This is a genomic window from Allobosea sp. GW823-FHT02B03, from assembly GCF_058797755.1.
The window spans coordinates 166,511-278,238 of sequence record NZ_JBXAJY010000004.1 but is presented as its reverse complement, the minus strand read 5'-3'; the positions used below and the strand labels follow the sequence as shown (position 1 = coordinate 278,238).

The 111,728-nt window shown below is 64.3% G+C and carries 112 protein-coding genes, 1 tRNA gene and 1 pseudogene (2 of these 114 running past the window's edge); 48 read left to right on the top strand and 66 right to left on the bottom strand.

Going from position 1 to position 111,728, the window contains the following annotated elements; all coding sequences use genetic code 11:
- Together AC1REK_RS14920 and AC1REK_RS14915 are read left to right on the top strand one after the other, a co-directional pair.
- A protein-coding gene (locus AC1REK_RS14920; protein WP_492269446.1) for a selenium-binding protein SBP56-related protein crosses the window boundary here: on the top strand, positions 1-1,182 show its 3' portion. Its footprint begins 219 nt before the window's first position; only the last 1,182 of its 1,401 coding nucleotides appear in the window; its start codon lies off the left edge, out of view; it ends in the stop codon at positions 1,180-1,182.
- A gap of 2 nt (positions 1,183-1,184) precedes the next feature.
- Entirely contained in the window at positions 1,185-1,838 is a 654-nt protein-coding gene (locus tag AC1REK_RS14915; RefSeq protein WP_492269447.1) for a hypothetical protein, read from the top strand.
- A gap of 57 nt (positions 1,839-1,895) precedes the next feature.
- On the opposite strand, the gene AC1REK_RS14910 is transcribed toward AC1REK_RS14915, so the two are convergent.
- The 7 genes from AC1REK_RS14910 to ykgO all read right to left on the bottom strand — a co-directional run bounded on the left by AC1REK_RS14910 (position 1,896) and on the right by ykgO (position 9,061).
- Complete coding sequence (locus AC1REK_RS14910) at positions 1,896-2,624, bottom strand: class I SAM-dependent methyltransferase (RefSeq protein WP_492269448.1); 729 nt, start codon at positions 2,622-2,624, stop codon at positions 1,896-1,898.
- Positions 2,625-2,856: 232 nt separating this feature from the next.
- Entirely contained in the window at positions 2,857-5,706 is a 2,850-nt protein-coding gene (locus AC1REK_RS14905; protein ID WP_492269449.1) for an autotransporter domain-containing protein, read from the bottom strand.
- 201 nt (positions 5,707-5,907) lie between these two features.
- The gene (locus AC1REK_RS14900) at positions 5,908-6,636 is read right to left on the bottom strand and encodes an RES family NAD+ phosphorylase (RefSeq protein WP_492269538.1); all 729 of its coding nucleotides are present in this window, start codon (positions 6,634-6,636) and stop codon (positions 5,908-5,910) included.
- A complete protein-coding gene (locus AC1REK_RS14895) occupies positions 6,630-7,043 on the bottom strand; it encodes an MbcA/ParS/Xre antitoxin family protein (RefSeq protein ID WP_316019053.1) in 414 nt (137 codons plus the stop codon). Before AC1REK_RS14895 ends, AC1REK_RS14900 begins: the two co-directional genes overlap by 7 nt.
- Positions 7,044-7,115: 72 nt before the next feature.
- The gene (locus AC1REK_RS14890) at positions 7,116-8,072 is read right to left on the bottom strand and encodes an alpha/beta fold hydrolase (protein WP_492269450.1); all 957 of its coding nucleotides are present in this window, start codon (positions 8,070-8,072) and stop codon (positions 7,116-7,118) included.
- A 44-nt stretch (positions 8,073-8,116) separates the two neighbouring features.
- Positions 8,117-8,767 (bottom strand): tetratricopeptide repeat protein, encoded by a 651-nt coding sequence (locus tag AC1REK_RS14885; RefSeq protein WP_327522696.1) that lies wholly within the window; start codon positions 8,765-8,767, stop codon positions 8,117-8,119.
- Positions 8,768-8,935: 168 nt separating this feature from the next.
- Positions 8,936-9,061, bottom strand: a complete 126-nt coding sequence (gene ykgO / locus AC1REK_RS14880) for a type B 50S ribosomal protein L36 (RefSeq protein ID WP_038363015.1) — start codon at positions 9,059-9,061, stop codon at positions 8,936-8,938.
- A gap of 290 nt (positions 9,062-9,351) precedes the next feature.
- Here ykgO and AC1REK_RS14875 point away from each other — a divergent pair, with 290 nt between their 5' ends.
- Positions 9,352-10,263 carry a tellurite resistance TerB family protein gene (locus tag AC1REK_RS14875; protein ID WP_492269451.1) on the top strand — a complete coding sequence of 304 codons (912 nt, stop codon included), beginning with the start codon at positions 9,352-9,354 and terminating at the stop codon, positions 10,261-10,263.
- Positions 10,264-10,317: 54 nt separating this feature from the next.
- On the opposite strand, the gene AC1REK_RS14870 is transcribed toward AC1REK_RS14875, so the two are convergent.
- From AC1REK_RS14870 to AC1REK_RS14860, 3 genes are all read right to left on the bottom strand, one after another.
- Complete coding sequence (locus AC1REK_RS14870; RefSeq protein ID WP_492269452.1) at positions 10,318-10,647, bottom strand: SMR family transporter; 330 nt, start codon at positions 10,645-10,647, stop codon at positions 10,318-10,320.
- A gap of 69 nt (positions 10,648-10,716) precedes the next feature.
- A complete protein-coding gene (locus tag AC1REK_RS14865) occupies positions 10,717-11,049 on the bottom strand; it encodes an NIPSNAP family protein (RefSeq protein WP_066477413.1) in 333 nt (110 codons plus the stop codon).
- 2 nt (positions 11,050-11,051) lie between these two features.
- Positions 11,052-12,236: a pyridoxal phosphate-dependent aminotransferase gene (locus AC1REK_RS14860; protein ID WP_492269453.1), complete on the bottom strand. Its 1,185-nt coding sequence runs from the start codon at positions 12,234-12,236 to the stop codon at positions 11,052-11,054.
- Positions 12,237-12,594: 358 nt separating this feature from the next.
- Between AC1REK_RS14860 and AC1REK_RS14855 the strand changes: the two genes are divergently transcribed.
- The 9 genes from AC1REK_RS14855 to denD (AC1REK_RS14815) all read left to right on the top strand — a co-directional run bounded on the left by AC1REK_RS14855 (position 12,595) and on the right by denD (AC1REK_RS14815) (position 20,135).
- Positions 12,595-14,433: an IlvD/Edd family dehydratase gene (locus tag AC1REK_RS14855; protein ID WP_492269454.1), complete on the top strand. Its 1,839-nt coding sequence runs from the start codon at positions 12,595-12,597 to the stop codon at positions 14,431-14,433.
- 181 nt (positions 14,434-14,614) lie between these two features.
- Positions 14,615-14,827: a hypothetical protein gene (locus AC1REK_RS14850; RefSeq protein WP_492269455.1), complete on the top strand. Its 213-nt coding sequence runs from the start codon at positions 14,615-14,617 to the stop codon at positions 14,825-14,827.
- A gap of 126 nt (positions 14,828-14,953) precedes the next feature.
- Positions 14,954-15,793 (top strand): isocitrate lyase/PEP mutase family protein, encoded by an 840-nt coding sequence (locus tag AC1REK_RS14845; protein ID WP_492269456.1) that lies wholly within the window; start codon positions 14,954-14,956, stop codon positions 15,791-15,793.
- Positions 15,790-16,116 carry an immunity protein CdiI family protein gene (locus tag AC1REK_RS14840; protein ID WP_492269457.1) on the top strand — a complete coding sequence of 109 codons (327 nt, stop codon included), beginning with the start codon at positions 15,790-15,792 and terminating at the stop codon, positions 16,114-16,116. Before AC1REK_RS14845 ends, AC1REK_RS14840 begins: the two co-directional genes overlap by 4 nt.
- The gene (locus tag AC1REK_RS14835) at positions 16,113-16,790 is read left to right on the top strand and encodes a GNAT family N-acetyltransferase (RefSeq protein WP_492269458.1); all 678 of its coding nucleotides are present in this window, start codon (positions 16,113-16,115) and stop codon (positions 16,788-16,790) included. The genes AC1REK_RS14840 and AC1REK_RS14835 overlap by 4 nt, the downstream gene beginning before the upstream one ends.
- A gap of 1 nt (position 16,791) precedes the next feature.
- Positions 16,792-17,238 (top strand): GNAT family N-acetyltransferase, encoded by a 447-nt coding sequence (locus AC1REK_RS14830; RefSeq protein ID WP_492269459.1) that lies wholly within the window; start codon positions 16,792-16,794, stop codon positions 17,236-17,238.
- A gap of 25 nt (positions 17,239-17,263) precedes the next feature.
- Positions 17,264-18,010: an SDR family oxidoreductase gene (locus AC1REK_RS14825; protein WP_066477402.1), complete on the top strand. Its 747-nt coding sequence runs from the start codon at positions 17,264-17,266 to the stop codon at positions 18,008-18,010.
- Positions 18,011-18,131: 121 nt separating this feature from the next.
- Positions 18,132-19,124, top strand: coding sequence for a D-erythronate dehydrogenase (denD, locus tag AC1REK_RS14820; RefSeq protein ID WP_492269460.1), 993 nt, complete (start codon positions 18,132-18,134; stop codon positions 19,122-19,124).
- 27 nt (positions 19,125-19,151) lie between these two features.
- Positions 19,152-20,135 carry a D-erythronate dehydrogenase gene (gene denD / locus AC1REK_RS14815; RefSeq protein ID WP_492269461.1) on the top strand — a complete coding sequence of 328 codons (984 nt, stop codon included), beginning with the start codon at positions 19,152-19,154 and terminating at the stop codon, positions 20,133-20,135.
- Positions 20,136-20,285: 150 nt separating this feature from the next.
- Here the strand turns inward: denD (AC1REK_RS14815) and AC1REK_RS14810 are convergent, their stop codons facing one another.
- The 3 genes from AC1REK_RS14810 to AC1REK_RS14800 all read right to left on the bottom strand — a co-directional run bounded on the left by AC1REK_RS14810 (position 20,286) and on the right by AC1REK_RS14800 (position 23,020).
- Positions 20,286-21,104 (bottom strand): AprI/Inh family metalloprotease inhibitor, encoded by an 819-nt coding sequence (locus tag AC1REK_RS14810; RefSeq protein ID WP_492269462.1) that lies wholly within the window; start codon positions 21,102-21,104, stop codon positions 20,286-20,288.
- Positions 21,089-22,063 carry a 2-hydroxyacid dehydrogenase gene (locus AC1REK_RS14805; protein WP_492269463.1) on the bottom strand — a complete coding sequence of 325 codons (975 nt, stop codon included), beginning with the start codon at positions 22,061-22,063 and terminating at the stop codon, positions 21,089-21,091. The genes AC1REK_RS14810 and AC1REK_RS14805 overlap by 16 nt, the downstream gene beginning before the upstream one ends.
- 198 nt (positions 22,064-22,261) lie before the next feature.
- Positions 22,262-23,020, bottom strand: coding sequence for a FadR/GntR family transcriptional regulator (locus AC1REK_RS14800; RefSeq protein WP_492269464.1), 759 nt, complete (start codon positions 23,018-23,020; stop codon positions 22,262-22,264).
- Positions 23,021-23,280: 260 nt separating this feature from the next.
- Between AC1REK_RS14800 and AC1REK_RS14795 the strand changes: the two genes are divergently transcribed.
- From AC1REK_RS14795 to AC1REK_RS14775, 5 genes are all read left to right on the top strand, one after another.
- Positions 23,281-24,333: an ABC transporter ATP-binding protein gene (locus tag AC1REK_RS14795; RefSeq protein ID WP_316019071.1), complete on the top strand. Its 1,053-nt coding sequence runs from the start codon at positions 23,281-23,283 to the stop codon at positions 24,331-24,333.
- Between the two features lie 119 nt (positions 24,334-24,452).
- Positions 24,453-25,760, top strand: coding sequence for an ABC transporter substrate-binding protein (locus tag AC1REK_RS14790; protein ID WP_492269465.1), 1,308 nt, complete (start codon positions 24,453-24,455; stop codon positions 25,758-25,760).
- Positions 25,761-25,820: 60 nt separating this feature from the next.
- Positions 25,821-26,774 (top strand): carbohydrate ABC transporter permease, encoded by a 954-nt coding sequence (locus tag AC1REK_RS14785; protein ID WP_316019073.1) that lies wholly within the window; start codon positions 25,821-25,823, stop codon positions 26,772-26,774.
- Complete coding sequence (locus tag AC1REK_RS14780; RefSeq protein ID WP_316019074.1) at positions 26,767-27,669, top strand: carbohydrate ABC transporter permease; 903 nt, start codon at positions 26,767-26,769, stop codon at positions 27,667-27,669. The genes AC1REK_RS14785 and AC1REK_RS14780 overlap by 8 nt, the downstream gene beginning before the upstream one ends.
- 55 nt (positions 27,670-27,724) lie before the next feature.
- Positions 27,725-28,615, top strand: coding sequence for an NAD(P)-dependent oxidoreductase (locus AC1REK_RS14775; RefSeq protein ID WP_492269466.1), 891 nt, complete (start codon positions 27,725-27,727; stop codon positions 28,613-28,615).
- A gap of 88 nt (positions 28,616-28,703) precedes the next feature.
- Here AC1REK_RS14775 and AC1REK_RS14770 read toward each other — a convergent pair whose 3' ends face one another.
- Positions 28,704-29,705 (bottom strand): LacI family DNA-binding transcriptional regulator, encoded by a 1,002-nt coding sequence (locus tag AC1REK_RS14770; protein WP_316019076.1) that lies wholly within the window; start codon positions 29,703-29,705, stop codon positions 28,704-28,706.
- Between the two features lie 197 nt (positions 29,706-29,902).
- On the opposite strand from AC1REK_RS14770, the gene AC1REK_RS14765 reads away from it, so the two are divergent.
- Positions 29,903-30,814 carry an NAD(P)-dependent oxidoreductase gene (locus AC1REK_RS14765; protein ID WP_316019077.1) on the top strand — a complete coding sequence of 304 codons (912 nt, stop codon included), beginning with the start codon at positions 29,903-29,905 and terminating at the stop codon, positions 30,812-30,814.
- Between the two features lie 12 nt (positions 30,815-30,826).
- On the opposite strand, the gene AC1REK_RS14760 is transcribed toward AC1REK_RS14765, so the two are convergent.
- The 10 genes from AC1REK_RS14760 to AC1REK_RS14715 all read right to left on the bottom strand — a co-directional run bounded on the left by AC1REK_RS14760 (position 30,827) and on the right by AC1REK_RS14715 (position 40,571).
- The gene (locus tag AC1REK_RS14760; protein ID WP_327522561.1) at positions 30,827-31,744 is read right to left on the bottom strand and encodes a DMT family transporter; all 918 of its coding nucleotides are present in this window, start codon (positions 31,742-31,744) and stop codon (positions 30,827-30,829) included.
- Between the two features lie 113 nt (positions 31,745-31,857).
- On the bottom strand, positions 31,858-32,331 hold the full coding sequence (locus AC1REK_RS14755) for a MarR family winged helix-turn-helix transcriptional regulator (protein ID WP_492269467.1): 474 nt from the start codon (positions 32,329-32,331) through the stop codon (positions 31,858-31,860).
- A gap of 93 nt (positions 32,332-32,424) precedes the next feature.
- Positions 32,425-33,006, bottom strand: a complete 582-nt coding sequence (locus AC1REK_RS14750) for an NAD(P)H-dependent oxidoreductase (protein ID WP_492269468.1) — start codon at positions 33,004-33,006, stop codon at positions 32,425-32,427.
- Positions 33,007-33,008: 2 nt separating this feature from the next.
- On the bottom strand, positions 33,009-34,433 hold the full coding sequence (locus tag AC1REK_RS14745) for an FAD-binding oxidoreductase (protein ID WP_492269469.1): 1,425 nt from the start codon (positions 34,431-34,433) through the stop codon (positions 33,009-33,011).
- On the bottom strand, positions 34,430-35,758 hold the full coding sequence (locus tag AC1REK_RS14740; protein WP_492269470.1) for a cytosine deaminase: 1,329 nt from the start codon (positions 35,756-35,758) through the stop codon (positions 34,430-34,432). The genes AC1REK_RS14745 and AC1REK_RS14740 overlap by 4 nt, the downstream gene beginning before the upstream one ends.
- A 100-nt stretch (positions 35,759-35,858) precedes the next feature.
- Positions 35,859-37,040, bottom strand: a complete 1,182-nt coding sequence (locus AC1REK_RS14735) for an enolase C-terminal domain-like protein (RefSeq protein WP_492269471.1) — start codon at positions 37,038-37,040, stop codon at positions 35,859-35,861.
- Positions 37,041-37,052: 12 nt separating this feature from the next.
- Entirely contained in the window at positions 37,053-38,327 is a 1,275-nt protein-coding gene (locus AC1REK_RS14730) for a TRAP transporter large permease (protein WP_492269472.1), read from the bottom strand.
- A 6-nt stretch (positions 38,328-38,333) separates the two neighbouring features.
- Positions 38,334-38,846, bottom strand: coding sequence for a TRAP transporter small permease (locus AC1REK_RS14725; RefSeq protein WP_492269473.1), 513 nt, complete (start codon positions 38,844-38,846; stop codon positions 38,334-38,336).
- A 7-nt stretch (positions 38,847-38,853) separates the two neighbouring features.
- On the bottom strand, positions 38,854-39,846 hold the full coding sequence (locus tag AC1REK_RS14720; protein WP_327522554.1) for a TRAP transporter substrate-binding protein: 993 nt from the start codon (positions 39,844-39,846) through the stop codon (positions 38,854-38,856).
- Between the two features lie 53 nt (positions 39,847-39,899).
- Positions 39,900-40,571 carry a GntR family transcriptional regulator gene (locus tag AC1REK_RS14715; protein WP_492269474.1) on the bottom strand — a complete coding sequence of 224 codons (672 nt, stop codon included), beginning with the start codon at positions 40,569-40,571 and terminating at the stop codon, positions 39,900-39,902.
- Positions 40,572-40,689: 118 nt separating this feature from the next.
- Here AC1REK_RS14715 and folD point away from each other — a divergent pair, with 118 nt between their 5' ends.
- On the top strand, positions 40,690-41,550 hold the full coding sequence (gene folD, locus AC1REK_RS14710; protein WP_492269475.1) for a bifunctional methylenetetrahydrofolate dehydrogenase/methenyltetrahydrofolate cyclohydrolase FolD: 861 nt from the start codon (positions 40,690-40,692) through the stop codon (positions 41,548-41,550).
- A gap of 156 nt (positions 41,551-41,706) precedes the next feature.
- Here the strand turns inward: folD and lpdA are convergent, their stop codons facing one another.
- From lpdA to zapE, 10 genes are all read right to left on the bottom strand, one after another.
- Positions 41,707-43,107: a dihydrolipoyl dehydrogenase gene (gene lpdA, locus AC1REK_RS14705; protein ID WP_492269476.1), complete on the bottom strand. Its 1,401-nt coding sequence runs from the start codon at positions 43,105-43,107 to the stop codon at positions 41,707-41,709.
- A 21-nt stretch (positions 43,108-43,128) separates the two neighbouring features.
- A complete protein-coding gene (locus AC1REK_RS14700) occupies positions 43,129-43,560 on the bottom strand; it encodes a VOC family protein (RefSeq protein WP_492269477.1) in 432 nt (143 codons plus the stop codon).
- Positions 43,561-43,580: 20 nt separating this feature from the next.
- Complete coding sequence (locus AC1REK_RS14695; protein ID WP_492269478.1) at positions 43,581-43,964, bottom strand: MAPEG family protein; 384 nt, start codon at positions 43,962-43,964, stop codon at positions 43,581-43,583.
- 12 nt (positions 43,965-43,976) lie between these two features.
- Entirely contained in the window at positions 43,977-45,206 is a 1,230-nt protein-coding gene (gene odhB / locus AC1REK_RS14690; protein ID WP_492269479.1) for a 2-oxoglutarate dehydrogenase complex dihydrolipoyllysine-residue succinyltransferase, read from the bottom strand.
- A gap of 92 nt (positions 45,207-45,298) precedes the next feature.
- Positions 45,299-48,256, bottom strand: coding sequence for a 2-oxoglutarate dehydrogenase E1 component (locus AC1REK_RS14685; protein ID WP_316020820.1), 2,958 nt, complete (start codon positions 48,254-48,256; stop codon positions 45,299-45,301).
- A 118-nt stretch (positions 48,257-48,374) separates the two neighbouring features.
- Complete coding sequence (gene sucD, locus AC1REK_RS14680; protein WP_492269480.1) at positions 48,375-49,259, bottom strand: succinate--CoA ligase subunit alpha; 885 nt, start codon at positions 49,257-49,259, stop codon at positions 48,375-48,377.
- Between the two features lie 9 nt (positions 49,260-49,268).
- Positions 49,269-50,465 carry an ADP-forming succinate--CoA ligase subunit beta gene (sucC, locus tag AC1REK_RS14675; RefSeq protein WP_316020819.1) on the bottom strand — a complete coding sequence of 399 codons (1,197 nt, stop codon included), beginning with the start codon at positions 50,463-50,465 and terminating at the stop codon, positions 49,269-49,271.
- A gap of 117 nt (positions 50,466-50,582) precedes the next feature.
- Entirely contained in the window at positions 50,583-51,545 is a 963-nt protein-coding gene (gene mdh / locus AC1REK_RS14670) for a malate dehydrogenase (RefSeq protein WP_066477327.1), read from the bottom strand.
- Between the two features lie 244 nt (positions 51,546-51,789).
- Positions 51,790-52,389, bottom strand: coding sequence for a TetR/AcrR family transcriptional regulator (locus AC1REK_RS14665; RefSeq protein ID WP_066477324.1), 600 nt, complete (start codon positions 52,387-52,389; stop codon positions 51,790-51,792).
- Positions 52,390-52,392: 3 nt separating this feature from the next.
- A complete protein-coding gene (gene zapE / locus AC1REK_RS14660; protein WP_066477322.1) occupies positions 52,393-53,571 on the bottom strand; it encodes a cell division protein ZapE in 1,179 nt (392 codons plus the stop codon).
- Positions 53,572-53,879: 308 nt separating this feature from the next.
- Between zapE and AC1REK_RS14655 the strand changes: the two genes are divergently transcribed.
- The gene (locus AC1REK_RS14655; RefSeq protein ID WP_492269481.1) at positions 53,880-54,485 is read left to right on the top strand and encodes a GNAT family N-acetyltransferase; all 606 of its coding nucleotides are present in this window, start codon (positions 53,880-53,882) and stop codon (positions 54,483-54,485) included.
- Between the two features lie 15 nt (positions 54,486-54,500).
- On the opposite strand, the gene AC1REK_RS14650 is transcribed toward AC1REK_RS14655, so the two are convergent.
- Positions 54,501-55,199, bottom strand: a complete 699-nt coding sequence (locus tag AC1REK_RS14650) for an AprI/Inh family metalloprotease inhibitor (RefSeq protein ID WP_492269482.1) — start codon at positions 55,197-55,199, stop codon at positions 54,501-54,503.
- A 182-nt stretch (positions 55,200-55,381) separates the two neighbouring features.
- Here AC1REK_RS14650 and AC1REK_RS14645 point away from each other — a divergent pair, with 182 nt between their 5' ends.
- Positions 55,382-55,810 (top strand): RidA family protein, encoded by a 429-nt coding sequence (locus AC1REK_RS14645; RefSeq protein WP_066477316.1) that lies wholly within the window; start codon positions 55,382-55,384, stop codon positions 55,808-55,810.
- Positions 55,811-55,825: 15 nt separating this feature from the next.
- Here the strand turns inward: AC1REK_RS14645 and AC1REK_RS14640 are convergent, their stop codons facing one another.
- Positions 55,826-57,403 (bottom strand): OpgD/OpgG family glucan biosynthesis protein, encoded by a 1,578-nt coding sequence (locus AC1REK_RS14640; RefSeq protein WP_316020815.1) that lies wholly within the window; start codon positions 57,401-57,403, stop codon positions 55,826-55,828.
- A 664-nt stretch (positions 57,404-58,067) separates the two neighbouring features.
- Here AC1REK_RS14640 and AC1REK_RS14635 point away from each other — a divergent pair.
- The 3 genes from AC1REK_RS14635 to AC1REK_RS14625 all read left to right on the top strand — a co-directional run bounded on the left by AC1REK_RS14635 (position 58,068) and on the right by AC1REK_RS14625 (position 61,671).
- Positions 58,068-59,213, top strand: a complete 1,146-nt coding sequence (locus tag AC1REK_RS14635; protein ID WP_066477314.1) for a type III PLP-dependent enzyme — start codon at positions 58,068-58,070, stop codon at positions 59,211-59,213.
- Positions 59,214-59,441: 228 nt separating this feature from the next.
- A complete protein-coding gene (locus tag AC1REK_RS14630; protein WP_492269483.1) occupies positions 59,442-59,978 on the top strand; it encodes a GNAT family N-acetyltransferase in 537 nt (178 codons plus the stop codon).
- Between the two features lie 256 nt (positions 59,979-60,234).
- Complete coding sequence (locus tag AC1REK_RS14625) at positions 60,235-61,671, top strand: homospermidine synthase (RefSeq protein WP_492269484.1); 1,437 nt, start codon at positions 60,235-60,237, stop codon at positions 61,669-61,671.
- A 67-nt stretch (positions 61,672-61,738) separates the two neighbouring features.
- Here AC1REK_RS14625 and AC1REK_RS14620 read toward each other — a convergent pair whose 3' ends face one another.
- Positions 61,739-62,041 carry a hypothetical protein gene (locus AC1REK_RS14620; RefSeq protein ID WP_492269485.1) on the bottom strand — a complete coding sequence of 101 codons (303 nt, stop codon included), beginning with the start codon at positions 62,039-62,041 and terminating at the stop codon, positions 61,739-61,741.
- 122 nt (positions 62,042-62,163) lie between these two features.
- Positions 62,164-63,120: a hypothetical protein gene (locus tag AC1REK_RS14615; protein WP_492269486.1), complete on the bottom strand. Its 957-nt coding sequence runs from the start codon at positions 63,118-63,120 to the stop codon at positions 62,164-62,166.
- A gap of 595 nt (positions 63,121-63,715) precedes the next feature.
- On the opposite strand from AC1REK_RS14615, the gene AC1REK_RS14610 reads away from it, so the two are divergent.
- Positions 63,716-64,750: an aspartate-semialdehyde dehydrogenase gene (locus AC1REK_RS14610; protein WP_316020810.1), complete on the top strand. Its 1,035-nt coding sequence runs from the start codon at positions 63,716-63,718 to the stop codon at positions 64,748-64,750.
- A gap of 64 nt (positions 64,751-64,814) precedes the next feature.
- On the opposite strand, the gene AC1REK_RS14605 is transcribed toward AC1REK_RS14610, so the two are convergent.
- On the bottom strand, positions 64,815-65,144 hold the full coding sequence (locus AC1REK_RS14605) for a four-helix bundle copper-binding protein (RefSeq protein ID WP_492269487.1): 330 nt from the start codon (positions 65,142-65,144) through the stop codon (positions 64,815-64,817).
- 207 nt (positions 65,145-65,351) lie between these two features.
- Here AC1REK_RS14605 and AC1REK_RS14600 point away from each other — a divergent pair, with 207 nt between their 5' ends.
- Complete coding sequence (locus tag AC1REK_RS14600) at positions 65,352-66,287, top strand: DMT family transporter (RefSeq protein ID WP_492269488.1); 936 nt, start codon at positions 65,352-65,354, stop codon at positions 66,285-66,287.
- 9 nt (positions 66,288-66,296) lie between these two features.
- On the opposite strand, the gene AC1REK_RS14595 is transcribed toward AC1REK_RS14600, so the two are convergent.
- Positions 66,297-66,965 (bottom strand): TetR/AcrR family transcriptional regulator, encoded by a 669-nt coding sequence (locus AC1REK_RS14595; RefSeq protein WP_492269489.1) that lies wholly within the window; start codon positions 66,963-66,965, stop codon positions 66,297-66,299.
- 142 nt (positions 66,966-67,107) lie between these two features.
- Between AC1REK_RS14595 and AC1REK_RS14590 the strand changes: the two genes are divergently transcribed.
- From AC1REK_RS14590 to AC1REK_RS14565, 6 genes are all read left to right on the top strand, one after another.
- The gene (locus tag AC1REK_RS14590) at positions 67,108-68,313 is read left to right on the top strand and encodes an HlyD family secretion protein (RefSeq protein ID WP_492269490.1); all 1,206 of its coding nucleotides are present in this window, start codon (positions 67,108-67,110) and stop codon (positions 68,311-68,313) included.
- Positions 68,314-68,468: 155 nt separating this feature from the next.
- On the top strand, positions 68,469-70,055 hold the full coding sequence (locus AC1REK_RS14585; RefSeq protein WP_390893523.1) for a DHA2 family efflux MFS transporter permease subunit: 1,587 nt from the start codon (positions 68,469-68,471) through the stop codon (positions 70,053-70,055).
- 169 nt (positions 70,056-70,224) lie between these two features.
- Positions 70,225-70,758 carry an iron response transcriptional regulator IrrA gene (irrA, locus tag AC1REK_RS14580; RefSeq protein ID WP_492269491.1) on the top strand — a complete coding sequence of 178 codons (534 nt, stop codon included), beginning with the start codon at positions 70,225-70,227 and terminating at the stop codon, positions 70,756-70,758.
- Complete coding sequence (locus AC1REK_RS14575) at positions 70,755-71,042, top strand: (2Fe-2S)-binding protein (RefSeq protein ID WP_492269492.1); 288 nt, start codon at positions 70,755-70,757, stop codon at positions 71,040-71,042. The genes irrA and AC1REK_RS14575 overlap by 4 nt, the downstream gene beginning before the upstream one ends.
- A gap of 110 nt (positions 71,043-71,152) precedes the next feature.
- Positions 71,153-71,641, top strand: a complete 489-nt coding sequence (bfr, locus tag AC1REK_RS14570; protein ID WP_492269493.1) for a bacterioferritin — start codon at positions 71,153-71,155, stop codon at positions 71,639-71,641.
- Between the two features lie 181 nt (positions 71,642-71,822).
- Entirely contained in the window at positions 71,823-72,356 is a 534-nt protein-coding gene (locus AC1REK_RS14565) for an MOSC domain-containing protein (RefSeq protein ID WP_492269494.1), read from the top strand.
- 56 nt (positions 72,357-72,412) lie between these two features.
- Here AC1REK_RS14565 and AC1REK_RS14560 read toward each other — a convergent pair whose 3' ends face one another.
- The 4 genes from AC1REK_RS14560 to AC1REK_RS14545 form a co-directional block, all read right to left on the bottom strand.
- On the bottom strand, positions 72,413-73,093 hold the full coding sequence (locus AC1REK_RS14560) for a cold-shock protein (protein ID WP_066477287.1): 681 nt from the start codon (positions 73,091-73,093) through the stop codon (positions 72,413-72,415).
- A 297-nt stretch (positions 73,094-73,390) separates the two neighbouring features.
- The gene (locus tag AC1REK_RS14555) at positions 73,391-74,086 is read right to left on the bottom strand and encodes a carbonic anhydrase (protein WP_316020800.1); all 696 of its coding nucleotides are present in this window, start codon (positions 74,084-74,086) and stop codon (positions 73,391-73,393) included.
- Positions 74,087-74,156: 70 nt separating this feature from the next.
- Complete coding sequence (locus tag AC1REK_RS14550; protein WP_492269495.1) at positions 74,157-74,471, bottom strand: DUF167 family protein; 315 nt, start codon at positions 74,469-74,471, stop codon at positions 74,157-74,159.
- 4 nt (positions 74,472-74,475) lie between these two features.
- Positions 74,476-74,766 (bottom strand): YggT family protein, encoded by a 291-nt coding sequence (locus AC1REK_RS14545; RefSeq protein WP_316020798.1) that lies wholly within the window; start codon positions 74,764-74,766, stop codon positions 74,476-74,478.
- A gap of 110 nt (positions 74,767-74,876) precedes the next feature.
- On the opposite strand from AC1REK_RS14545, the gene AC1REK_RS14540 reads away from it, so the two are divergent.
- Positions 74,877-74,952: transfer RNA gene (locus tag AC1REK_RS14540), tRNA-Ala, on the top strand.
- Positions 74,953-75,526: 574 nt separating this feature from the next.
- On the top strand, positions 75,527-75,784 hold the full coding sequence (locus AC1REK_RS14535; protein ID WP_492269496.1) for a hypothetical protein: 258 nt from the start codon (positions 75,527-75,529) through the stop codon (positions 75,782-75,784).
- On the opposite strand, the pseudogene AC1REK_RS14530 reads toward AC1REK_RS14535, so the two are convergent.
- The 9 genes and pseudogenes from AC1REK_RS14530 to AC1REK_RS14490 form a co-directional block, all read right to left on the bottom strand.
- Positions 75,686-76,708, bottom strand: a pseudogene (locus tag AC1REK_RS14530) (recombinase family protein); the annotation flags it as partial. The gene AC1REK_RS14535 and the pseudogene AC1REK_RS14530 overlap by 99 nt on opposite strands.
- Positions 76,705-76,896, bottom strand: coding sequence for a hypothetical protein (locus tag AC1REK_RS14525; protein ID WP_492269497.1), 192 nt, complete (start codon positions 76,894-76,896; stop codon positions 76,705-76,707). The gene AC1REK_RS14525 and the pseudogene AC1REK_RS14530, both read right to left, overlap by 4 nt.
- 130 nt (positions 76,897-77,026) lie before the next feature.
- Positions 77,027-77,413: a hypothetical protein gene (locus AC1REK_RS14520; protein ID WP_492269498.1), complete on the bottom strand. Its 387-nt coding sequence runs from the start codon at positions 77,411-77,413 to the stop codon at positions 77,027-77,029.
- A 3-nt stretch (positions 77,414-77,416) separates the two neighbouring features.
- Complete coding sequence (locus AC1REK_RS14515) at positions 77,417-77,881, bottom strand: hypothetical protein (RefSeq protein WP_492269499.1); 465 nt, start codon at positions 77,879-77,881, stop codon at positions 77,417-77,419.
- A complete protein-coding gene (locus AC1REK_RS14510) occupies positions 77,878-78,348 on the bottom strand; it encodes a hypothetical protein (RefSeq protein ID WP_492269500.1) in 471 nt (156 codons plus the stop codon). Before AC1REK_RS14510 ends, AC1REK_RS14515 begins: the two co-directional genes overlap by 4 nt.
- 253 nt (positions 78,349-78,601) lie before the next feature.
- Entirely contained in the window at positions 78,602-80,344 is a 1,743-nt protein-coding gene (locus AC1REK_RS14505; protein WP_492269501.1) for a type IV secretory system conjugative DNA transfer family protein, read from the bottom strand.
- Positions 80,341-80,901, bottom strand: a complete 561-nt coding sequence (locus AC1REK_RS14500; RefSeq protein ID WP_492269502.1) for a hypothetical protein — start codon at positions 80,899-80,901, stop codon at positions 80,341-80,343. Before AC1REK_RS14500 ends, AC1REK_RS14505 begins: the two co-directional genes overlap by 4 nt.
- Positions 80,898-81,983, bottom strand: a complete 1,086-nt coding sequence (locus tag AC1REK_RS14495) for a hypothetical protein (protein WP_492273801.1) — start codon at positions 81,981-81,983, stop codon at positions 80,898-80,900. The genes AC1REK_RS14500 and AC1REK_RS14495 overlap by 4 nt, the downstream gene beginning before the upstream one ends.
- A 301-nt stretch (positions 81,984-82,284) precedes the next feature.
- Positions 82,285-82,521: a hypothetical protein gene (locus AC1REK_RS14490; RefSeq protein ID WP_492269504.1), complete on the bottom strand. Its 237-nt coding sequence runs from the start codon at positions 82,519-82,521 to the stop codon at positions 82,285-82,287.
- Between the two features lie 938 nt (positions 82,522-83,459).
- Here AC1REK_RS14490 and AC1REK_RS14485 point away from each other — a divergent pair.
- On the top strand, positions 83,460-83,990 hold the full coding sequence (locus tag AC1REK_RS14485) for an ankyrin repeat domain-containing protein (protein ID WP_492269505.1): 531 nt from the start codon (positions 83,460-83,462) through the stop codon (positions 83,988-83,990).
- A gap of 116 nt (positions 83,991-84,106) precedes the next feature.
- On the opposite strand, the gene AC1REK_RS14480 is transcribed toward AC1REK_RS14485, so the two are convergent.
- Positions 84,107-84,661: a recombinase family protein gene (locus AC1REK_RS14480; RefSeq protein ID WP_492269506.1), complete on the bottom strand. Its 555-nt coding sequence runs from the start codon at positions 84,659-84,661 to the stop codon at positions 84,107-84,109.
- Positions 84,662-84,877: 216 nt separating this feature from the next.
- On the opposite strand from AC1REK_RS14480, the gene AC1REK_RS14475 reads away from it, so the two are divergent.
- Entirely contained in the window at positions 84,878-85,177 is a 300-nt protein-coding gene (locus AC1REK_RS14475) for a hypothetical protein (protein ID WP_492269507.1), read from the top strand.
- On the top strand, positions 85,177-85,932 hold the full coding sequence (locus AC1REK_RS14470; protein WP_492269508.1) for a hypothetical protein: 756 nt from the start codon (positions 85,177-85,179) through the stop codon (positions 85,930-85,932). Before AC1REK_RS14475 ends, AC1REK_RS14470 begins: the two co-directional genes overlap by 1 nt.
- Positions 85,933-85,999: 67 nt before the next feature.
- On the opposite strand, the gene AC1REK_RS14465 is transcribed toward AC1REK_RS14470, so the two are convergent.
- The 3 genes from AC1REK_RS14465 to AC1REK_RS14455 form a co-directional block, all read right to left on the bottom strand.
- Positions 86,000-86,515 (bottom strand): recombinase family protein, encoded by a 516-nt coding sequence (locus AC1REK_RS14465; RefSeq protein WP_492273800.1) that lies wholly within the window; start codon positions 86,513-86,515, stop codon positions 86,000-86,002.
- A gap of 303 nt (positions 86,516-86,818) precedes the next feature.
- Positions 86,819-87,316, bottom strand: coding sequence for a hypothetical protein (locus AC1REK_RS14460; RefSeq protein WP_492269510.1), 498 nt, complete (start codon positions 87,314-87,316; stop codon positions 86,819-86,821).
- A 146-nt stretch (positions 87,317-87,462) separates the two neighbouring features.
- Positions 87,463-87,786, bottom strand: coding sequence for a hypothetical protein (locus tag AC1REK_RS14455; protein ID WP_492269511.1), 324 nt, complete (start codon positions 87,784-87,786; stop codon positions 87,463-87,465).
- 569 nt (positions 87,787-88,355) lie between these two features.
- On the opposite strand from AC1REK_RS14455, the gene AC1REK_RS14450 reads away from it, so the two are divergent.
- The 3 genes from AC1REK_RS14450 to AC1REK_RS14440 all read left to right on the top strand — a co-directional run bounded on the left by AC1REK_RS14450 (position 88,356) and on the right by AC1REK_RS14440 (position 90,856).
- Complete coding sequence (locus AC1REK_RS14450) at positions 88,356-89,252, top strand: ArdC family protein (protein WP_492269512.1); 897 nt, start codon at positions 88,356-88,358, stop codon at positions 89,250-89,252.
- 2 nt (positions 89,253-89,254) lie between these two features.
- Entirely contained in the window at positions 89,255-89,545 is a 291-nt protein-coding gene (locus tag AC1REK_RS14445; RefSeq protein WP_492269513.1) for a hypothetical protein, read from the top strand.
- A gap of 120 nt (positions 89,546-89,665) precedes the next feature.
- Complete coding sequence (locus AC1REK_RS14440) at positions 89,666-90,856, top strand: hypothetical protein (protein WP_492269514.1); 1,191 nt, start codon at positions 89,666-89,668, stop codon at positions 90,854-90,856.
- Positions 90,857-90,890: 34 nt separating this feature from the next.
- Here AC1REK_RS14440 and AC1REK_RS14435 read toward each other — a convergent pair whose 3' ends face one another.
- Positions 90,891-94,379, bottom strand: coding sequence for a DEAD/DEAH box helicase (locus AC1REK_RS14435; RefSeq protein WP_492269515.1), 3,489 nt, complete (start codon positions 94,377-94,379; stop codon positions 90,891-90,893).
- Positions 94,363-95,136 carry a Hachiman antiphage defense system protein HamA gene (locus AC1REK_RS14430; protein WP_492269516.1) on the bottom strand — a complete coding sequence of 258 codons (774 nt, stop codon included), beginning with the start codon at positions 95,134-95,136 and terminating at the stop codon, positions 94,363-94,365. Before AC1REK_RS14430 ends, AC1REK_RS14435 begins: the two co-directional genes overlap by 17 nt.
- Before the next feature lie 482 nt (positions 95,137-95,618).
- Between AC1REK_RS14430 and AC1REK_RS14425 the strand changes: the two genes are divergently transcribed.
- Positions 95,619-95,825 (top strand): hypothetical protein, encoded by a 207-nt coding sequence (locus tag AC1REK_RS14425; protein ID WP_492269517.1) that lies wholly within the window; start codon positions 95,619-95,621, stop codon positions 95,823-95,825.
- Entirely contained in the window at positions 95,822-96,442 is a 621-nt protein-coding gene (locus AC1REK_RS14420) for a Fic/DOC family protein (protein ID WP_492269518.1), read from the top strand. The genes AC1REK_RS14425 and AC1REK_RS14420 overlap by 4 nt, the downstream gene beginning before the upstream one ends.
- 48 nt (positions 96,443-96,490) lie before the next feature.
- Here the strand turns inward: AC1REK_RS14420 and AC1REK_RS14415 are convergent, their stop codons facing one another.
- The 6 genes from AC1REK_RS14415 to AC1REK_RS14390 all read right to left on the bottom strand — a co-directional run bounded on the left by AC1REK_RS14415 (position 96,491) and on the right by AC1REK_RS14390 (position 102,676).
- A complete protein-coding gene (locus AC1REK_RS14415; RefSeq protein WP_492269519.1) occupies positions 96,491-97,099 on the bottom strand; it encodes a GTP pyrophosphokinase in 609 nt (202 codons plus the stop codon).
- Positions 97,096-98,115 (bottom strand): hypothetical protein, encoded by a 1,020-nt coding sequence (locus AC1REK_RS14410; protein ID WP_492269520.1) that lies wholly within the window; start codon positions 98,113-98,115, stop codon positions 97,096-97,098. Before AC1REK_RS14410 ends, AC1REK_RS14415 begins: the two co-directional genes overlap by 4 nt.
- A gap of 152 nt (positions 98,116-98,267) precedes the next feature.
- The gene (locus AC1REK_RS14405) at positions 98,268-99,293 is read right to left on the bottom strand and encodes a hypothetical protein (protein ID WP_492269521.1); all 1,026 of its coding nucleotides are present in this window, start codon (positions 99,291-99,293) and stop codon (positions 98,268-98,270) included.
- Positions 99,294-99,408: 115 nt separating this feature from the next.
- Positions 99,409-100,881, bottom strand: a complete 1,473-nt coding sequence (locus AC1REK_RS14400; RefSeq protein WP_492269539.1) for an Eco57I restriction-modification methylase domain-containing protein — start codon at positions 100,879-100,881, stop codon at positions 99,409-99,411.
- Positions 100,882-100,998: 117 nt separating this feature from the next.
- The gene (locus tag AC1REK_RS14395) at positions 100,999-102,285 is read right to left on the bottom strand and encodes a relaxase/mobilization nuclease domain-containing protein (RefSeq protein ID WP_492269522.1); all 1,287 of its coding nucleotides are present in this window, start codon (positions 102,283-102,285) and stop codon (positions 100,999-101,001) included.
- Entirely contained in the window at positions 102,266-102,676 is a 411-nt protein-coding gene (locus AC1REK_RS14390) for a hypothetical protein (RefSeq protein WP_492269523.1), read from the bottom strand. The genes AC1REK_RS14395 and AC1REK_RS14390 overlap by 20 nt, the downstream gene beginning before the upstream one ends.
- A 516-nt stretch (positions 102,677-103,192) precedes the next feature.
- Here AC1REK_RS14390 and AC1REK_RS14385 point away from each other — a divergent pair.
- Positions 103,193-107,164, top strand: a complete 3,972-nt coding sequence (locus AC1REK_RS14385; RefSeq protein WP_492269524.1) for an autotransporter outer membrane beta-barrel domain-containing protein — start codon at positions 103,193-103,195, stop codon at positions 107,162-107,164.
- 19 nt (positions 107,165-107,183) lie between these two features.
- On the opposite strand, the gene AC1REK_RS14380 is transcribed toward AC1REK_RS14385, so the two are convergent.
- Positions 107,184-107,504, bottom strand: a complete 321-nt coding sequence (locus AC1REK_RS14380) for a hypothetical protein (RefSeq protein WP_492269525.1) — start codon at positions 107,502-107,504, stop codon at positions 107,184-107,186.
- Between the two features lie 144 nt (positions 107,505-107,648).
- Here AC1REK_RS14380 and AC1REK_RS14375 point away from each other — a divergent pair, with 144 nt between their 5' ends.
- The 5 genes from AC1REK_RS14375 to phnC all read left to right on the top strand — a co-directional run.
- Positions 107,649-107,999 (top strand): hypothetical protein, encoded by a 351-nt coding sequence (locus tag AC1REK_RS14375; RefSeq protein ID WP_492269526.1) that lies wholly within the window; start codon positions 107,649-107,651, stop codon positions 107,997-107,999.
- 205 nt (positions 108,000-108,204) lie between these two features.
- Positions 108,205-109,104, top strand: coding sequence for a DUF6662 family protein (locus AC1REK_RS14370; RefSeq protein ID WP_492269527.1), 900 nt, complete (start codon positions 108,205-108,207; stop codon positions 109,102-109,104).
- A 253-nt stretch (positions 109,105-109,357) separates the two neighbouring features.
- On the top strand, positions 109,358-110,143 hold the full coding sequence (locus AC1REK_RS14365) for a DeoR/GlpR family DNA-binding transcription regulator (protein ID WP_492269540.1): 786 nt from the start codon (positions 109,358-109,360) through the stop codon (positions 110,141-110,143).
- Positions 110,144-110,231: 88 nt separating this feature from the next.
- Complete coding sequence (phnD, locus tag AC1REK_RS14360) at positions 110,232-111,221, top strand: phosphate/phosphite/phosphonate ABC transporter substrate-binding protein (RefSeq protein ID WP_316020262.1); 990 nt, start codon at positions 110,232-110,234, stop codon at positions 111,219-111,221.
- Positions 111,221-111,728, top strand: the 5' portion of a protein-coding gene (gene phnC, locus AC1REK_RS14355; protein WP_492269528.1) for a phosphonate ABC transporter ATP-binding protein. Its footprint extends 332 nt past the window's final position; only the first 508 of its 840 coding nucleotides appear in the window; the start codon lies at positions 111,221-111,223; its stop codon lies off the right edge, out of view. Before phnD ends, phnC begins: the two co-directional genes overlap by 1 nt.

Below are 111,728 nucleotides of genomic sequence, written 5' to 3'. Positions count from 1 at the left end.
AACGCCTGCTCCTCCTCGCTGTCGCCCTTGACCGGCCACGCCTTCCTCGAGCGGCGCTATCTGATCATTCCGGGAATTCGCTCCTCGCGCATCTATGTGATCGACACCAAGCCGGATCCGACCAAGGCCAGCATTCACAAGATCATCGAGCCCGAGGAGGTATTCAGGCGGACAGGCTATTCGCGCCCGCACACGATCCATTGCGGGCCGGAAGGCATCTATGTCAGCACGCTTGGCGGCGCTGGCGAGCGGGGTACGGACGGCCCTCCCGGCGTCTTCATCATGGATTGCCGGACCTTCGACATTCTCGGCCGCTGGGAGATCGATCGCGGCCTGCAGGACAAGCACTATGATTTCTGGTGGAACCTGCCGCGCGACTACATGGTGTCGAGCGAGTGGGCGCTGCCGCCGCAATTCGAGAACGGCATCGTCCCCGAGGATCTTCTTTCCAACAAATATGGCCACCGGATCCATTTCTGGGATCTGCGGCAGCGCCGCAACGTGCAGACGATCGATCTCGGCGCCAACCACCAGATGGCACTCGAGGTTCGTCCGGCCCATGATCCCAGTCGCGAACACGGCTTCCTCGGGGTGGTCGTCGACACCACCAATCTCGAGGGCTCGATCTGGACCTGGTGGCGCGAGGGCGGCAAGTTCCATATCGAGAAGACGGCGACCATCCCGGCCGAGCCGGCGCAGAAGGACGATCTGCCCCCGCTTCTGCAGGGCTTCGGCGCCGTGCCGCCCTTGGTCACCGATATCGACCTCTCGATGGACGACCGGTTCCTCTACGTCTCCTGCTGGGGCACCGGCGAGATGCGCCAATACGATGTTTCGGAGCCGAGGAAGCCGAAACTGACGGGCTCCGTGCATATCGGCGGCATTGCGCGGCGCACCCCGCATCCAAATGGCAAGGCCTATCGCGGCGGGCCGCAAATGGTCGAGATCAGCCGCGACGGCAAGCGGGTCTACTGGACCAATTCGCTCTATTCGACCTGGGACGACCAGTTCTATCCCGGCGGCGTGCCGGCAGCGCAGGTCATGGCTGTTGCCGGCCCGAATGGGGGCCTCGAACTCGCCCGCGACTACTGGGTCAGCTTCCCCAACGGCTACCGGGCGCACCAGATCCGGCTCGAGGGAGGCGACTGCTCGACCGACTCGTTCTGCTATCCGTCGGTCTGACCTTGGGCGAGCTCGACTGGGGGCGAGCCGGCCTATGGGCCGCGGTGGTGCTGAGTGGTGCCTATCACGGCGTCAATCCCGGGATGGGTTGGCCGCTTGCCGTCTCCGCGGGCCTCCTGGAACGCAGCTCGCGCACATTATGGGCAGCACTCGGCTCGCTGGCGCTTGGCCATTTCCTTTCGATGCTCGCGGCGATCCTGCCCTTCGCCTTGCTGGCCAGCCTTCTGGACTGGCAGCGCCAGATTCAGCTCGGAGCCAGTCTGCTGCTGATCGGTTTTGGCGGCTTTCTCCTCATCCGGCCAAGGCACCCGCGTGCCTTGGCGCGAATCCCGCCATCGCAACTCATGCTCTGGTCCTTCGCGGTCGCCATCGCTCACGGCGCCGGCCTCATGCTCGTGCCGATCTACCTTGGCCTTTGCCGCTCCTCCGACATGGATGGCGGGCACCGCGCGGCCAATGTCCTGATCAGCTCCAATTTCGACACCGCCTTGCTGGTCGGCCTGGTCCATACGCTCGCACTGCTCGCCGCAGCCGGCGCGTCGGCATGGCTGGTCTACCGGTATCTCGGACTGAAATTCATCTCGCGAAGCTGGTTCAACCTCGATGCGATCTGGGCACTGAGCCTCGTCGCGATCGGCTTGCTTTCGCTTCTCTGAAACACCGCGGCAAGGCTACGATCACCGGGGTCCGAGGACCCCGGAGGCCGCTCCGCCTCAACGCTGCGCCGACACCAGCAGCATCATCGGTCGCTCCAACTCCTCCGCCAGTTCCGGCTGCTCTGCGATCTGTGCTGCCGCGGGCGCGAACTCCTCGACATGGCGGATCGTCCAGCCCGCGGCGATCAGGCTGTTCAGCGTCGTCCCCAGCGTCCGGTGATATTTGAGGACGCCGTCGGTGAACCAGTTGGTGCGGCGCTCGCCTTCCAGTGCATAGCGGTTCACCGGCCAGGTCTTGCGCCCGTCCTCGTCAGGCCACCAGCGCGGATGGGCTGCCGCCATGTAGATCGGGTGCTCGATCGTGAAGACGAACTGCCCGCCCGGCCGAAGAGCCCGGTGCAGCATGCGAACGAGCCGCCCGAAATCGGCGATGTAGTGGAAGGTCAGGGCACTGTAGGCGAAGTCGAACGCGGCCGGCAGCAGTTCCAGCGTCTCGATATCGGCGATTTCGTAGGTGATCGCGGCATCGGAGCTCTGCGCCCGGGCACGCGCGATCATCTTCTCCGAGACGTCCAGCCCCACGACGGCCTCGGCGCCCTGCTCGCGCGCCCAGCGCGCGAACCAGCCGAAGCCGCAGCCGAGGTCGACGACATGCTTGCCCTTCAGATCGGGGACAAGCGCGCGGATGGAAGGCCATTCTGGCGCGCCGGCGAGGCCATGCACCTGCCGCGGAAGCTGGCTGTAGCCGGCGAAGAATTCGGGGTTGTCATAGATGTTCTGTGCCATGAGGGGGCTCCATCGGTCATTGGGATGGACGAGGCACAGGCGGCAAGACAGCCTCGTCCGTTTCCGGCGAGGCTGCGGGTGCGCGATACGCTTGGACTAACGCGATCGATGCCCCGGCATCCCGCCTGTGGGGATGCCGGCGAGCCGGGAGACAATCAGCGTGTCCTTCTCGATCATGCCGACATTATTCGGGGAGGCCCGAGGCCTGTCAACGAGGCCCGGTGCCCGCCTGCTACCAGCTGGCGCGCAGCCCGGCGGTGACGGCGTGGGCGGTCGCATCGCGGTTGAGGCGCACATCGTAGTCGGCGAACAGCGTGAGGTTCCGGCCGGCACGGGCCGAGAGGCCGACGCCGAGGATCGCGCTGTCGCGGGCGACCCGCGGGCCGCGAACCGGGAAGCTCGCTGCCGGCGCCCCGATGAAGGCGGTGTCGACCACCACGGCATCGTCGAGGAATTCGTGCTGCCAGCGGCCTCTCGCCTCGACCGCGAAGCGGCCCTCGCCAAGATCGAACTCCCGCATCAGGCGCAGCCCGATGCTGCCGAGCAGGCTCGAAGCCGACTGTCCGGCCGCGGCCAGGCCGATGCTCTGGGCCCCGGTCTCGCTGAAGCTGCCCTGCCTGAGGAAGGTGTAGCGCAGCCCCAGAAGCGGCTCGACCGTCGACCAGCCGAGATCGAAGGCGTAGCCGGCTTCCAGCGCGCCGGTGAAGCGGTCGCCGTCATAATCGGCCTTCGCCTGTCGCGACAGGCCACCGAAGCCGATGCTGCGCTCGCTCTCGAAATTGAGGCGGCCATAGCCGAGAAGACCGTCCAGGCGCAGCTTGCCGCTGGCATAGCTGCCATAGAATGCGCCCTCATAGGCGTCGATGCTGCCCTTGCCGGAGTGACGGCGGAAATCGGCGTCCGTGCTGGAATAGCCGAAGCCGAATCCGGCCAGGAAGGAGGGCGTGATTTGCCGGTCGAAGCCGCCGATCACGCCGCCCCCGCGATAGCTCGCGCCGCCGGCATTGGCGTCGCTGCCGAGCCTGCCGGTGAAGCCGTAGCCGCGCGCCCAGGCATTGTTGTTGGCGGTGGCCTGCGCAGGCAGCCGCATCAGCATCGCCGCGGCCGGATTGGTCGCCGCGCTCGCGGTATAGGCCAGCGGCAGATCGGCGCTCGTCGCATCTGCCTGGCCTGAACGCAGGGCGCCGAGGCGCTGGGAGATCATGCTGCCGAGCTGTCCGGCGCCGCCGAGGGCAAGGGTGGAAAGGCCCGCATGCACCTCGCCGGACAGGCTGGCAAGCGCGCCGCGTGCCCCCTCCCGTGTTCCCGCATGCTGCAGCAGAAGCGCGACGTCGCGCAGATCCTGGTCGGCGCTGGCCAGCCCGCGCTCGAGCGCCCCGCCGACCGCGCACTGATTGGCAGAGGCGCAGACGCCGGGCGTATCGAAGGGCAGCCCCTGGAGATCGAGATAGGCGGTGTTGGGTTCGTAGCGCAGGCTCGCCCGGATGAAGGGCGCGGTGCCGTCGCCGAACGGCCCCTCGACTCCCGCGAAGCGACCGGAAATACCCCGATCGGCGGTGAGCACCGCCATGGAGAGCTGGCGCGGCAGGAACTGCCGCTCTCCGGCCAGGGCAACCCAGCCTGCGAGCCCCGCCGTGCCGGTGACGGCGAGGTGGTTCTGGCCTCCTTCCGGCCCGAACTGCTGCACCAGCAGGCCGCCCGCCTCCTGCACGAAATTGCCGTCGATCCTCAGCGTGCCGACGCCGTTCCGGTCACCGGCCCAGATTGTGCCGGCATTGCTGACATTGCCGGTGATCAGACCGGTGCCAGCGAGCGTGCCCGCTGCGGCGACGCTGGTCGGCGAGGCGATGCTGCCCATCACCGACAGGAAGCCGCCCTCGACGCGCGTCGCCCCCGCATAGGCGCTGTTGCCGGTGAGCACGAGCTCGCCGGCACCGCGCTTCACCAGCCCCCCGGCCCCGACGATGTCGTTTCCGAAATGGGCGACACCGCCGGGCTGCTCGACGACGAAATCGCCCCAGTCGAAACGGCCGGGGCCGAGCACGGCCTTGCCGACATCGAGCAGGCCGTAGCCATAGATCTCGTCCACGCCGGGCGGGCCGATATCCCGGGCGGTGCCGAGCAGGGTCTGGCGCACCTGGTCGGCACTGAAGAACGGGAACATCTGCCAGACCAAAGCCGCCGCGCCCGTGACATGGGGAGCGGCGAAGGAGGTGCCAAACGTCTTGGTGTAGCCGCCGTCCTTGTCGGCGACGACGATGGGATCGTCTGGATAGGGATTGGGGAACCACCAGTCGCCGCCGCCGGGCGCAGCCAGGCACCAGTTCTTCGCCACGCCGCACCGGTTGGTGTAGAATGGTTCATAGCCCGGCCCAACGGCCGACACCGCCAGCCAGCCGCGCTCCAGTTCGGGGAAGAGGTGAGGCAGGCCGGCATGGACGCTCGATTGATCCAGACCCTGGTTGGCCGCGCCAAAGACGTTGAGAACTCCTGCGGCGACAGCGCGCTGATAGACAGCCAAGCTTGACGCATCCTCTGACAGGAAGCTGCCCGGTGTGAACGCTGTAACCGGGCGGTCATCACCGTAGCTGTTGTTGATTACACGGACGCCGCGCGCGATCAGCGCGTTATAACCCCTGATGATGAAATTCGCGTCGAACATTCCCGTGCCGTCGTCGACGCCGGCCATGATGACCGTCGTCCCCGGAGCCACGCCGTGCACGCCGACGCCGTCCCTATTGGCCGCGATCACCGAGGCGACATGGGTGCCGTGCCCGAAACGATCGATCGCCCCCGCCGTCTCAGTCAGATAGTCGTAGCTACCGCCATAGCGGCCGGCGAATTCGGGATGCGCCGCGAAGATGCCGGAGTCGACCACCCCGATGAGGACACCGGTACCATCGACGCCCCGCGCATAGGCGTCCGCGGCGCGGATCGTCTCGAGCCCCCATTGCGCCCTGTACTCGGGCGTCCGCCAGCTGTCGGGATCGGTGAGCAGAGGGCCCGTTTGAGCGACGGACGGAGTGACGAGAGCCGTCGACAGCAGAAGAGCCGCGACGCTAGGCACAAGCAGGAATTTCACGCAGCCCCCAAGGCAGGAAGGCGAGTCGCCCCCCGCGATCTCGCCGGCCGCAACCCTGCCGCCGCGGCGCCGAAATGGTCAATACGGAACACGCGTCGGGCGGTCGGATATCCGCCCTTGGTTCGGTGCTTCCGAACGGCGAATGCAGTTCTTGCTGCCCGAACGGTAAATCGGAAAGCCGGCTTTCGACCCATGGGCCGTCTAAGAGTCGGCGGGCTCGCCAATGCGAAAAACCTTGCCGGTTCCGGCCTCGCGATAGAGGTCCACGCGCGCGCCATCCCAGTGATAGTCGAGATGCCGGCCCTGCACAGGATCGCGCGCAAGGTCCGGCCAGAACAGCCCGACGCATTCAGCGCCCGGCCGGCGCACGCTCGGATAGACGACGCCGTCGGCGCCCTCCGCCCGGAGCCGCGCGCCCAGCGCCTGCCCGGCCTCGTAGCCCTCCCCGAGCAGCAGCGGACTTGCTCCGACCGTCTCGCCGCGCAGATCGTGCAGCGAGCCTTGGACCGAGAGGAGGATCTCGCGGAACTGCGAGCTCCAGCCCGGCGGCTCCCTGGTCCGCGCCATGAAGCGCGCATGATGGTGGATCGTCTCGAAAAGGGCGGTCTCGAAGACATCGCCGACGTAGAGCACGCCATAGGAGCCATCGCTGAACCGGCTCGGCCGGTCCTGGCTGACATGGGTGAACGGCGCCATCAGCAGGCTCGCCCCCGGGCCGGAGACACGGCGGCCCGGGGGCACCAGATCGAGATTGCCGATCGTCTCCATCAGTCGCGGATTGGTCTTCATCTCCGCCGAGATCAGCAGCGGCCAATCGGCGGGGTCGGCGATGTCCTCGAACAGGTCGATCGGCGGGAAGGCGCTGCGGATGATGCGGACCGCCGCCGGCCACGCGACCGGCGCGATCGGAAATTCGCCGGAACTCACCAGAGCCCGCGCTCGGCGTCGAGATAGCGGCGCACCCGCATCAGATCGGTGAGTTCGCCGCCGAGCATGACCGCGAGCGCCGACCTGCCGCCGAAGGCGTCATTGCCGGCCTTGATCCAAGCATAGCCGCGCTGCGGCTCACGGAAGATCAGGCGCAGCGCCTTGTGGATGCCCATCAGGTTGGAAAGGCGAGCCGCGCCGTCGCGGTCGATCCGGCCAATCTCGCCGGCCTTCCAACGCCGGTAGCTGCGCACCGGCTGGTCGAGCAACACGGCGGCCTCCTCATCGGTGACGCCCCAGAGCCGGAACAGATTGACCGCCGCCCGGAACATCGCCGCCGCCTCCTCCTGCGTGATCGCGGCGGGAGAAAATGGCGCCGCGGCGGTATCGACCGGTGAGAGCGCAGTCATGACATAACCTCCATATGGCATCATATGGATAAATTCATGCCATTTGGCAAGATCAGCCCGGCGATTGGCCGCTCAGGGTCGGTCGCGCGCCGCTCCGAACATCGCGTCGACGGCCGCGGCGATCAGCTCCGGCGCGGCATGGTGCGGCATGTGCCCGACGCCCGGCAGCAACACCAGCCGGCCTTGCGGCGCCTCGCGCGCGATCGCCGCAGAATGGATCGCCGGCGGAACGATGGTGTCACGGTCGCCGGCGATCGCCAGCACCGGCAGTTCGAGGCCGCCATAGCGCGGCGCCTGCGCGGAGAGGAAATCGTGGGCCGCCGCCATGTCCTCCGCGTTGGATTGCTGGATGTCTGGACGCAGCAGCAGGCGGACCTCGCCTGCCGCCTCATGGCAAGGCCTTGGCGCAGTGGCCTCAACTGCCGTGCTGTCGCCGTCGCCGAGCCGATGGCGCGCCAGGGGCACGGCAACGACCCGGCTGTACAGCGGCCCGATCCAGGGCATGGCGGCGATGCGCTGCGACCAGGCGATGCCGCCCGGCCAGGGATGGCTCATGGCGCCGAGCAGCACGAGCCCCTGCAGGCGCTCCGGCCGGTCGAGCGCAATCCGCGACGAGAGCGCTCCCGCAAGCGAATGAGCCACGATCACGAAGCGCTCCGGAGCGATCTGGTCGAGCGCCTGCATCAGCGCCTGCGCCTGCCGGCTGGGATCGGCCATCGCCCGCCCGGCCAGCCGCTCGCTCCAGCCATGGCCGGGACGATCCAGCGCAATGACGCGATAATCGGAAAGTTTCGGGCCCAGTCTCGCGAGCAGATCGGCATGGTTGTCATAGGCGCCATGGACCAGCACCACCGTGCCGCGCGGCTCGCCTGCGGGCCGGCACTCCCGGTAATGCAGCCGCCCGCCCTCGACGCTGGCGAAGGCTCCCCGGGGCGGATGGCGTGCCTCGACCCGGGCGCGGGTGACTTCACTGAAGAGGGCGAGCCCGACTGTGACCAGGAGGATGGCTACGAGGACGAAGCGCAGCATCGCCAATCCATCTCGGGCAGCGGAGCCCGGTCCCGATGCGCCGCTCAGGCGTCGCGGCCGTCGACCTCGATCTTGAGCGCCTCGACGGCTTCCTTGACCGCTTCGAGCTCGGGATAGATCGCGAGCACCTGACGGTAGGCGACCATGGCGCGCTTGTCGTCGCCCTGCTGGCGCAGGATCGTGCCGAGCCCCATCATCGCGCCGTAATGGCGCGGTTCGCGCTTCAGCGTCTCGCTGATGTCGTACAGAGAGCGAATCGGGTCGCCGAGCAGGAAGAGCGCATTGGCCCGCTGATTCCAGCCCTCGGCCCAGTCCGGCTCCAGCGCGATCACCCGGTCGAGCAACTCGATCGCCAGCGGCAGCTCCTGGGCCTTCACCGCCTGCTGCGCCCGGCTCATCAGGAGATCGGCGGTGTCCGAGCCCGAGCGGGCCCAGCGGCGCTGGATCAGATTGGCGATGCCCTTGGCTTCTTCCGGCGTCTTGGCGGCGGCGAGGCGCTCGAACAGCTTGTCGAGCGTCGCGGCCGGGCTGCGCGGCGCGGGCGCCTCCGGCTGACTGGGCTTGTCGTCCATGTCCGCTGGCGGCACCGCGCCGTCGCGTGAAGGCGGCACCGGCTGCGCCCAAGCGGACAGCGGCGCCGTCACGGCGAGCGACAGCGGCACCAGCGCCAGGCGGAGGAAACGAGCGAGCCTCATGCCCCTGAATGTAGGCGGCATCCGGCCGGCGTCAATTCACGGGACGGCGAGACCGCCGGCAGGTCGCAACCGGCCAAGCCAAAAAAGCGGGCCGCACCGAAGTGCAGCCCGCTGATCTTGATCATCTGGCAAGGTGCCGGTCGCCGCGGCGCAAAGCCGCGAGCGAACTCAGCCCTGGCGCGCCTTGAAGCGCTTCTGGACCTTGTTGATGATGTAGACGCGGCCCTTGCGGCGCACGAGCTGGTTGTCGCGATGACGGGCGCGCAGCGACTTGAGCGAATTGCGGATTTTCATGGTCCGGACTCCCATCGGCTCGCCCTGCGGCGAAACCGGTCAAAAATTTCTGGCGCGACGCGAACCGTTTGACCGGCCCTCATCGAACAAACGACAGCGCGCCTGATGCGATGGCGGCTGTATAAGGCCTTTGACGCCGAAAGCAAGGGCAAAGGCGCCGAAATCATCGCCTTTGTCGCAACCGGCCGCCGCCATCCTCCCGCCGTTTTCGCATGACCCGTCTAGCGGCCACAGAAAGCGGTGCCTAGAGTGCGCCGCCGCCCCGGCATGCCTTCCGAAGGAGTCCTTCGATGTTCAACGCCAAATCCCTTCTCGATGCGCTCGTCAGCGCCGGCAACCAGATTGGTGCCCAGGGTGGGCAGCAGGGTGCGCAGGGCGGCAGCGGTGGGCTGGGCGGAATGCTCGGCAATATCGCCCAGCAGGTCCAGCAAGCCGGCGGCGCCGGCGGCCTCACCGGCATGGCCGGCCAGATCTTCGGCCAGGCGACCCAGGGCGTCCAGGACGCTGCCCAGAAGACCGGGCTGCAGCAGGGCGCGACCGACATCGTCGGCCAGCTCTCCGGCGGCAAGACCCCGGAACAGCTGATCGCCCAGGCCAAGGGCATGATCGGCAACAACCAGCTCGCTGCCGGCGCCCTGCTCGGCGGCCTCGGCGCCCTGATCTTCGGCACCTCGGCCGGACGCTCGATCGCCGGCTCGGCGGCCAAGGTCGGGGGGCTCGCCCTGGTCGGCGGCCTCGCCTACAAGGCCTATCAGAACTATCAGGCCGGCAAGCCGCTGCTCGGCGCCGAGCAGCAGGCGCTGCTGCCCGCTCCCGCCGGTTCGGGCTTCGAACCGGAAGCCGCGAGCGATGCCAATGCGCTGATCTTCATCCGCGCCATGATCGCCGCCTCCGCCTCCGACGGCCATATCGACGATGCCGAGCGCAACGCCATTCTCGGAGGCCTGCGCGAGGCCGGCTTCGATCCGGAGGCCAATACCTGGCTCGCCAACGAGATGGCCAAGCCCGCCTCGGTCGACGAACTGGTCGAGGGCGCTGAATCGCCGGAGCTCGCGGCGCAGATCTATACGGCTGCCCGCATCGCCATCAACCCGGACAAGCCGGCGGAGAAGGACTTCCTTGCCGGGCTCGCCGGCTCGCTCGGCCTCGATGCCGAACTGGTGGCGAACATCGACGCCGCCGCCAGCGCCGCGAAGGTCTGAGGCCGACATTCACCATCCGCCGGCGCAATCAGTGCCGGCGGGTGGGCCGGTCGCTCAATGGGCGACCGATTTCGAGAAGGCGTTGATCACCACGACGCCGCCGACGATCAGGCCCATGCCGATCACTGCCGGCAGGTCGAGCTTCTGCCCGAACAGCACCAGTGCGATCAGGCTGATCAGCACGATGCCGACGCCCGACCAGATCGCATAGGCGATGCCGACCGGCACGGTGCGCAAGGTCAGCGACAGGAAGTAGAACGCGCTCGCGAAGGCGACGAGGGTGATCAGCGAGGGCACCGGCCGGCTGAACTGCTCGGACGCCTTCAGGGCCGAGGTGCCGATCACCTCGCTGACGATCGCGATTGCGAGATAAAGATAGCTCATGCGGTCAGACTCTTCCTTCGCCCCGGCCCTCGGGAGAGCCGGCAGACGCGCTCGCCATATCTGCCGGCTTCAGGGCGCGCGACGCGCGCCCTTGTCGTCCTCGAAGACCGGCCGGAAGAACGAGCGCTCATAGCTGATGATGAAGCGGTGCTTTTCGTTCAGCGCGACGGCCGCCAGGCACTCCTCGTCCTTGAACGAGGCCTCACGGTATTCCTCATAAGCGGCCAGCGACGGAAAGCTGAACATCGCCAAAGCGACGTTCGAGGTCCCTTCCGACGGCATGAAATAGCCGTGATGCTTGCCGCCGAACTTCTCGACCAGCCTGATCCAGAGCTTGCCGTAATGCTCGAAGGCCGGCAGCTGATAGGGATCGACGACATAGCGCAGATGGCAGGTGATCATGCTCAGGCCGCCTTCGCGCTCTTGAGGAACTCGCCCATCCGGCCGAGCGCCCGCTCGATATTCTCCAGCGAGTTGGCATAGGAGAGGCGGATATAGCCCTCGCCGTGCACGCCGAAATCCGGCCCGCCGATGGTCGCGACGCCGGTCTCCTCGAGCAGTGCCGAGGCGAGCTTCTTCGCCTTCCAGCCGGTCTGCGAGACGTTCGGGAAGGCGTAGAACGCGCCCTTCGGCTCGATGCAGGAAACGCCCGGCAATTCGTTCAGCCCGGCGACCACTGCCTTCCGGCGCCGATCGAACTCGGCGAGCATCATCGCGACCGCGTCCTGCGGGCCGGTCAGCGCCGCGAGCCCCGCCCATTGCGCCGGCGCGTTGACGCAGGAATGCGAGTTCACCGCGAGCTTGCGGGCATTGTCGTAGAGCGGCTTCGGCCAGACCGAGAAGCCCATGCGCCAGCCGGTCATGGCATAGGTCTTCGACCAGCCATTGAGCAGGATCAGCCGGTCGCGGATCTCCGGATAGCTCAGCAGGCAGACATGCTTCTCGCCGTCATAGAGCATCTGGTCGTAGATCTCGTCCGACATCACGGCGACATCGGGGAAGTTCGCGAGACCGGCAACGAGCTTGTCGACCTCGGCCTTCGGCGTCACGCCGCCGGTCGGGTTCGCCGGCGAGTTGACGATCAGCAGCCGCGTCTTCGGCGTGATCAGGGAGAGCGTCTCCTCGGCCGAGAAGGCAAAGCCATTTTCCTCGCGGATCGGCACCGGGATCGGCGTCGCGCCGGTGTACTCGATCATCGAGCGATAGATCGGGAAGCCGGGATCGGGATAGAGGATCTCGGCGCCGGGTTCGCCGAACATCAGGATCGCCATGAACATGGTGACCTTGCCGCCCGGCACGATCATCACCTCTTCCGGCGAGACGTTCACGGCATAGCGCTTGTGCAGGTCGGCCGCGACCGCCTCGCGCAGGGGCAGGATGCCGTTGGCCGGCGTGTAGCCATGATGGCCGTCGCGCAGCGCCTTCACCGCCGCCTCGACGATATGCTCCGGCGTCGGGAAATCCGGCTGGCCGATGCCGAGATTGATGATGTCCTTGCCCTGGCGCTGCAATTCGGTCGCCCGCGCCAGCACGGCAAAAGCGTTCTCCTCGCCGATCCGGGCGAAGGATGGGACGACCTGGAGCGTCATGGCTGTTTCCTCTTGCGCTTGTTGTCGCACCCGTCCCGCGGGCCGGGCCTGCCTTCTGCGCCTGTCTTGGCCGCAAAGCCGCGCCCGGGCAAGCCCGCTCTGGACCCCGGCACCTGCGCTCCGGGCCGGGCTGGGCCGCATTTGGAACACTTGCAAACTGCGCCGCCGCGACCTTTGCTGGTCCCGGGCGCGCATTGACGATTGGCAGGCCGCTCAAAGCTGCTGTATGCAGAATACAGCAGCTGCGGCAAGCTCCCTTGCCGATCTGTCCGGACCGGCATGACCTGTCGGTCAAATCGATTTAAAGACGATGCCGAAGCGGCTCGAAGGCCGCCTGGCCGCGAGAGGAAACGACGGGATGGCCAAGAGCCCCACAGGCAAGACTCCGAACGGCAAGAAGCCGGTCCGCAAGATCAAGCCGGAGCAGCTCCGCTCCAAGGCCTGGTTCGACAACCCCGCCAACGCCGACATGACCGCGCTCTATATCGAGCGCACCATGAACTTCGGCCTGTCGCGCGAGGAGCTGCAGTCGGGCCGCCCGATCATCGGCATCGCCCAGACCGGCTCCGACATCGCCCCCTGCAACCGCCATCACCTCGAGCTCGCCAGCCGCGTCCGCGACGGCATCCGCGAGATGGGCGGCGTGCCCTTCGAATTCCCGATCCACCCGATTCAGGAAACCTGCAAGCGGCCGACCGCCTCGCTCGACCGCAACCTGCAGTACCTTTCGCTGGTCGAGATCCTCTACGGCTACCCGATCGACGGCGTCGTTCTGACGACGGGCTGCGACAAGACCACCCCGGCCCAGATCATGGCGGCGGCGACGGTCGACATCCCGGCGATCGCCCTGCCGGGCGGCCCGATGCTGAACGGCGACTTCCGCGGCGAGCGCACCGGCTCGGGCACGATCGTCTGGAAGGCGCGCCAGATGATGGCCGCCGGCGAGATCGACTATCGCGGCTTTGTCGACCTGGTCGCCTCCTCGGCGCCGTCGGCCGGCCACTGCAACACCATGGGCACGGCCTCGACCATGAACGCGCTCGCCGAGGCGATGGGCATGACCCTGCCCGGCGCCGCCGCGATCCCGGCCCCCTACCGCGACCGCTACGAGATGGCCTATCTCACCGGCCGCCGCATCGTCGAGATGGTCTGGGAGAACCTGATCCCCTCGAAGATCCTGACGCGCGAAGCCTTCGAGAACACCATCGTCATCAACTCGGCGATCGGCGGCTCGACCAACGCGCCGGTCCACGTCAACGCCATCGCCAAGCATATCGGCGTGCCCCTCGACAACGAGGACTGGACCAAGATCGGCTACGACACGCCGCTCCTGGTCAACATGCAGCCGGCCGGCGAGTATCTCGGCGAGGACTATTACCGCGCCGGCGGCCTGCCCGCCGTGATTGCGGAGCTGCTCGAGAAGGGCAAGCTCAAGCCGGCGATCACCGCCAACGGCCGCACCCACGAAGAGAACTGCAAGGGCTTCTTCGCGATCAACCGCGACGTCATCAAGAGCTATGACGAGCCGATGAAGAAGGAGGCCGGGTTCCTCAACCTCTCCGGCAACCTGTTCGACTCGGCGATCATGAAGACCTCGGTGATCACGCCGGAATTCCGCAAGCGCTATCTCGAGAACCCGAAGGACCCGATGGCCTTCGAGGGCCGCGCGATCGTCTTCGACGGACCGGAGGATTATCACCACCGCATCGACGATCCGGCGCTCGCCATCGACGAGCACTGCGTCCTGTTCATCCGCGGCGTCGGGCCGATCGGGTATCCGGGCGCGGCCGAGGTCGTGAACATGCGGCCGCCGGATTACCTCATCAAGAAGGGCGTTTCCGCGCTGGCCTGCGTCGGCGACGGCCGCCAGTCCGGCACCTCGGGCTCGCCCTCGATCCTCAATGCCTCGCCGGAAGCGGCGACCGGCGGCGGGCTCGCCCTGCTCAAGACCGGCGACAAGGTCCGCATCGACCTGAGGAAGCGCACGGCCAACATCCTGATCTCGGACGAGGAGCTGGCGCAGCGCCGGGCCGAGTTCAAGGCCAATGGCGGCTACAAGTATCCGAAGAGCCAGACGCCCTGGCAGGAGATTCAGCGCAAGATCGTCGGTGAGCTCTCCGAGGGCATGGTGCTGAAGCCGGCGGTCAAGTACCAGAAGATCCACAAGAAGTTCGGCGTGCCGCGCGACAACCACTGATCGCGCGACTGCCTTCCTGGCTGTCAACCCGGCCGGACAGTAGCGACGGGATCCATCGCAAGGCGCCGGCCTTTGCGATGGATCCCGGATTTGCGCAGCTTCGATGGTTGTCCGGGATGATGGCAAAGCTACTGCGGCAAGACTTGTTCCGCTTCGCGCGTCCGTCCTTTAGGCTTTGAGCATGGAAGCGCTCTCGGGGCAGCTCTTGCTGGCGCAGCAAACGAACCTGACGATGATGGCCGCGGCCATGGCGGGCACTTTGCTCGGCGCGGCCATCGCATACTGGTGCCGCGGGCCGCGCATGGTCAGTGCTGGTGCGATCATAGGCGCCTTCGCATTGCCCCTCTCCGTTCTCGCCCTGGCCGCTCTTGTCCAGAGCAGAATGCTCGATTGAGACCTTCCATCAGTTTCCATACCGCAGACGCATTCCCGCTCGCCGGCAGATGCGCGTGAACGGGGCTGACAAATCGGCGCAAGAACGACAGTATGGCGCCCCTAAACCGTTTTGAAACGATTTAAAATGGCTTACAGCCCGCAGGTCGAGACCTTCCGAAAGCTCCATGAAGCCGGCTGCTTCGTCATGCCCAATCCCTGGGACGAAGGTTCGGCCCGCTGGCTGCGCGGACAAGGTTTTCCGGCCCTGGCCTCGACCAGCGCCGGCTTCGCCTTCACCAGGGCCCGCGCCGACCAGGACGTGCCGCGCGACATGATGCTGGCGCATCTCGCGGAGCTGGTGAAGGCAGTGCCGGACCTGCCGATCAATGCCGATTTCGAGAACGGCTATGCCGACACGGCAGACGGCGTCGCCGCCAACGTCAAGCTCTGCATCGCGACCGGCGTCGCCGGCCTCTCGATCGAGGATGCGACCGGCCGCACCGAGGACCCGCTCTATCCGTTCGAGCTCGCGGTCGAGCGCGTCCGTGCCGCCCGCCGCGCCATCGACGAGACCGGTTCCGGCGTGCTGCTGACCGCCCGCGCAGAGTGCTTCCTGACCGGCCATCCCGATCCGCTGAACGAGTCGGCACGCCGCATCAGCGCCTATGCCGAGGCGGGCGCCGACGTGCTCTATGCCCCCGGCCCGAAGACCTCGGCCGATATCGGCACCATCGTTGCCGCAGCCGGCGGAAAGCCGGTCAATGCGCTCGTCTACGGCGATTTCGGCCTCAGCGTTTCCGACATCGCCGCGGCCGGCGCCCGCCGGATCTCGATCGGCGGGGCCCTCGCCCGGGCCGCCTGGGCGGCCTTCATCGAGGCCACCCGCCTGATCAAGGACGAGGGCAGTTTTCGGGGCTTTGCCGGCAATGGCGCCTCCGCCCCGCTCAACCCGTTCTTCCGCGACGATCTGAAGGCACGCTCGTGACCGACAAGCTCGTCATCGCGCCTGAATGGCTCGGCCGCAGCGGCCTCTGGCTGATCGACGCCAAGGGCAAGCGCAAACCGGTCGACGCCGAGGATATCGGCCTGTCGGACGCTCTCGCCGACCGGCTCGAAAGCTGGATGGACTCCTTCGACGCGATCTATGACGAGACGAACGAGGCCGCCTCCGATTTCGGCAATGCGGTCGAGCGGCTCGCCTGGGAAGCCGAGGGCGCCGCGCTGGCAGAGGCCATCATCGGCGAGCTCGGCTCGGACTGGGACGTCACGCAGGATCTGAACGGCTGGCGCGGGAAGGTGGCGAAATGAACCCGGTTCTGGACTGGACACCCCCGCCCTTCCCGCCTGCCAAGGTCCTTGATGGCCGCTATTGCCGGCTCGAACCGATCGATCCGGCCAAGCATCTCGACGACATCTGGGCGGCGATGGCCGGCCATGACGACCTCTGGGAATGGATGCCGGCCCATCCGCCCAAGGACAAGGCGGCCTATGGCGAGCTGCTGGCGACTATGGTCGCCAAGCCCGGCATCGTGCCCTTCGCCGTGATCGACAAGGCCGACGGCAAGGCCAAGGGCCATCTCTGGCTGATGGAGATCCGCCCGGAGCAAGGTGTCTTCGAGGTCGGCTACATCACCTATTCGCCAGCCTTGCAGCGCACCCGGGTGGCGAGCGAGGCGATCTATCTCTGCGGCGCCTATGGCTTCTCGCTCGGCTATCGCCGCTATGAGTGGAAATGCAACAATCTCAACGAGCCCTCCAAGCGCGCCGCTCTGCGCTTCGGCTTTCAGTATGAGGGGCTTTTCCGCCAGCACATGGTGGTCAAGGGCCGCAACCGCGACACCGCCTGGTTCTCGATCACCGACGGCGAATGGCCGAAACGGGCCGAAGCCTTCAAGCGCTGGCTCGCGCCGGAGAATTTCGATACGGCAGGCCGTCAGAAGGCGACGCTCGCAAGCCTGATGCAGAACGCGGAAGCGGCCTGACATGTCCCTGCGCCGCGCCTCGACGGACGATATCCCGGCGATCGTCGCGCTGACCGAGGCCGCGTACCTGCCGAATGAGAGCATCATCGGCGTGCCCTCGCTGCCGCGCATCGCCGACTACACGAAGGTGCTGGCGGAGCATGAGATCTGGCTTGCCGAGACCGGCGCAGAGCTCGACGGCGTGCTGGTTCTCGAGGAAGAGCCGGCGAAGTTCACGCTCTGGAGCATCGCCGTGGCGCCTGCCGCCGCAGGCCGGAAGATCGGCTCGACCTTGATGACTTTCGCCGAGGAGCGAGCCCGCGCGCTCGGCCACGACGCCGTCCACCTCTATACGCATGCCAGGCTTGCCGAGCGCATCGGCTGGTATGAGCGGCTGGGCTACCAGACCACCCATTTCGAGGATCTGCCGGACCGCCGGCTGATCCATATGCGCAAGAACCTCCGATAGTCGGAAAGTACAAGGAAGAAGCACAATGGCTGGACGTTTGAAGGGCAAGGTTGCGGTCGTCACCGCGGCTGGGCAGGGCATTGGCCGCGCGATCGCCGAGGCCTTCGTCGCCGAGGGCGCGACCGTCTGGGCGACCGACAAGGACGTCGCCTTGCTCGAGGGCATTCCGAAGGCCAAGAAGCGCAAGCTCGACGTGCTCTCGACCAAGGCGGTCGAGGCCTTCGCCGAGAAGGTCGGCACCATCGACATCCTCGTCAACGCCGCCGGCTTCGTGCATCACGGCACTGTGCTGGAATGCGACGACAAGGCCTGGGAGTTCTCCTTCGACCTCAACGTCAAGTCGATGCACCGCACGATCAAGGCCTTCGTCCCCGGCATGCTCGCCGCCGGCAAGGGCTCGATCGTCAACATCGCCTCGGGCGCCGGCTCGGTGCGCGGCATCCCGAACCGCTATGTCTACGGCGCGACCAAGGCGGCGGTGATCGGCCTGACCAAGGCGGTCGCGGCGGACTACATCAAGAAGGGCATCCGCTCGAACGCGATCTGCCCCGGCACGATCCAGTCGCCCTCGCTCGACCAGCGCATCATCGAGCTCGCCAAGGTCACGAACACGACCGAGGCCCAGGCCCGCCAGGCCTTCATCGATCGCCAGCCCATGGCCCGTCTCGGCACCGCCGAGGAGATCGCCTGGCTCGCCGTCTATCTCGCTTCCGACGAGGCGAGCTACACCACCGGCCAGATCCACCTCGCCGATGGCGGCTTCGCGCTCTGAGCGCGCCTTCCGCCCGGCCCGGCCGGGCGGAAGAAATTCTCATAAGGTCAAAAGACCGGGCATGGTCCGCGGGAGTGGCGTCCACTCCTGCGGGCCATGCTGCAGCGACGGGAGAGACGCCATGCATGTCCTGATAACCGGCGCCGGCGGCATGATCGGCCAGCGCCTTGCCGCGCGCCTGGCGCGCGAGGGCAGCTGCAACGACCGGCCGATCTCGCGCCTGACCCTGACCGATGTCATCGCACCGCCGAAGCCGGCCGGCTTTGCCGGGCCGATCGAGATTCGCACCGAGGATGCCGCCGAGCCCGCGGTCGCCGAAGCCCTCGCCGCGCTGCGGCCCGACATCATCTTCCACCTCGCCGCGATCATCTCCGGCGAGGCCGAGCGCGATTTCGACAAGGGCTACCGGATCAATCTCGACGGCATGCGCAACCTGCTGGAGGCGATCCGGCAGGAGGGCATCCGCAACGGTCCCTATGTCCCGAAGCTGGTGTTCTCCTCGTCGAGCGGCATTTTCGGAGCCCCCTTCCCGGCCTCGATCTCCGACGAGTTCCACGTCACGCCGCTGACCAGTTACGGCGCCCAGAAAGCGATCGGCGAACTCCTGCTCGCCGACTACAGCCGCCGCGGCTTCGTCGAGGGCGTCGGCGTCCGCTTCCCCTCGATCGTGATCCGGCCCGGCAAGCCCAACGCCTCGGCCGGCGGCTTCTTCTCCGGCATCATCCGCGAGCCGCTGCAGGGGCTGGAGGCACTGCTGCCGGTCGAGGACAGCGTGCTGTTCACCCATGCAAGCCCGCGCTCGGCCGTCGGCTTCCTGATCCACGCCGCCGGCCTTAGCCGCGAACAGCTCGGCCCGCGCATCAATCTCAGCATGCCCGGCGTCTGCGTCACGGTCGGCGAGCAGATCGAGGCGCTGCGCCGCGTCGCCGGCGAGAAGGCGGTGAAGCTGATCCGGCGCGCGCCCGACAAAGCGGCCTCCGATATCGTCAAGGGCTGGCCGACCCGCTTCGACGCCGCCCGCGCCACCGCTCTCGGCTTCAAAGCCGAGAAGGATTTCGACGAGATCATCCGCATCCATATCGAGGACGACCTCGGCGGCCATCTCCCCAACTGACCAATCAGACAATCGAGGAAACACCCAATGCATGTTCTCGTTCTCGGCGGCGCCGGCATGGTCGGCCGCAAGTTCATCGAGCGGCTGGCACGCGACAAGCAGCTCGGCGGCAAGCCGGTCGACAAGGTCACGGCTCAGGACATCTTCCCGGCCAGCCCGCCGGCCAACGCCCCCTTCGCCTTCGAGACGCTGACCTCCGACCTGTCACAGCCCGGCGAGGCCGAGAAGCTGATCGCCTCGCGCCCCGAGCTGATCGTCCATCTCGCCGCCGTCGTCTCCGGCGAGGCCGAGGCCGATTTCGACAAGGGCTACCGCATCAATCTCGACGGCACGCGCTATCTCTTCGAGGCGATCCGCCATGCCGGCGACGGCTACAAGCCGCGTGTCGTCTTCACCTCCTCGGTCGCCGTCTTCGGCGCGCCCTTCCACGACAAGATCGAGGACGAGTTCTTTACCACGCCGCTGACCAGCTACGGCACCCAGAAGGCGATCGGCGAGCTCCTGCTCTGCGACTACAGCCGCCGCGGCTTCTTCGATGGCGTCGGCATCCGCCTGCCGACCATCTGCGTGCGGCCCGGCACGCCGAACAAGGCCGCGTCCGGCTTCTTCTCCAACATCATCCGCGAGCCGCTGAACGGTCAGGAGGCGGTGCTGCCGGTCTCCGACCAGGTTCGCCACTGGCACGCCTCGCCGCGCTCGGCCGTCGGCTTCCTCGTCCATGCCGCGACCATGGACACCGCCGCGATCGGCCCGCGCCGCGCGCTGACCATGCCGGGCTATTCCTGCACCGTCGCCGAGCAGATCGAGACGCTGCGCAAGGTCGCCGGCGACAACGTCGTCAAGCGCATCCGCCGCGAGATCGACCCGGTGATCGACAAGATCGTCGCCGGCTGGCCGCGGAACTTCAACGCGCAGCGCGCGACGGCGCTCGGCTTCAAGGCCGAGGCGAACTTCGAGGAGATCATCCGCGTCCATATCGAGGATGAGCTCGGTGGCAAGTTCGTCGCGTAAGGACCGAAGGCCGAACTCCTCCACCGTCATGCTCGGCCCCGTGCCGAGCATCCACGTCTTGAATACCGCACGCGATCAGCAAAGACGTGGATGGTCGGGACAAGCCCGACCATGACGAGAGAGGCCCTTTGGGCGGAAAGCTGGCCTGTCCTAAGGCAGCTTCTTCAGCAGCAATGGCGCCCCGACCGCCGGGTCCTTGCGCCATTGCCCGTCCTCGAAGACGAGCTCGACCTTGTGGCCCTTGCGGGCGATCAGCTCGAGCCGGCCGGCGACATAGCGCCAGGCCACGGGCGAGAAGATCGTCAGGCCGGTATCGGCACAGCTGCCTTCGAAGCTCGCGACGGTGGCGCCTGCGGTCTCGGACGGCGTCGCCGTCAAAGCGAGCTTGCAGACCTCCCTCCCCGGCTGGCGCATCACTGCATAGCGGCCCGCCACGCTCTCCGGTGCGGGGGCCTGGGCGGGGTCGACCGCCGTGCGGCGGGTGGCGGCAGTCGCAGCCTGTTCGGCGGCGCTCGGTGCCGGGCGCGCCGCGACGCGGGCATGCCCCTTCGGATCGAGCCCGTATTGCGCCCCGTCGCTTCCCTTGCCGCGACGCCCCGCGCCACTGGCCTTTTCATCGAAGGCGACCAGCACCTTGCCGCCCCCATCGACAAGGCGTGGAACGCCAGCGGGGCCAAGATCCCAGCCGACAGCATCGTTCAGGATCGGCAACGCCCGCCGGCAGGTTGCAGGAAAGCGCAGCTGCCAGCCTTTCGCAGCCGCTTCCGAGCCGAAAGTGACGGTGCAGCTACGCGACGCGCCGACCTTCTCGACATCCCAGGCACCGATCAAGGATTGCGGCGCGGCCGCCGGCCGACCATGCGCCGGGGGCTGCCCCTGCGCCATGACCGGTCCGGCGAGCAGAAGGAGCCCGGCGGCGAGCGCCGCGAGCCCCTTCGCGTTGCGGGTGGCGATCAGGCCTTCTTCCATGGCGTCTCGACGACCGGCGTCAGCGGGCCTTTGCCATCGAACCATGATTTCAGATTGTCGACCAGCAGCTGGCCCATCTGCTCGCGGGTGTGCACCGAGGCCGAGCCGACATGCGGCAGCAGCACGACATGGTCGAGCGCGATCAGCTCGGCCGGCACGCGCGGCTCGTCCTCGAACACGTCAAGGCCGGCCGAGAGGATGGTCTTGTCCTGCAGCGCCTTGATCAGCGCCGGCTCGTCGATGACCGTGCCGCGGCCGACATTGACGACGATGCCGTTCGGCCCGAGCGCCTTCAGCACCTCGGCATTGATGATGCGGTAGGTCGAGTCACCGCCCGGCGCGACCGAGACGAGCGTATCGACATCCTGGGCCATCTCGACCAGCGAAGGATAATAGCGGTAGGCGACGTCAGCCTGGCGCGAGCGCCCGTGATAGGCGATGTCCACACCGAAGGCCTCGAGGCGATGCGCCACGGCCTTGCCGATCCGGCCGAGCCCGACGATGCCGATCTTGCGCTTGCGCAGCGAGGTGGTCAGCGGATAGGCGCCGGTGAGCCACTTGCCCTCGCGAAGATAGCGGTCGACCTGCGGCAACTGCCTGATGGTCGCGAGCAGGAGCCCGATGGCGAGGTCGGCAACCTCGTCGGTCAGCACGTCCGGCGTATTCGTGACGATGAGACCGCGCCTGCCAGCCTCGGCCGCGTCGACATTGTCGTAGCCGACGCCGAAATTCGAGACGACCTCGAGCTTCGGCAGGGCGTCGAACAGGGCGCCGTCGATCTTGATATGCGCGCCGCCGCCAGCAACGCCGCGCACCCGGTCCTTGAGCTCGGCAAGCGCCGCTGCCTTGTCCTGCGCCTTCCAGAGCTCGTGCACGGTGAAGCGCTCTTTGAGCTGGTCGGCGGCATAGGCCATCAGCGGCCCGGTCATGATGATCTCGATCTTGTTCTGCGCGGTCATGGCCTGTGCTCTCGTGGACGTGAACGGATACCCGTCTCCGGGTTGATTTCAAAATATTAAAACGATTAAATAGACAGTAGAGGTTCAGCGCCGCTCCGCAAATCCGGACCAGCGCATTACCGGGTCGCCCGCAGAGCAGGAGGCGACGAACTCTGCTCGCCGCCCGCGAGCCGGGACCGCATCAGTTTATAGTATGATTTAATCGCGGGCTGAGCTCGCGTTTTCCGATGTGCGGCCGGCAAGCAGGCGCAGAGTGCTGTTCAGGCTGTCGATCACCAATCCGCTCATCCGGGCGGCGGCGAGATCCCCGTCGCGCTGGCTGATCGCATCCAGCACCCGCTCATGGTCGACCAGCGAAGCGGTGAAGAAGAAGCGGTCGTCCGGGGCCTTGAGGAACAGCGACCACTGGATCGTGGCGCAGACCGCAGGCGCCAGGCATTGCAGCGGCGGATTGCGCGTCGCCTCGAAGATCGATTCGTGAAAGGCAAGGTCGGCCTGCACCGTCGGCTCGGCATAGGGCGGATTCACGGTCATGCCGCGATAGGCTGCCGCGATCTTGGCCAAATCCTCCTCGCTGCGCCGCTGCGCCGCCAGCCGCGCCGCACTTGGCTCGACGAAGAGCCGCAACTCGAAGAGATCGCGAATGAATTTCTCGTTCGGATCAGCCTCGAAATGCCAGGCGAGGACATCGGGATCGAGCAGATTCCAGGAATCCCGGGGCGCCACGCGGGTGCCGCTCTTCGGCCTCGCCTCGACCAGACCTTTGCCGGTCAGGAACTTCACGGCCTCTCGATAGGCCGTGCGTGAGACGGAAATCTCGCTGCGGATATCATCCTCATTCGGCAGCAGCTCGCCGGTCCGCGAGGCGCCGCTGATGATCGAGACCGCGAGCTTGTGCGCGACCTGCCCGAACAGCCGGTCGGGACTGAGCATCCGCGCCCGCGAAGTATCGCGCATCCGCATCCGGCTTGGCTTTCCTCCGCGCCGCGCCGCCTTCCGGTGACGCCGGCTCCCATATGGCGGGGCGCTTGACACGCCCGTTTCTATCGTATGACTTTATCCGGGAACGGGAGCGACGCAACAGGCGAAGACCTTGCCTGCACTGCGGCGCGCCATGGTCATCGGCCTCAGAGAAGCCGAGGCCGATGGGATTGCGGCCATGCCGCCGGGGTGCGATCACTCGTCCCTGAGGAAACGAACGACCGGGAGAAGCCAAGATGGCCTCAGTCCAGATCGCGGATGTGCGCAAGGCCTATGGCTCGACGCAGGTCATCCATGGCGTCGACATCGACATCGACGATGGTGAGTTCGTCATCCTGGTCGGCCCTTCCGGCTGCGGAAAGTCGACCCTGCTGCGCATGATCGCCGGCCTCGAGAACATCACCGGCGGCGAAATCCGCATCGGTCCGCGCGTCGTCAACGACGTGCCGCCGAAAGAGCGCGATATCGCCATGGTGTTCCAGAACTATGCGCTCTACCCGCATATGACGGTGGCCGACAACATGGCCTTCTCGATGAAGCTGCGTAAGGCGCCGAAGGCCGAGATCGACGAGCGCGTCAGCAAGGCCGCCGGTATTCTCGGCCTGGAGAAGCTGCTCGACCGCTATCCGCGCCAGCTTTCGGGCGGTCAGCGCCAGCGCGTCGCCATGGGCCGCGCCATCGTCCGCAACCCGCAGGTCTTCCTCTTCGACGAGCCGCTGTCGAACCTCGACGCCAAGCTGCGCGTGCAGATGCGCACCGAGATCAAGGAGCTGCACCAGCGCCTCAAGACCACCACGGTCTACGTCACCCACGACCAGATCGAGGCCATGACCATGGCCGACAAGATCGTCGTGATGCATGACGGCATCGTCGAGCAGATGGGCGCGCCGCTCGACCTCTACGACAATCCGGCGAACCTCTTCGTCGCCGCCTTCATCGGCTCGCCGTCGATGAACCTGCTCAAGGGCACGATCCGCGCAAACGGCTTCGAGACCGAAGGCGGCGTGATCTGGCCGATCGGCAAGCATCCGACCGATTCGAACGACCGGGCCGCCGTGCTCGGCATCCGTCCCGAGCATCTCATGCTCGATCCGAACGGCCTGCCGGCCGAGGTCGTGGTCATCGAGCCGATGGGTTCGGAGACCCAGGTCGTCGTCCGCTGCGGCGGCCAGGACCTGACCTGCATCTTCCGCGAGCGCATCACCGCCAAGCCGGGTGAGAACATCCACATCCGGCCCGACACCTCGGTCACGCATCTCTTCGACGCTGCCACCGGCAAGCGCATCTGAATATACGCCGCTCCGCCCAATTGGGGGCGCCGCCCCCGGGGCGGCGCCGCGCATCCGCCGACTACAAACCCTGACGAGGCTCCCATGTAGGGCCTCGCGGTCCAACGGAGGAGCAACCCATGACGATTTCCAGACGTGACGTATTGATCGGCGGCGCCGGGCTCGCCGCCGGTGCCACATTGTCGGCGCCGTCGATCGCCCAGACGGCCAACATCGAAAAGGGCGCGACGCTGCGCGTCCTGCGCCCGACCAAGTTCGTCGACCCCGACCAGACGATCTTCAACGAGAACACCGAAGCCTTCACCAAGGCGACCGGCGTCCAGGTCCGCGTCGACTATGCGAGCTGGGAAGACCTGCGCCCGCAGACGGCGGTGACCGCCAATACCGGCGCCGGCCCCGACGTCGTCGTCGGCTGGGCCGACGATCCGCACATCTTCGCCGACAAGCTGGTCGACCTGACCCAGATCGCCGAGGATCTCGGCAAGAAGTATGGCGGTTGGTACCCGGTCGCCGAGAAATACGGCAAGAAGGACAAGACCAACCAGTGGATCTCGATCCCGATGGGCGGCTCCGGCGGCCCGGCGGTCTATCGTGAATCCTGGGTCAAGGAAGCGGGCTTCGACAAGTTCCCGACCGACCATGCCGGGTTCCTCGACCTCTGCCGCAAGCTCAAGGCCAATGGCCACCCGGCGGGCTTTGCCCTCGGCAATGCCGTCGGCGACGGCAATGCCTTCTGCAACTGGCTGGTCTGGTCGCATGGCGGCTACATGGTCGACGAGAACAACAAGGTCGCGATCAACTCGAAGGAGACGATCGAGGCGCTGAAATACGCCAAGGCGCTCTACGAGACCTTCATCCCCGGCACCCTGTCCTGGCTCGACATCAGCAACAACAAGGCGCTGACGGCCGGTGAAGTCGGCCTGACGCAGAACGGCGTCTCGCTCTACTTCTCGATCAAGAACTCGAAGGACGAGAAGATCGCGGCGATCGGCAAGGACCTCAACCATGCCCCGATGCCGGTCGGCGCCGGGGTCGGACGTGCGACCGAGACGGCGCTGGTCATCAACGCCATGGTGTTCAAGCACACCAAGTTCCCGAACGCCGCCAAGGAATATCTCCGCTTCATGATGGAGAAGGAACAGTACGACAAGTGGCTGACCGGCTGCTTCGGATACTGGACCCAGCCGCTCAAGGCGTACGCCAACAGCAAGGTCTGGGAGAGCGATCCCAAGATCCTGGTCTATCGCGACACCTGGGAACGCGCTCTGTGGAGCGGCTACAAGGGCGCGATCACCGAGGCTGCAGGCACCGTCAACGCCGAATACGTCATGGTGCAGATGGTCGCTTCGGTCTGCGCCGGCCAGGCGACGCCCGAACAGGCCGCTGCGGAAGCCGAGCGCCGCGCCAAGCGCTACTACCGCACCTGATCCGTCACGACCGCGCCGCCGCCATCGCGGCGGCGCGGCTTCATTACGGGAAATCGCGCCATGACGATCGCGGCCGAGGCACGGGCCGGCCACCAGTTCTCTCACGGCTGGCTGACGCGCCTGTTCGACTACAAGCCATTTCTGGTTTTCATCTGCCTGCTGCCGGCCCTGGGCCTGCTGCTGGTTTTCCTGAGCTACCCGCTCGGCCTCGGCGTCTGGCTCGCCTTCACCGACACCCGCATCGGCCGCGCCGGCTATTTCATCGGCTTCGAGAACTTCCAGTCGCTCTGGCACGATCCGGTCTTCATCACCTCGGTCTGGAACACGCTGCTCTATACGGGCGTCGCGACGGTCGGAAAATTCGCGCTCGGCCTCTGGCTGGCGCTGCTGCTCAACAACCACCTGCCGTTCAAATCGCTGCTGCGCGCGCTGATCCTGGTGCCCTGGATCGTCCCGACGGTGCTGTCGGCGATCGCTTTCTGGTGGATCTATGATCCGCAGTTCTCGATCATCTCATACATCCTGGTCGACGTGCTCGGCTGGCGGGACACCTATATCGACTTCCTCGGCGCCCCCTGGCCTGCCCGCTGGTCGCTGATCGCCGCCAATATCTGGCGCGGCATCCCCTTCGTCGCGATCTCGCTGCTCGCCGGCCTGCAGACCATCTCGCCTGCGCTTTACGAGGCGGCGATGCTCGACGGCGCCAATGCCTGGCAGCGCTTCCGGCATGTGACGCTGCCGATGCTGATGCCGATCCTGGCGGTGGTGCTGACCTTCTCGGTGCTGTTCACCTTCACCGACTTCCAGCTCGTCTACGCCATCACCCGTGGCGGGCCGATCAACTCCACCCATCTGATGGCGACTCTCGCCTTCCAGCGCGGCATTCCCGGCGGCCAGCTCGGCGAAGGCGCGGCGATCGCCGTGGCGATGATCCCCTTCCTCGTGATGGCGACGCTGTTCAGCTACTTCGCGCTCGCCCGCCGCAAATGGCAGCAGGGAGAAGACAATGACTGATCAAGCTGCCGCGGCGCGCCCGCAACTGGTCGAGAAGGAGCAGACCGGGGTCATCGACTGGTCGTCGGGCCCGCGCCGCTTCATCACCCTCTACCTGCCGCTTTCGCTCTTCGTGATCGTGCTGCTGTTCCCGTTCTACTGGATGGCGATCACCGCGATCAAACCGAATGCCGAACTCTACGACTACAAGAACAACAACCCGTTCTGGGTGAAGTCGCCAACGCTCGAGAACATCAACAAGCTGCTCTTCCAGACCGACTATCCGCAATGGCTGCTGACGACGATGACCGTCGCCACGGTCGCGACGGCCCTCTCCCTGTTCTCCAGCGTGCTCGCCGCCTATGCGATCCAGCGCCTGAAGTTCAAGGGCTCGCAATATGTCGGGCTCGGCATCTACCTTGCCTATCTCGTGCCGCCCTCTATCCTGTTCATCCCCATGGCGACGCTGATCTTCCAGCTCGGTCTGTTCGACTCGCAATGGGCGCTGATCCTGACCTATCCGACCTTCCTGATCCCGTTCTGCACCTGGCTCCTGATCGGCTATTTCAAGTCGATCCCGTTCGAGCTCGAGGAATGCGCCATGATCGACGGCGCGACCCGTTTGCAGACGCTCTGGAAGATCACCCTGCCGCTGGCGCTACCGGGCCTGATCTCGGCCGGCATCTTCGCCTTCACCCTGTCCTGGAACGAGTTCATCTACGCGCTAGCCTTCATCCAGTCAGCGGAGAAGAAGACCGTCCCCGTCGCCGTGCTGACCCAGCTCGTCGAGGGCGACGTCTACCATTGGGGCTCCCTGATGGCCGGCGCCCTGCTCGGCTCGATCCCGGTCGCCCTGCTCTATTCCTTCTTCGTCGATTATTACGTGGCGTCGCTCACCGGTGCGGTGAAGGAATGAGTCCCTGCCGGGCCCGTCCAGGGGCGGGCCCGCTATCAGCATAAAGGTTGGTTTTGTGAGTTCGATCGCCTTCGTCGGGCTCGGCGCAATGGGTGCGCCGATGGCCGAGAATCTCGTCAAGAAGCAGTTCCGCGTAACCGGTTTCGACATGCGCCCGCAGGCGCGCGACGCCTTGGCGGCGGCCGGCGGCCATGCCGCGGCGAGCGCCGGCGAAGCGGCGCAAGGTGCGGATGCCCTGGTCCTGATGGTCGTCAATGCCGCGCAGGCCCGCGCCGTGCTGTTCGACGCCGGGGCGCTCGCCGCCCTCGCACCTTCCGCGACCGTCATCCTGATGGCGACCTGCCCGCCCGGCGAGGTCGAGGCAATCGCCGCCGAGGTCGAGAAGAGCGGCCGCCGCTTCGTCGACGCGCCGGTTTCCGGCGGCGTCAATGGCGCGCGCGGCGGCACGCTGACGATCATGGCCGGCGCCGCGCAGGCGGATTTCGATGCCGCCAGGCCGATGCTCGACGCGATGGGCGACAAGGTCTTCCATGTCGGGCTGAGGCCCGGCCAGGGCGCGACCGTGAAGACCGTCAACCAGCTGCTCTGCGGCGTCCATATCGCGGTGGCGGCAGAAGCGCTCTCGCTCGCCCAGAAGGCTGGAATCGACGGCGCGCTGCTGCTCGAGATCATGGGCGGCTCGGCCGCCTCGTCCTGGATGCTCCGGGATCGCGGACCGCGCATGCTCGACGACGAGCCGCCGGTCGCCAGCGCGGTCGACATCTTCGTCAAGGATCTCGGCATCGTCCTCGATGCCGGCCGGGCCGCCAAGGCCTCGCTGCCACTCGCGGCCGCCGCACACCAGATGTTCCTCGCCGCTTCGGGCCTCGGCCATGGCGGGCGCGACGACTCGCAGGTCGTCCGCGCCTATCGGGCGCTGAACCCCAAAGCGGCCAACGATGCCTGACTACGATCAGGAACGCGCCGCCTGCGGACAGAACGGTCTGCAGGCGGGGAATGCGGCCGTGCGTAATGAATCGAAGTGTCGGCCTGTGCTAGCGCTTGCGCGGCGGAGCCGTGGTGCCGCGCACCACGAGATCCGGCTTCAGCACGACCCGGCGCGGAGGCGCAGCCGGTTCAGCGATGCGGCGCAGCAGCATCTCGGCCGACTGGCGCCCCATATCGTCCTGGAAATTCTTGATCGTCGTCAGCGCCGGATACCATTGCGCCGCCTCCTGGACGTCGTCGCAGCCGACGAGCGAAAAGTCCTCGCCCGCCTCCAGCCCGCGATGGCGCAGGCCGAGCATGGCGCCGAAGGCCGTGAGATCGTTGAAGCAGACCGCGGCCGTCGGCGGGTTTTCGGCGTCGAGAACCGTCTGGACCCCCTTCAGCCCGGTCTCGCGGGTTCCCCAGCCGGAATAGACCAGCGCCGGGTCGAGCGGCAGGCCGTATTTGGCGAGCATCTCGGAATAGCCGCGATAGCGGTTGCAGCCGGTCGAGATCAGCTTGCTCTGCCCGAGAAAAGCGATGCGGCGGTGGCCGAGCTCAAGCAGATGCTCCATGGCGAGCACCGTGCCATGCCGGTCGTCCGAGCCGACGAAGTCGAGGTCGACGCCGTCGATCTCGCGCGAGAGCTGGACCAGCGGCACCTGCGCCGCCATCAGATGCGCCAACGTCTCTGCCGTCGTGCCGCCGGCCGGGCAGATGATCATGCCGTCGGGCCGGTACTCCTTCAGCGTGTTGAGCACGCGGTCCTGACGCTCGAGATTCTCGGCATAGGTGCCGAGCAGGATCGACCGTCCATGCGCCGCCGCCGTCTCCTCGATCGCCGCCAGCAGCTCGGCGAAGTACGGGTTGGTGATGTCGTGGAAGCCGACGCCGAGGATGTTGGTCCGGTCGGTCCGCAGCGAGGCCGCGCTGCGGTTGTAGCTGTAGCCCATTTCGCGCGCCATTTTCTGCACGCGTTGCTTGGTCGCATCGGCGACCAGCGGGCTGCCCCGCAACGCCAGCGAGACCGTCGCGGTCGAGACGTCGAGATGGTCGGCAATGATCTGCAAGGTAACGCGGCCCCGCCCTCCCAAGCGTTCCCGAGGCACCGCTGCGCCCTTCCCGAACGAAGAAGGGTCACGCAGGTTTCCGTCACCAGCCATAAAGCGCTTCTCCTGAAGCGGGTTAACCACGGCCTTCAACCAGTTCTTGGTCAAATCGTTCCGCATGTTCACAGTCCATCTCATATAATACGGAGAAACTGAAGATGAGCGCTCAGAAAGAATCGATCGGCTTCATCGGCGTAGGCTTCATGGGTCAAGGCATGGCCTCGTGTATCCTCGCCAAAGGCTTCCCCTTGACCGTCATGGGGCATCGCAACCGCAAACCAGTCGAAGAACTCAAGGCTGCTGGCGCACAGGAAGCCGCAACGCCGCGGGAACTTGCCGAAAAGGCCTCGATCATCTTCCTTTGCGTCACCGGCACGCCGCAGGTCGAGGCCGTGGTCAACGGTCCCGACGGCATCGCAGCCGGCGCCAAGCCCGGCACCATCATCGTCGACTGCTCGACCTCGGATCCGAGCTCGACGGTCAGACTGGCAGCCCAACTCTCGGCCATTGGTCTCCACCTCTGCGATGCTCCGCTCGGCGGCACGCCCGCGCAAGCGGCTCTTGGCCAACTCTCCACCATGATTGGGGCGGACAGCGAGGTTTTCGCGCGGATCAAGCCGGTCTGTGACGCATGGGCACAAAAGGTCGTGCATCTCGGCCCGGTCGGCGACGGCCACAAGATGAAGCTGCTCAACAACTTCCTCTCGATGGGCTATGGCGCGATCTATTCCGAGGCGCTGACGCTGGCGCAGAAGATCGGTATCACGCCCCAGACTTTCAACAGTGTGATCTCCGGCGGCCGGATGGATTGCGGCTTCTACCAGACCTTCATGCAGTACGTGCTGCAGCGCGACCGCGACGCCCACAAGTTCACCTTGTCGAACGCGCTGAAGGATGTCCGCTATCTCGAGACCGTCGCCAACGATGCCGGCGTACCCAACCCGGTCGGCAACGCCGTCAAGAACGTCTATGCCCAGGCCGTCGCGGCCGGCAAGGGCGATGACTTCGTGCCGATGCTCTCTGATTTCGTGGCGTCGCAGAGCCGCCTCTCGCTCGCCGACAAGGGCTGAGCGAGGCGTCCCCTAGTCCAGCCGGGCCGAGCCTTCGGGCACGGCCCGGACCCGCTCGCGATAGAGCAGATAGAGACCAGAGGCGATGACGATACTGGCCCCGATGAAGGTGTAGCGGTCGGGTATCTGGCCGAAGACGAACCAGCCGAGCGCGACCATCCAGACGATCTGCGAATAGTTGAAGGGCGAGAGCATGCTCGCCGGCGCGCGCTGATGCGCCAGGATCAGCAGCCAGTGACCGAGGGCGCCGAAAAGCCCGGTGCTGAGCATCAGGAGCCAGCTCAGCCCGTCGGCCGGCCAGGACCAGAACAGCGGGACGAGCGGCACCATCACCACCGCGCCGACCATGCCGGAATAGAACATCGTCGTCTCCGGGGAGTCGCTGGCGGCGAGCATCCGCGTCGATATGCTGTAGAAGGCGTAGCAGAAGCAGCCGCAGACGGTGAGCAACGCCGCAGGGTGCAGGCCGCCGAGCCCGGGACGGGTGATCACCAGCACGCCGACGAACCCCACCGCGATCGCAATAAGCCGGCGCGGCCCGGCCCATTCGCCGAGGATCGGCCCGGCCAGCAGCGCGACCAGGAACGGCGTCGCGAACATGATCGAGACCGTCTCGGCCAATTGCAGGTACTTCAGCGCGAAGAAGTTCAGCGCGGTCGAAGTCAGCAACAGCAGCGAGCGGATGCCCTGCAGCCATGGCCGGCTCGTCTTGACGATGCCGGGCCGCGACCAGGGATTGAGGATGATCGAGACCAGCGCCACGCTGATGATGTAGCGCGCCGAGACGACCTGCCCGGTGTGCATCGAGCTCCCGAGCCACTTCGCCGAGGCGTCGAGCAGCGAAAAGCACAGAACTGCCGCGCACATCAACAAGATGGCAGTCAGGCGATTCCGGCTTGTGTCCGGGTGCGGAGCAGGTGCGGCCGACAAGCGAGACGTCTCGTCATGCTCTGGGGGAATGGCCAGAGATCAATGAACCGATTTAAAGACTGAGACCAGCCCGGTGGCGCATGCGCGCCATGCCGCAGAAGCGTCCGGCCAGGTTAGGCCGCGTCGTCCACGTCCTCTTCGGGATCGTCGAGCTCGGCGCCGGCCTGCGAAAGCCCCTTGGCGACCTTGCGCAAGAGCTTGCGCAACTGCTTGCGCTCCTTGGAATCGAGCTTCTCGAGCAGCTCGTCCTCGACCTGGTTCCAGACCGCGTCGAGCGCCGCGGCAGTCCTCTGGCCGTGTTCGGTCAGCGCGACCTGGACGAGCCGACCATCGCGGCCTCCACCCTCGCGGCTGACGAGACCCTGCAGCGACAGCCGGCCGATCGTCTTGGAAACCGTCGGCGGCTTGACTCGCAGCAGGCTGGCGAGCTCACCCATCGTCATCGGCGCGGCCTGCAGCGCCTTCAGCGCCTGCTCCTGGCCGGGAAAGAGCCCGAGCGCGTTGAGCCGCTCGCCCATCCGGGCCCTGTGCAGCCGGGCTGCGACCAGCAAGGCCCGGCCGACGCTTTTCTCGATCGTCTTGGTCATGAGCCGGCCCCCCGAAAAGATTGCTCATCCTTTTCGCCGGCTCTGCAATCGCCTGCGATCATGACAGGCAAATGACAGTCTTTCGACGCTCACCTAAAATTGCGCGGTCATTCCCTGAATTCTGCGCAGAAAGCGCTCGCGGCTGTCTGGAGTCGAGCGGTTCATGTCGTAATGCGCCTGGTAGCTGAGGCGGGCGGTGGGATGGCAGACCGCCCGCAGCGAGCGGCAGACCAGCTTGCGCGGCGGGTCCCCCATCAGCATCGCCCGCCAGCGCGAGCCGCCATAGGTGGTGACCGCGGCAAGCCGGCGAATATTCCAGAGGCTCGGCTGCGCCTGTCCTTCCACCAGCTTGAACGAGACGCCCGGCAGGAAGACCCGGTCGAAATAGCCTTTCAGCATGGCCGGGTAGCCAAAATTCCAGACCGGGAAGCAGAGGACCAATGCCTCGGCCGCGCGCAGCCGCTCGACATAGCCGGCAACCGAGCGGCCATTTTTCGCGGAATCGAGGTAGTCGAGACGCTCCTGCCGGCTCAGCACCGGCTCGAAGCCCTCGGCATAGAGGTCGCAATCGTCGACCTCATGGCCATGTCGGCGCAGCCCGTCGACGGCAGCGGCGTGCAGCGCCGCGCCGAAACTCTCGGGATTGGGATGCGCGTAGACGACGAGGACGCGCATGCTCAGCCGCCGGCCGCTTCACCCAGGCTGCGGAACAGGAAGGTCTTGCCGGCGCGGAAGTCATAGGCCGGGTCTTCCCAGGCGACCATCTTGCCGGGGTTGAGCAGGCCCTGCGGATCGGCCTCGCGCTTGAAGGCGAGCTGGACCTCGTCGGTCTGCTTCATGCCGCCCTCTTCCAGCGTGTAGCGATGCGGGTTGAAGATCGGCGCGCCCATCTCCTCGTGGATCGCCATGATCTCTTCCAGCCGCTCCTCGGTGGTGAAGCGGACCAGAGGCAGGCCGAAGCAGGTGATCTTGCCGTCGAAGCGGACGAATTCGAGATGGCAAGTCAGCTCGTCGCCGAAACGCTGATGGATCTTCTCGACCAGCTCGACCTGGTTGGGGAAGGGGTAGAGCACCTGCAGATAGGTGATCGACGGATCGACCCTGAGCGCCCGCAAGGTGGTGTGGTTCCAGGCCAGCTCGAAGGAAGGCGGCAGACCCTTCGCCTCCTCCGGCGTCAGCTTGTCCGAGCGCATCAACAGTTCGGCGCCGCGGAAGCGGCGGGCATAAGCCAGCGTCGATTCCACCGCGAAATCCGCGACCATGACGATGACGCAGTGGCTGTCGCGCGGTAGGAACTTGCGATGGCGCAGGAAGTAGTCGTGCGGCGCCGGAGCCGCGACGACGGCGAGCTCCTTCAGCGCCAGCCCGTCCTGCTCGCCCAGCGAATTGGCGAACTCGGTGGCGCCGCGCAGGCTGTCGAACCCGATGATGACGTCGACCCAGTTATAGGCCGGCCCGAGCGGCATCTCGACCTCGGTGATGATGCCGTTCGTGCCATAGGCGTGCGAGACCTTGTGCAGATCCTCGCCCTGCAGTTCGAGGATGCGCGGCTGCGCCTCCATCGTCGCGACACGCAAGCGGATGATGTTGCCCCAGTCGCGCAGGCCGCCCCACTTGATCGAGCCGACGCCGCCGGAGCCGCCGGCGATGAAGCCGCCGACCGAGGCCGTATGGTAGGTCGAGGGGTGCAGGCGGATCTCCTGGCGCGAATGCGCCCGCGTCTCCTTGTCGATATCCGAGAGGATCGCGCCGGGCTCGGCGACATAGCGGCCGGGCTCGATCGCCTTGACCTTGTTGAAGCCCGAGAGATCGAGCACCACCCCGCCCGAGAGCGGCATCGCCTGGCCGTAATTGCCGGTGCCGGTGCCGCGCGGCGTCACGGGGATGCCGAGCGCATGGGCAGCGGCGAGCACCTCCAGCACCTCCGCCTCGCTGGTCGGCGAGACGATGATGTCGCCGGTGACCTGGTCGAGCTGGCGCTTCAGCGTCGGCGAGTACCAGAAGAAGTCCCGGCTCTTCTGCTTCACCAGCGCGGGATTGTCCTCGCTCTTGATGCTGCCGAGGCGGGCCTTGAGGGCGGCGATGTCGTACTTCGTGCTCATGCGTCGGTGCTCATCAGATGGTCGAGTTCGCGATAATCGGGCAGCGTGCGGTCGATTGCCTTGCCGCAGATCAAGACGGTGCGCTCGGCCTGTGGCCGGGCGAAGAATTCGGTCCAGTCCCGTGCCCGGGTCAGGATCATGTCGGCTGGGCCGCCGACACTGAGCCGTCCCTGTCCGGGCAGGCCCATCAGCGCAGCCGGGGTCGTCGCGATGCTCTGTACCCAGTCATGGCCCGAATGGTCCAGCTGGAGAATGCGCGTTCCCTCGCGCAGCACCTCGATAAGGTCGAGATCGCCATAGGCGTAGAAGGGATCGCGGGTGTTGTCGGAGGCGATCATCACCGGCACGCCGGCAGCATTCAGCTCGTGCAGCGCGGTAACGCCGCGCCAGCGCGGCGTGCGGCCGGCCTGGCGGTCCTGCAGGTACATGTTGCACATCGGCAGCGAGACCACGGCGATGCCGGCCTCGGCGACCTTGGCGATGATACGGGCCTCGTCAGCCGGCTGCTGCAGCGCCAGCGAGCAGCAGTGACCGGCGAGGATCTTGCCGGTGAAGCGATGGCGCAGCGCCGCGTCCGCGATATGCTCCAGCGAGCGCGCCGCCGGATCATTGCTCTCGTCGACGTGGAAATCGAGGTCGAAGCCGTTCTCGATCGCGGTCAGGAAGATCGTGTCCAGCGCCCTGTCGAGCTCCGGGATCATGTAGGTGACGCAGCCGAGCAGCCCATCGCCATGCGCCCTCACCGCCCGCGTGATCGCCTGCATATGGGCGTCGTCGGCGACCGCCTCGACGCCGAACAGCGGCGAGCCCTGCAAGGCGATGCGCCCAGTCCATTCCGCCCTGAGCTCGGCCAGAACCTGCCAGGAGATGCCGATCTGCGGACCGAGCGAGTCGATATGGGTGCGGATCGCCGCCGTGCCATGCGCGAAGGCGCAGCGAAGGCCGAACTCCATGCGGCTACGCACGTCCCGCGCCGTCCAGTTCGCCTCGCGGTCGGCACCGACGCTGGTCAGCGCCCCCATGAAGCTGCCATCGGGATTGGGCCGACGCGGCCAGATATGGCCCTTGTCGAGATGGGTATGCACGTCGACGAGGCGCGGCAGGACGATGCCACCGTCGAGATCGAAGGCCGCCCCGGCGTCGAGGCCGGGCATGCCGGCCGGCAGGAGCGAGGAGACGACGCCGTCCTCGATCGCGAGATCGAGCGCGGCGAAGCCATGCCGGTCGCTCGCAATGGTCTCGGCCGAGACCAGGCAGGCCGGCACCCGGGCATTGTTCAAGCGATAGCTGCCCGAGGCCGGGATTGCTGCAAAGCCGGTGGTCACGTGGTTCTCTCCGGCTCGCCAAACGCCGCCTGAATCGGGAGGCGCGAAGATGAGGGCTCGGCGCGCCGCGATCAAGCGGCTCGTCGCGCCCCCCAGGCAATCAGAGCTTGAACACCTGCCGCGCCGTCTCGTGAGCCCGGATGTAGTCCCAGTCATAGGTCACGCCGAGACCAGACCCGGTCGGGACCGGCACCGTGCCGTCCTTGTCGACGGCATCGATCTGGTCGGAGTAGCCGCAGGTGTAGACCGGCGGCACGGCATTCGGGCAGTCCGGGCCGAGCAGCGCGATCTCGTAGAAGTTGGTGTTGCGCGTCGCCGCCATGCAGTGACGATGCGCCGGGCCGCAGGCATGGATCTCGACATCGACGCCGAAGGCCTCGGCGAGATGGGCGATCTTCATCGCCCCGGTGATGCCGAGATCGTATTCCGGATCAGAGCGCAGCATGTCGGTGCCGCCCGCGATCAGGAAGTCGGCCTTGGTCTCGAAGCCGCGCAGATATTCCGTCTGCAGGATCGGGGTCTTCAGCATCTCGCGTAGCTTCTTGTGAGCGAAGGCCGAGACGCCGCAATCGCGCATCGGGTCCTCGTACCAGAAGTAGTTGCCCTCGTCGCAGGCCCGTCCGACATAGAGCGCATCGGCGAAGGTTCTGAGCTCGTTGGCCGGGTCGAGCATCAGCGTCATCCGGTCGCCGACCGCCTTGGCGACATGGAGCACGTTGCGCGCCTCTTCCTTGGCATCGCCCTCGTGCCAGCCATGAACCTTGTAGGCACGGTAGCCGAGTTCGTAGCAGCGCTCGGCGAAGTCGGCGAAGGCCTGTGGCGAGTCGAGGCCGCCATTGCGGTCGCCGTGATAGGTCGATGCGTAGGCCTTCAGCCGCGTGCGGTAGCCTCCGAGCAGCGCCGAGACCGAGGCGCCATAGCGCTTGCCGGCGAGGTCCCACAGCGCGATGTCGATCGGGCCAATGCCCATGCCGTCATGCTGGCGCAGTTCCCGCTTCATCTCGTTCCAGATCAGCTCGCGGTGATCGGGATCGCGGCCGAGCAGGCTCGGCGCCAGCGAGAGCGTCTGCGCCATGGTCGAGCGGCTGCCGCCCCAATGCATGACGTACTCGCCCTGCGCCCCGTCATCACTGCGAATGACGATCGCGAACTTGGTCAGCTCCAGCGAGGAGTTGGGCTTGTAGCCCATGTTGTAGATCGCCCGCAGCTTGTCGGAGGAGACCCCGAGATTTCTCGCCGTGAACGAGAACTCGGTGATCTCGACTTCGGTGATGGTGGCCATGGAGTGTCCTCTTCAGAAGCCGGCGATCTTGGGGAGCCAGAGGCTCAGGGCCGGGACATAGGTGATGATCGCAAGCGCAAGCACGAGCGCGATCAGGAAAGGCCAGAGCTCGCGGATCAGCGGCCCGAGCTTCTCCTTGGTGATCGCCATGGCGACGAAGCAGAGCACGCCGACCGGCGGCGTCACCTGGCCGATCACCAGATTGACCAACAGGATGATCCCGAAATGCACGAGGTCGATCTGCAGCGAGGTCAGAAGCGGCAGCAGGATCGGCACCAGGATGATCATGATCGCGATCGTCTCCATGAACATGCCGGCGATCAGCAGGGCGATGTTCAGGATCAGCAGCACGACCAACGGGTCGGTGGAGATCGAGGTCATGAAGTCGGTGACGAGCTGCGGCGCCTGCTCGATCGCGAGGATCCAGCTGAACGGCGATGCCGCCGCGACGATGGCGATAATCACCGCCGTCTCGCGCGCCGTGCCGACCAGGATCGCCGGCAGATCGGCGAGCCTGATCGAGCGATAGATGAACATGCCGACGACCAGCGAATAGGCGGCGGCGACGCCGGCGATCTCGGTCGCGGTGAACAGCCCCGCCCGGAAGCCGACGATGATCAAGACCGGCATCAGGAGCGCCAGCGAAGCGTGGCGGAACTCGCTCCAGAGGGTGGCGAGCGAGAAGGCGCCGGCCGGCCTGAAGTCGCGTCGCAGCGCCTGAATCGCGATCGTTCCCATGATGCAGCCGGCCATGACCAGCCCGGGGATGATGCCGGCGACGAAGAGCTGGCCGAGCGAGACGTTCGCCTGCCAGGCATAGACCACCATCAGGATCGAGGGCGGGATGATCGGCCCGAGCGTGCCGGCGACCGCCGAGAGCGCCGCGCCGAAGGCGCGGGGATAGCCCATCTTCTCGAGCTGGGGCACGAAGACCCGCGCCGCCGCGGCCGTGTCCGCGACGGACGAACCGGAAATGCCGGAGAGGAAGACCTCGCCGACGACGAGCGTATGCGCCGGGCCGCCGCGGATATGGCCGACCAGCGCCTTGGTGAAGCTGAACAGCCGCTCGGAAATGCCGGACGCGTTCATCAGCGAACCGGCGAGCGTGAACAGCGGGATCGCCAGCAGCGGGAAGGACTGGACGCCGGCGACCATGCGCTGGGCGGCGACGGTCAGCGGCACGCCGTCCATGAAGATCGTGAGCAGGGCCGAGCCCGCCATGGCGATCCAGATCGGCGTGCCGACGACGAGCAGCGCCGCGAAGGTGAGGAGGAGGACAAGCACCATGCCGGGTCACTCGCGCGTGGTGATGTCGGACCAGAGCGCGCCGGTGACGCCCTCGTCGATCAGATTGCGCAGGAGATGCAGCAGCGACAACAGGCTGCCGATGAAGAGCGGCGCGATCGCCCAGCCGGCGGAAATGCCGAGCATCGGGGTGAGATTGGGCATCTCGCGCTGCAGATAGAGCCAGGAATACCAGGTCAGGACGCCGAGCACCGCGGCGGTCACCGCCAGTGCAAGAACACCGAAGGCGAAGCAGAGCCAGCGCGGCGCGAACAGCACGACGACATCGATGATGATGTGCGTGCGGGCATGGAAGGCGTTGGCGATGCCGAGGAAGATCATCCAGCCGAAGAGCAGGAGGATCAGCTCCTCCGACCAGGTCAGTGGATCGTTGAGCACGTAGCGGAAGATCACGGCCGCGCAGACCAGCGCGGCGATGATGCCGTGCAGGGCTGCGAGCGCGAGGTTCTCCAGGCGGCTCGACCAGTCGTCGAGCCGCCGGATCAGGTTAAGGCCCGCCATGGCGGGGTCAGCGCTTGCGCTGGGCGTCGATCGCCGCCTGCACGCGCTCGACATGGGGCTTGCCCCAGCGGCCTTCCATCGCCGTCGTCACCACCTTGGCCTTGGCCGCGAAGGCGTCGCGGTCGACGTCCTCGACGATCTTCGAGCGGCCGGACTTGCGGATGTCCTCCAGCATCGAGGCTTCGCGCTTCTGCTGCAGGTAGGTGTTCATCGCCGAGGCGCGGGCGGCTTCCGCGAACAGCACCTCGCGATGCTCGGGCTTCAGCTTGGCGAGGCTGTCCTTGTTGATGACGATCATGTTGTTCTGGAGCATGTGCTTGGTCATCGCGACATAGCCCTGCACCTCGTAGAACTTGCGCGAGAAGATCGTCGGGATCGGGTTCTCCTGGCCGTCGACGGTCTTCTGCTGCAGGGCGGTGTAGACCTCCCCGAACGGGACGGGTGTCGGCGCGCCGCCGAAGGCCTTGATCATCTCGACCCAGACCGGGCTTTCCGGCACGCGGATCTTCAGCCCCTGCACGTCCTCGGGCTTCTTCACGGCGCGGTCGAGCGTCGTCATGTTGCGCCAGCCCCAGTACCAGATGCGGCTGACCGGCACGATGTTGTGCTTGTCGCGCAGCTCGTCGAAGATCGGGTCGAAGGCTTCGGAGCGGATGATCGCCTCGGCCTCGCTCCAGTCCTTCCAGAGGAAGGGCGCGCTCGGGATTTCCAGTGCCGGAACGAGCGAGGAGGCTGCGGCCATGGAGGGCGCCGAGATGTCGAGCGCGCCTTCCTTGACCTGTTTGAAGAGGTCGATCTCCTTGCCGAGCTGCTCAGCCGGGAAGACACGGACCGTGACCGCGCCCTTGGTGCCCTTGTTCACGCGATCGGCGAATTCGGCGAAGAGCTCGCCGGCGATCTCGCTCGTGGTGTTGGCGTGGCCGAAGCGCAGCGTCTGGGCCTGCGCTGCGCCCATCATGAAGCTGCCGGCGATCAGCGCGGCGGCGATGCGTTTCAACATGTCGGTCCCTCCCTCGGGTCGAAAGCCGGGCCGTTTTCGGCCTCGGCGGTTGGCTATTTGATCAGTCGCTCATAGGAGCCTTGCAGATGCCGGCGCATCGCGTCGGCGGCGGCCTCGGGGTCGCCGGCCTCGAGCGCATCGACGATGGCGTAGTGCTCGCGATGGGTCGGGCCGACATCCTGCTCGCGGGTCAGGTAGAGGCGCGAAATGTGCAGGTGGAAACGCAGATCGTCATAGCTCTTCAGCGCGACCTGGTTTCCGGCCAGCTGCAGGACGATGCGATGGAACCGGTCATCAGCCTCGGTGAAAGCGCGATGGCTGCGGTATTCGCGCGATGGCTCGCCGGCCATCATCGCCGCGACCGCCGCGCGCAGCCCGGCGATCGCCTCGGGAGCCGGCTGGCGCCGTGCTGCCTCGGCCGCCGCCCAGGGCTCGATCACGCCGCGGAAACTGTAGACGTCCTCGTAATAGCGCTGGTCGGGCACCGGCGCGGTCGTGAAGCCGATGAAGGGCTCGGCGCGCACCAGCCCCTCGGCTGCGAGCCGCATCAGAGCCTCGCGGATCGGCGTCGAACTGACGGCGAACTCGCGCACGAGCGCGTCGATATTGAGCCGCTCGCCGGGCACATAGGCCTGGTCGAGAATGCGTTCCTTGATCAGCTCATAGACCTGCTCGGCCAGAACGACCCGGGACGGCTTACGGAATGAGGGCTCGGCATGCATCATGGATCGTGCATGATTTTGACATAGACCAAACTAAGTCAAGGCCTTCCGGTCATGCGGCCTTGTTTGCGCTGCAGCAATCGCGCATGAGAACGGCTCGCGAGAACGCAAGGACGAGCACATGCCGGCACAAGCGCGCATCATCGACGGCAAGGCGGCGGCAGCCGAGCTGCGGGCGGGGATCGGCCGAGAGGTCGCGGCGATCAAGGCGGCCAAGGGCCTGGTGCCCGGTCTCCATGTCGTCCTGGTCGGCGACGATCCGGCGAGTCGCGTCTACGTCGCCTCCAAGGAGAAGCTCGCGGCCGAGATCGGCATGAACTCCGTCGCCCACCGCCTGCCCGCCGAGACGACAGAGGCCGAGCTGCTCGCCAAGATCGCCGCGCTCAACGCCGACGACGCGGTCGACGGTATCCTGGTCCAGCTGCCCCTGCCCAAGCATATCGACACCGGCCGGATCATCGACGCGATCGACCCGGCCAAGGATGTCGACGGCCTGCACCCGATCAATGCCGGCCTGCTCGCCGGCGGCAAGAACGGCCTCGTGCCCTGCACGCCGCTCGGCTGCATGCTGCTGCTCAAGCAGACCCTGCCGTCGCTTTCCGGCCTTGATGCCGTGGTTGTCGGCCGTTCGGAACTGGTCGGCCGCCCGGTCGCGCAGCTCCTGCTTCAGGCCGACTGCACAGTCACCATCGCCCATTCGCGCACCCGCAACCTCGCCGAGGTGGTGCGCCGCGCCGATATCGTCGTCGCCGCGGTCGGCCGCCCGCTGATGATCAAGGGAGACTGGATCAAGCCCGGCGCGACGGTGATCGATGTCGGCATCAACCGCATGCCCGACGGCAAGCTCGCCGGCGATGTCGACTTCGCCGAGGCGGTCACGGTTGCCGGCGCGATCACGCCTGTCCCGGGCGGCGTCGGCCCGATGACCATCGCCTGCCTGCTGCGCAACACGCTGACCGCATTTCACGCGCGGCGTGGCTAGCAAATGCCGTCATGGCCGGGCTTGATCCGACCATCTCAGGACGAGAAGGCGCCCTTGCTCCGACCGTCCCCGAAAGCAAGACGCCCGGCTACTCGCCGGGCGTTTTTCGTTCTGCCCAAGCCTACAGGCCCGGGCTCCCTTGGCGAGCGAGGCCAATCACATATGGATCGGGCGCTTGTCGACGGCGAGCGCCGCTTCCTTGACCGCCTCGGCCAGCGTCGGATGCGCATGGCAGGTACGGGCGAGATCCTCGGCAGAGCCGCCGAACTCCATCAGCACCGTGACCTCGGCGATCAGGTCGCCGGCATGGGGCCCAATGATGTGGCAGCCGAGCACCTTGTCGGTCGTCGCGTCGGCGAGGACCTTCACGAAGCCGTCGGTATGGCGCATGGCGCGGGCCCGGCCATTGGCGGTGAAGGGGAACTTGCCGACCTTGTAGGCGATGCCCGCGGCCTTGAGCTCCTCCTCGGTCTTGCCGAGCGCGGCGACCTCGGGGGCGGTGTAGACGATGCCGGGAATGGCGTCGTAGTTCACATGGCCGTGCTTGCCGGCGATGATCTCGGCGACCGCGACGCCCTCATCCTCGGCCTTGTGCGCCAGCATCGGCCCGCGCACCACGTCGCCGATCGCGTAGATGCCGGCGACATTGGTCTTGAAATGATCGTCGATGACGACGCGGCCGCGCTCGGTCGCGACACCGGCCTTGTCGAGGCCGAGCCCGTCCGTGTTCGGCCGGCGGCCGATCGCGACCAGCACGATGTCGGCATTCAGCGTCTTGGCCTCGCCGCCGGCGGCCGGCTCGACCGTGACGGTGGCGCCGCCCTTCTTGCCGATCTCGACCTTGGTGACCTTCGAGCCGAGATGGAACGCGAAGCCCTGCTTCTGCAGAATGCGCTGGAACTGCTTGGCGATCTCGTCATCCATGCCGGGCAGGATGCGGTCGAGATACTCGACCACCGTGACCTTGGCGCCGAGACGGGCCCAGACCGAGCCGATCTCGAGCCCGATCACGCCGGCGCCGACGACCAGCAGCTCCTTCGGCACAGCGGTCAGCTCGAGCGCGCCGGTCGAGGTGACGATGGTCTTCTCGTCGGTGGTGACGCCCGGCAGCGCCGTCGATTCCGAGCCGGTGGCGATGACGATGTTCTTGGTCGTCAGCTCCTGCGTCTTGCCGTCCTCGGCGGTGACGACGACCTTGCCGGCAGCCGGGATCGAGGCGGTGCCGTGGAAGGGGTCGATCTTGTTCTTCTTCAGCAGGAAGGCGACGCCGTTGACGTTGGCGTCGACCGTCTCCTGCTTGTGGACCAGCATCTGCTTCAGATCGAGCTTGGGCGTGCCGACATCGATGCCGAGACTGGCGAAGGTGTGGCCGGCTTCGGCGAACATCTCAGAAGCGTGCAGCAGGGCCTTGGAGGGGATGCAGCCGACATTCAGGCAGGTGCCGCCATGGGTCTTGCGCTTCTCGACCACCGCGACCTTGAGGCCGAGCTGGGCGGCGCGGATGGCGCAGACATAGCCGCCGGGGCCGGTTCCGATGACGACGAGATCGTAGGACATGGTCTCTCTTTCGTTCAGACTTTACGATTGCTGTTGCGCCAGAGGCGCGTTGAAGGCCCAGACATGGCCGAAGGGATCGCGCAAGCGGCCATAGCGGGCGCCCCAGAACACATCGCTCGCCGGCATGACGACATCGGCGCCCGCAGAAGCTGCCCTGGCGATGGCGGCATCGACATCGGCGGGCTGCGGCAGGTTGATGCTGATCGTCATGCTGGCGCCGCTCCGCGAGCTCGGCGCCATGATATCGCCGCCGAACTCGGGAAATTCGTCGTGCAGCATCACCTCGCTGCCGAACATGGCGAGATTGGCGTGCATCACGCGCTTGCCGTCCTCAGCCATCGCCCTGAAGGTGCACTGCGCGCCAAAAGCCTTCTCGTAGAAGGCGATCGCCGCGTCCCCGCCCTTGACGCAGATATGCGCCTGGATCGGTGGTGGGTTAGGTCCGAAAGCCATGCTCCCTCCTCCTTCCGGGGTCAGACCAGCAGGCGGGCCGCCATCAGCGCCAGGCCGATCGCGGCGGCGAGCCAGACGAGGCTGCGCCAATACGGGACGCCGGCGAGGTAGAGCGGCAGGTAGACGATACGGGCAGCGAGCCAGAGACCGCCGCCGATCAGGCCGACGCCATCGGCCCGGCCGCTGGCGATCAGCGCCACGGCCAGCACCGCGAAGGCCGGATAGGTCTCGAGATAGTTGCGCAGCGCCCGCTCGGCCCGCCCGGCAACGACACCTTGCGGCCGCTCGCCCGCGTCACGCGGCCCGACATTCCAGGCGGAGCCCAGCTCGCTGGTCGCCGCGATCGCCTGCGCTCCGATATGGAGGAGGAGCAGAGCGACACTCGCGACGATCAGCGAGAGCATGGACCGGCAGCCTCAGAGGTCGAGGACGAGACGCGCCGGGTCCTCCAGCGCCTCCTTGATGCGCACCAGGAAGGTCACGGCCTCCTTGCCGTCGATGATGCGGTGGTCATAGGAGACCGCCAGATACATCATCGGCCGGATCACGATCTGGCCGCCGACCACCATCGGCCGCTCCTGGATCTTGTGCATGCCGAGGATCGCCGACTGCGGCGCGTTGAGGATCGGCGTCGACATCAGCGAGCCGTACACGCCACCATTCGAGATGGTGAAGGTGCCGCCCTGCATGTCCTCGATCTTGAGGGAGCCGTCGCGCGCCTTCTTGCCGAGGACGCCGATCTCCTTCTCGACGCCGGCGATCGAGAGCTGGTCGGCATCGCGCACCACCGGAACCACCAGGCCCTTGTCGGTGCCGACGGCGACCGCGACATGGTAGTAGTTCTTGTAGACGATGTCGGTGCCATCAATCTCGGCGTTGACCGAGGGGATCTCCTTCAGCGCCTGCACGCAGGCCTTCACGAAGAAGCCCATGAAGCCGAGCTTCACGCCGTGCTTCTTCTCGAAGACGTCCTTGTACTGGTTGCGCAGCGCCATCACCGCCGACATGTCCACCTCGTTGAAGGTGGTCAGCATCGCTGCGGTATTCTGCGCTTCCTTGAGGCGGCGCGCGATAGTCTGGCGCAGCTTGGTCATCTTGACGCGCTCTTCGCGCGAGGCATCGTCCGGCGCCGAGGGAGCGCGCATCTGGACGGGCGCGGCCGGAGCCGAAGCCGCGACGGCCGGGCCGGTCGCGATCGCGGCGAGCATGTCACCCTTGGTGACGCGGCCATCCTTGCCGGAGGCTGCGACGCTCGACGGATCGACGCCGCTCTCGGCAGCAAGGCGGGCGACGGCCGGGCCGGAATCGGCGGCCTTGGTCGCGGCGCCGGAGGCGGCCGGTGCGGGCGCGGCGGCAGCCGGCTTCGGAGCCTCTGCGGCCGGCTTCGGCGCCGCAGCCGCGGCAGCACCACCGGCGGTGATCGAGCCGAGCAGGGCGTTGACGCCGACCGTCTCGCCTTCCTTGGCGACGATCTCGCCAAGCACGCCGGCGGCCGGGGCGTTGACCTCGAGGGTCACCTTGTCGGTCTCGAGCTCGACCAGGGGCTCGTCTGCCTTCACCGCCTCGCCGGGCTTCTTGAACCACTTGCCGATCGTCGCCTCGGAAACGGATTCGCCGAGGGTGGGTACGCGGATTTCAGTCGCCATGTCAGGCCTCTTCTCGTGTCTTGGTCTCGAACCCGGTGCCGAAAGACGGGGCGGTCTTCGGGGAACACCGGGCTCCGGCGATAGCGAAGCGATCAGGCCGCGAAGGCCTCATCCAGGAATGCGTTGAGCTGGGCGAGATGCTTCGACATCAGGCCGGTCGCCGTCGCGGCCGAGGCCGGCCGGCCGACATAGCGCGGCCGCTTCGACTTCGAGCCGGCATGGCCCAGCACCCATTCCAGATAGGGCTCGACGAAGGTCCAGGAGCCCATATTCTTCGGCTCCTCCTGGCACCAGACCACGTCGGCGCCCTTGAAGCGCGACAGCTCCTGCGCCAGCGTCTTCAGCGGGAACGGATAGAGCTGCTCGACGCGCATCAGGTAGACGTCGTCGATGCCGCGCTTCTCGCGTTCCTCGAGCAGGTCGAAATAGACCTTGCCGGAGCAGAGCACGACCCGGCGGATCTTCGAATCCTTGACCAGCTTGGTCGTCGAGTTGCCGCGCTCGGCATCGTCGTGCAGCACGCGGTGGAAGGTCGAGCCCTCCGCCAGTTCGTCGAGCGTCGAGACGCAGCGCTTGTGACGCAGCAGCGACTTCGGCGTCATCAGGATCAGCGGCTTGCGGAAGTCGCGCTTCAGCTGGCGGCGCAGGATGTGAAAATAGCTCGCCGGCGTCGAGCAGTTCGCGACCTGCATGTTGTCCTCGGCGCACATCTGCAGGAAGCGCTCGAGACGGGCCGAGGAGTGCTCCGGACCCTGGCCCTCATAGCCATGCGGCAAGAGGCAGACCAGGCCCGACATGCGCAGCCACTTGCGCTCGCCCGACGAGATGAACTGGTCGAACACCACCTGCGCGCCATTGGCGAAGTCGCCGAACTGCGCCTCCCACATCGTCAGAGCGTTCGGCTCCGACAGGGTGTAGCCGTACTCGAAGCCGAGTACCGCCTCTTCCGAGAGCATCGAGTTGATGACCTCGTAACGCGACTGGCCCTCGCGGATATGGTTCAGCGAGGTGTGACGAGCCTCGGTCTCCTGGTCGATCAGCACCGAATGGCGCTGCGAGAAGGTGCCGCGCTCGCAATCCTGGCCGGAGAGGCGCACCGGGTTGCCGTCGAGCAGCAGCGAACCGAAGGCCAACGCCTCCGCCGTCGCCCAGTCGATCCCCTGCCCGCTCTCGACCGCCTTGCGGCGGTTGTCGAGGAAGCGCTGGATCGTCTTGTGGACGTTGAAGCCTTCCGGGACCTCGGTGATCTTCTGCGTGATCTCCTTGAGCACGGCTGCCGGCACGCCGGTCGCGCCGCGGCGCGGATCGTCCTCGTCGGCGCGCATCGCCTTCATGCCGGCCCAGCGGCCGTCGAGCCAGTCGGCCTTGTTCGGCTTGAAGGACTGGCCGGCGTCGAACTCGACCTCAAGCTTGTCCTTCCAGGCCGCGCGCATCTGGTCGAGCTCGCCGGGCTGGATCACGCCCTCGGCTTCGAGCTTGCCGCTGTAGAGCTCCAGCGTCGACTTGTGGCCGCGGATTTTGCGGTACATCAGCGGCTGGGTGAAGCCCGGCTCGTCGCCCTCGTTGTGGCCGAAGCGACGATAGCAGAACATGTCGATCACGACCGGCTTGTGGAACTTCTGCCGGAACTCGATCGCGACCTTGGCGGCGAAGACGACCGCTTCCGGATCGTCGCCGTTCACATGGAAGACCGGAGCCTCGACCATCTTCGCCACATCGGACGGATAGGGCGAGGAGCGCGAATAGCGCGGATAGGTGGTGAAGCCGATCTGGTTGTTGATGATGAAATGCAGCGAGCCGCCGGTGCGGTGGCCCTTCAGCCCGGACAGGCCGAGGCACTCGGCCACCACGCCCTGGCCGGCGAAGGCGGCATCGCCATGGATCAGCAGCGGCAGCACCTTGGAACGCTCGACGATGTCGCCGAACTGGTCCTGCTTGGCGCGCACCTTGCCGAGCACGACGGGGTCGACGATCTCGAGATGCGAGGGGTTCGCGGTCAGCGAGATATGGACGTTGTTGCCGTCGAACTCGCGGTCCGAGGAAGCACCGAGATGGTACTTGACGTCGCCCGAGCCCTCGACGTCGTCGGGCGCGAAGGAGCCGCCCTTGAACTCGTGGAACAGCGCCCGGTGCGGCTTGCCCAGCACCTGGGTCAGCACGTTGAGGCGGCCGCGATGGGCCATGCCGAAGACGATGTCGCGCACGCCGAGCGCGCCGCCGCGCTTGATGATCTGCTCCAGCGCCGGAACCAGCGACTCGCCGCCATCGAGGCCGAAGCGCTTGGTGCCGGTGAACTTCAGATCGAGGAACTTCTCGAAGCCCTCGGCTTCGACGAGCTTGTTCAGGATCGCGCGCTTGCCCTCGCGGGTGAAGGCGATCTCCTTGTCCGGCCCCTCGATGCGTTCCTGCAGCCAGGCCTTCTGCTCGGGGTCGGAGATATGCATGAACTCGACGCCGACCGTGCCGCAATAGGTCCGCTGCAGGATCGCCGTCATCTCGCGGATGGTGGCGAATTCCAGGCCGAGCACGTTGTCGATGAAGATCTTGCGGTCGAGATCGGCCTCAGTGAAGCCGAAGGCGGCCGGCGAGAGCTCCTCGATGTCCTTGATGCCCTCGATCCCGAGCGGGTCGAGCTGGGCATGCAGGTGGCCGCGCATGCGGTAGGCCCGGATCAGCATGATGGCGCGCACGGAATCGCGCGTCGCCTGCTGGACGTCGGAAGCCGACAGCGTCGTGCCGGCCGCCTTGGCCTTGGCGCCGAGCTTGTCGCCGATCACCTTCTCGACCACGGCCCAGTTGCCGTCGAGCGCCGAGACGATCTCGCCGCCGGCCGGGATCGGCCAGTTCGGCTTCTTCCAGGAGGCGCCCTTGGCGTTGTCGATGATCGCCTGGCGCTCGTCGTTCAGCCCGGCGAAGAAGCCCCGCCACTGCTCATCGACCGACTTCGGGTCGGCCTGATAGCGGGCGTAGAGATCCTCGATATAGGCCGCGTTGCCGCCGTAGAGGAAACCCGTCTGCGCGAGAGCCTCGTTGATGTCCTGGCGAGCCATGTCGTCCTGCCTTCTTCCTGCCTAGCACATCCGGATCGGCCCCTCGCCGACCCATCACTTGTCATTCCAGCGCCGCAACTTGCCGGCCGGGCCCCTGCCCGGCCGGCTGTCGCGACACTCAGCCCTTCAACACGTCCACCAAGGTCTTTCCAAGGCGCGCCGGCGAGGGCGAAACCCGGATGCCGGCGGCTTCCATGGCAGCGATCTTGTCTTCCGCGCCGCCCTTGCCGCCGGAGATGATCGCGCCGGCATGGCCCATGCGGCGGCCCGGAGGCGCCGTGCGGCCGGCGATGAAGCCGACCATCGGCTTCTTGCGGCCGCGGCGAGCCTCGTCCTTGATGAACTGCGCCGCATCCTCTTCGGCCGAGCCGCCGATCTCGCCGATCATCACGATCGACTTGGTCTTCTCGTCTGCGAGGAACATCTCGAGCATGTCGATGAACTCGGTGCCCTTGACCGGGTCGCCGCCGATGCCGACCGCGGTCGACTGGCCGAGGCCCTCATTCGTGGTCTGGAACACCGCCTCATAGGTCAGCGTGCCGGAGCGGGAGACGATGCCGACCGAGCCCGGCTTGAAGATGTTGGCCGGCATGATGCCGATCTTCGACTCGCCGGCGGTGACGACGCCCGGGCAGTTCGGCCCGATCAGCCGCGACTTCGAGCCCGAGAGCGAGCGCTTGACGCGGACCATGTCGAGCACCGGGATGCCCTCGGTGATGCAGATGATCAGCGGGATCTCGGCGTCGATCGCCTCGCAGATCGCATCGGCCGCGCCCGGAGGCGGGACATAGACGACCGAAGCCTCGGCCCCGGTCTTCTCGCGCGCCTCGGCGACGGTGTCGAAGACCGGCAGACCGAGATGCAGGCTACCGCCCTTACCGGGCGAGGTGCCGCCGACCATCTTGGTGCCGTAGGCGATCGCCTGCTCGGAATGGAAGGTGCCGTTCTTGCCGGTGAAACCCTGGCAGATGACCTTGGTGTTCTTGTCGATCAGGATTGACATCGGTTTTCCTCAAGCCTTCTTGATCGCGGCGACGATCTTCTGCGCCGCATCGTCGAGATCATCAGCCGGGATCACATTGAGCCCGGACTCGCGGATGATCTGCTTGCCTTCCTCGACATTGGTGCCTTCGAGGCGCACCACCAGCGGCACCTCGAGCCCGACCGACTTGACCGCTGCGATCACACCGCGCGCGATGACGTCGCACTTCATGATGCCGCCGAAGATGTTGACCAGGATGCCCTTCACCTTCGGGTCGGCGGTGATGATCTTGAAGGCCGCCGTGACCTTCTCTTCGGAGGCGCCGCCGCCGACATCGAGGAAGTTCGCGGGCGATTCCCCATAGAGCTGGATGATGTCGAGCGTCGCCATGGCGAGGCCGGCACCGTTGACCATGCAGCCGATCGTGCCGTCGAGCGCGATATAGGCGAGGTCATACTTCGACGCTTCGATCTCCTTGGCGTCCTCTTCCGTCTCGTCGCGCAGTTCCATCAGCTCGGGATGGCGGTAGAGCGAGTTGGAATCGAAGGAGACCTTGGCGTCGAGGCACTTGATCTGGCCCTGCGTCGTCACGATCAGCGGGTTGATCTCGAGCATCGCCATGTCCTTGGCGACGAAGGCGGCGTAGATCTGGTTGAGCACGGAGCCCGCCTGCTTGGCGAGGTCGCCGGAAAGGCCGAGCGCCTTCGCGACGGTGCGGCCGTGATGCGGCATGATGCCGGTAGCCGGGTCGACGGAGAAGGTCAGGATCTTCTCGGGCGTGTCATGGGCGACCGCCTCGATGTCCATGCCGCCCTCGGTCGAAACCACGAACGCGACGCGCGAGGTCTCGCGGTCGACCAGCGCCGAGAGATAGAACTCCTTGGCAATGTCCGAGCCGTCCTCGATGTAGAGGCGGTTGACCTGCTTGCCGGCTTCGCCGGTCTGCGCCGTCACCAGCGTGTTGCCGAGCATTTCCTTGGCATGAGCCTCGACCTCTTCGACCGACTTGGCGAGGCGGACGCCGCCCTTGGCGTCGGCGGGCAGCTCCTTGAACTTGCCCTTGCCGCGGCCGCCGGCATGGATCTGGCTCTTCACGACATAGAGCGGGCCGGGCAGCTTCTTGGCCGCCTCGACGGCTTCCGCCACCGTGAGCGCCGGGAAGCCGGCGGAGACGGGCGCGCCGAACTCCTTGAGGACCGCCTTGCCCTGATATTCGTGGATGTTCATGCCTGATGTCCTGTTTGAAAGGGTCGGATGGCGACGATGGCAGGCGGGCAATGCCGAGAGGCGGGTGACGACGCAAGATCGTCATCCGCCAGGTTCGGCCTCGCCGCCCGCTCTATCTCACGCCAGTGACGGATCGATGGCCTTGCAGGCGTCGATCAGGCTCTGCACCGAAGCGACCGACTTGCCGAGCATCTCCTTCTCGGCGCCGTTGAGGCGGATCTTGACGACGCGCTCGACGCCCTTGGCGCCGATCACCACCGGCACGCCGACGAACATGTCCTTGACGCCGTACTGGCCCTTCAGCGCAGCGGCGGCCGGCAGGACGCGCTTCTGGTCCTTGAGGTAGCTCTCGGCCATGGCGATCGCCGAGGCGGCCGGGGCGTAGAAGGCCGAGCCGGTCTTGAGCAGGTTGACGATCTCGCCGCCGCCCTTGCGGGTGCGCTCGACGATGGCGTCGAGGCGCTCCTGGGTGGTCCACTTCATCTTGACGAGGTCGGGCAGCGGGATGCCGGCGACGCCGGAATAACGGACCAGCGGCACCATGTCGTCGCCATGGCCGCCGAGCACGAAGGCCGAGACGTCCTTGACCGAGACCTTGAACTCATCGGCGAGGAAGTGGCGGAAGCGGGCGGAGTCGAGCACGCCGGCCATGCCGCAGATCATGTTCGGCTTCAGGCCCGAGAACTTCTGCAGGGCCCAGACCATCGCGTCGAGCGGGTTGGTGATGCAGATCACGAAGGCCTTGGGAGCATACTGCTTGATGCCCTCGCCGACCGACTTCATCACCTTGAGGTTGATCCCGATCAGGTCGTCGCGGCTCATGCCGGGCTTCCGCGGCACGCCGGCGGTGACGATGATGACGTCGGCGCCCTTGATGTCCTCGTAGGAGTTCGTGCCCTTGTAGCCAGCGTCGAAGCCGTCGACCGGGGCGGACTCGGCGATGTCGAGACCCTTGCCCTGCGGCGTGCCCTCGGCGATGTCGAACAGGACGACGTCACCGAGCTCCTTCAGGCCGGCGAGGTGAGCCAGGGTGCCGCCGATCTGTCCGGCGCCGATGAGGGCGATCTTCTTGCGGGCCATTGCCTAGTCCTTGTCCTTGGATACGTGAACCGGAAAACCGTGGGTTCTTTGGCCCAACCCGGCGTGGGGCTCAACCCTGCGCAGATTATGGCAAATCCGTGAATTCAGGCACCAAAATCGGCCATTTTCCGGCGAATAGCAAAGGAAATCAAACTATTACAAACTTGGCCGGCGCGCCCTTTGCCTGAGCCGGTCAAAAACCGAGCAATGACATTTTACAAATTATGTCATTTTCTTTTGGATTTTAGATCACGCCGGTCGCCAATGTCCGAAGCGCGACCCTGATCAGCGTCGAAAGCCGTGCATCGACGGACTCCTGGGGGACGTCCGCCTCGAGCTCGAGTGCCGCCGGATGGATGAAGCGATGGGTCGCGTCGATCACGAAGGCAATCGCCCGGTCGCGGTCGCGCGGCTCGAAGGCGCCGGTGGCGATGCCGTCGTCGATGACGCGCTCGAACAGGGCGCGGACCCGGGCGCGGTTGCGCCGGCTGATCGCATGGCGCTTGGCGACCGCCTGCGACAGCGCTGCGAAGAGATGCGGGTCCTCGTGCAGCAGGTCGCGATTGGCCTTGGCCAAGGCCAGGATCAGGCGCTCGAGCTTGTCCTCCGCAGGATCGGGGCCATCCGCGATGTCGGCGAGCCTGCGTTCGGTCGCCTTGAGCCAGACATCGACCACGGCATCGACCAGCGCGACCCGCGAGGGGAAATAGCGATAGACATTGGCATGGGTCATGCCGGCCTCTTCCGCCACCGCCACGACGGTGAAGCGGCGCAGGCCGTGCAGCCTGAGATGCTCGCTGGCGACCGAGAGAATACGGGTCTCGCTCGGCTCGCGCGCGACCATGGCTCAGGTCTCCACCAGCCCGGTCGTCTCGCCGCTCGCGGCGGAATCGGCGCGGCCATGCGGCAAGGCGAGATACTCCTCCGAGCGCATCTCGATCAGGCGCGAGACGGTCCGGTCGAACTCGAAGGCCTCGCGGCCCGAGCGCGCCACATAGAGTCCCGTCGGCTCAGCGGCCGCCGAGGCGACCAGCTTCACATGACTCTCATAGAGCGCGTCGATCAGGATGATGAAGCGCTTGGCCTCGTTGCGCCGGTCCATGTCCATCACCGGGATGTCGTCGAGCACCAGCGTATGGAAATCCTGCGCCAGTGCGAGATAGTCCGAGGCGCCATAGGCCTGGGCGCAGAGATCGCTAAAGCTCGCCCGCGCCACGCCCGCCGCGGCCTGCGGCAGCTTGAGTTCGTGCCCCTTGATGTCGATCGTCACCGGCGCGCCCCTGGCGACGCCCGAGAGCTTGAAGAAGGCCTTGTCGAGCGCCGCCCCCGCCGCCGCATCGGCCGGCACGTGATAGGTCGGCGCGCCGCCGAGCTTCTCCAACCGGAAATCGGTGCGCGCATCGAGCCGGATCACCTCGACCTTGCCGGCGAGCAAGCTGATGAAGGGCAGGAAGAGCGCGCGGTTGAGGCCGTTCTCATAGAGCCGGGACGGCTCGACATTGGAGGTCGCGACCACCACGACACCGGCCGCGAACAGCGCCGTGAACAGACGGCCGAGGATCATCGCATCCGCGATGTCGGTAACCGTGAACTCGTCGAAACAGAGCAGCGTCGCCTCGGCCGCCAGCGCTTCCGCGACCGGGCCGATCGGATCGGGCTCCTTGACCCTGCCGGCCTTCAGTTCCTGCCGATAGGCATGGATGCGCTCATGGACGTCGGCCATGAAGGCATGGAAATGCACGCGCCGGCGCGAGGCCAGCGGAGCCGCCTCGTAGAACATGTCCATCAGCATGGTCTTGCCGCGGCCGACCGAGCCCCAGATGTAGAGACCCTTGACGCTTTCCGGCGGCGGTTGCTTGCGGCCGAACAGCCAGCCGAGCGCGCTGCTCTTCTTCGCCAGCCGGCGGCTGGCGAGGGTTTCGGTCAGCGCCTGCAGGCGATTGACGACCGCGACCTGCGCCGGGTCGCGTTCGATCGCACCGGATTCGACGAGGGCGGCATAGCGTTCGGGGAGCGTAGCGGACATGGCCTGGAGGCAAAGGAGGAGCGCCTGAGGGTTACGGCAGGCCAGCCCGGCCCGCAAGCTTCAGCCGATTCCGGCCAGGCCGGCACCACCTCCCGACCCTTCGAAACGCCGAGGATAATTCCACTGCATCGCGGCGCCTGCTCAGCAGATTTGCCCATTATTCCCGCATTTAGCGGTAATTTGCCGCAATCCGGTCTCTTGTATTCCGCATTCGCGAGCGCATCTTCAGCGCCGAGTTAGGGAAGAATACGCCTCCTGGTTGGCAGCGTGTCACAGCGCTTTATCAGGAGCTGCAATTGAATCGTTCGATGAAACCTGGCGCGAAAGCCAGGCACGGCGAGGTCAGGCGTCTCTGGCCTACCGAGCGCGACCTCTTCACCGCCCATCTTCTGCGCCTCGACGCCGCGACCCGGCGCGAGCGCTTCGGCACGGCGGTCAATGATGAATTCCTCGTCGACTATGCCGAGAGCACCTTCGGCATCGGCGGGCTGGTCTATGGCTATGTCGAAGAGGGAGAAGTCCGCGGCGCCGCCGAATTGCGCGGCCTGGAGGATTTCGTCGTGCAGACCGGCGAGGCCGCCTTCAGCGTCGAGAAGGGCCGGCGCCGGCGCGGCATCGGCGAGGCGCTGTTCGGACACCTGATCACCGCCGCCCGCAACCGCGGCATCCGGACGCTCTACATGACCTGCCTTCCCGAGAACATTGCGATGCGCAATCTCGCCCGCAAGTTCGAGGCGGAACTCGTCACGGGCTACAGCGACGTCGAGTGCCGGATCTCGACCGGCGCTCCCACGCCCTTCACCCTGCTCGACGAGGCGCTCAACCACGCCCAGGGCTTCGCGGCGATGTCGCTCGCCCTGCAGCGCAAGCTCTGGCAGCCGGCGCTTTTCGGCGCGACCGGCGGGCGTCATTGATGTCTGGCGGAGCTCTCAGCGATTGAGCGAGAGCGCCGCTCCCGACTTGGTGACAGCACCGTTCATCGCGCCGCTGCCGGCGACGCGCAGCCGCGCCACCACCGAACCGCCACGCTGGTAGAGATAGACCTCGCCGTCCCGGTAATCCCAGGCATTGACCTGCTGCAATTCGCGATTGGAGCAGCCATTGGCGCTGGCGCGATAGAGGTCGAGCGAAGGCGCGCTCGAGAGCTGCACCCGGCAGGAGCCCCCCGTCGCCTCCTGCGCCGTCCAGCTGCCGACGACGGCATCACGCGAGGAGCCGGCGCTGCGTGCCGGGGCCGGCGTCGGACTGGGGTTGGCGTTGGCGACCTGGCCGCGCAGCTGCGGCGCCTCGGTCACGCGCTCGACCGGCTGCTGCCCCTGCGGCGCGGTCTGGGGATCGAAGAAGGGATCGTTCGACGGCGGCAGGCCGGCTCCGCCTCCCGGAGGCGCCGAGGCGACGGGATAGCCGCCCGGCGGCGGCAGCGGCTCGGACATGACCGGCGCCGAGGAGATCGGCGGGGCCGACTGGACCGGCTCGCTGTAGACCGGCCCGCGCCCCATCCCAGGACCCGGCCCCGGACCGGAGAAGCGCTGCGAACCGGCACAGGCCGCCAGTCCGAGCATCGGCAGGAGGCCGGCGAGCCGCAGCAGGCGCGGCAGGGGAAGCATCTTCGGATTCATCTTCGCCATCTCGATTGCTCGGCCACCCGGCGACACCGCCGACGCAACCTTCCTTGCACCCTAGATTTCCTGCCTGAACAAGGCATGACCGCGTTCAAGGCGGCAAAATCCGCGCAGGTCAAGCAATCTCACGGTTTCGCGGGCCCCCGCGCCATGGCAGAACCTGCCGTATCGACAGTCTGGACCAGCCGATGAAGCCGCTCAGCCCCGCCACGATTCGCCCCCCCTTCGCCCGCTACAGCCACGGCGTCGAGCTCCCGGCCGGGCAGCGGCTGGTGTTCTGCTCCGGCCAGCTTGGCATCGCCGCCGACGGCACGATCCCCGAAAGCCCCCGCGAACAGGCCGATCTCTGCTTCGCCAACATCGCTGCGATCCTCGGCGAAGCCGGCATGACCCTCGCCGACATCGTCCGGGTCAACGCCTATGTCACCGACCGCGCCCATATGAAGGGCTATATGGAATCGCGCGACGCCCATGTCGGGACGCCGCCGCCGGCCTCGACCTTGATGATCGTCTCCGGCTTCACGCTGCCGGAGTTCAAGGTCGAGATCGAAGTCGTCGCCGCGGCGCCGGAAAAGCGGCGCAAGACAGCGCGCAGCATCACCGCCCCGAAATTCTGAAGCCGGGCCGCCGGCTCAGGCCGGCTCCGGCGCGCGCCAGGGATAGGTCCAGGTCTCGGTCAGCGCCTTGTCGCCGGAGCGCAGGAAGGCGCGCAGATCGGCCATCTGGCCGGGCTCGACGGCGATGTCGAAGAAGGCGCGGAAGCCTTCGGTCTTGCGGTTCGGCACGATGAATGCACGCACGATCCGCCCGTTCGAGATCGAGGGCACGATCTCGACCTTCTCCGGCTGGTTGAGGTGGTAGGCGAGATCGCCACCGGAGAAGTCGATGATGAAGCGCCGCGCCCCGTCCGGCACCGGCTCGCCCGAGCCCAGCGCCTTGGGCCGCGCCTGATAGGTGTTGATCGCCCGCCCGCCAGGGTGCAGCTCGTCGGCATCGAGCATCGCCGAGAGCTTGTAGCGGAAGCTGAATTCGCGGCCGGGCTCCAGCGGGTTCTTCGGCGCCCAGAGCGCGACCACATTGTCGTTGGTCTCGTCGGTGGTCGGCAGTTCGATCAGCTCGACATGGCCCTCGCCCCAGTCGCCCTCCGGCTCGATCCAGTAGGAGGGCCGCAGTTCGTAAGCGAGGTCGAGGTCCTGATAATGCTCGAAGACGCGGTCGCGCTGGATCAGGCCAAAGCCGCGGACATTGCGCTCGACGAAGTAGGACGAGGCCTGCTCGCGCGGATTGCGCAAAGGGCGCCAGATCCACTCGCCGCTGCCGGAATGGATCATCAACCCGTCGGAATCGTGCAGCTCGGAGCGGAAGTCGTCGTGGAAGCGCCGGTCGTTCTCGCCGGTGAAGAACATCGAGGTCAGCGGCGCCAGGCCGAGCCGTTCGATCTTCTTCCGGGCGAACAGCGTCGCCGAGACGTCGAGCACGCTGTCCTGGCCGGGATAGATGTTGAAGCGATAGGCGCCGGTCGCCGAGGGCGAATCGAGCAGGGCGTAAACCGTGATGCGTTCGGCATTGGCCGCCGGCGAATCGATCCAGAACTCCCGGAAGACCGGGAACTCCTCGCCATCGCGCACGCCGGCGCCGATCGAGAGCCCGCGCGCCGAGAGCCCGTAGCGCTGGCCGCGGCCGAGCACGCGGAAATAGCTCGCGCCGATGAAGGAGATCAGCTCGTCGAAGACGCGCGGATCGTTCAGCGGATAATGCAGGCGGAAGCCGGCGAAGCCGAGATTGACCGGCAGCGGCTTTTCGAACTTGGTGCGGCCATAGTCGAAGAGATTGGCGGCGTAGGGCACCGGCGTCGGCACCCCGTCGCGAATGACGTTCACCGTCACCGGCCGGGTGAAGAGGAAGCCGGGGTGGAACATCTGCAGGCGGAAGCCGGTGTTCGTCTGCGCCAGCATGGAACGCTCGGGCCGGAAGCGGATCTCGCGCCAGGCGTCGAAATCGAGCCGCGTCAGCGCCTCCGGCAGGCTCGGCCCCGCTTCATAGGGCGCCAGCGAGATTTCACGGGCGCGGCGCACCACCTCCTCGAAGCCGAATCGCGGTTGCGGCGGCGACGCCTCGGGCTGCTGGGCCAGCAGCGCCTGCGGCGCGGCCGCGGCGCACAGGGCGGCGCTCAGCCCGGCCAGAACCCGGCGGCGGTCAGTCACGGTCATGATAGAAGCTCGTCCCAGTCATAGGCGCCCTTAAGGCGCTTTCCGACAATGACTTAGGGGATGAAATGGGGCCGGTCTAGGGCCGGATCCGGCCGCTGCCGCGGCGGTCATCGCGCTCTGGCGGCCACTCTTTGGAATCTTGCGCCGCGTTCGCCAAAAAAACCGCGTCCGGACGTAAGAAAAAACTTGAAGCCGGGGCCACCCATCCGTATATGGGCCTTACCCAATTCGCACGTGCCTGTGGCCGCGTGCCGGTCGGTGGGCATCCGGACAAGAGGCCGGACAGCCGCCAGGGATGGGAAACGGATGGAGGGGGATGGATATCCCCTCAAATCACGCTCCCGGTCTTCGCAAGGGGACCGCTCCCGAACAGCGACTGGCAGCCGGAGGCGAAACCGGCGAACCCCGAATCTCCACGGGGGACGCAGCTTAAAGCAACGACGGAGCGGGCTTTTTTGGTCTCGTTGACCCTCCAAAGGTCAACACCGAAGAGGCTTGTCCTTCATTGCCGGCCGTGCGGGGATAAATCTCCCAATCGACGGTGTTTTCGGGTCCGGACGTTTCGTCCGCTGTCCTTGGCGTCTCCATCGCGCCTCGGATCGCGAACGTTTCAACCGGCTACACGTCGTATCGGCGCCGCTTGCGCCGAAGAGGAGTCGCGCCGATGACCGAGCGCATCCGTGCATTTCTGCGTGACCGCCGTGAGGATGGTCCCTGCGTCGTGATCGACCTCGAGGTCGTGCGCGAGAACTATGTCGCCTTCTCCCGGGCGCTGCCGGACACCCGCGTCTTCTACGCGGTCAAGGCGAACCCGGCGCCGGAAGTGCTGCGCCTGCTGGCCAAGCTCGGCTCCTGCTTCGATTGCGCCTCGGTCGTCGAGATCGAGCTCGCGCTGTCGGCCGGCGCCACGGCGGACCGCATCTCCTTCGGCAACACCATCAAGAAGGAGCGCGACGTCGCCCGCGCGATGGAGCTCGGCGTGCGCCTGTTCGCCGTCGACTGCATCGCCGAGACCGACAAGATCGTCCGTGCGGCCAAGCTGACCGGTACGCAGGATGCGAGCATCTTCTGCCGTATCCTCTGCGACGGTGCCGGCGCCGACTGGCCGCTCTCGCGCAAGTTCGGCTGCGTGCCCGAAATGGCCGCGGACGTGCTCGAGCATGGCCATCGCAACGGTCTGCGCGCCTATGGCATCTCGTTCCATGTCGGCTCGCAGCAGGCGAACGTGCACGCTTGGGATTCGGCCCTGGCCTCGGCCTCGGCGGTGTTCAAGGAGTGCGCCACCCGCGGCATGTCCCTGTCGATGGTCAATCTCGGCGGCGGCTTCCCGGCGCGCTATCTGCGACCGATTCCGGGCGTTCCGGCCTATGGCGATGCGATCTTCCAGGCGCTGTCGAAGCATTTCGGCAACCGCCTGCCGGAGACCATCATCGAGCCGGGCCGCGGCATGGTCGGCGAAGCCGGCCTGATCGAGGCCGAGGTCGTCCTGATCTCGAAGAAGAGCGAGGACGACCAGGTTCGCTGGGTCTATCTCGACATCGGCAAGTTCAACGGACTGGCCGAGACGATGGACGAGGCGATCCGCTACCCGATCCGCACGGAGCGTGACGGCGACGCCACGGTGCCTTGCGTGCTGGCCGGCCCGACCTGCGATTCGGTCGACGTGCTCTACGAGAAGACGCCTTACATGCTGCCCTTCTCGCTCGAGATCGGCGACAAGGTGCTGATCGAAGGCACGGGCGCCTATACGACGACCTATTCGGCCGTCGCCTTCAACGGCTTCCCGCCGCTGAAGCAGTACGTCATCTGACGTTCGACGGGGGCACTGACCGCCCCTTGTGAATCGGGTCCGGCGAAGCGCCCTGCCAGGATCGGCAGGCCGCCCGGGAAACCGGGCGGAGCGTTCGTGCCTCCAGAATGGAGGGCGCGGGCGTGGCTCCCGCCGGACCCAGTTTCCCCATTCCCTGACATAGAGGCCGCGTTCGCGCGGCGCCGGGAAGGTCCGCGGAGGCGCGGGTGCTCCGGCCGGAGGTGCGCCATGATCACGATTCGCGAGGAAATCGCCGCGGATGTCCCGGCCCGCGAGCTCCTGCTCGACCGCTGCTTCGGCGAGCGCCGCACCGCCAAGTCGAGCGAGCGCCTGCGCGAAGGCCGTCTGCCGGCCGAGGGCCTCGCCCTCACCGCCGAGCGCGATGGCGCCGTCATCGCGACGGTCCGCCTCTGGCATGTCGAGGCCAATGGCCGGCCCGCGCTGCTGCTCGGCCCGCTCGCGGTCGCGCCCGAACTGCATGGCGAAGGCCTCGGCGGCACGATGATGCGTGAGGCGATCGCCCGCGCTGCCGATCGCGGCCACGGCGCGATCCTACTCGTCGGCGACGCGCCCTATTACCAGCGCTTCGGCTTTTCGGCGGCGCCTATGGCCGAGCTTGCCATGCCCGGCCCGGTCGAGCGCGAGCGCTTCCTCGGCCTCGAACTGCGCGACGGCGCCCTCGCCGGCGTCAGCGGCGTGCTCAAGCCCACCGGTGCGCTCGTCGCGACCGGGGAAATGGACGGTCTCCGACGTCGCGCCGCCTGAAACCGGGGAACAGCAATCCTCGTCGACGGGCAGGCCATAGGCCTGCCCGTTTTCGTTTGCGCCGGCGCTCCCGGACGTTTCCGGGCCAGCTTCATCCGGCCGTCATCTCGATGGGCGAGCGTCCCGGCGCAAGCGTCCGGAAATCGCGGCCAAACGCCTGCAAAGGCGAGGTTTTTGCCTCTCAGCATTGACGTGGGGGTCCCAACCCCATACGAGCCACGCTTCAGTTGAAAATCTAACCCAGGAGTTGAAAAGAATGATGGATTGGCCCGTACACGGCGAGATCACCGGCCCGATCGTGATGATCGGTTTCGGTTCGATCGGCCGCGGGACACTGCCGCTGATCGAGCGGCACCTTAAATTCGACAAGAGCCGGTTCGTGGTCATCGCGCCCGACGACGACAACCGGGCGCTTCTGGACGAACGCGGCATCCGCTTCATCCACGAAGCCGTGACGATCGACAACTACAAGTCCATGCTCGGGCCCCTGCTGACTGCGGGCGGCGGGCAAGGCTTTTGCGTCAACCTGTCCTGCGACACGGGTTCGCGCGACCTGATGGAATTCTGCTCCAGCCTCGGAGCCCTCTATATCGACACGGTCAACGAGCCCTGGCTCGGCTTCTATTTCGACCAGAGCAAGGGCCCGGCCGAGCGCTCGAACTACGCGCTGCGCGAGATGACGCTCGCTGCCAAGCGCGCCCGCGCGCCCGGCTCGACGACCGCTGTCTCCTGCTGCGGCGCCAATCCCGGCATGGCCTCATGGCTCGCCAAGAAGGCCCTGCTCAACCTCGCCGCCGATCTGCGCCTGAACGTGCCGGAGCCGAAGACCCGCGAGGAGTGGGCCGCGCTGATGCAGCATGCCGGCGTCAAGGGCATCCACATCGCCGAGCGCGACACGCAGCGCTCCCGCAACCCAAAGCCGCCGGGCGTCTTCGTCAACACCTGGTCGGTGGAAGGCTTCATCTCGGAAGCCGTGCAGCCCTCCGAACTGGGTTGGGGCACCCATGAACGCTGGATGCCGGACAACGCCTTCACCCATGAGACGGGATCGCAGGCCGCGATCTATCTGATGCAGGCCGGCGCCGAGACCAAGGTCAGGAGCTGGTGCCCGACGCCCGGCCCGCAATACGGCTTCCTCGTCACGCATAACGAGTCGATCTCGATCTCGGACTACTTCACCGTGCGCGACGACAGCGGCAAGGCGATCTACCGGCCGACCTGCCACTATGCCTATCACCCGGCCAACGACGCCGTGCTCTCGCTGCATGAGATGTTCGGAAATGCCGGCCGTCCGCAGACCGAGCACCACATCCTCGAGGAGAACGAGGTCGTCGACGGCATCGACGAGCTCGGCGTGCTGCTCTACGGCCACGCCAAGGGCGCCTACTGGTTCGGCTCGCAGCTCTCGACCGAGGAGGCGCGTACCTTGGCCCCCTACCAGACTGCGACCGGTCTGCAGGTGACCTCGGCCGTGCTCGCCGGCATGGTCTGGGCGCTCGAGAACCCGAAGGCGGGAATCGTCGAGGTCGAGGAGATGGACGTCAATCGCTGCCTCGAGATCCAGCGGCCCTATCTCGGCCCGGTCGCCGGCTACTACACCGACTGGACCCCGCTCGACGGCCGCCCGGGCCTGTTCCCGGAGGACATCGACCCGTCCGACCCCTGGCAGTTCCGCAACATCCTGGTGCGCTGACCAGCGACGCAAGCAAAAAGGCCCGCCTTCCGGCGGGCCTTTCTCATTCGGATGCCTGCAACCGGCGTCAGAAGCCGGGGGTCGAGAAGGTGTTGGCGAAGGGATTGCGGCCGCCGCCGATCCGGGGCGGCAAGGTGGCCTCGCCATAGAGCTCGCCAGCAGCCGAATAGACCGGGCTGGCGATGATGTTCTGGGTCGCGTAGCGGTTCATGCTGCCGACCGCGACGACGTTGCCGGCATCGAAATAGCTGCGCTTCTGCACGGTGATGCGCAGCGGCCGCCGCTCCTGCGCCTCGGCCAGCGAGACGACGAAGGTCGTGGCGGCGAGCGAGATGGCGAGGCCGGCGGCTAGACGCGAGAACGAACGCATGGGAGGTCTCCTGAGGCGGCTGCCCCGCCGGGGCTGATGTCCAATCGGTGACGCAACGGTACAACGCCAGAGTTAATGTTTTTGTTGCGCCTTGCTAGGGGTGGACCGGGGTCACGACGCCGTTACCGCGCATTTCCCTGCTTGCCGGACGTCGTCTTCAGGGCCGGGGCCTTGCCGTCGGCATCGAGCCCGGCGCCCTTGCGCCCAGCCGCCGCCTGACGCGGCACCGAACAGCCCGGTCTGCGGTGCGGCTCGGCCTTCGCGAAGAGCGCCCGCAGCTCAGGATCATCACCGGCGCTGAGCAGCTCGATCCGATCGAGCATGCAGGCGAGCTGGGCCCGATCGGCCGGCTTGCCCTCGCCACCGCACCACCAGCCCGAAAAGGAGAGATGCGCCGATCCGACGAGATGTCGGAAGCCGATGCAGGCGCGTCCGGCACTGCCATCGTTCAAGCTGATATCGGCGGTCTCGACCATGCCGAACTTGGTCTCGACCGGGATCGTCGCGCCGCTGCGCCCGACCGAGAGCCCGCGTGCCGCGCTGTCGCGCACCAGGGCGATCACGAAGGGCTGCGACAGCCCGGCCGGCGCGGCCTGCGCCCCGCCCTCGCGGTTGGCCTGCAGCTTGAGCGCAAGGAACGGCTTGTCCTCGCCGAACTCGCCGAAGCTCAGTATGTCCTCGCGCCGCGTCCCGTCCTGGCTGCGCCGCGCCTCGTAGCCGGCGCGCTTGCCGAGCTCGGGCGTCTCCAGTCCGAAGAGCGCGACAGGCCGCGCGATGCTGATCCAGCCATCTTCGCCGAAGGCGGCCGGAACCGCCTGGATGCGCACGTCGCGGATCGCAGGCGCGGCCGGCGCCTCGACCGGTATGATCGTCGCCAGAGTCGGTAGATCGACCTCGCTCGGGCCGGAGGAGAGCCCTGCGACCAGGGTCGCCGTCAGTCCGATGCCGGTGGCCGCCGCGGCACCGCGCCAGACCAGGCCGCGCGTCAGCCCGAAGCTTCCCGAGCGCAGCAGGCGCCCCAAGGCGCGCATGAAGGCCGAGAAGCCCGCTTCCAACCTGTCGGCGAGATCGATCAGCATGGTAACGGGATCGATGCGCCTTGACGGCGCCGTCCTCGCCTCGCCGGCCGGCGCCGGCCTGCCCAGGCGCGACGTGGCGGCCCGCAGCCATTCACGAATGGCGGTTATGAAGTCCCCTGACACGGCACGAACCCGACCAATTGCGGTCCCAGGCGGCGGCATGGCCACCCGCTTCCGCTCCTCACCCGCGGAAAGCTTCGACGAGCTGCGTCAGCGGCTCGTTACCGGCGGGGCGCGATCGCGAAACAGGGTCAACGCCGGGTAAGGAGGCAGGGTTAACGCCGCCCCGGCGGCCCTTCGCCGGCCGACGATTTGACTTTTTCCCGGCGGCGGTGTTTGGGAGGACCTGCTGGAAGCTGCTATCCTTCCGGCTTCGCGATGATGCTCAGCTTTGGGTTGGCTCTGTGACCTTCCGTCCGACGACGAAATTCACGACCAAAACGGCGACCGGGAAAACCCGGACGCTGCGCTGACGCTTCGCCTCGATTCCGGGTTCTCCCCCCCGGCCGGGGTCAACGGCCGGAACCGCGATCGAGATCGGCGGTGAAGGCTTCCCGGGGAGGCTGAACCGGTTTTCGCCAGAAGGAATTCCAGCATGAGCTTCAAGGTCGCGGTAGTCGGCGCCACGGGCAATGTGGGCCATGAGATGCTCGACATCCTGGCCGAGCGTGCCTTCCCCGTCAGCGAGGTGGTGGCGCTCGCCTCGCAGCGCTCGGTCGGCACCGAGGTTTCCTTCGGCGACAAGACGCTGAAGGTGAAGGCCCTCGATCACTACGATTTCTCCGACACCGACATCTGCCTGATGTCCGCGGGCGGGGCCGTCTCGAAGGAATGGTCGCCCAAGATCGGCGCGCAGGGCGCCGTCGTCATCGACAACTCCTCGACCTGGCGCATGCATCCCGACGTGCCGCTGATCGTGCCCGAGGTGAACGCGGCCGCCGCCGCCGGCTTCGCCAAGATGAACATCATCGCCAACCCGAACTGCTCGACCGCGCAGCTCGTCGTGGCGTTGAAGCCGCTGCACGAGCGCTTCGGCATCAAGCGCGTCGTCGTCTCGACCTATCAGTCGGTTTCCGGCGCCGGCAAGGAGGCGATGGACGAGCTCTTCAACCAGACCCGCTCCGTCTTCTCGGCCGGCGAGGTCGCCTCCAAGAAGTTCCCCAAGCGCATCGCCTTCAACCTCATCCCGCAGATCGACGTCTTTATGGAGGACGGCTTCACCAAGGAAGAGTGGAAGATGATGGCGGAGACCAAGAAGATCCTTGATCCGAAGATCAAGCTGACCGCGACCTGCGTGCGCGTGCCGGTCTTCATCGCCCATTCCGAGAGCGTCAACATCGAGTGCGAGAAGCCGGTCACCGCCGAGGAAGCGCGCGAGATCCTGCGCACCGCCCCGGGCATCCTCGTCATCGACAAGCACGAGCCCGGTGGCTACATCACCCCGCATGAGGCGGCCGGCGAGGACGCGACCTATATCTCGCGCATTCGCGAGGACAACACGGTCGAGAACGGCCTCGCCTTCTGGTGCGTCTCCGACAATCTGCGCAAGGGTGCGGCCCTGAACGCGGTCCAGATCGCCGAGGTTCTGGTCAACCGCAAGCTGATCCAGCCGCGCAAGCAGGCGGCCTGAGGCGAACTCCCATCGATAGCGCGTCGCGGCGAACCCCGCCGCGACGCGGAAATCCTTCGTCAGCTCAGCCGGCCATCTTCCGGCAGCTTTCGGCGCAGGCCCGGCAGGCCCTGACGCAGTCCTCCATCTGGCCGACCCGCTCGCAGTCGCGGGCGCAATCCTCGCAGATCTCGGCGCATTCGGCGCAGAGATGGTGATGATGCGGGGTGCCGAGCAGCATCAGATGCGCGGCGCTGCGGCAGACCTCCGAGCAGGCGAGCATCAGCTGGATATGTGCCGGCTTCGCATGCTCGCCGCCGAGCTCGAGGCAATGCGAGGACGCCATGTCGAGGCAAATCCGGTAGCAGCGCAGGCAGTCGTCGATGCAGGCCTGCATGGCGGGACTCGTATGCATGAGCAATCTCCTTACTGGGAAAGGGTCAACCCCTGCCCGAGCAAGTCCTCGAACTGGCCGAAGTTCCCCGCTGCAACATGATGTAACAATCGCGCGGGTGGGCGAGCCGCCGTCGCCCGCGCGCATGCCCGCCTTTCCGTCTTAGCGCGGGCGCTGCCCGGCGAACCTGCTAGGCTTGCCGCACCGTCCTTCCCCGCAGCGGACCGCGTGCGACAGTCCACGAGCCCTGACCCGCAGCCCGCACAGAGCGGGCAGCAGCCCGCTCCGCGGCGCGAGAACTCGCTGCGCGGCATCGGGCTCGTGCTGCTCGGCGGCGCCTTCCTCTCCAGCGCCGACGCCGTCTCCAAGCTGATGGCCGAGACTGTGCCGGCGCTCCAGATCACCTGGCTGCGCTATGCCGCCTTTGCCCTCATCATGCTCGCTATCACCCTGCCGGGCGGCATCGCTATGCTGAAGCCCCGGCGTCCGAAGCTCCAGCTGGCGCGCGGCATCGCCGTCACAGTCTCCTCGGTCCTCTTCGTCTCCTCGCTGAGATACCTGCCCATCGCCGACGCCACCGCGACGAGCTTCATCTCGCCTCTCTTCGTCACCGCACTTTCGATCCCGCTGCTCGGCGAAAGGATCGGCTGGCGGCGCTGGACGGCGACGATCGTCGGGCTGATCGGCGTGCTGATCGTGGTGCGGCCCGGCGGTGCCGGCTTCCAGCTCGCGGCCTTGCTGCCGATGCTCTCTGCCTCGTCCTGGGCTTTCGCGCTGATCTTCACCAGGATGATGAGCGCGACCGAGAACCCGGTCACAACCCTGACCTGGTCCGCCATCATCGGATTCGTGCTGCTGAGCCTGCTGCAGCCTTTCGGCTGGCAGCCGCTGACCGCGCAGGCGATCTGGCTCGGCGTCTTCGTCGGCGTCGCCTCGACGATCGGCCACTGGTTCGTGATCCTCGCCTTCAGGCATGCCGATGCCTCGCTGCTGGCGCCCTTCGCCTATCTGCAGCTGCTCTGGGCCTCGATCTTCGGCTACTTCATGTTTGCCGCTCTGCCGGACCGCTTCACCTGGCTGGGAGCGGTCATCATCAGCGCCTCCGGCCTCTATATCGCCCATCGCGAACGCCTTCGCGCCCGCGGCCCCCTCGCCCGGGATTGACCGTCGGACCTAGCCCGGCATCTTCACCCCGTACTGCGCCAGGAACATCGTCACGGCCGAGGCGACCACCCGCGCGATCTCCTCGTCCTCCGGCGGCATCGGCACCGCGTTGAAGAGGCGGGGGCGCGTCAGCGTCGACTGGCAGAGATCGATGAACTGGGCCGCGGCCAGCGCCGGATCCTCGATCGCAAGCTCACCGAGTTCGACGCGCCGCTGCAGGAAGGCGGCGAGGCGTCGTGTGCCTTGCATCGGGCCGCGCTCGTAGAATTCGCGACCCAGTTCCGGCATGCGCTCGGCGACGCCGAGCACGATGCGCTGGGCGCTCAATGCGAATCCGCCGGTGATCAGCCTGACCAGCCTCTCGCCGAAACGGGCGAGGGCCTGGGCGAGATCGGGGATATCGGCAAGCGCCTCGTAGATTCCCTGCTTCTGCTTTTCGCGCTCGCGTTCGATCAACGCGATGAACAGATGCTCCTTGTCCTCGAAATAGACGTAGAGCGTGCCCTTGGAGACATTCGCCGCCGCGGCGATGTCGGCCATGCTCGACGCGTCGAAGCCGCGGGCCGTGAAGACCGCGTGCGCACCCTCCAGAATCTGGTGGCGCTTGTCGGGGTCCGCGCCGGCGACGCGCCGGTTGCGGGCTCGGGGTCTGGCTGGCTGCTCGGCTATTGCAGTCATCTCGTTCCATCCGCGGTGCATCTCGCACCTGCAAAATAATCGAACCATCTAGTTCGATTTGCCCTTGATATGCCTCTTTCCTGGCGTTATCTCAAGCCCTCATCGAACTGACTGGTTCGAATTGAAATCGTCAGGGCAACACATGACGGCCGAAACCCTCACCGAGAAGCATTCCGAGGTCCGCCGCGACCGGCTGAAGCTGGTCGATGCGCGGCTCGAGACGGCGCAGCCGCCTGCCGAAGCGCGCAAGCCGGAGGAATCAGCGCCGGGCAGCGAGCAGAGTGCAACCGGCTCGTCGCCTGCCGGCCGCAAGCCGGTCAAGCGCATGGCGCTGATCCTCGTGGCCGGGACCATACTCGCCGCCGGCGGCTGGTTCGGCCTCGACTGGTGGCGCAATGGCCGCTTCATCGTCTCGACCGACGACGCCTATGTCGGCGCGGACATGGCGACGATCTCGGCCAAGCTCGCCGCCAATGTCGCGACCGTCTCCGTGACCCGGAACCAGGAGGTCAAGGCCGGTGATCCGCTGGTCGGCCTCGACGATGGCGACCAGCGCATCGCGCTCGAAAGCGCGCAGGCGAAGAGCGCGACCGCCGCCGCGACGCTCGCCCGCATCGACGCCCAGACTGATGCCGCCCGCGCCAGCCTCTTGCAGGCCCAGGCGCAGGCGACCTCGGCCGAGGCAGCCGTCACCCGCAGCCTCGCGGATTTCGAGCGGGCCAACAGCCTCGCCGCCAAGTCCTATGGCTCGCAGGCGACGCTCGACGCCGCCACCGCGGCGCGCGACCAGGCCGCCGCCGCGCTCGCCAGCGCCCAGGCCGGCGTCGCCCAGGCCAAGGCCAATATCGAAGTGCTGCAGGCGCAGCGCATCGAGGCCGCACGCCAGGCCGACGAGCTCAAGGTCGCCGAGGAAAAGGCGGCGCGCGACCTCTCCTTCACCAAGATCGCCGCGCCGATCGACGGGCTCGTCGCCAACACCAATGTCCAGCTCGGCGACCTCGTCAGCGCCGGCAAGCGGCTGATGTCGATCGTTCCGCTCGACCAGGTCTATGTCGACGCCAATTTCAAGGAGACGCAGGTCGGCCCGCTGAAGATCGGCGACAAGGCGACGATCACCGTCGACGCCCTGCCCGGCCAGGTCTTCCAGGGCACGGTCAGCGGCATCGCCGGCGGTACCGGCTCGGTCTTCTCGCTGCTGCCGGCCGACAATGCGACCGGCAACTTCACCAAGATCGTCCAGCGCGTTCCGGTGCGGATCGCGCTGGCGCCCGAGGCGGTCGCCCGTCACACGCTGCGGCCGGGCATGTCGGTGGTCGTCAGCATCGATCCGCGACCGCAGAAGCACTGACCCGGACAGCACACCAGCCCTCATCCTGAGGAGCCGTCCCGCAGGGGGCGGCGTCTCGAAGGGTGATCCAGCGCCCCCTGGAGCCATCCTGCGAGACGAGGCCTGACGGCCGCTCCTCAGGATGAGGGCTGCGAAGAACCGAAGCCAGGGAGGCCATGATGGCCACCGCGACCCTTGCAGGCCCGGCCGGCGCTCCGCCGGCCTCCGACGCCATTCCGGCGAGGCGGATCTTCGCCTTCCTCGCCATGGTCTTCGGCATGTTCATGGCGATCCTGGACATCCAGATCGTCTCGGCCTCGCTCGCCGAGATCCAGGCCGGGCTGTCGGCCTCGGCCGACGAGATCGCCTGGGTCCAGACCGCCTATCTGATCGCGGAAGTGATCATGATCCCCCTGTCCGGCTATCTCAGCCGGGCGCTCTCGACCCGCGTCTTCTTCACCATCGCCGCCGCCGGCTTCACCGTCGCGAGCGTGCTCTGCGCGATGTCGTCCTCGATCAACGAGATGATCCTCTGGCGCGCCGTGCAGGGCTTCATCGGTGGCGGCATGATCCCCGGCGTCTTCGCCGCCGCCTTCACGATCTTCCCGGCCTCCAAGCGCCCGATCGTCTCGCCGCTGATCGGCCTGATCGCGACGCTCGCCCCGACCATCGGCCCGACCATTGGCGGCTATCTCAGCCATGCCTTCTCCTGGCACTGGCTCTTCCTGATCAATGTCGTGCCCGGCATCGGCGTCTCGATCGCCGCCTGGACGCTGATCGACTTCGACAAGCCCGACCATAGCCTGCTCAAGCGCTTCGACTGGCTCGGCCTCGCCAGCATGGCCGCCTTCCTCGGCAGCCTCGAATATGTGCTGGAAGAAGGCACGCGCCTCGACTGGTTCCAGAGCCATGAGATCGTGTTCTTCACGGGGCTGATGCTCGTCGGCTGCGTGCTGTTCTTCTGGCGGGCGCTGACCCGCGAGGACCCGCTGGTCGACCTCTACGCCTTCAGGAACCGCAACTTCGCGTTCGGCTCGCTGTTCTCCTTCACCATGGGCATCGGCCTTTATGGGCTGACCTATCTCTACCCGGTCTATCTCGGGCGCATCCGCGGTTATGACGCGCTGATGATCGGCGAGACCATGTTCGTCACCGGTCTCGCCATGTTCCTGACCGCGCCCATCGCCGGGCGCCTTTCGGCCAAGCTCGACCCGCGCATCATGATGATGATCGGCTTCGGCGGCTTCGCGCTCGGGACTTATCTCGCCTCCTTCGTCACCGCCGACTGGGACTTTCACGAACTCTTGATCCCGCAGATCCTGCGCGGCTGCTCGCTGATGCTGTGCATGGTGCCGATCAACAATCTCGCGCTCGGCACGCTGCCGCCGCAGCAGCTCAAGAACGCGTCGGGCCTCTACAACCTGACCCGCAATCTCGGCGGCGCCGTCGGCCTCGCCTTGATCAACACCTTCCTCAACAGCCGTACCGACCTGCACATCGTCCGGCTGCACGAGGCCGTTGCTGCCGGCCGGCAGGTGGCGGAGGAGAATCTCGCCATGCTGACCCAGCGCTTCGCCGATTATGGCGACGCGGCCGAGTCGATGGCGCTCGCGCTGATGAACCAGCGCGCCCACAAGCAGGCGCTGGTCATGGCCTTCGGGGACATCTTCCTCGCCCTGACCTTCGTCTTCGCCACGCTCGTGGCGCTTGCCCTGTTCATGCGCAAGCCTGCCCAGGCCGCGCCCGCAGATGCCGGTCATTGATCTCGCCAGCGGTTCGGTCTGCGCCGTGGACAACCCCCTGATGCGACTTGCCGCAGGCCCTCCGGAATTGACACGCGACCCGTACAAGGGCAAAAATGACAATGATATCAGTAGTTTAGATGAATTCTAAACTACGTGAAGTTGAGCTTACGAGTTTGGAAGGCGTTTCATGAGCATTCTGTCTCTGAGGGATGGCGCGACGGCGCGCAGTCAGGCGGACCAGATTCCGTGGCCCCAGAAGGCCCCGGCTGCCTGCCCGATCAGTGCCGTAAAAGCCCGCCTGCGCAGCGTCGGCCTGCGGCCGACCCGCCAGCGCATGGCTCTGGGCTGGCTGCTCTTCGCCAAGGGCGACCGCCATGTCAGCGCCGAGATGCTCTACGAGGAAGCGCTGCGCGCCCGCGAGCCGCTTTCGCTGGCGACCGTCTACAACACGCTTCGGCAATTCTCCGAGGCCGGCCTGCTGCGCCAGGTTTCGGTCTCCGGTCCGAAGACCTTCTTCGACACCAACGTCTCCGAGCATCACCACTTCTATCACGAGGATGACGAGACGGTGGTCGACATCCCCGGTTCGGAAATCCAGGTGACAGGTCTGCCGGTCGCGCCCGAAGGCATGGTCGTGTCCTCGGTCGAGGTCATCGTCCGCCTGCGCCGCGCCGATGGACAGGAGAGCGTCGCCAAGATCGCCGGAGGCGGCCGGGCGTGATCGTCTGCTCCTGCAACGTTTTATCCTGCCGGCAGATCAAAGGTACCATCGCCCCCGATGGCTCAGGGCCGAAAACCGCGGGCGAGGCCTATGACTGCCTTGGCTGCAGCCCTGATTGCGGGCGCTGCGCCCGCGAGGTGCGCAGCCTGCTGGCGGAGGCGCGCGCCGCCTGCGCCAGCCAGTGCAGCAGCTGCGCCAGCCGCGAGATCGACTGCGCGGTGCATGTCTCGGTTGGGCTGATGCTCGCCGAGATCGAGACCGTCGACGAGCGCGAGGCCGCCTGAGCCTCGCTGCCGCGGCCGGGTGTCGCCCGCCTGAATTCTGCGCTTCCCTTTTGAGAAGGCTGGACCTACATTAGGATCATTCTAATGTGGGCATTGCGAGGGAAGCTGCCATGAAGGGCGACAAGAAGGTCATCGAGTACCTCAACAAGGGCCTGCGCTCCGAGCTCACGGCCATCAACCAGTATTGGCTGCACTACCGGATCCTGGACAACTGGGGTCTGAAGGACATGGCCAAGACCTGGAAGAAGGAGTCGATCGAGGAGATGGTCCATGCCGACCGCTTCGTCGACCGCATCCTCTTCCTCGAAGGCTTCCCCAACATGCAGACGCTCGATCCGCTGCGGATCGGCGAGAACGTCAAGGAAGTGATCGAGTGCGACCTCAAGGCCGAGATCGAGGCCCGCGCGCTCTATCAGGAGGCCGCCAAGTACTGCCGCGAGGTCGGCGACTACCCATCCGAGGACCTGTTCAAGGCGCTGATGAAGGATGAGGAAGGCCATATCGACTTCCTCGAGACCCAGCTCGAGCTGATCGGCCGCATCGGCCTCGAACTCTACACCCAGAAGCATGTCGGCGGCCTCGAAGGCGACGATCACTGAGCTTCGCCAAAAGAGGCAGTAGCGTCATCAGGCCGGCCCGAGCGATCGGGCCGGCCTTTTCCTTTCGCGGGGGCGCGGATCGGCTGCTCAGCCTTGCAGCATAGCCTGTCCCCGCTCGCACTTGCCGTCCGCTCGTGGCAGAGAGGCGCCGTCAGCGCTGGAGGGATTCGCCATAAGCCCCATGATCGTCGCAGTCAGCCGGGATGAGCAGCATCGCTTCAGCAAGCCCACGCTCCCCGTGATCCGCCTGCTCACAGGCCTCGGCGTCGAAGGCGATGCCCATTGCGGCGAGACGGTGAAGCACCGCTCCCGCGTCGCCGCCGACCCCAGCCAGCCGAACCTGCGCCAGGTCCATCTGCTTCACACCGAGCTCTTCGACGAGCTCGCCGGAGCAGGCATTATCCTCAGCCCCGGCGAGATGGGCGAGAACGTCACGACGCGCGGTATCGCCTTGCTTGGCCTGCCCGTCGGCGCCCGGCTGCGGCTCGGCCAGGATGCCCTGATCGAGATCACCGGCCTGCGCAATCCCTGCGCCCAGATCGAGAGCCTCCGGCCCGGCCTGCTCAAGGCCGTGCTCGGCCGCGATGCGCAGGGAAATCTCGTCCGCAAGGCCGGCATCATGGGCATCGTGCTGGCAGGTGGCGAGGTCAGGCCGGGCGATCCGATCTCGGTGACGCTGCCGGCCCTGCCCCACCGCCCCCTTGAACGTGTTTGAGGCGGCGCGCCTCTCGGCACGCCGCCTCAAAAACCTAGCCTGAAGCGCAGAAGCGCTCAGATGTAGCTGACGTTCGCAGCTTCCGGGCCCTTCTTGCCGGCGCGGATCGAGAAGCGCACGCGCTGCCCGTCCATCGGCGGCTGCAGGCCGCTGCGGCTCAGCGAGCTGACATGCAGGAACACGTCCGCACCGCCCTGGTCGGGCGCGATGAAGCCGAAGCCGCGATCCGCGTTGAAGAACTTCACGGCGCCGTCATAGGGGCCTTCCATCGGCGCGCTCGCGCCGCGGTCATAGCCACCGGCGCCGCCGCGGTCGTAACCACCGCCGCCGCCACCGTAGCCACCGCGGTCGTAGCCGCCACCGCCGCCACGATCGTAACCGCCGCCGCCATAACCGCCGCCGAAATCATCGCGCGGCGGGCGCGGCGAGAACGGGCGGGCGCCGCCACCGCCGCGCGGAGCGGCCGGCGTCGCGGTCGAGGCGTCGATCTCATGGACCGCGACGACCTGCAGGCCGCGCCGCCCCTCGCCGAGATCGGCGATGATGGTGGCACCGGGCTGAAGGTCCTGGGCGTCGAGCGGCCCGATGGACGAGACGTGGACGAAGACATCGCCGGAGCCGTCCGACGGAGAAGCAAAGCCGAAGCCCTTCTCCGGGTCGAACCACTTGATCTTGGCTTCGATGTTTTCGTGCGTGACGAAGGGAGCGGGGGCGGCGGGCTTGCGTCGATCGAACATGAAACTTCAGGAGGCTTGTGACCGGGAGGCGGCAATCTAGCGCAACCGATACGTTTCGTCATCGGCCCGCGCAGCAAAAATTATCGAGCCCGCCGACCATACCGCCGGCACCTCGTTGCCTGCTTCCTCTCCCCTTCCGCGGGGACAGAAAGCGAACCTCAATCGCGGATCGCTCCCCAATCTCGGGAGCAGGACGTCGCTTCGACGAGCAAACGCCCTTTCACCCGGGCTAGCAAGCCGGGCCCGGCACACAGCTGTGCACGAATTCGTAAACGGAGCGCGCTTTTACGCCGCCTCTCAGTCGCAGCGGATCGTCTGGACCTTCTTCGGCATCTCGCCGACCGCCGGAATGAACTGCCCGGTCTGCGGATCGAGCACCATCAGCGTGCCGGTCGCGACTGCGAAATAGGCGCCGTGCAGATGCAGGCGGCCCTTCTCCTCGAGTATCTTGATGCAGGGGAAGGTTCGCAGATTGTCGAGCGATTGCTGGACCGAGGCCAGCGCGAGCCGCTCGACATAGCCCGCGAAGTCCTCGTTCCGCCCGCGGCCGCCCGAGCGCCGGGCGGCAGGCTCGATCAGCGTGATCCACTTGCCGATGAAGTCGCCGGGCGAGAGCGGGCCCTGCGCATCATCGGCGAAGGCGCGGATGCCGCCGCAGCGGCCATGGCCGAGCACGACGATATGCTCGACCTTGAGCGCCTGCACCCCGTATTCCAACGCCGCCGAGGTGCCGTGCAGCTGATCGTCCGGCGAGAAGGGCGGCACGAGGTTGGCGACGTTGCGGACGACGAACATCTCGCCGGGGCTGGCGTCGAAGATCACCTCAGGAGACACCCGCGAATCGCAGCAGCCGATCAGCATGATCTTCGGCGTCTGGCCGGATTCCGCGAGCTGCTCGTATCGGCTCTGCTCGCGTACGAAACGGTCGTCGAGGAAGGCACGATAGCCTTCGGTCAGGCGTTCGGGGAATGGCGACGAAATTGTTGGGTCCATGCCGCAGTTGGGACAGAAGGCGCGTGCCTTCGTCAAGAGCGGAAACGCAGGTTTCTGCTGCGACGCAGCATCAAATCGCGCAGAACCGGCTCTGCAATTGCGCCGCCAGCGCCGCCGCATCGCCTTGGACGATGACGCGCTTCAGGCGCGCGCTGGCGCCGGCGGTCAGCGAAACCTGCGAACGGGAGACGCCAAACTCCTTGGCCAGCAGCGCGACCAGTGCCGCGTTCGCCTCGCCTTCGGCCGGGGCCGCCCGGACCCGCGCCTTCAGCACCTGCCGGCCATCGGCCAGCATCTCGACCCCGTCGAGACTATCGCGCCCGCCACGCGGCGTCAGGCGGATCGCGATCGCAAGCCCGTCCGGCGTGACCGACCAGGCGGCCATCGAGCTAGAAGACGTTGGGGTAGATGTAGCGCTGGATCACGCTCTGGATGAAGAAGATGCCGAGCAGCAGGATGATCGGCGAGATGTCGATCCCGCCGAGATTGGGCAGCATGTTGCGGATCGGCCGCAGCGCCGGCTCGGTGACGCGGTAGAGGAAATCCCAGACCGAAGAAACGAACTGATTGCGCGTGTTGACGACGTTGAAGGCGATGAGCCAGCTGAGCACGGCCGAGGCGATCAGGATCCAGACATAGAGGTTCAGCGCCAGCATCACGACATCGAGAACGGAACGCATCAAAGGACCTCTCTGAAAACCGTCCGGCGCGCTGATCGCCCGCCCGAAGAATGTTCCTGTCGGAAGCGATTGACAGGAACGCGACGCAGGGCCTAGAAGGCCAGCGCTTCGGGGCTGTAGCTCAGTTGGGAGAGCGCTGCAATCGCACTGCAGAGGTCAGGGGTTCGAATCCCCTCAGCTCCACCACCTTGCCATGCGCGTTGAACTTACGCGAGGCAAGGTGGTGGTTCGCAACCGCCACCACCTTGCCGATCGCACCATTTGAAGCCCGCAACGCGCTGTGACGCGCAGAGGCGGCCTTCCTTCCCGAACTTTCCGATTTCACGGTGTCCGGCAATCCGGCGACAAGCCGGATCTGCTTCAGATCGAGCTCCTGATCCTGTTTGCGGTCTATCGACACATTCAGGATTCCGGCGAGATCGCCGTACACATCGATCAGCAATCCATCCGACTGCGAATCAGGCGTCAGCTCGATCCGGTCGATTAACGAACGGATCAGGTCAGCTGCCTCGTTGCGGTGATCGTCTTCGTTGAGGGAACGCACCAGCGCGACGACCTCCTCCCGATAGCGCTGTGCCATGTTCGGGTGGAAAAGGACTGGCGCCTCGTCTGTCTCGGAGATCAACCGAACGAGCTCGTTCTGCCGTGCGACCAGCCGGTCCATCTCCTCCTTTAGCTGCGGAGACGCGAACCCTTCCATGATCGCGCGGACCATCTGCTTATCCCGCCTGCGCAGCTTTGCGAGTTCGGCGTGATAAGCGTGGATCGACGCGTTCTGCTCCATCCGGAGCTTGTTGATGTGCGCCGTGTACTCCTCGCAGAATTTCTCAACGAGACCAGGGTCCATCAGGCTTTCCTGGAGGACCGTCAAAACGGTGTGTTCCAGTTCCTCCTGCTTTATGGTGCGGCGATTGTCGCAAAGAGCCTCGCCCTTGTTGCGGGCGGTGCTGCATCCGTAGCGAGCCGACGACATCTTGCACATGCCGCCGCCGCAGCAGCCGCACTTGAGGAGGTATGAGAATAAATATTTAGGTCTTTGATGTTGCCAGAACTCGCTGGACTCCAATCGTCGCCCTTTTTGAAGTTGTTTGACGTTGTCCCAGAGTGGCTGATCGATCAGCCGCATTTCGGGGACTTCAGTTCGTATCCAGCTCTCTTCCGGATTGAGACGCGAGACCTTGCGACCGGTACTCGGTGATTTCGGATAGGACACCCGGTTCCAGATCAGCTGTCCGATATATAGCTCATTGTTCAGGATGCCCGTACCGCGGCGCCAGTTGCCGTTAATCGTGCTGGGGCTCCAACCCGTCGCGGTTGGACCGGGGACGCCTTCGGCATTGAGGCGCGCTGCAATCGCTCGCGGAGACATGCCGCGCTGATACTCATTGAAGATGCGCACAACGATCGCCGCCTGCTCGGCATTGATCGTGCGATCACCCCTGACAAGTTCGCCGCGATGGTCGAACTGGCGGACGACATCGTAGCCGTAGCAATTCCCACCACCATTTTTGCCGTGCTCGATACGGCCGCGTTGTCCCCTCTTCACCTTCTCGGCCAGGTCTTTGAGGAAGAGCGCGTTCATCGTGCCCTTGAGACCGATATGGAGCGTGCCGATCTCGCCTTCCGAGAGCGTGATGATTTTCACGCCTGCGAACTGAAGCCGCTTATAGATCGCGGCGATGTCTTCCTGATCGCGCGAAAGGCGGTCTAGCGATTCTGCCAGCACAATATCGACACTGCCTACCAGCGCATCGTGCATCAGCGCCTGAATGCCCGGACGCAGAAGCATCGACGATCCTGAGATCGCATGATCTGCGTAGCATTGGGTCTCGTGCCAGCCCTCTTTCGTTATTTTCTCGCGCAAGAGGCGGACCTGATCCTCGATTGAGGCGTCCTTCTGGTTCTCACTGGAGAAGCGTGCGTAGATTGCAGTCCGGGTCATCGAATCCTTCCCTTGTCGCCATCCGGTGGCGGCGCCCGGCGCGACTTCTCGACCATCTGTGCAAAGTCCCGTTCAGCCGCACGCCGAGCCAGAAAACGGACCAAGCGCTCAAGACGAAGGTCCGGATGCGCCGGGAATTTGCGCACCTGTTCTCCTGTAGTGTCGTCCCTGTTTTCGCTGTCGGTCAACGTTTTCTTTCCTTTTTTTGCGGTTTCGTCATGATTTTGTGCAGTGTAACATAAATAGAACGAAATAGGAACAAGAATAGGATGGTATTCCTATAGTTTTATGATAGACAATATCAGGCCATGATTTGCTTCAACCTTCCGCAATATCGAAATTAAATCCGCGATCTGCGTCACGCGCTTCGCGAATTGCCTGGTAGACCGCTTGAATGCGGCGGCGGCGACCGAAAATCATCGCGCCTGCATGCCCTATTGCCGCAATCCGCAGGATCGCAATCTCCCGGCCGAGCAGCAGGAAAGCCGCGCTGACGACCACCAGAGCGATTTGCTCATGAAGATGAAGGAGGTCGCCATAAACCGCCAGGCAAGAGCCGGCGAGGAAAGCGGCCGCTACGGCCGCCCAGAGCGGATCGCGCCGGATGCTCGCCGTCGTATGGGCGAGCGGATAAAAGCGGTGCGGTGTCGAAACGAGTGCAGCGGTCACCGTATAGACGCCATCATCGTAAAGCGGCTTGCCCATCGCTCACCCCAGCTTCCTGAGCGAGGGGATCGCACCGCAGGCGCCCGACATCACAACGCCGATCGTTCCTGTGCCAAGACCAGCAAGCGCGCCCGGCTCGATAATGCGAAACGAGGCCGTGTGTACCGCGTATTCAAAGCGCAGGCCGCGACCCGCGGCCTTCATTGCGCAGACGCAGAGATCGCGCTTTTCCCCGTCAGACAGAAAGCGCGGCTTCGCAAGCTTCAGCACCTCCCGTTCGATCTGGTCGAGACCTGGCATCCCGAGCACCGCGCCGAGACCGATTGGCGCCAACTGCAGGCCGCGTTCGTGGCGCTGAAGTGCGTCGATACATGAGGGGGCTGCAACCGCGTGGTCTTTGGCCATCGCGCGTTCTGCCAAAATGGCATAGTTCGCACCGAACCAGAGGCCAGCGGCAACGACCGCGCCTGTCAAGGAATCGGGAAGCTTATCGATCCAGTCGATCATTGCGTCCTCCGGAATCGCTGACGCTGCACCTTCTCGGGAGCCGCGTGATTAAAGGCGCGATGAAGCGAGACCTCTTCCGTGTTCCTGCTGACGGCGTTGCTCATGCGGGTCTGAATGGCGTTGATTTTTGCCAGGCGCGCATTCGTGCGGGCTTGCACGTTGCGCGACGCGTTTCTCATCATCGATTCAACGGTGACACCGCGGCGCACGCCGGGCGGAGCAGGATGAGCTGCGCTCTGGCTGGTATGTTGTAGAAAAAGCCGCATCGCCTCCTTTGCAGTCCAGCGATCCTCGAAGCGCTTGTAGTGGTCGATCGCGCGCTGACGGGCTTGCTCGCTTCGTTTTTCGATCCCGCTGAGGATCTGGAACGCCGCCGGATTCCGCGCGGCCTTCAAATATGCAGCCGGTGTCGTCAGATCGAACGCCTTGGTGATTGAGCGCGGCGGGCTCTTGTCGTCCCTGCTCATGGCTCAGCGCTCCGACGCCAGGTGCGCGAGGACGACGAGCGGGCACTTCCCGTCGACAGGGCGAACGTGGAACGAGCTGACGCCCCAGTACTCGCAAGCCTGATAAAAGGGCGCGGCAGCGCGGCCGTTCCAAGTATAATTCACACGCAGATGCGGCGTACCCCAGAGAACCGTAGCGCCCCAGGCCAAGCCGACGACAGGCACCCAGAGCAGGTTGCTCCGGCGAACCCAGGCGACAGACGGCTTGCTCTCGTCACGCGACATCGCTCTTCTCCTGCTGAGGGTAGTTGACGGTGAGAACGGTCTTTGCGTGGAGACGCGAGCCGGTGATCGGGCTCGGATCGACCCACTGATTCCAGGGGGCGACTTGCGCGTAGGACAGCATCGTCAGGCGCACCGGATGCATCCCGTTCACGAAAGCCCAGGCATGGGGCTTCTCCATCGAGAGGACTTCATCAGGCGTCATGAGCGGCCGAGCGATCTCGCGGCTGGCGATGCCGACATCCTTCACGGTGTCCTGATAGGAAATGTCCTGCCGCTGGATCGTCGCGTTCGACAGCATTGCAGCTACGTGCTTCGCCTCGGACAGGTCGTTCAGCGCGGCATAAATGCGGATGTCGGCATAAGCATTGATCGCAGCCGCTGCGGTCTTGCCGTAGTGGCGCTCCAGGCCGGCCTGTGACTGGATATAAAGGTCCACGGTTACGCGGAACTGGCGTAGCGTTTCGAGATCTGAAACGAGGTCGGCGAAGCGATAATTCAGGGCCTCTTCGCCGACGATATGAAGCGGATGACCGTCCGGCTTGGCTTTTACGGCCGAGACAATTCCGTGATTGATCAGCGAGATCGTGTCGGCGAATTCGCGCATGGCGCTGAGCGGCGTCATGATGAAGATGATGATCTGGCGATCGCGGATGCTGCTCAGTGAATGGATCGCTCCCGCGCCATAATCGCCGAGCATCCCCGACGGGGCGAAGGACAGGAATTTCTGGCTTGCACCTTCAAGGAAGGACGCGAAGTTCTCTTCGTTCTTTGCCGCGCGATGGAGGAGGTTGCGGGCCTCCCTCTTCAGATCATCAAGAACCAGGTCATCGCCTTTGAGGTTCTGATATTTCTGGATCTTGCGGCAGAGCCTCAGCAGCAGCGCGGGATCGGCAAGGATTCGGTACACTGCCGTTGGCGTGCAATCCGCAGGATCGAGATAGCAACTGATCAGGATCGCGACGACGATGACGCGTTTCGACCCGTATGCGAAGTAAGGGTTCTTCTCCTCGTTCGTCATCGGGTGATGGAGTGCCGCATAGTCGGCGGCCAGCTTCAGTGCCAACTGGCGCTGATCCTTCTCGGCATAAACAGCGTCGATGATTGGCTGGTACAAGCCAACCTCAATACTGCCTACCCGGTCACTGTGGAGGCTGGCCGGGTTGATGCACCAGACCTCGAAGCCGAGCTTGCGCAGCCATCTGGCCAGCATCGGAGCCAGGTCGGCCTTTACGTCCGGAACAACCACACTGTGCCCGAGCATTGCCCGGTGCAGGATCGACATGATGACGAAATAGATCGTCTTGCCGCCGCCGGGCGGGATAGTGACCAGCATCATGAACGCGTTGAGCGGGCGCCAGACAGCATTGCCGTTATCGTCGAGTCCGAGAAGCTCACCGTGCTCGTGGGTATTCATGCCCCTTGCGGCGCGCTCTTCCTTCGTCGACTGACGAGCCGAGCCGTAATCCTCGCTCGGCATTTCACTGATCGCGACCGCCAGGCGCTGGCGATAATCCCGCCGCAGCGCCTTGACTGTCCGGGCGATCAAGGCGGCAGACAGCACCGCATTCAGGGCAGAGAAGCCGAGCTGAAGTCCGTCGCCATCGAGGCCAGGCCAACTCGCCCAGGAGAGTGTGACCATGCCGCAAGCCACGCTCATTGCGCGGTTTACATGCGGGCGGGGGATACGCACCTTCACCCGGTAGCCGCGGCGAAGGCGCGAGATGGCGCTCATGTCGCGTCCCCGTCCGCAGGCAGGCCCTTCAGGATGATCGTCGTGAAGCGGCGGGCTACGGTTCCGGACCGCGCCGGCTCCTTCCCGAACACGCAGTGCTTCCGGGCGATCTCGGAAAGCGACTCCGGCGTCTCGCCGAGCACGGCCAGCTCAGTGGCAGAAAAGTTAGAGAGATCGTTGTATGTCGGCGGCTTGCGGCCATCCTGCGTCGCGAGTTCGATCTGACGCGGAACGCCGCCGTCCGAAGGGCGGAGCGTCGTATAGCACCAGGCCGACTTCTGCTTGCCTGCCGCCAGGTCTTCGGGTGTTGCGAACGAGACGCCCATCGTGATCGAGAACGGGCGGCCTTCGACCTTGACCGTCTTGAAGAACGTCAGGTCCTTGGTACCGGCCAAGCGATCCTCAATCCGCGACTTCTCGCGAGGCTTGGTCGCAATCGCCCAGATTTTCTGCACCTGCTCGCCTGCGACGTCGGCCAGCATGACGCCTATTGCTGCGGATGCGGCCACCAGCGACACGATGCAGACGCCCACAATAAGAATGATGCGGCCGATCATTTGTCCTCTCCATCGTCGTTGTCGCCCAGGGATTCAGCTTCGCGGCGCGCCGCGATTTGCATCAGCAGGAGGCACAGCGGCCCGGCGAGCGTGACCAGGATGGCCGCGGTCCATTCGGGCAAAAGCTCGCGCCAATACGTCCGGATCGCTTCGGAAGCGTTTTGCGGGCGTACCGCCTTCACCGCCGCCATCGCGGGCGGCTGAAGACTATCCAAAGCCTCGTGCAGCGCGGCAGCGATTGGCTTCGTCATCGCGGCGATCTGCGCGATCGCCTCGTGTTGGCGACGCTCCAGCGGAGTCCGTGCCGCAGCCTGCGGCACATCCGAGAGCAGGCCTTCGATGCTCTTCAGTGTGGCCCGGATCGAGACAGTGAGGTCCTGCCGGGCCAGCTTTCCGAGCTGCGTGTCGACCTTGTCCGCTGCAATGGACGCAAGCTCGATACGGCCGCGCAGCGCGCCCTGCACATAGACCTGGCGCTTGATCTCGCGGATCGCTTCCGCGATCGCCTCCTGTAATGCCTCGGCCTTGCCAGCATCGTTTTCGATGTCGTCCGCGAGGCTGCCGAGCAACGAGGCGATGCGGCCAAATGCGGCTTCGACCTTGCCGGGACCGCGTGCACCCGACATCGCGCCGGTTTTGAACTCATGTGCCTGCTGGTCGGCAAAGAGCTTCGCGTTGGCCCGAAGGCCCGTGAGCAGTTGCCGGGCGATACCGACGCGCGCGAATACGACGCGCGCCTGATCCTCGCAGAAGGTAGCCGTGCCCTCGATCGACATGCGCACCGCCGTGCCGCCGGCGAGGCCGCGCATGTTGAAAGGAGCATCGATTGCCGAGATTGCAACGAGCAAGGCAATGCCGCCGGCCATTGCCTTCATGAGGAACCGACCGCGCAAGCGGTCGACCAGCCCGAACAGCGTAAAGTTCGCAAGAAAGCAGAGCGTGCCGATACCGAAAGAAAAGAGCGCTGCTTCAGTCTTGGTCCTGAGTGTGGCGCCGGCCTCTGCCAGCCCGTCCGACACGCCGCTGTACGTTAGGAGAACTGTGGCGCTGGCGGGGATCAGCGAGAGGATCGTCGTGATCACTTCTCGCAGATGAAGGCGTGACAGGAGGTCACCCCGCCGCGTGGGGCGAGGTTGGTCAGAGCGCCGCGTCAGTTTTCCGATCGCGGTGAGAAAGTAGAACATGATCGCGATAAGCGAGCGTCGACCTATCGCGCCAGTGCCTACGCGCGCTGGAGCGTGCTGGTGCGTGGAAGGTTCGCGATCGAACGGCTCCCTGCGCTTTCTAGGCTTAGGCTCGTCACGCATGATCACAGATCTCCACGATCGTTGAGAAGCAGGCAGCGGCGGGGCTCGATCGCTTGCGACCGAGCCCGTCCCGCGATCAGCGCAGGTGCGATTTGAGGTAGGCGGCTCCGTCGAAGCTGACGTCAGCGCTGAGCAAAATTTTGAGCACCTCAGCTCGGGCCAGCGCTTCCGCGTAGTCATGGCCTGAAGTGGCGACTGCACGCTGATACCGGTCGGTAAACTCGCGCTCGACATCGTCGCGATCGGGCGCGTCGGTCGCGCGGATTGCCATTTCAAAAATTTTTAGATTCCCGCGAGTACGCAAATTTGTCACGAGTGACAGCCCTCCCTAAGATGGCCACGGCACGCTGCGTCGCTAAGGAACAGCGTTGCTGTGCGTGGTGGGAGAGCAAAAACAGTTCAGAAATCAGGACGCAAAATGCGGAAGGCATCTATGGAAGACAGTATGATCATAAAGTCCGATTTTTTCCGATTTTTGCTTCGGTGATCATTTTTCGATGCCTATTGACTTGGCCTCACGGCTACCGCCGGACTTCAGCTTCCCAGTCCATGAGGAGGAACGCCGGCTCATTCGAAGGATGCTCGTGCGCTACATGCGAGCTCACGAGCCTGCCCCAAACACGCGCTACACCGAGGAGCAGCTATCGACTGCCATGGAGCTTTGGTTTGGAAAGGACGTTGCCCCGTCCCAAACGCCAATTAGGTCATTCTTGAAAGGCGAAAAGGTCGCGACGTCCTCGACGACGGTCCGGCTACTCAAGCAATTCATGATAGATGCGAAATTCGCGAAGCCGTCGGATTTTGAAATCGATAGACATGGCGAAAGATTTATTCAAGCGTATCAAGATTTTATTGGCGCAAATACGTCAAATATATTTGGAGATATATTTACAGCAAAAATTAAGTTCGGTGACTCGAGATCTAAGTCGAGTGATTTTGTGTCGTATTGGGCATTTGAAAAATATAGCAATGAATGCTTTAAGCTAACAGAAATGGAAGGTTCACGAAACGCGGAGCGTATAAGCTCTCCTCGGTCTGGATTTTGTCTTTGTTACAAGCCGGGTGTATTAATTGGAAATTTAGTTGATTCTGGAAAGTTTTCTCGATATATGTTTGATCTTCGTGTAAATGGTTACTCTATCGATAATTATGATCTATCGGGGACTTTTACCATTTTGAGTGCCTCGGAGAAGAGTACGCTAAAGCATAGTCCGATCAGCGCGGTAATTGCCCGGGTAAAGGGCACTTCAAATGGTTAAGAAGCCAACGGAAGAGAGTGCTAGACAGCGGATTGATAACGCCAAGGTGGCAGCAAAGGCTCCGGCTGACGGAGCCCAACGAAGGAGGCGTTCGCATTCCAGTGGAGCGCTTGAAGAGTATATGAATGATTTCTTAAGTTTAACGCATATATTATTGCTCGAAGAAGCTAATTCTTTGCCGGTTTCCGTGCGCAAACTTTCGATATCCCCTCTATTTAAAGCAGCAATTCTTAACAGTTCTGCTGATATAGAGCGGGCGGTATTGTCGAATAGCGCGGACCCAAATGGAACTGACGAGCTAAATAACACGGCTCTCCATTATGCGGCGGCGGCTGGTTCGGATAGGGCCGTTGATAGACTTCTTAGTTTTCCTGGGATCGATCCATCTATACGAAATACCCAGGGAGATACAGCATTCGATGTTGCCTTGAAATCCGGAAAACCAGGATGGTTTCAAGATAAGTTATTAAATTCTGAGGTTGAGTTCCTAATGAACGAGCCTGCAGTGAAAAAATTGGGTTAGGATTGGTCGGCAAGGAGTATGGTTCGCGGCCTCAGCCAACGTGCTCTCTATTGCTGTATGCTCGCTTTTACCAAATTTGCGGGTGGCTTTTCGGGCGCGCGAGGGATGATTCTAAGTTAGTTTAATCGCCGTAGCGCCCGCGTTAAGCTCCATGGCCTCATACCAAGATCGGCCGCTACGCTTTTCACGGTCACTGATGGAACACTGAGCCGCTTCTTGGCGTCTGCCAACTGATCCAATGTCAGTTTGGGAGGGCGCCCAAGCCGAACCCCACGCTTACGGGCCGCAGCCAGCCCTTCACGCGTTCGCTTGATAAGAAAAGCCCGCTCGAATTCGAAACCCGCAGCCTGGATCTGATAGACATACATCCCCTCGGGAGTAGCCGTATCGATCTTGAGATTGACGATCTCGAACGACACCCCCCGCTTCCGAAATTTCTCGGCCTCTACAATCGCATCGAGCGTCGACCGAAACGCTCGATCGATGCTTAAAACGACAAACGCATCTCCCGGCTTTAACCGCCGGATGAGCGCCTGATAAACTGGCCTTTTACGCCCGACGGCCGACCCTGTTTCGATATGGAGTTCGTCGCAGAGCGGCAGAAGGCCATCCACCTGCCTGTCATGAGACTGGTCCGCCGTCGAGACTCGAATATATCCGTATTTCTTCATACAATTCAGCCACTTAACTCGATATGCGCAGCACACATAAATGACCGTTTGTGTGCGCTCATCTCGCATCGCCTTCTCGGGTTATTTTCCAAATCGTAAAGTAATAACTTTAAATAAATCTTAGCACAAAACTATATCTTATGGAAATATCAACATAAACGGTCGATTCTGAGGCTTTTCGCAGCAATTAAACGCTCTACATTTGGAGCGTCGATCATGGCTTGCGCGAGTGTTGCTGCTAATGATGCCTCCGCGCAAACCATGACGTCGGGCGTGATCATGCAGAAGATGCAGGGCGGTGATCGCTATACCTATGTCGCGGGCATTGTCGAAGGCCTAGCGCACAGTCGGTTTGTGAAGGATAGCAAGGACCCCAAGGGGCGCGCCTGCATCTATGAGTGGTTTTTCGAGGACAAGGCCACCATTCAGAAGATCTACGCGGCCTTCGAAAAATACCCGGACGCGATGCCCGGCGCGGTCGTCGGCGCCCTCGCCGCTACGAAATGCGGGGCCTGATGGAAACATTGGTACAAAAATCCGCCCGGTTGGAGTTTGCTCGCAGAGCCGAGATCAGCGCGGATTTGCGCCAGCGCCTCCTCCTGGAAATGAACACCCGCGTTCGTGCCGAGCAGGACAAGACGGCGCGCGAAACCGAACGCCGCCGCGACACCGAATTCGTCATGGCGCTTCAAGGTGCGCTCGCGCCGCCCCAAAAGATCGCCGAATTCACGGTCAAGCTTGATCGCTACGATACCGCGACAGTGCAGGCCCTCATGGACAATGAGCGCGACATCCTCGATGTCCGTGAGAAGATCGACGGCATGCTGCTGAAGGCACATGTGCTGCCGGATGGGCGCCGGGCGTTCAAGACGGAAGACGGCACCCGCGTCTTCGACGAATCCGGGGTGGAGCTCAAAGCCGACGAGATCACGCCCGACGCGATCGATAATGCAAAGCCCCGTTGGGAGGTTTTCTCGGCGGCGCGCGACGAGGAAAAGCGGCTCGTGCAAGAGCGCAAAGACCTCGGCGACTATCAGGAGAAACTCGACCGGGCACGCGAGCGCACGAAAGATCCGAAGCTTACCGAGGATGAATTGTCAGCGCTCGACAAGGAGCTGGGCAATGCCATGCCCGAGCGCGTGCGCAAACTCACCGGCGAACAAAAGCCCGATCAGCAACGCGATCTCGCCGCCAACGCTGCGCCTCACACTGCACCACCGACCACTGATCCAAACCGGGCCTCTATGACACCGGCCACCTTCCAGCCTTGATCTGGGGGAAGCTACGGCAATGGGCTCCCGCTTCCCCTTCTGAGGCAACCCAACTGATGTGCAACGCTCACCGGCAGCTTGCCGCTTTCCCGCTGGAAGTCCTGCGGACTGACTTGCGATTGGCGACCGCGGCAAACTTCCGCTGAAGACTGCGGGTATGCCCCCGTTTAGGGATCACGCTTGTTCTGTGCGCTTCAATCCCGGCCAGCGTGCGCTCACGGTTCATCGTAAGTTCGAGTTCGGCAAAAGCGGCATAGGCTGCGTAGAGCGACGGACCGTCCGCCTGGCCGATGTCAATCGATGAAGCTGCCCCGGTCAGCACTCGAAGCCCGATGCCGCGCGATCTCAGCACGTCAAGGACGGCAAGCAACTCACGCATGTTACGGCCGAGCCGGTCGAGCTTCCACACCACCATCCTGTCTCCGCGCCGGCAACTACCGATCGCGGCAAGAAGTCCCCGCCCTAGGCTAACGCCGGACAGCCGCTCCGAAATCACGAGGTCGCATCCAACCGCCTCCAGCGCCTTCCGCTGGAGGTCGAGCCTCTGCCTTTTCGTTGATACCCGCGCATATCCGATCAGCATTCTGCCGCCGGAATCTACGCGTCGCCGCACACTTTCGCTCATCGCCCCCGTCATTGCTAAACGCTCCGGCCGTCACTGTCGTGGATTCGCCTGCTGCGCCGCAACGAAAAGGCTTTCGGCATACGATCGTAGCGGCACTGCCGCGGGGTTGTTCGAGAAACAATGATGGCGCGATACGCCATGGCACGGGGTTGTGCTTCCCGGTTACCGCCCGCCCAGGCTGATGATTCCTTGAACGCGGCGGCGCAGTCCAACTAGGTCAGGAGGGCATGCGCTGCCCTAATAAGATCACGAACAAACGAGCTAGAGTTGAATCGACACCTGCCAATTGGTTGACCGCGCCCGAGCTATAATTTCGGGCACAGTGGTCCACAGCTTTTCGTTAGAAATCGCGTTGTGAAGCAATACCTGATGCTGGCTCCCCAACGCTTCTGACGCCAAGATTTCTCCTTCTGTGAAGGCAAAAAAGAAACCTCCGAAGTTAGGTTGGACACGGCTTTGATTCGATGTCTTAATCTCGATGAACAGCATGCTGGATAGATATTTTCTAATGCTATCGATGTCGGAAAAATCTACTTCGCAACCCTCGGGTAAGGCTATGGCGTCGAAGCTAGCTTTCCTAATGACGATACCGACTTCTTGCAGCGCGGTCATTAGATTGCGCAGACCCATCCCCTTCGGACGCGGCACATAGTGCCGATGGACCGTCAGCATCGCAGTTTCGCCGGCTGCCCCGTTTTGGTTTGCAAGCCGTTTGATGTGCTCGCGCTTGAGGTTGATAAGATCAATGACGTTCTGCAACGGCCTCTCCCACAGCCAATCGGCGTCTGCGATCCTGGCGACAATCCAGCATCAGGGGTGGCTGATGTTACAGGTTGATTGCGCAAATCAAACGGGGGAGCGGACGGCGACGTTCGCGTCCGGCTGAAGACTTCCGCTTGGCGCCGTCAGTCCACTCCGGGGGCGCCTATCCTATCCGACCGGGCCTGCTTCCCGATGGATTGGAGCGCTTCGGTAATTAAAGCAGCGCGCGCATCCTCATTCTCGCTGGCGAGCGCCTTTTCGATCAGCATCTCTGCGTATGCGGCGCCGCTGTGGAAATTTTCCTTCAATTCCATAATGACATCACGGACCGCGTACGCACGCTCCTGCCCCTGAAGGTAAGCAGCCAACGTCTTTTCCGCGTAAGCGAGCACCGCACGGCGCACGAATTCGTCCTTATTGGGTGTAAACGCCATATGGCGGTAGGTGCGGCTGAAATAGGAGGGCATAACCCCTTATACATGAAAAGGGATTAAATTCCTAGACAATTCGTGATTGGTGGCTTCCATCGGAATGCCTGAGAACCACGCCCCCCTTGCAACAGACGCGCGAAGGTGATGCGGCTTTTCCTTGAAGCGCCGAGCCGTCTCCGCAATTTTTGCGGACCGCGCTCTATTCACCGAACCCGTAACGGTTTCGGCCCATGCGGGTGACGATCGCTGACGTGAAAGCTCTCTTGGGCGTCTGAAGCCGCAGGGTCTTCAAAAAGCGCGCGGGCCGCGCGCAGGAAACCCTCGTTCAAGCTTACATCGACACCATCGGCGTTTTCCAATGACCGAAGTCCGGTCTGCCCGCTCCATTCGGGCAGACAGCTGGCGCTGGTCTGCCCTCCCGTGTTGCCCTGACCGCGAAGACGCGCCCCAAGGGGTTCGGTCTTGGAGCCGCTGCCTTTCGATCGAGACGTCCTGGCGCCTGTCGGCGCCCTAAGTCAGGACGCTCGGCGCTTGCCAAGGTTTCATGCGCAAGGCTCAAACAAGAACAGAGCTTTCGCTAGCAACCCAAGCGAAAGGCAACCAAAATGAAAAAGGACATTTATCAGACCATTACCGACCGTATCATCGCCGACCTTGAAAAAGGCGTGCGCCCGTGGATGAAACCATGGAGCACCGAGAATGGGACGGGACTTATCTCACTTCCCTTACGCGCCAACGGCATTCCCTATCGCGGCATCAACATTCTGATGCTGTGGTCGCAATCGATCGAGCAGGGCTTTAGCTCCGCCCACTGGTTGACGTTCAAGCAGGCACAGGAGCTTGGCGGGCATGTCCGGAAAGGCGAGCGCGCAGCCCAAGTGGTTTATGCCAACACACTGAGCCGCACCGAGACCGACGAGAAGACCGGCGAGGAATCCGAGCGCAATATCCCCTTCCTCAAATCCTATGCCGTGTTCAATACCGAGCAAGTGGAAGGTTTGCCGGAACGCTTCACGCAGCTACCGGAAAAGGCACTGGAGCCGGTGCAACGCATCGAGCGCGTCGAGGCCTTCATCCGGTTAACGGGGGCAGACATCCGGCATGGCGGCGGCAAGGCCTATTACCATGTTGTCGATGACCGCGTGCAGATGCCGCTGTTCGAAACGTTCGACGCGCCCGAAAGCTATTACGCGACCCTCGCACACGAGCTCACGCACTGGACGCGACACAAGACGCGACTGGATCGGGATTTCGGGCGCAAGCGTTGGGGCGATGAAGGATACGCAGCCGAGGAGCTGGTCGCCGAGCTGGGTTCCGCCTTCCTCTGCGCGGATCTGGAGCTGACGCCCGAGGTTCGCGAAGATCACGCGGCCTATATCGCCAACTGGCTCACCGTGCTCCGAGGCGACAAGCGCGCGATCTTCACTGCGGCAGGGCATGCACAACGAGCCGCGGACTATCTCAACGCGTTCAGCGCACCGGCTGCGCAGGAAGCGGCCTAGCGATGAATGTCCCGGATCACACAATCCAGTGGCAAGGCATGGCGGTCACCATCCGCCATGTCGCCAACTGGTCGGGCACCGGCTTCGATCATATCGAGGTTCAGACCGTTACGCCGGCGAGAGCCCCGCTCCCGATCACCGAGACCGGCTATCGTTCGCACTTCCTGCACGGCGAGGATCTGGCAGGGTACGGGGGCGCAGTAGCCTTCGTTACCAACTGGCTCGATCACGAAGCCCGCAGCGCGGTATGGCAAGAGCATCAACGGTCATCCGCACAGCTGTCCCTCTTTTGAGGGGCAGTTGCATCCGCCTAGGCGAACGCGATTCCGCTGTGCTCGCCTCCCCGGGACCCCGCCGGCGCATCCTTGTCTTCCGCGCTTTTTCCAAACTACAAAACAGTGTATCAACAGCGAATGTCCGAGATATTTGATCTTATTAAATGGAGAGCCTCTTCGAAGGCAGAAGTCATCCAATGGCTCAAGCAAAGCGAACGCACTGAAAAAAGATCTCGTGATTTTCTGGTTGTTCGAACCCAATTGCGACCCGTCGACGTTTATTGTTACTTAGTTGCGCGCTTCGGAAGGCCAAACGGTTTCCAGAATTTTCTGCGGCGTGATGACAGCGACAACTGGATACATTGGGATTTTAATATCAAATCCGGCGATAAAGACATATATTTCGCGGGTACTTCGCGTGAAATCCATATTGGAGTGGGAAGCCAGCTCAGCAGCCTCGAATGGAAATCCCTCATTCTCGCAATTAAAAATGATTATGCTCGGGTGGGTCGCGAAAAGTCGCAGGTGCTTCACTCCCTAGAAAAGTACATCGTATTTCAAAATAAGTACGTCACCTTGGCGAATTTGTGCGCGGACATGCATGCAGAAATTGTTGATGCCGGTCGGCAAGAAAGAATGCCAACAGGATCAAAAAATTACGAAGACAATATTGAATTATTTAAGGAAACAATGAAACGAATATCAGAAAGAGCGACGAGCTTGTACGGACATAGCCTCAAATTGAGATTGATTACGCCCATCATGGCAGAAGCATTTTTGAATATGATAATACTGATACTGTGCAAAGACGACATAAGAGATGATGAAGATAGATACCAAGCATTTGTGCGGGCAAGGATTCCAGACAGGCTTCGATTGCTAAGCGAAAATTGTGATGGGTTTGCGCGCGCGGTTGATCCTTCAACCGAATCATACGCCAAATTCATGCGGATGATCGACAAAAGGAACTATGCTCTTCATGGAAATGTAAATCCTGTGAAAGATAAAATTGAGATTGTTTATTTTGACAGCAGACGACCGTTATTCAATACACCTGGACACAATATCGAAAGATTTTTCGAGCATCTGGAATTTGTTAATGATCCTAAGTCCGTTATCGCGGACTACGAAGCGACACACGATTTTCTTTTAGAGATTTTAGAGTGCATGAAAGAGCCCGTGCGAAATTTTGTGCAACAAGTTATAGATGATTCCTATCCAGGATATGAAGTCAAGAAACGTCGGGTGACAAAGATACTTCCGTCAGCTGTAGTGACTGGCTTTATGCAAAGCACGAGATATGACGACGAGCTTGATGTTACTTGGTAGCGCGTGCCACGTGCGGTGAATCAATTTTAAGGCCCTACGCAGCTTCGAGATCGTTAGGTCCGAGGTAGGTCACATCAATGAAATCTTCATTGTCGGCAACGACCGCCTGAACCAAGCCGCACCGCATGGGGTTCAGCGGCACTCTCAGGACCCCTAGGCGTGTAAAGTCGGCATCGAGAACGAGGGTTTTACCGTTGTCGTCCCGAAGTCGTACTGGTGTGCCCGTTTCGACCCAGATATCGTCCCACGCGACTGCAAAGACTTGCTCTTGCTTCCGCCATTTACGGCGCCGTGCCGGCGCAAGGCTTTCGATAAATTGCAGCCAAAGACCATGAGTATGGGGGGTGGGCCAGTCCGGATCTAGCGTCCCCTCTCTCACGTCATCACTCCGCAGCCATTGCCGGAGTTCGTTCATGCTGGTGAAATCGGCCTCAGTATCGGCCACTACCTGTATCGCGGCCATGCGGGAACTGAAGCCGGCGTGCATCAGGATCGCGGCAGAACGGTTGAGCGTGCCACTCTCTACAGCGGCAACGGCGACGCCAAGCTCGAGGTCATCCATCGTAACGCCGTTTTCAAGGGTATCGCCATTTGCGATAGCGCGCACCCTGACAGCCTCCATTGCCCACGGAAGGCGATAGACGAGCGACTGTTCGACGAACTGAAGGACCTCGTCCTCCTGATTTATCGTCATGCTTGCGATGGCTTCCCCTCCGAGCCATGCGCTCAGGATAGCGCGCCAGCCTGCCGGAAGGTTGTCAGGTGCAAACGGTGAGATCGCAAACGCTTTCTCGGCGAAGGCTGTAATCGTTTCAATGGCCAGATCATTGTCGTTGGACAAGATTGCACCGTTCGCTGTGGCGAGGAGCTGATTGAGTTCGGCCGCGTCGGCATCGAGAGCCTCTCCCGTCCCAAGCCCCACACCTGCGAGAAAATAGCCGCGACGCTGCAGTGTTGACGTCCTGCTCCAGATATAGCGCGCACGCGCTGTCAGGCCTGCCTTCAACTTTTGCCGAACGATGTCATTCCGGCGCAAGAGTCTGCGCGACCAGAGCGAAGACGCCAACACCTCGTCAAGCGTTGTTTCAATGTCCTCATCGGCAACATCACGCTCACCGAGCATGCTTAGGATTGCCGTATCAAGTGTAGTCAAAAATCCGGCCCACCGGTTACGCTCCAACTCTCGCTCAGCGAGCGATTCTCCCGGCAGTACAGGAAAATTCCAGGCTGCATTGCCGGCGAGATATGCGACCATTGTATCAATATCTGCAAGTTTATGCTTTTGCGCCATACGTTGAAGCAAGGTCCCGACTAAGCGAAGCAACCCGCTTTCCATCTCCTTGCCCTTCGCGTTCGCGATCATCCGGCGCCACGAAGCGCGACGCTTCGGGATTTCGTCAAACATTGGGCAGAGTGCTAATCCCTCAACATCGACATACGCACGTCCTGCGCGGCCCACGACATTTCGAAATTCCGCGATATCGATGTCCTCGCGGTTTCGCACAAGGCCGTGGAAAATGAGTGTCGTGGCGGAAAGGTTGAGGCCCTGCGCGAGTGTCGGCGAGGACACAGTCACTTTGAGCACTCCGTCCCGAAGTAGACGTTCGACCTCTTTGCGAAACGGAGTTGGCAATGCGCCGTGATGGATCGCCACGCCGAGGCGAAGGCACTTCAGGATGGGGCTATTCTTGCCCAGCCATTCAGCGCCGATTGCCAGGGCGTTGTCGAGTACAGAGGGATCGTGCTCGAGAACTGACGAAAGCGTGCCTCGCTTCGCAAGGTCGACGATTCTTTCGGCAAAGGGCTCAACCGATTTACGCAGGGGACAAAAGATCAGCACTGAGTGTTCGTCAGCCAATAGTGCCCAAGCGGTCGCGATACATAATTCGCGTTGATCGCACGGATAAAGCCTAGTTTTTCTACCTTTTGGTAAACTCGATGTAATAAATGTTTCGATCCAAGGTTGCTCCTCACCAATTGAGATGTCCAGACGCGCGTGGTTACCTTTCCACGTGACTTCACCATAACGAAGTCGCGTGGGCCGCCAGTCTTTCTTTACCAATCCGCTAGGCTGGTCGGCCGTCAACCAAGCCGTGAAATCATCGAGTTGTTTTCCATCGGGAAGAATGGCAGACAAGCAAACTATTCTTCTGCCCGCTGCATCGCTACGACGAAGGAGGCGCTGTATTTGAACCTCATAGCGAACCTCCCGCTCCGTGAGGCCGATCATGTGACCTTCATCGAGAACAACAAGACCGACATCGTTCAGAAGATCGGGGTCATTGCGCAGCGCGAAGTCCAGCTTCTCCGGCGTGGCGACAATGATATTACTCTCCCGAAGAAAATCTTCATCGACCTCACTGACGCCGATCGCGCCGTACAAGCTCGACACCGTCTTACCAAGCGGCTGGAAGGTCCGCTGCAAAGACACCTCTGTCTGGGCAGATAGCGCGCGAAGCGGCGTCACGAACACTACACGGCGGCCAGCGGCCAGGCAGGCAAGGATGCATAGTTCTGCGATCCTTGTTTTACCCGCGCTGGTCGGAAGTGAAACCACCATATTATCTGAGAGATCCAACGCTCGGGTTGCAGACTCGATTTGCGAAGGCCAAAGATCGATCTCGGCACGCCCCCGCCGCATCAACGTCGCAATGAAAAGCTCGCGATATTCAGCCCAATCGGCGTGACCATCGACGAGAGGCATGAGCGGAAGCCGCTCGTGAAAGCTGGATGACCAGAGGTCGTTCAGAAGATGGATCGTCAGACGGTGACACCACCATTGCGGAACGAGATTCAACTCTTGTGCTGATGTTTGGCCAACGCGAAGGCGCGCAATCGCAGTCCCTAGCAGTTCGCGCTCGCCACGCTCAAACGCAAGCATCGCGATACCGAGTGCGCTCATGAAATGATCAGAAAGCGCGATATCAACGACGCCAATGAGCTTCTCTTCGGGCTCCTCGTCACCGGCAACATCGTCGTCAGTTTCGATATCGGACAGCATGTCAATGAGAGTGTCGTCGCTGGCGAATTCACTCAGCCTATCCTCGGCGATCAGCGCTTCGAGGCCGTCCAGATCCCGTAACATGAGAAGAGAGAGTGCACGCTCCGGGTGACTAAGATTGGCTTCGCCCAACCCCTCGTGAAGGAGTGAATAGGCGCGGGCTGAATAACGGGCGAGATGATAGCAGGCGCCGGCCACCAGTCGGTGAAAATCCCGATCGTTGCTGACCGGTCCACGCGCGATCACTGCTTCGATCGCAGATGCGGCGTTCTCAAAGGCGCTTCTTGCGGCCTCCGGTTCGGCCTCTTGGTCAAGGAGGCGTAATCCCTGCGTCATCAGCCCATAGGCATAAGACAGCAGATCGTAGCTCATCACGGGCGAAAATTGAGGGGCATCGTCTGGCAAATCGCCATCGCGCCAGATCATGGAGCGAGCTTGCCCCTTCGCCAGCAGGTCGTTCCGAAAGCCGGGCGCCGTTGCGTCACGGATCAGTGCTGCGATCTCCTCAGGGCTTGTTGCCATCGGCGATCACCTTGTCGAAAATCTGTTTGATGAAATCCTGATGCGTCGTAACGCGTAGACCGATGGAAAGCTGCGGGATTTTCCCAGCGTAGGCCGTTAGATCGGCAGTCAGGAGCGCACAGGGGTTGGTTCCTGTGAACATAAACATCAAATGGGATAACTGCTCGATCTTGATCCGCTTCTTGAGGGAATATTCGTCTATCAGATCCGAGAGATCCGTTTCGCCGATTTCGAATAACCGATCCGACACGAACGCGAGCGCATGGGGCGTCGGCCGGCCATGGCTTGAGAGCAATGCACCTCGAGCCTCGACGACAGTCTTCTTGCCAAGGTTCGCGCGGCTCTTCACTTCGCCCTTTAAAAAGCGGGCGCCGACCTTTGGATCGAGACGCACGGCCAATATGTCGTCACCGCGCATGGCCATTTCGCGATGATCCGCCCAACGCAATTTAAGCACTCCAATTTTGTAGCCCGTAAATTCATTGACCCAGCTTGAAGCCAGAATCTCGCCGATATCGCCCGAACGGCTTTTGGGACCCGTAGGCAGTTTCGTGGCGACGTATTCCGCCGCTTCAGCCTTACCCAGCTTCTTCAGGATACGAGAGACGCGAGCGGCAGCGGCGTAATGGCCAGGCACAATCGCAGAGACATTTGTAATCGCATCCGAAAGCTTTGCCGCATCGGCCTCGAAATACAGCAGGTCGTGAGACTTCACCTTGATATCGGTGCGCTTGCACCACTCTTTTATTCTTGCCAATTCCCGAGCCCCCTAGCAGCGCTCAGCCTAGTGCAAATGCGGAGGGAAAGCGACCAGTGTTTGCAATCGGGGGTGGCAGACGATAGTCGGGGGTATGGCCGATAAAGCCACCTCGCTGTCGGCCAACGTCACGTAAATCTTGAAATTCCGAGCTCTGCTCGCAAGCTGTGTAATGTAAACACATTACGAGCTTGGGAAGGGGGCCCGCTGCGCGCCCCCGTTCCATCCCCCCAGCCATTGGCCCGGATTTCGGCCTTGAACCTACACCGAGCCAGCGCACCGTTCCGGCGGTGCATCCCGGGTCAGCGGCGCGTCCCTGCTCCCCCGACACCACCATGACCAAGGAGACCCGGTCTCCCTGGACCCAGCGATAAACAGCGGGTGGTAGTTGCTAGCAATCCTTTTCCAAAGCTCGATATGAAAATACGAGCTTGTGCGCGGAATTTCTGGCAATTTGGGGCAAATTCTGGTAGAATCTACGTATGGAATTAGATCAGCCAAATAGCTCAACAGACCCTTTGACGCTCGCAGAAGCGATGCATCTTCAGGCCGTTGAAAGCAACCCGCTCGACCCCCAGCAGGCAGCGATGTTCCGCATGTTCGAGCGCGAAGGCTGGTCGGCTGAGGAGCGAATTGCTTATCTTCGGAAGCGTGTGCTCGAGCGCATTGGTGCGCCCGCCGCCGAATGAGCGACGAGGCCTATTGCTACCCTCCTGATTTTGCCGTCCTTCGCAATCGCTTCGGCATCCGCGACTCCATACTGCTTGACGAGATTGAGCGTGAGTTCGTCACGCTGCGGATGCTGGAGCCCGCTCCTAGCGGGCGCTTTGACCTCGCACACCTGCGTGCAATCCATCGCCACCTGTTCCGCGACGTCTACGAATGGGCGGGCGACCTCCGCACCGTCGAGATTGCGAAGGAAGGGTCGCAGTTCCAATTTCGCCGTTACATCGAAACGGGGATGGATCACGTCCACCGCCGGCTCGTGGCGAGTAATTATCTCCGCAGCTTGTCTCGCACAGAGTTTGCTAAGGGCGCAGGCGAGATCTTGGGCGACGTGAACTACGTCCATCCATTCCGGGAAGGCAACGGGCGGGCGCAACTCATCTATTTGCGACAGCTCGCCGAACAGGCTGACCATACGCTCGACTTGTCGCGCCTTGACGCTGAGGACTGGATGGAGGCGTCACGCAGCGCACATCAGCATGATTTTGCGCCCATGGGGCGTTGCATCGCTAAGGCCTTGGTTGACTTGCGACCCGAGCGCGACGGCCGGCCGCGCAGAAGGACGCGCCGCAGAGAGTAAGATGCCGCACGTGACGCTGAAATCGAGATCGGCGGCTCGGCAGGCTGATTACTGACCTTTTCTCTTTAGGTACAGGTCGTTAAAAACTCGATCCGCACCCCAGGCTTGTGCCGATGTGAATGCAAGCTGCCTAAGCTCATCGCTTTCTAGAGGTTGCTGTCCAGGCTTATATCCGAGATCGTGGTTGGCCTCTGACCAAGCGTGTTGAAACAACGTCTTGATCTGCAGTTCAAAACAATAGGGCACAAAACTTTTATCCAAGTCGGGATCAATAAGGTCCGGCAATAACATAAGGACATGATGATTCCCGAAATAGCCGAATTCCCACTCGCTCTCGGGCAACATATCTTTGGACTCGATTGCATGAAAGTATCTCTGCACCTCCGCAGAGATACTATGCACGTCGTCTTTATAGAAGGTGATGATGCGTGCGCCAATCTGGTCCTGTATCTGATGGAGCGGGTCGTCGTACTTGGGCTTTCCATCTTTGACAGCCATTGCCTTTTCGACGAAGCGGTCGACCGACTTGGGTCGGGTCGAAATCCGATCGATCCGAGGCTGCCCGGAAAGGATCTCATGTAGCAACACCGACAGTTTATCCGCGATGGGAAAAAGCACGGTGTCGTATCTCGCCCGATACAGTGCTTCGACCGTCATCGACCTTTTTCCAGTTTTTCGCTAACCACTGAACCCACCGTGCTGTAGCGGATCTTATGGGCGGCTTTGTCGACGGGCTGGTGCTCAAAAACCTTGTCGAATGAGGCTGCGTCGGCCGTAAGCATGGCGCCGTTGTCGAGCTCTACAGTTCGATAGGGCAATTGCTTCGTGAACTCAGCGGCATCGAATTGAAAGTTGTCGGCTGAGAGGTCGGCGCGATCGAGCTGCTTTACGACGGCTGCCTTGGCTTCGTCAGTGAAGCCATATCGATTGCAGAACCCCTCGACACTTATCGTTTCCTTCCCCAATCCGCTGGCAAGGGTGGCAGCCGCTGTGATCTGGCGTTTGGTCTCGAGATCGCTGGTGGCCTTGATGGCTTTTTTTAACGCAACGGCGAGACGACGGGTGCCGAAGGCAGCGCTCGTCATAAAGTCTGACAGAAGGAAGTCTTTCACCCAATAATCCGAGGATTCCAAATCCTGACTGTTGATCTGCTTGTCGACGGCCATCCCGCTCCAGAATCCTCCTTGAAGCGACTGATGCCTGTAGACCACCGCCTTGTACGAGTGCGCGTTCTTCATGAAGACACGATCAATGAATTCCACCGTCAACATGTCTGCGGCCTCGTTGACGACCACGCCGTTGTTGGCCCGGAAGCGCGAGATCACCACCTTATGCTCGGCGGCTTCCGTGCCCTTGATTAGGAAGAGCAGACCCAATCCCGAGCGGCGTGTGGTTACCTTCGCCAACTCGTCAGCTAGCGCACGCCCTGGATCAACGCCGGGAGCACCCGCATAGTTGATCAACATGTCCCGGCGACCATTGACCTGGGCGCCGCCAGCGGCCTTGCTGAAGGCGATTCCGATGTTGCACTCGGTATCAGCCTTTTCGTAGACGCTCTTCATCAGCGCGAACATGTCGCCCTCGTGCGGCACTTCGCTTCCCATGATTGCAGACGGCTCGGCGGCTCCCTTATTCGGATACACCAAGTACGTGTGTATGCTTTCGATAGGCACGTTGGTCCTCCCCCCGGCACCTGCAGCTTGTTTAGCAGAGCTACGACTTTTGCGAAGAGTAGGATAATTTAGTGGTGAATTCCGATCGCACGGGTGCCGATGAGCTTCGTACTTTTGTCTTACTTATCGCGGAGCGGCGTCGATTGTGGCCATCACGTGCCTAGGACTGAAGCGCGGCGATTTCTCGCTTCTTCATGCATATTGACTGGAGTCGCACCGAGGACACGCAAGACCATCGCCGCAAGAAATCGTCCAGGTGAAAGCTCCGCCGGAGTACGATCAACGAGAATAGCTACCTTCGGCAGACGCTTGAGCGTTTGATCAAGGGTATCATCCGGGGGCGCGGCTGGCGCAACTTCTTCCTCGTCTTCAAGCCCAAGCTCAGGTTCCAATATTCCTTCCGGTGGCGGTTCCGCATCGGCGCCCGGCGGAACGACGTCGTCCGCGTAGTCCATCAGAACGAGACACGTAGCGTGGTACGCGTCGTCTTCCCGCCCAAGTTTGACGAGCAGATCGAAAATCCACTCCGCTGTCCTAGACTCCTTAGCCAAAATGTCCGAGCGAAGTCCAAAGACGAAACCGAGCGCTGCGAGCGGATGTCGAAGTCGCAGATTCTTGGCGTCGCCATAGGATTCCTCGACCCTGTTAGGCGCATTCTTACCGTAGGACGAGTCCATACGCTTGGTAGAGACAAGCAATTCCGGTCCGGTCAACCCATCTGTAATAATAACATCGACCTGCTTGAAATAATTCTTGCCAAGGATGGCTGCCGACGATGAGGTAACACCCGGTATAGAAGTCTTAGTCTCAATAATTTTGGTGACCTGCTCTCGAAGTTTCCCCGAAAGCAGATTCATCAAAGCTGCCACCGGAGCAGGCAGAACACGTGGATTGTTGGGCTTCGGCCACACCTGATCTGATCTAAAGCCCGCCCTACGCAATTCGTAGCTGAGCCACACATCGAGGGCGAGCGCCGGAACTCCGGACTGAGTGGGCGCCTTCAGATGCAGGGGTACGCCTAGCAGGAGTTCCAGCGTACCGTAGTCGGGTTCGAAGCGCAGCTGACCTTCTGGATCTTTAACCCAGGGGTTGCTGTGAATCCCGTCCGGCGTCGCCTGCTCGACGATATAGTCAAAAAGTCTCCACGCATCACTTTTTGCGGATGGTTTGGCAGCCACGGGCGACTCTCACAGCAAGGCAAGTGGCATGCGCGACTTACGCTTGCCGTAGGGCGTGGATTTATTTTTCGAAAATGGCACCGGAGCTAGGCTGCTGGGAAGCCAATATGCCAGTTCAGTCAGCATAGTGGCGCCAGCGCTGGAGGGATACAATAGCGCCTTCAAGTTCGTCGTCTCTCAACTTCGCAGCGGTCGTAGCCGACGGAAAGAGAATCCGTGCTGCTTCGCGGGGCTCAAGCTTCAACATACCGCCTCCGAGCGCATGACCTTCGAGCTCGCAGCTCAATCGAACGAAAGGTGACGACCATCCCGGCAACAGCTTGTTCGCGAGTGCCTTATCGCGCACCCGCACCGAGTGGACACTATTGGTGCACGATACGCCGGCGACGTTCCTCACAAGGTTCACATTTCGCCCGGACATATAGCTCATCATGAAGTCGGGAATCTGAACATCAGGCACAGCGTACCAAGGTGCCCGGTTACGGCACTTGTACCCTTGCCGGGCCTCCTGGCCGGCACTGCTGTCGAGATAATTGCGCACCGCCACCGGGAGATTTTGATCGCGCTCCAGCCGTAGCAGCAGCACCGGATCGTCGCCCCGTGTCCATTTCTCGACAGTAGCCCTGGTAATTTGCTTGTCCGGCATTGCTCGGCCGTTACGCAGCGAAGGCTGCAAAAAGGCGGACGGTATTTTCAGCCGCTTTGCGTCGGAGGGCCTCAAATGAAAGAAGTCGTTGTCTCCGCTGACGTAACCAATTCCCACGGCCGCGAAATCAGCAAGCCGATGCGTGTGGGGATCAAGCAGCGCTGCCGCGTATACGCCGCGTAGAGACGCGGGCAGTAGATAAGGACGCAAGCGCCGGTTCCAAACGGCGCGCCATTCTGCAAGGTCTATCTTGACGGTTGGCTTGGGCGGTGCGCTTTGCGGCGCGAACTCATCGACTACCGTCAGGTCGATGGTGTCGGCTTTGCCCCCAAATCCGTCGGTATAGAGAAGCCAGCAATCTTCCGAGAGTGTCGGGAACAGCTTTTTGCGAACTGCAACGATCTGCACCGTCGAAAAGGACGCGACAAGGTAGTCGAGTAGCGGCGCGGCATAAGGCGCATGTCCAATCTCCGCCGGCACGACAAAACCCATTCGACCGCCACGCTTCAACAGGCCGGCGGTCGCTACAAGGAACGGCGCCCACGAGGAAGTTAGCCCCGTGAAACGGACGCCGAGATCCAGGCAAAGGTCCAGTGCCCGACGTCGCATTTCGTTCTTGAACGTTTGATACCGAATGAAGGGTGGGTTGCCCGCGGCACACTCAAAGCGCTCGCGGGTTTCAACGGCCCACGTAAAAAAATCGCCCTCATGCACCAGAGCGCCTGGTGCGCGCTCGATCGCGCGATGCGCAGAGATAGGGTTCTGTTCAATGCCAACGCTATTGCGGTGGAGTGCCAGAAACTGGCCGTCGCCACACGATGGATCGATCATCCGGTCGGCGGGTCCGCGGCACACCCAAGCGACCAGCGCCTGACTTACGTCATCTGGCGTAAAAAAAGCGCCCGACCGCTTCTGAGAATATTCCGGAGATCCGCCCGCCATCGCGCTCACCTTAGTCAGATCGGCTTCTTTCGCAACCGCGCGGACTGGAACATAATAGGAACAAACACCGCCGACTAATGGGCGCTCGCATATTTCGGAATCACGCCGACGCATCGCTCACATCGAGAGATTTCGATATGGGCTGCATCGCGGGGAAGCGGGACGCGGGCTACCAATTTCAGGTGCACGATCACGAGGCCGGCTACCCGTCGTTTGCAACGCAATCAATTCGGCTTCGAGGCGCTTTTCGTGATCCATTATCTGGCGGTGCAACGCGCGGCGCTCTCCAAGCTGGCGATTAATTAAAGCCTGCCGCTCGGCGTTATCACGCACCAGCGCTATCGCTAGCTCTTCTTCGTTCTGCCTGCGAACTGCCGCGTGTTTCCCCGTTATTCGATCCCACAGGCTCCGTAAAAGACCTTGTCTGAAGCGCGCGTATCGAACTCTGGTTTCCTCAACCTGCCGCACCGCCAGCACGTCATTAAGAAGCTGCCGTTCGTGCCGCTGCCAGGCGACAAGTTTCTTTCTTTGCGCCTGAAGGCCAAGCCTCGCCTGATCGAACTCGCCCTTCACTTCTGTTGCGAAGCGTTGCAGCTTGGCTCCGACTTCCCGCGCCAGCCGGATCTTCAGGTCGTCGACACTCGGAAAGGTCGCGGGATCGCCCATGCGTGCATTGACGTCCTTGGTGCGCACACCGGCCCAGCGTGCGATTGCATATACCTCGCCGGTGTGGTCGACGGCGGTGAACGCCCTTCGGTCCCCGCGCGCGATATAATAGCCGCGTGCTTCCAACGCCTGCGCGAACGCCTTCCCCGAATCTGAAATCGCCCAGCAATCCTGAAAGATCGCTTTAACGGTCCGTGGATCGCGATTAACACGCTTTGCCTGTTGCCACTCCGCGCGAGAAAAGTTGAGCGGATTGCGCTCTTGGCTAATCACCAACCCAAGCGGCATCTTCCAGCCGTGCTTGATGTAGAGCTCCCGGCTGAGATCGCGCAGCTTGAACTTGAAATGCGGAAGGTTCACCGCCCGCATCTCGTCGGATTTGATGCGCGACCAGACGCAATGGGCATGGCGCCTGCCATTCTTCTCGTGGAAGACGATCACCCGCGGCTGACCGGTGAGCCCGGCACGCTGCTCGACCGTTTCGATCGCAAGCTCGAAATCCGCGACCGTGGCACTCTCCCCTTCAGGGGGATTAAAGCTGCACGAAAACAGAAATTGGCGGCATTTCGTGCCCTTGCTGATCGCATAGGCTTCGCGAAAGGCGCTCACGACGTCTTCGCCCACGAAGCCCCGCACCTCGTGCACATGGACGTGATCATTCTCGTCATCGCGCATCAAATGCACGGCGAGAGCCTTCCCACCAGCACGTTGGGACGCCTTAATAATCATCGGCAGCATCTTCGATCAGGCCGAGCGCAGTCATCAGACGCCGCCGGATTTCCAGCACCGCGTCACAGGCAGCCTGAAGAGCCTCTTCGGTCTCTTTTGATACGGGCAGCGCACCAACGCGCGCCGCCTTCAACATCTCGCGGAGCATCGGAGCGAGATCGGACTGCCCGAGCATGCCTAGCACATGTGCAAGCTGGCGGGCGTCGGTGGTCGGCTCCTGCCAGCGACGGGGGCGGTTCTGGCCGTCGAAGAGACGCGTGCGGATATATTCGCCCAGCGTCCGCTTCCCGGCTTCTGCGAGAAGGCGGCTCCGCTCGCCTTCCGTCAGCCTTACAGCGACAGGTCGTGTCGGCTCTTTGCGCGGCGCCTGCTTTTCACTTTCCTGCTTTCCGAGGTCCATGTCCTGCCGTTTCCGGACAGGCACCGAGCAAACGGCTTCCCGCGCCCTGATCGCAGATCAGAGGTCAAATTTCGGGGGCTGTTTGGGCTTGATGCCGGTCGCTTGAAATAGCAAGGCAAGCGGGTTGAGGGTCAGCTCCACCAAATTTCCTGCCTAGCGCATTGGAATTGGTGGATTTTTCCGAGCACCATCAATCTTCATCAGGCCCATAGTCCCTCGGCTGAGGTTCGCGGCCCGTCCCAGCGGGGCTGAGATTCGACCGGGCAACGCCGCCGCCCGGCCTGCCGGCAGGCTGCGAAGTTCGGCCCCACCGTCTCGGGGCACCTCCCTGGCAGCAAGGCCGCCCCCCGATCGGCGACACGCGCCCGTACGTTGCCGTAGCGCAACAACGAAGCGAAAAGCTGCGAAATCGAACCAATTCCTGCGACCGGCCGGGTGTACGCGAATCACCTGCCGCCCCACAGTGAACGTTGCGTCACCGCCCTGAAGGTGGCGGCCGACGCCTGCCGAGGACCGATGCCTGCCCATTTGAAGCGCGCCCTGCGCGACACGACCGCTCTCGTTACTTCCCGCCTCCCTCCTGCAGCGAACCTGCTGGCGACCGGCGTCATCACGGGCGCGCTGCTGCTCCAACCGGGCCAGGCGCTGGCTGCGGATCAGACCTGGAACGGCCCAGGCGTGGACTTCAACGCCGGCGCGAACTGGGTTTCCGGCGTGGCTCCGGGCAGCAGCAGCGACACTGCCGTCTTTGCCGGAACGACTGCGCCGCGCGCATTGTCGACCTCGCTGAATACTTCCCTTGGCGGGATAAGATACGATGCCGGAGCAGCCGCGTACACCATCACGTTCGGCCAGGACATGCAGGTATTCGGTGGTATATCAAACGATTCCACCAACACGCAGACTATAAACGTCGACAATTTCGCCTTGTTTTTCTACGGAACGTCGGCGAGCGGCAACAACGTCACCTACAATCTGACGAACGGCAACATCCAGTTCCGTGACAATTCGGTTGGCGGCCTCTCGCGCTTCAATACCGGCAGCAGCGGGCAGCTCGCCCTGTTCGATACGGCGAACGCCGTCACCCTGGGCTCGCTGAGCGGCGGGGGGATCGTCTCGAACCAATCCGTCAGCAACAAGACGCTGACCATTGGCGGCCTCAACGAATCGACCACCTTCTCTGGCGTGATCCAAACAGCCGGGGCCAATGGCACGCTGGCCGTCGTGAAGGAGGGCACGGGCACGCTGACGCTCACCGGCGCGAACACCTATGCCGGCGGCACCACGATTTCGGCGGGCACCCTGCAGATCGGCAATGGCGGCACCACGGGCTCGGTCACCGGCAATGTCGTGAACGACGCCGCCCTGGTCTTCAACCGCTCGGACAGCGTGACCTATGGCAGCGTCATCAGCGGCTCGGGCAGCGTTACCCAGTCGGGCGGCGGGACCCTGATCCTGACGAACACGAACATCTACACCGGTGGAACGACCATCACGACCGGCTCGACGCTGCAGATCGGCAATGGCGGCACGACCGGCACACTCGGCACCGGCGCGATCATCAATGACGGCGTCCTCGCCTTCAATTTCGTATCGATCGGGATCAATCATACCGTCACCGACACGATCAGTGGCACAGGCTCGCTCAACGTCATCGGCGGCGGCATAATCCTGACCGGCACCAACACCTATTCCGGCACGACGACCATCGCAGCGAACAGCGGTCTCGCGATCGGCAATCACACTTCGACCGGGACGCTTGGGACCGGCGCGGTGGTGAACGGTGGGGAATTGGTGGTGGCCCGAACCAATCGGCACGTCATCTCCAACGATATCAGCGGCAGCGGCGCGCTTCGACAGCGCGGCAATGGCACGGCGGTCCTGACCGGCACCAACACCTATACCGGCGCGACGACCATCGATTTCGGAAGGACGCTGCAGGTCGGCGATGGCGGCACGACCGGCACGCTCGGCACTGGCGCGGTCACGAACAACGGCACCCTGGCCTTCGACCGAACCGACAGCCATGTCGTTTCCAACGCGATCACCGGCTCGGGCAGCCTGACGCAAACGGGCGGCGGCACGCTGATCCTGACCGGAGCGAATGGCTACACCGGCCCGACGACCATCGCCGCCGGCTCGACGCTGCAGCTCGGCAATGGCGGCACGACCGGCTCGCTCGGCAGCGGCGCCGTCACGAATAACGGTGTCCTGACGGTCAATCGAAACACGCTTGGCGGCCCGCTCACGCTCGCCAACGCGATCGGCGGCACCGGCTCGCTCAACGTCGTCTCCGGCGGCGTTTATCTGACCGGCGCCAACACCTATGGCGGCACAACGACCATCGGGCCGAGCGGCGGCATCCAGCTCGGCAATGGCGGCACGACCGGCAGTCTAGGCACCGGCGCGCTGGCGAATCACGGGCTGCTCTACCTGAACAGAAGCGATACGCACGTCGTTTCCAACGCGATCAGCGGCAGCGGCGAGCTTCGCCAGCTCGGGACCGGCACCGCGATCCTGACCGGCAACAACACCCGAACCGGCATAACCACCATCGACAGCGGCAGGACACTGCAGATCGGCGATGGCGGCACGACCGGCACGCTCGGCAGCGGTGCCGTCACGAACGGCGGCGCGCTTGTCTTCAACCGCACCGGGCAGGTGACGCAGACGGGCGCGATCTCCGGCTCCGGCACGCTTCGCAAAGAAGGCACGGGCGAGCTCGTCCTCACCGGCAACCATGGCTATACCGGCGCCACCACGGTGAATGCCGGCACCTTGTCGGTCAACGGCGTGCTCAGCGCCTCCTCGCAGGTGACGGTGAACCCCGGCGGAACGCTGGGTGGCGTGGGCACGGTGACGACCACCCAAATCAATGGCGGCACGCTGTCCCCCGGCAATTCGGTCGGCACCATCGCCATCAGCGGCAACCTCGCCTTCGCGGCCGGCTCGACCTATCGCGCAGAGATCCAGGGCGCGGCCGCCGACCAGGCCAATGTCACGGGCACCGCGTCGCTCGCCGGCACCTTGCAACTCATCGGGCTGGGCGGTGCCTATCGCTTCTCCTCGCCCTATACGCTTCTGTCCGCCACCGGTGGGCTTGGTGGCACGCGCTTCGACACCATCGCCAATCCCTTCGGCGACGGCGTGATCGTCACCGTCGGCTACACTTCGGGCGACGTCCAACTGACCCTGGCTCCCAAGCCGCTGACGCCCGTCGAGCCCGGCCCCGATGTCCCGGTCACCCCGCCCGAGCCCACACCACCTACCGTCGAGCCATCCCCCCCACCGCCCCCGCCGGCCGGACCGCGGATCATCGGCGTCACCGCGCCGGCCAACGCCTATGCGATCGCGAAGTCCATCGACAAGGCGATCGCCAATGGCGGCGATCCGTCCTCGCTGTTCGGCATCTACAACCTGCCGGCGGCATCGATCCCGGCTGCGGTGAACAGCCTCTCAGGCGAGATCCACAGCGCTGCGCCCGCAATGGCGCATATCGCCTCCGACCAGTTCTTGCGCACGATGCTCGATCCGATGGCCGGCGGCCGGCTCGTGGCCGGAAATGCCGGGCCGGGCGCCGCCGCCTTCTCGGGCCTCGTGCGCAAGGGCGACGACCAACCCGCCGCCCCCTCGCGGCTCGACGCCCCGTTCTACTCGGTCTGGGGCTCGGCCTATGGCTCCTACGGCGCAGCGGATGGCAATGCGGCGGCCGGTACCGCCAAGCGGACCGTCGACAGCGCGCATCTGGCCACCGGTCTCGACATCAGGCTGATGCCCGGCACCGTGGCCGGCATCGCGGTCTCCGGCGGCAAGGCGCGCGCCTCGCTGCCCGGCATCCTCGGCAGCATGGATGCCGACGTGTTCCAGGCCGGCCTCTACGGCGTGACCCGGCTCGGCCCGGTCAAGCTCGGCGGGGCGCTGAGCTATGCAAGGCTCGACAACGATGTCCGGCGCAGCATTCCCGCGCTCGGCTCCAGCCTCGCCTCCTCCTATGACACCACCGCCTGGAGTGGGCGCCTGCAGGCGAGCACCACCTTGCTCGCATGGAACGGGCTTTCGTTCTCGCCGCTGGCCGCGCTGCAGGCGACACGGGCGCGCAGTCCCGCGGTGACAGAGGCGAACTGGGCCGGGGCCAATGCCGGCGCGCTCGCGCTGACCAGGCGCAGCGACGTGACCAGCCGCAGCGAGCTCGGCCTGCAGCTCGATGCCGACAGCCTGCTCGCAGGCGTGCCGGTCACCGGCTATGTCCGCGCCGCCTGGGCGCACTATTTCCAGCGCGATGCCGGACTGACCGCGAGCCTTGTCGGGCTTCCGGGTGCGAGCTTCGCCGCGACGGGCGCCGAGATCGGCCGCAACAGCGCGCTCCTCAGCGCCGGTGTCGCGGCAAAGCTCAGCGAGCGCGTATCGCTCGGTCTGAACCTCGACGGGGAGCTCTCCGACCGCGGCAGCCGCATCGGCGGATCGGCCCAGCTCAGGATCAGCTTCTGATCTTGGGCCGAGGCCGCGCTCACTCGCAGAGGACAGCGCCGCCTGCGCCTGGCCGCGGTCGCTTGCTGCCCCAGCAGGCGATCCAGGAATTGCCCTGCCCGGCCGGTGTCGAGATCACCGCGGACTTGCCGGCCGGGATCTGAACCATGCAGGTCTCCTTGCCGGGCCCGCAGGAGAAATCGTCGCTGTAGCTGATGGTGACGCTCCGCCCGCAGCTGTTCACCAAAGTCTTGTTGCCGGTGAACGAAGGCTGGCCGGCGCGGACGCAGTTCGCCTGCCCCACCGCTGGCGAGGCCTGCGTGAAGACAAGCAGCCCGAGGACGACAAGAACCGGCGTCATATCCCACCCCCAATGGCGCTGCGGCTGTGCAGCCTTCTCGCCGCCAGTCTGGCCCCGCATCGCTCGCGCCGCTTCCCCCGTTCTGGTGAAGCGCAACGCGGAGACAGCGGCTAGCTCTGTGGACCGCCGACCATGGAGTGACCGATGAAACCGACCAGATCGCCCCGTACCGCCCGCTCCCTATCCTGCGGCGCGCTTCTCACCGCCGCTGCGCTGGCATTGGGTGGCCTCGTCCTGCCCGGCGAGGCCAGCGCCCAGATCAGGCTGAAGCAGACCCAGCAATGGCGGCCGACCTCGACGGCGCCGAGCCGGAGCTACAATGTCCGCGACACCCCGCGCTACAGGGGCGAGCAGGCCTTTGCCAGACGCAACGCGGAGGATAGGCGCCGCATGGAAGCGGATCGCAGGCGCTACGGACCCGCAATCCAGTTCGGCAACTCCCGCCCTTCGTCACGCAGCGGCAATACGAGATGTTGCAGCGGCGTGTCGCGTTAGTTCCGACACCGTTCGCGCAAGGGGATCAGCGAATTGCGACGCCGATCCCGACAAGAAGACATCGGCTGCAAGCGATCTGTTAACCGCTGCGACGAAAACGGGGCAGGTTTCGGCTCGCACCGACGCTCGCCATGCTGATTTTCACGTCTGCTTAGGAGCGTATCCGCCATGGCAGCCTTCAGGTTGGCATGGCGGGTACATAATCTTGGCGAATTTCCCTTCTCTCGGCGTATTGGCTGCCGGCCTCGCGATCACCTTCTCCATGCTCGCTCCGGCGCAGGCGATCGAGGGCAGACCCGATCCAAAGGCCGCCAGCTCCGTCTGCGACAATGACGATGACGCCCCAACCGACGCCTTCGGCTTCACCGACGGCTCCGGCATCGCCGATCTCGGCCGCGGCAGTCTCGGCCTGACGCTCAATGCCGATGGCGGCGTCCGGCGCGGCCGTTCCATGGGCCGCGGCGCGATGCTGCAGGGCTCCTATGGTCTGCTGCCCTGCCTGGAGGTCAGCCCCTATCTGCTCGGCGGCACGACGCGTTCGCAGATCGAGCGCCAGGGGCTCAAGGACAAGGCCTATGGCGGTGGCTTCGAGGCGCGCTACCGCCTGCTCAGCCATGGCCGGCACGGCCTCGGCCTGACCATGGGCATCGATGCCGGGCTGGAGCGCAACGAGAGCCATGGCGAGGGTCGCTTCTCGACCTACAACACCACGATGCGCCTGCTGGCCGACAAGGTCCTGATCCCCGACACGCTCCATGCAGCCTTCAACCTGTCGCATAATCTGATCTGGTCCGGCCCCTCCCCGCATGAGCGGGCCTCGACTTTCGTCATCGGCGGCGCGCTCGCCTGGCAGGTCGTCGAGAGTGTCTATCTGAGCGGCGAGGTCCGCCATATGCGCCAGCACGACACCCTCGGTTTCGGCAAGCTCGCCGGGCACGCCACCTTCGTCGGCCCGGGCATCTACTGGCAGGCGACCGAACAGCTCGCGGTCTCTCTGGCCTACAACGTCCAGGTCTATGGCGAGGAGAAAGGCCAGCCAGGCCGGCTCGACCTGACGAATTTCAGTCGCCACCTCGTCCAGCTCGACATCGGCTGGACCTTCTGAGCGGCGCATGCCGAGCGGGACAGCTGCCGGCTCGTCGGCGCGTCGCCACATCCTCGGCTCGATTTTCTGCCCCGCTCCTGCTTCGCTGTGCGGCGATTCGCGGGGAGAAGGCTGAAGATGCACGACATCGATCGCGGCGCTCGAGCCGAACCCCACCGGAGCTGCATCCCTCGATCGCGTAGCTTCGGGCCCATGTTCGGCGCCTCTCGCAGATGACCGGCAACCACGGATCGGGCGAAGCATCGTGAACGAGATGAGCAGCGAAGACGCCTCCGGCGCCAAGGGCCTGACGTCGCGCCAGCAGCAGATTCTTGCGATCGTCCAGCAGGTCGGCTTCACCACGATCGAGACGCTTGCCGAGCGCTTCGGCGTCTCCGCCCAGACGGTTCGCCGGGACATCATCCAGTTGCAGGCCAGCAACTATCTGCAGCGCTTCCATGGCGGCGCGGGCCTTGCCTCCGGCGGCTATCGCTCGGCCTATGCCCAGAAGCTGATGGTGGCGCCGCAAGGCAAGCAGCGCATCGGGGCGGCGGTCGCCGAGATCGTGCCGCCAGGCGCCTCGATCTTTCTGGATGTCGGCACCACGGTCGAGGCCGTGGCGCGGGCCCTGCTGAGCAAGCCCGGGCTGCGGGTGGTCACGTCCAGCGTCTCCGTTGCGCAGATCTTCTGCAATCACGGGATTTTCGACGTCGTGGTCACCGGCGGCAGCACCCGCGGGGCCAATGGTTCGCTGGTCGGCCAGGCGGCGGTCGCCTGCATCATGGGCTTCCGCTTCGACTACGCCGTACTGGGCCTCAACGGCTTCGACGACGATGGCTCGCCGATGGATTTCGACCTCGAGAAGATCGCGGTGCGCCAGGCCGCGATCAGCCGCTCCGGCCAGGTCCTTGGGGTCGCGGACAGCTCGAAATTCGACCAGACCAGCACGGCGCGGATCGCGGCTCCAGGGGCGTTCCGCATGATCGTCACCGATGCCGAGCCGCCGGCACGCCTGCGCGAGGCCTGGCAACGCACAGGAATCGCCTGCCTCGTCGCGTAAAGCCTTGCTTAGCCGGCCAAGGTTGATCAGGATGTAAGAAATCTTACATGCGCCCGATCAACGGAGCGCCGCTTCCAGGGAGGTTGCCATGCTGCGCGCCAAGATCGCGTCGCTTTGCCTGATCGCGCTCGGCTTCGGCCTTGCCAGCCCGGCACAGGCGCAGACCTGTCCCAATCGTGGCACGCTCGACGCCCGCTATTGCGACGCCGATGGCGATCTGCTCGCCGACATCCCGTCGGACAAGGCGCGGCAGAAGGACCCGGACACGCTGATCTTCTCCTATACGCCGGTCGAGGACCCGTCCGTCTACGAGAACGTCTTCGCCGACTTCCTGGCCCATCTCACCAAGGTCACCGGCAAGAAGGTCAAATGGTTCGGCGCCGAATCCTATGCGGCCCAGGTCGAGGCCATGCGCTCCGGCCGCCTGCACATTGCCGGCGTCGCCAGCGGGCCGACGCCCTTCGCGGTCAACCTCGCCGGCTTCCGGCCGATCGTGGCGATGGAGAAGCACGACAACTCGATCGGCTACACCCTGCAACTGATCGTGCCGAAGGGCAGCGCGATCCAGTCGATCGCCGACCTCAAGGGCAAGCGCGTCGCCCACGTCGCGCCCTCCTCGAACTCCGGCGACACCGCGCCGCGCATCCTGTTCAAGGAAAAGGGCATCGTGCCCGGCAAGGATTACGAGGTCCTCTATTCCGGCAAGCACGACAATTCGATCATGGGCGTGGTCAACAAGGACTATGACGCGGCCCCCGTCGCCTCCAGCGTGCTCGAGCGCATGGCCGATCGCGGCATGTTCAAGCGCGACGACGTCCGCATCGTCTACGAATCCGCGCCCTTCCCGCGCACCGCCTTCGGCATCGCCCACGACCTCAACCCGGAGCTTCAGGCCAAGATCAAGGAAGCTTTCCTGTCCTTCGACTTCCTCAAGTCCGGGCTCGCCAAGGAGTTCAAGGACACCAAGGGCTTCAAGGAGTTGAGCTACAAGGCCGCCTGGTCGGACATCATCGTGATCCAGCGCGAAAGCGGTATCACCTATACCCAGGACGGCCTCGCCAAGCTGAAGGGCGACTGATGTCTGACGGCTTCCATGCGGCGACGGGCGGCTCCTCGCCGCTCCTCGCCGTCGAAGGGCTGACCAAGGTCTACCCGACGGGCAAGAAGGCACTCGGCGGCATCGACGTCGTGATCGACCGGCCGCAGCTCGTGGCGGTGATCGGCTCGTCCGGCGCCGGCAAGAGCACCTTTATCCGCTGCATCAACCGGCTGGTCGAACCGACCGCCGGACGCATCCTGCTGAACGGCGAGGACATCGTCGCGCTCGACCGCAAGGGTCTGCGTACCACCCGTCGCCGCATCGGCATGATCTTCCAGGAATACAACCTGGTCGAGCGGCTGAGCGTGATGCAGAACGTGCTTTCCGGGAGGCTCGGCTATGTCGGGCTCATCGCCTCGCTGCGCTGGCGCTTCCCGCCGGAAGACATCCAGGCCGCCTTCGCATTGCTCGACCGTGTCGGGCTCGACGGCTACCACAACCAGCGTGCCGATGCGCTTTCCGGCGGCCAGCGCCAGCGTGTCGGCA

Coding starts and splice junctions, on each gene's coding strand:
- AC1REK_RS14910 (WP_492269448.1), bottom strand. CDS start 2,624: ATGGCACAGAACATCTATGACAACCCCGAATTCTTCGCCGGCTACAGC.
- AC1REK_RS14895 (WP_316019053.1), bottom strand. CDS start 7,043: ATGACTGCGCTCTCACCGGTCGATACCGCCGCGGCGCCATTTTCTCCC.
- AC1REK_RS14890 (WP_492269450.1), bottom strand. CDS start 8,072: ATGCTGCGCTTCGTCCTCGTAGCCATCCTCCTGGTCACAGTCGGGCTC.
- AC1REK_RS14885 (WP_327522696.1), bottom strand. CDS start 8,767: ATGAGGCTCGCTCGTTTCCTCCGCCTGGCGCTGGTGCCGCTGTCGCTC.
- ykgO (WP_038363015.1), bottom strand. CDS start 9,061: ATGAAAATCCGCAATTCGCTCAAGTCGCTGCGCGCCCGTCATCGCGAC.
- AC1REK_RS14875 (WP_492269451.1), top strand. CDS start 9,352: ATGTTCAACGCCAAATCCCTTCTCGATGCGCTCGTCAGCGCCGGCAAC.
- AC1REK_RS14870 (WP_492269452.1), bottom strand. CDS start 10,647: ATGAGCTATCTTTATCTCGCAATCGCGATCGTCAGCGAGGTGATCGGC.
- AC1REK_RS14865 (WP_066477413.1), bottom strand. CDS start 11,049: ATGATCACCTGCCATCTGCGCTATGTCGTCGATCCCTATCAGCTGCCG.
- AC1REK_RS14860 (WP_492269453.1), bottom strand. CDS start 12,236: ATGACGCTCCAGGTCGTCCCATCCTTCGCCCGGATCGGCGAGGAGAAC.
- AC1REK_RS14855 (WP_492269454.1), top strand. CDS start 12,595: ATGGCCAAGAGCCCCACAGGCAAGACTCCGAACGGCAAGAAGCCGGTC.
- AC1REK_RS14850 (WP_492269455.1), top strand. CDS start 14,615: ATGGAAGCGCTCTCGGGGCAGCTCTTGCTGGCGCAGCAAACGAACCTG.
- AC1REK_RS14845 (WP_492269456.1), top strand. CDS start 14,954: ATGGCTTACAGCCCGCAGGTCGAGACCTTCCGAAAGCTCCATGAAGCC.
- AC1REK_RS14835 (WP_492269458.1), top strand. CDS start 16,113: ATGAACCCGGTTCTGGACTGGACACCCCCGCCCTTCCCGCCTGCCAAG.
- AC1REK_RS14830 (WP_492269459.1), top strand. CDS start 16,792: ATGTCCCTGCGCCGCGCCTCGACGGACGATATCCCGGCGATCGTCGCG.
- AC1REK_RS14825 (WP_066477402.1), top strand. CDS start 17,264: ATGGCTGGACGTTTGAAGGGCAAGGTTGCGGTCGTCACCGCGGCTGGG.
- denD (WP_492269460.1), top strand. CDS start 18,132: ATGCATGTCCTGATAACCGGCGCCGGCGGCATGATCGGCCAGCGCCTT.
- denD (WP_492269461.1), top strand. CDS start 19,152: ATGCATGTTCTCGTTCTCGGCGGCGCCGGCATGGTCGGCCGCAAGTTC.
- AC1REK_RS14810 (WP_492269462.1), bottom strand. CDS start 21,104: ATGGAAGAAGGCCTGATCGCCACCCGCAACGCGAAGGGGCTCGCGGCG.
- AC1REK_RS14805 (WP_492269463.1), bottom strand. CDS start 22,063: ATGACCGCGCAGAACAAGATCGAGATCATCATGACCGGGCCGCTGATG.
- AC1REK_RS14800 (WP_492269464.1), bottom strand. CDS start 23,020: ATGCGCGATACTTCGCGGGCGCGGATGCTCAGTCCCGACCGGCTGTTC.
- AC1REK_RS14795 (WP_316019071.1), top strand. CDS start 23,281: ATGGCCTCAGTCCAGATCGCGGATGTGCGCAAGGCCTATGGCTCGACG.
- AC1REK_RS14790 (WP_492269465.1), top strand. CDS start 24,453: ATGACGATTTCCAGACGTGACGTATTGATCGGCGGCGCCGGGCTCGCC.
- AC1REK_RS14785 (WP_316019073.1), top strand. CDS start 25,821: ATGACGATCGCGGCCGAGGCACGGGCCGGCCACCAGTTCTCTCACGGC.
- AC1REK_RS14780 (WP_316019074.1), top strand. CDS start 26,767: ATGACTGATCAAGCTGCCGCGGCGCGCCCGCAACTGGTCGAGAAGGAG.
- AC1REK_RS14765 (WP_316019077.1), top strand. CDS start 29,903: ATGAGCGCTCAGAAAGAATCGATCGGCTTCATCGGCGTAGGCTTCATG.
- AC1REK_RS14755 (WP_492269467.1), bottom strand. CDS start 32,331: ATGACCAAGACGATCGAGAAAAGCGTCGGCCGGGCCTTGCTGGTCGCA.
- AC1REK_RS14750 (WP_492269468.1), bottom strand. CDS start 33,006: ATGCGCGTCCTCGTCGTCTACGCGCATCCCAATCCCGAGAGTTTCGGC.
- AC1REK_RS14745 (WP_492269469.1), bottom strand. CDS start 34,433: ATGAGCACGAAGTACGACATCGCCGCCCTCAAGGCCCGCCTCGGCAGC.
- AC1REK_RS14735 (WP_492269471.1), bottom strand. CDS start 37,040: ATGGCCACCATCACCGAAGTCGAGATCACCGAGTTCTCGTTCACGGCG.
- AC1REK_RS14730 (WP_492269472.1), bottom strand. CDS start 38,327: ATGGTGCTTGTCCTCCTCCTCACCTTCGCGGCGCTGCTCGTCGTCGGC.
- AC1REK_RS14725 (WP_492269473.1), bottom strand. CDS start 38,846: ATGGCGGGCCTTAACCTGATCCGGCGGCTCGACGACTGGTCGAGCCGC.
- AC1REK_RS14720 (WP_327522554.1), bottom strand. CDS start 39,846: ATGTTGAAACGCATCGCCGCCGCGCTGATCGCCGGCAGCTTCATGATG.
- AC1REK_RS14715 (WP_492269474.1), bottom strand. CDS start 40,571: ATGATGCATGCCGAGCCCTCATTCCGTAAGCCGTCCCGGGTCGTTCTG.
- folD (WP_492269475.1), top strand. CDS start 40,690: ATGCCGGCACAAGCGCGCATCATCGACGGCAAGGCGGCGGCAGCCGAG.
- lpdA (WP_492269476.1), bottom strand. CDS start 43,107: ATGTCCTACGATCTCGTCGTCATCGGAACCGGCCCCGGCGGCTATGTC.
- AC1REK_RS14700 (WP_492269477.1), bottom strand. CDS start 43,560: ATGGCTTTCGGACCTAACCCACCACCGATCCAGGCGCATATCTGCGTC.
- AC1REK_RS14695 (WP_492269478.1), bottom strand. CDS start 43,964: ATGCTCTCGCTGATCGTCGCGAGTGTCGCTCTGCTCCTCCTCCATATC.
- odhB (WP_492269479.1), bottom strand. CDS start 45,206: ATGGCGACTGAAATCCGCGTACCCACCCTCGGCGAATCCGTTTCCGAG.
- AC1REK_RS14685 (WP_316020820.1), bottom strand. CDS start 48,256: ATGGCTCGCCAGGACATCAACGAGGCTCTCGCGCAGACGGGTTTCCTC.
- sucD (WP_492269480.1), bottom strand. CDS start 49,259: ATGTCAATCCTGATCGACAAGAACACCAAGGTCATCTGCCAGGGTTTC.
- sucC (WP_316020819.1), bottom strand. CDS start 50,465: ATGAACATCCACGAATATCAGGGCAAGGCGGTCCTCAAGGAGTTCGGC.
- mdh (WP_066477327.1), bottom strand. CDS start 51,545: ATGGCCCGCAAGAAGATCGCCCTCATCGGCGCCGGACAGATCGGCGGC.
- AC1REK_RS14665 (WP_066477324.1), bottom strand. CDS start 52,389: ATGGTCGCGCGCGAGCCGAGCGAGACCCGTATTCTCTCGGTCGCCAGC.
- zapE (WP_066477322.1), bottom strand. CDS start 53,571: ATGTCCGCTACGCTCCCCGAACGCTATGCCGCCCTCGTCGAATCCGGT.
- AC1REK_RS14655 (WP_492269481.1), top strand. CDS start 53,880: ATGAAACCTGGCGCGAAAGCCAGGCACGGCGAGGTCAGGCGTCTCTGG.
- AC1REK_RS14650 (WP_492269482.1), bottom strand. CDS start 55,199: ATGGCGAAGATGAATCCGAAGATGCTTCCCCTGCCGCGCCTGCTGCGG.
- AC1REK_RS14645 (WP_066477316.1), top strand. CDS start 55,382: ATGAAGCCGCTCAGCCCCGCCACGATTCGCCCCCCCTTCGCCCGCTAC.
- AC1REK_RS14640 (WP_316020815.1), bottom strand. CDS start 57,403: ATGACCGTGACTGACCGCCGCCGGGTTCTGGCCGGGCTGAGCGCCGCC.
- AC1REK_RS14635 (WP_066477314.1), top strand. CDS start 58,068: ATGACCGAGCGCATCCGTGCATTTCTGCGTGACCGCCGTGAGGATGGT.
- AC1REK_RS14630 (WP_492269483.1), top strand. CDS start 59,442: ATGATCACGATTCGCGAGGAAATCGCCGCGGATGTCCCGGCCCGCGAG.
- AC1REK_RS14625 (WP_492269484.1), top strand. CDS start 60,235: ATGATGGATTGGCCCGTACACGGCGAGATCACCGGCCCGATCGTGATG.
- AC1REK_RS14620 (WP_492269485.1), bottom strand. CDS start 62,041: ATGCGTTCGTTCTCGCGTCTAGCCGCCGGCCTCGCCATCTCGCTCGCC.
- AC1REK_RS14615 (WP_492269486.1), bottom strand. CDS start 63,120: ATGCTGATCGATCTCGCCGACAGGTTGGAAGCGGGCTTCTCGGCCTTC.
- AC1REK_RS14610 (WP_316020810.1), top strand. CDS start 63,716: ATGAGCTTCAAGGTCGCGGTAGTCGGCGCCACGGGCAATGTGGGCCAT.
- AC1REK_RS14605 (WP_492269487.1), bottom strand. CDS start 65,144: ATGCATACGAGTCCCGCCATGCAGGCCTGCATCGACGACTGCCTGCGC.
- AC1REK_RS14595 (WP_492269489.1), bottom strand. CDS start 66,965: ATGACTGCAATAGCCGAGCAGCCAGCCAGACCCCGAGCCCGCAACCGG.
- AC1REK_RS14590 (WP_492269490.1), top strand. CDS start 67,108: ATGACGGCCGAAACCCTCACCGAGAAGCATTCCGAGGTCCGCCGCGAC.
- AC1REK_RS14585 (WP_390893523.1), top strand. CDS start 68,469: ATGATGGCCACCGCGACCCTTGCAGGCCCGGCCGGCGCTCCGCCGGCC.
- irrA (WP_492269491.1), top strand. CDS start 70,225: ATGAGCATTCTGTCTCTGAGGGATGGCGCGACGGCGCGCAGTCAGGCG.
- bfr (WP_492269493.1), top strand. CDS start 71,153: ATGAAGGGCGACAAGAAGGTCATCGAGTACCTCAACAAGGGCCTGCGC.
- AC1REK_RS14565 (WP_492269494.1), top strand. CDS start 71,823: ATGATCGTCGCAGTCAGCCGGGATGAGCAGCATCGCTTCAGCAAGCCC.
- AC1REK_RS14560 (WP_066477287.1), bottom strand. CDS start 73,093: ATGTTCGATCGACGCAAGCCCGCCGCCCCCGCTCCCTTCGTCACGCAC.
- AC1REK_RS14555 (WP_316020800.1), bottom strand. CDS start 74,086: ATGGACCCAACAATTTCGTCGCCATTCCCCGAACGCCTGACCGAAGGC.
- AC1REK_RS14550 (WP_492269495.1), bottom strand. CDS start 74,471: ATGGCCGCCTGGTCGGTCACGCCGGACGGGCTTGCGATCGCGATCCGC.
- AC1REK_RS14545 (WP_316020798.1), bottom strand. CDS start 74,766: ATGCGTTCCGTTCTCGATGTCGTGATGCTGGCGCTGAACCTCTATGTC.
- AC1REK_RS14520 (WP_492269498.1), bottom strand. CDS start 77,413: ATGGGCAAGCCGCTTTACGATGATGGCGTCTATACGGTGACCGCTGCA.
- AC1REK_RS14515 (WP_492269499.1), bottom strand. CDS start 77,881: ATGATCGACTGGATCGATAAGCTTCCCGATTCCTTGACAGGCGCGGTC.
- AC1REK_RS14510 (WP_492269500.1), bottom strand. CDS start 78,348: ATGAGCAGGGACGACAAGAGCCCGCCGCGCTCAATCACCAAGGCGTTC.
- AC1REK_RS14505 (WP_492269501.1), bottom strand. CDS start 80,344: ATGAGCGCCATCTCGCGCCTTCGCCGCGGCTACCGGGTGAAGGTGCGT.
- AC1REK_RS14500 (WP_492269502.1), bottom strand. CDS start 80,901: ATGATCGGCCGCATCATTCTTATTGTGGGCGTCTGCATCGTGTCGCTG.
- AC1REK_RS14485 (WP_492269505.1), top strand. CDS start 83,460: ATGGTTAAGAAGCCAACGGAAGAGAGTGCTAGACAGCGGATTGATAAC.
- AC1REK_RS14480 (WP_492269506.1), bottom strand. CDS start 84,661: ATGAAGAAATACGGATATATTCGAGTCTCGACGGCGGACCAGTCTCAT.
- AC1REK_RS14475 (WP_492269507.1), top strand. CDS start 84,878: ATGGCTTGCGCGAGTGTTGCTGCTAATGATGCCTCCGCGCAAACCATG.
- AC1REK_RS14470 (WP_492269508.1), top strand. CDS start 85,177: ATGGAAACATTGGTACAAAAATCCGCCCGGTTGGAGTTTGCTCGCAGA.
- AC1REK_RS14465 (WP_492273800.1), bottom strand. CDS start 86,515: ATGCTGATCGGATATGCGCGGGTATCAACGAAAAGGCAGAGGCTCGAC.
- AC1REK_RS14455 (WP_492269511.1), bottom strand. CDS start 87,786: ATGCCCTCCTATTTCAGCCGCACCTACCGCCATATGGCGTTTACACCC.
- AC1REK_RS14450 (WP_492269512.1), top strand. CDS start 88,356: ATGAAAAAGGACATTTATCAGACCATTACCGACCGTATCATCGCCGAC.
- AC1REK_RS14445 (WP_492269513.1), top strand. CDS start 89,255: ATGAATGTCCCGGATCACACAATCCAGTGGCAAGGCATGGCGGTCACC.
- AC1REK_RS14440 (WP_492269514.1), top strand. CDS start 89,666: ATGTCCGAGATATTTGATCTTATTAAATGGAGAGCCTCTTCGAAGGCA.
- AC1REK_RS14435 (WP_492269515.1), bottom strand. CDS start 94,379: ATGGCAACAAGCCCTGAGGAGATCGCAGCACTGATCCGTGACGCAACG.
- AC1REK_RS14425 (WP_492269517.1), top strand. CDS start 95,619: ATGGAATTAGATCAGCCAAATAGCTCAACAGACCCTTTGACGCTCGCA.
- AC1REK_RS14420 (WP_492269518.1), top strand. CDS start 95,822: ATGAGCGACGAGGCCTATTGCTACCCTCCTGATTTTGCCGTCCTTCGC.
- AC1REK_RS14415 (WP_492269519.1), bottom strand. CDS start 97,099: ATGACGGTCGAAGCACTGTATCGGGCGAGATACGACACCGTGCTTTTT.
- AC1REK_RS14400 (WP_492269539.1), bottom strand. CDS start 100,881: ATGGCGGGCGGATCTCCGGAATATTCTCAGAAGCGGTCGGGCGCTTTT.
- AC1REK_RS14395 (WP_492269522.1), bottom strand. CDS start 102,285: ATGCTGCCGATGATTATTAAGGCGTCCCAACGTGCTGGTGGGAAGGCT.
- AC1REK_RS14390 (WP_492269523.1), bottom strand. CDS start 102,676: ATGGACCTCGGAAAGCAGGAAAGTGAAAAGCAGGCGCCGCGCAAAGAG.
- AC1REK_RS14385 (WP_492269524.1), top strand. CDS start 103,193: ATGCCTGCCCATTTGAAGCGCGCCCTGCGCGACACGACCGCTCTCGTT.
- AC1REK_RS14380 (WP_492269525.1), bottom strand. CDS start 107,504: ATGACGCCGGTTCTTGTCGTCCTCGGGCTGCTTGTCTTCACGCAGGCC.
- AC1REK_RS14375 (WP_492269526.1), top strand. CDS start 107,649: ATGAAACCGACCAGATCGCCCCGTACCGCCCGCTCCCTATCCTGCGGC.
- AC1REK_RS14365 (WP_492269540.1), top strand. CDS start 109,358: ATGAGCAGCGAAGACGCCTCCGGCGCCAAGGGCCTGACGTCGCGCCAG.
- phnD (WP_316020262.1), top strand. CDS start 110,232: ATGCTGCGCGCCAAGATCGCGTCGCTTTGCCTGATCGCGCTCGGCTTC.